Annotated in this window: 110 protein-coding genes, 1 tRNA gene and 3 pseudogenes (1 of these 114 cut by a window edge); 55 read left to right on the top strand and 59 right to left on the bottom strand. The window is 65.0% G+C overall.

Annotated features, from left to right (window positions below; translation table 11 throughout):
* Positions 1-569: the 3' portion of an IS481 family transposase gene (locus SALB1_RS02790; RefSeq protein ID WP_109992478.1), read on the top strand. The gene continues 379 nt to the left of window position 1, outside the view; the window shows 569 of its 948 coding nt (coding positions 380-948); its start codon lies off the left edge, out of view; the stop codon is at positions 567-569.
* Here the strand turns inward: SALB1_RS02790 and SALB1_RS02785 are convergent.
* The 3 genes from SALB1_RS02785 to SALB1_RS02775 form a co-directional block, all read right to left on the bottom strand.
* Positions 566-1,630, bottom strand: a complete 1,065-nt coding sequence (locus tag SALB1_RS02785; RefSeq protein WP_109992477.1) for a nitronate monooxygenase family protein — start codon at positions 1,628-1,630, stop codon at positions 566-568. The genes SALB1_RS02790 and SALB1_RS02785 overlap by 4 nt on opposite strands.
* A 40-nt stretch (positions 1,631-1,670) precedes the next feature.
* Positions 1,671-2,465, bottom strand: a complete 795-nt coding sequence (locus tag SALB1_RS02780; protein ID WP_109992476.1) for an undecaprenyl-diphosphate phosphatase — start codon at positions 2,463-2,465, stop codon at positions 1,671-1,673.
* Between the two features lie 64 nt (positions 2,466-2,529).
* On the bottom strand, positions 2,530-3,309 hold the full coding sequence (locus SALB1_RS02775) for a GNAT family N-acetyltransferase (protein ID WP_199678673.1): 780 nt from the start codon (positions 3,307-3,309) through the stop codon (positions 2,530-2,532).
* 156 nt (positions 3,310-3,465) lie between these two features.
* On the opposite strand from SALB1_RS02775, the gene SALB1_RS02770 reads away from it, so the two are divergent.
* On the top strand, positions 3,466-4,095 hold the full coding sequence (locus SALB1_RS02770) for a class I SAM-dependent methyltransferase (RefSeq protein ID WP_109992475.1): 630 nt from the start codon (positions 3,466-3,468) through the stop codon (positions 4,093-4,095).
* 25 nt (positions 4,096-4,120) lie between these two features.
* Positions 4,121-5,863: a glucans biosynthesis glucosyltransferase MdoH gene (mdoH, locus tag SALB1_RS02765; RefSeq protein WP_109992474.1), complete on the top strand. Its 1,743-nt coding sequence runs from the start codon at positions 4,121-4,123 to the stop codon at positions 5,861-5,863.
* A 25-nt stretch (positions 5,864-5,888) separates the two neighbouring features.
* Here the strand turns inward: mdoH and SALB1_RS02760 are convergent, their stop codons facing one another.
* A complete protein-coding gene (locus tag SALB1_RS02760) occupies positions 5,889-7,667 on the bottom strand; it encodes a thiamine pyrophosphate-requiring protein (protein ID WP_109992473.1) in 1,779 nt (592 codons plus the stop codon).
* Positions 7,668-7,856: 189 nt separating this feature from the next.
* Here SALB1_RS02760 and SALB1_RS02755 point away from each other — a divergent pair, with 189 nt between their 5' ends.
* The 3 genes from SALB1_RS02755 (at position 7,857) to SALB1_RS02750 (ending at position 9,296) form a co-directional block, all read left to right on the top strand.
* Positions 7,857-8,504 (top strand): response regulator transcription factor, encoded by a 648-nt coding sequence (locus SALB1_RS02755; RefSeq protein ID WP_109992472.1) that lies wholly within the window; start codon positions 7,857-7,859, stop codon positions 8,502-8,504.
* Between the two features lie 185 nt (positions 8,505-8,689).
* Positions 8,690-8,842, top strand: a complete 153-nt coding sequence (locus tag SALB1_RS18950) for a hypothetical protein (RefSeq protein WP_158590593.1) — start codon at positions 8,690-8,692, stop codon at positions 8,840-8,842.
* 103 nt (positions 8,843-8,945) lie between these two features.
* Positions 8,946-9,296, top strand: a complete 351-nt coding sequence (locus SALB1_RS02750) for a response regulator (RefSeq protein WP_158590592.1) — start codon at positions 8,946-8,948, stop codon at positions 9,294-9,296.
* Between the two features lie 47 nt (positions 9,297-9,343).
* Here the strand turns inward: SALB1_RS02750 and SALB1_RS02745 are convergent, their stop codons facing one another.
* Positions 9,344-9,730, bottom strand: a complete 387-nt coding sequence (locus tag SALB1_RS02745; RefSeq protein ID WP_109992470.1) for a DUF2267 domain-containing protein — start codon at positions 9,728-9,730, stop codon at positions 9,344-9,346.
* Positions 9,731-9,927: 197 nt separating this feature from the next.
* On the opposite strand from SALB1_RS02745, the gene SALB1_RS02740 reads away from it, so the two are divergent.
* From SALB1_RS02740 to glcF, 5 genes and pseudogenes are all read left to right on the top strand, one after another.
* Positions 9,928-10,752 (top strand): OBAP family protein, encoded by an 825-nt coding sequence (locus tag SALB1_RS02740; RefSeq protein ID WP_109992469.1) that lies wholly within the window; start codon positions 9,928-9,930, stop codon positions 10,750-10,752.
* Between the two features lie 71 nt (positions 10,753-10,823).
* Positions 10,824-11,495: a hypothetical protein gene (locus SALB1_RS02735; RefSeq protein ID WP_109992468.1), complete on the top strand. Its 672-nt coding sequence runs from the start codon at positions 10,824-10,826 to the stop codon at positions 11,493-11,495.
* Positions 11,496-11,641: 146 nt separating this feature from the next.
* Positions 11,642-13,153 carry an FAD-linked oxidase C-terminal domain-containing protein gene (locus tag SALB1_RS02730; protein WP_109992467.1) on the top strand — a complete coding sequence of 504 codons (1,512 nt, stop codon included), beginning with the start codon at positions 11,642-11,644 and terminating at the stop codon, positions 13,151-13,153.
* 5 nt (positions 13,154-13,158) lie between these two features.
* Positions 13,159-14,221: pseudogene (gene glcE / locus SALB1_RS02725) on the top strand (glycolate oxidase subunit GlcE).
* 8 nt (positions 14,222-14,229) lie between these two features.
* Positions 14,230-15,486 (top strand): glycolate oxidase subunit GlcF, encoded by a 1,257-nt coding sequence (glcF, locus tag SALB1_RS02720; RefSeq protein WP_109992466.1) that lies wholly within the window; start codon positions 14,230-14,232, stop codon positions 15,484-15,486.
* 248 nt (positions 15,487-15,734) lie between these two features.
* Here glcF and SALB1_RS02715 read toward each other — a convergent pair whose 3' ends face one another.
* Entirely contained in the window at positions 15,735-16,700 is a 966-nt protein-coding gene (locus tag SALB1_RS02715; protein ID WP_109992465.1) for a LysR family transcriptional regulator, read from the bottom strand.
* A 115-nt stretch (positions 16,701-16,815) separates the two neighbouring features.
* On the opposite strand from SALB1_RS02715, the gene SALB1_RS02710 reads away from it, so the two are divergent.
* From SALB1_RS02710 to SALB1_RS02700, 3 genes are all read left to right on the top strand, one after another.
* A complete protein-coding gene (locus SALB1_RS02710; RefSeq protein WP_109992464.1) occupies positions 16,816-18,138 on the top strand; it encodes an aspartate aminotransferase family protein in 1,323 nt (440 codons plus the stop codon).
* Positions 18,139-18,320: 182 nt separating this feature from the next.
* A complete protein-coding gene (gene ald, locus SALB1_RS02705) occupies positions 18,321-19,445 on the top strand; it encodes an alanine dehydrogenase (protein WP_109995236.1) in 1,125 nt (374 codons plus the stop codon).
* A gap of 23 nt (positions 19,446-19,468) precedes the next feature.
* Positions 19,469-20,977 carry a CoA-acylating methylmalonate-semialdehyde dehydrogenase gene (locus SALB1_RS02700; RefSeq protein WP_109992463.1) on the top strand — a complete coding sequence of 503 codons (1,509 nt, stop codon included), beginning with the start codon at positions 19,469-19,471 and terminating at the stop codon, positions 20,975-20,977.
* 65 nt (positions 20,978-21,042) lie between these two features.
* On the opposite strand, the gene putA is transcribed toward SALB1_RS02700, so the two are convergent.
* Positions 21,043-24,297 carry a bifunctional proline dehydrogenase/L-glutamate gamma-semialdehyde dehydrogenase PutA gene (gene putA, locus SALB1_RS02695; protein ID WP_109992462.1) on the bottom strand — a complete coding sequence of 1,085 codons (3,255 nt, stop codon included), beginning with the start codon at positions 24,295-24,297 and terminating at the stop codon, positions 21,043-21,045.
* 236 nt (positions 24,298-24,533) lie between these two features.
* Here putA and SALB1_RS02690 point away from each other — a divergent pair, with 236 nt between their 5' ends.
* Complete coding sequence (locus SALB1_RS02690; protein ID WP_109992461.1) at positions 24,534-25,385, top strand: AraC family transcriptional regulator; 852 nt, start codon at positions 24,534-24,536, stop codon at positions 25,383-25,385.
* On the opposite strand, the gene SALB1_RS02685 is transcribed toward SALB1_RS02690, so the two are convergent.
* Positions 25,366-26,226: a MurR/RpiR family transcriptional regulator gene (locus SALB1_RS02685; RefSeq protein ID WP_199678671.1), complete on the bottom strand. Its 861-nt coding sequence runs from the start codon at positions 26,224-26,226 to the stop codon at positions 25,366-25,368. The genes SALB1_RS02690 and SALB1_RS02685 overlap by 20 nt on opposite strands.
* 219 nt (positions 26,227-26,445) lie before the next feature.
* On the opposite strand from SALB1_RS02685, the gene SALB1_RS02680 reads away from it, so the two are divergent.
* Both SALB1_RS02680 and SALB1_RS02675 read left to right on the top strand, forming a co-directional pair.
* On the top strand, positions 26,446-27,555 hold the full coding sequence (locus SALB1_RS02680) for a P1 family peptidase (protein ID WP_109992460.1): 1,110 nt from the start codon (positions 26,446-26,448) through the stop codon (positions 27,553-27,555).
* A gap of 72 nt (positions 27,556-27,627) precedes the next feature.
* On the top strand, positions 27,628-29,085 hold the full coding sequence (locus tag SALB1_RS02675; protein WP_109992459.1) for an APC family permease: 1,458 nt from the start codon (positions 27,628-27,630) through the stop codon (positions 29,083-29,085).
* A 215-nt stretch (positions 29,086-29,300) separates the two neighbouring features.
* Here the strand turns inward: SALB1_RS02675 and SALB1_RS02670 are convergent, their stop codons facing one another.
* From SALB1_RS02670 to istA, 3 genes are all read right to left on the bottom strand, one after another.
* Positions 29,301-29,531: a hypothetical protein gene (locus SALB1_RS02670; protein ID WP_109992458.1), complete on the bottom strand. Its 231-nt coding sequence runs from the start codon at positions 29,529-29,531 to the stop codon at positions 29,301-29,303.
* A gap of 157 nt (positions 29,532-29,688) precedes the next feature.
* Positions 29,689-30,429, bottom strand: coding sequence for an IS21-like element helper ATPase IstB (gene istB / locus SALB1_RS02665; protein WP_109992457.1), 741 nt, complete (start codon positions 30,427-30,429; stop codon positions 29,689-29,691).
* Positions 30,416-31,939, bottom strand: coding sequence for an IS21 family transposase (istA, locus tag SALB1_RS02660; protein WP_109992456.1), 1,524 nt, complete (start codon positions 31,937-31,939; stop codon positions 30,416-30,418). Before istA ends, istB begins: the two co-directional genes overlap by 14 nt.
* Positions 31,940-32,459: 520 nt before the next feature.
* On the opposite strand from istA, the gene SALB1_RS02655 reads away from it, so the two are divergent.
* Positions 32,460-32,675 (top strand): hypothetical protein, encoded by a 216-nt coding sequence (locus SALB1_RS02655; protein ID WP_109992455.1) that lies wholly within the window; start codon positions 32,460-32,462, stop codon positions 32,673-32,675.
* 170 nt (positions 32,676-32,845) lie between these two features.
* Positions 32,846-33,220, top strand: a complete 375-nt coding sequence (locus tag SALB1_RS02650; protein WP_109992454.1) for a PilZ domain-containing protein — start codon at positions 32,846-32,848, stop codon at positions 33,218-33,220.
* 333 nt (positions 33,221-33,553) lie between these two features.
* Here SALB1_RS02650 and SALB1_RS02645 read toward each other — a convergent pair whose 3' ends face one another.
* Entirely contained in the window at positions 33,554-35,695 is a 2,142-nt protein-coding gene (locus tag SALB1_RS02645) for an EAL domain-containing protein (RefSeq protein ID WP_109992453.1), read from the bottom strand.
* A gap of 629 nt (positions 35,696-36,324) precedes the next feature.
* On the opposite strand from SALB1_RS02645, the pseudogene SALB1_RS19805 reads away from it, so the two are divergent.
* A pseudogene (locus SALB1_RS19805) lies at positions 36,325-36,719 on the top strand (DUF932 domain-containing protein); the annotation flags it as partial.
* 4 nt (positions 36,720-36,723) lie between these two features.
* On the opposite strand, the pseudogene SALB1_RS19800 reads toward SALB1_RS19805, so the two are convergent.
* The 6 genes and pseudogenes from SALB1_RS19800 to rpsU form a co-directional block, all read right to left on the bottom strand.
* Positions 36,724-36,986: pseudogene (locus SALB1_RS19800) on the bottom strand (hypothetical protein); the annotation flags it as partial.
* An 86-nt stretch (positions 36,987-37,072) separates the two neighbouring features.
* Positions 37,073-37,148: transfer RNA gene (locus SALB1_RS02635), tRNA-Ile, on the bottom strand.
* 83 nt (positions 37,149-37,231) lie between these two features.
* Positions 37,232-39,115 carry an RNA polymerase sigma factor RpoD gene (gene rpoD / locus SALB1_RS02630; protein WP_109992452.1) on the bottom strand — a complete coding sequence of 628 codons (1,884 nt, stop codon included), beginning with the start codon at positions 39,113-39,115 and terminating at the stop codon, positions 37,232-37,234.
* A 48-nt stretch (positions 39,116-39,163) separates the two neighbouring features.
* The gene (gene dnaG / locus SALB1_RS02625) at positions 39,164-40,942 is read right to left on the bottom strand and encodes a DNA primase (RefSeq protein ID WP_109992451.1); all 1,779 of its coding nucleotides are present in this window, start codon (positions 40,940-40,942) and stop codon (positions 39,164-39,166) included.
* Positions 40,943-41,059: 117 nt separating this feature from the next.
* A complete protein-coding gene (locus SALB1_RS02620; protein ID WP_109992450.1) occupies positions 41,060-41,503 on the bottom strand; it encodes a GatB/YqeY domain-containing protein in 444 nt (147 codons plus the stop codon).
* A 133-nt stretch (positions 41,504-41,636) separates the two neighbouring features.
* Positions 41,637-41,852 carry a 30S ribosomal protein S21 gene (gene rpsU / locus SALB1_RS02615; protein WP_109992449.1) on the bottom strand — a complete coding sequence of 72 codons (216 nt, stop codon included), beginning with the start codon at positions 41,850-41,852 and terminating at the stop codon, positions 41,637-41,639.
* Between the two features lie 79 nt (positions 41,853-41,931).
* Here rpsU and tsaD point away from each other — a divergent pair, with 79 nt between their 5' ends.
* Genes tsaD through folK form a run of 3 tightly spaced genes read left to right on the top strand, consistent with a single transcriptional unit; the run spans position 41,932 to position 43,936 of the window.
* A complete protein-coding gene (gene tsaD / locus SALB1_RS02610; protein WP_109992448.1) occupies positions 41,932-43,029 on the top strand; it encodes a tRNA (adenosine(37)-N6)-threonylcarbamoyltransferase complex transferase subunit TsaD in 1,098 nt (365 codons plus the stop codon).
* Between the two features lie 57 nt (positions 43,030-43,086).
* A complete protein-coding gene (folB, locus tag SALB1_RS02605) occupies positions 43,087-43,446 on the top strand; it encodes a dihydroneopterin aldolase (RefSeq protein ID WP_109992447.1) in 360 nt (119 codons plus the stop codon).
* Positions 43,439-43,936: a 2-amino-4-hydroxy-6-hydroxymethyldihydropteridine diphosphokinase gene (folK, locus tag SALB1_RS02600; protein WP_109992446.1), complete on the top strand. Its 498-nt coding sequence runs from the start codon at positions 43,439-43,441 to the stop codon at positions 43,934-43,936. Before folB ends, folK begins: the two co-directional genes overlap by 8 nt.
* Positions 43,937-44,136: 200 nt before the next feature.
* Here folK and SALB1_RS02595 read toward each other — a convergent pair whose 3' ends face one another.
* The 10 genes from SALB1_RS02595 to SALB1_RS02550 all read right to left on the bottom strand — a co-directional run bounded on the left by SALB1_RS02595 (position 44,137) and on the right by SALB1_RS02550 (position 56,289).
* Positions 44,137-44,874, bottom strand: coding sequence for an SDR family oxidoreductase (locus SALB1_RS02595; protein WP_109992445.1), 738 nt, complete (start codon positions 44,872-44,874; stop codon positions 44,137-44,139).
* Positions 44,871-46,118, bottom strand: coding sequence for a multifunctional CCA addition/repair protein (locus SALB1_RS02590; RefSeq protein ID WP_109992444.1), 1,248 nt, complete (start codon positions 46,116-46,118; stop codon positions 44,871-44,873). The genes SALB1_RS02595 and SALB1_RS02590 overlap by 4 nt, the downstream gene beginning before the upstream one ends.
* Entirely contained in the window at positions 46,118-48,046 is a 1,929-nt protein-coding gene (locus SALB1_RS02585) for a transglycosylase SLT domain-containing protein (RefSeq protein WP_109992443.1), read from the bottom strand. The genes SALB1_RS02590 and SALB1_RS02585 overlap by 1 nt, the downstream gene beginning before the upstream one ends.
* Before the next feature lie 62 nt (positions 48,047-48,108).
* Complete coding sequence (locus SALB1_RS02580) at positions 48,109-49,068, bottom strand: hydrogen peroxide-inducible genes activator (protein WP_109995234.1); 960 nt, start codon at positions 49,066-49,068, stop codon at positions 48,109-48,111.
* 25 nt (positions 49,069-49,093) lie between these two features.
* Positions 49,094-50,032, bottom strand: a complete 939-nt coding sequence (hemF, locus tag SALB1_RS02575) for an oxygen-dependent coproporphyrinogen oxidase (RefSeq protein WP_109992442.1) — start codon at positions 50,030-50,032, stop codon at positions 49,094-49,096.
* Complete coding sequence (locus SALB1_RS02570) at positions 50,025-50,594, bottom strand: L-threonylcarbamoyladenylate synthase (protein WP_109992441.1); 570 nt, start codon at positions 50,592-50,594, stop codon at positions 50,025-50,027. Before SALB1_RS02570 ends, hemF begins: the two co-directional genes overlap by 8 nt.
* Positions 50,595-50,717: 123 nt before the next feature.
* Positions 50,718-53,252 carry a DNA topoisomerase I gene (locus tag SALB1_RS02565; RefSeq protein WP_109992440.1) on the bottom strand — a complete coding sequence of 845 codons (2,535 nt, stop codon included), beginning with the start codon at positions 53,250-53,252 and terminating at the stop codon, positions 50,718-50,720.
* Between the two features lie 230 nt (positions 53,253-53,482).
* Complete coding sequence (locus tag SALB1_RS02560; RefSeq protein WP_109992439.1) at positions 53,483-53,956, bottom strand: DUF494 family protein; 474 nt, start codon at positions 53,954-53,956, stop codon at positions 53,483-53,485.
* Between the two features lie 66 nt (positions 53,957-54,022).
* On the bottom strand, positions 54,023-55,132 hold the full coding sequence (dprA, locus tag SALB1_RS02555) for a DNA-processing protein DprA (RefSeq protein ID WP_109992438.1): 1,110 nt from the start codon (positions 55,130-55,132) through the stop codon (positions 54,023-54,025).
* The gene (locus SALB1_RS02550; protein ID WP_109992437.1) at positions 55,129-56,289 is read right to left on the bottom strand and encodes a LysM peptidoglycan-binding domain-containing protein; all 1,161 of its coding nucleotides are present in this window, start codon (positions 56,287-56,289) and stop codon (positions 55,129-55,131) included. Before SALB1_RS02550 ends, dprA begins: the two co-directional genes overlap by 4 nt.
* Before the next feature lie 95 nt (positions 56,290-56,384).
* On the opposite strand from SALB1_RS02550, the gene def reads away from it, so the two are divergent.
* The 4 genes from def (at position 56,385) to SALB1_RS02530 (ending at position 59,882) form a co-directional block, all read left to right on the top strand.
* Positions 56,385-56,900 (top strand): peptide deformylase, encoded by a 516-nt coding sequence (gene def, locus SALB1_RS02545; RefSeq protein ID WP_109992436.1) that lies wholly within the window; start codon positions 56,385-56,387, stop codon positions 56,898-56,900.
* 3 nt (positions 56,901-56,903) lie between these two features.
* Entirely contained in the window at positions 56,904-57,830 is a 927-nt protein-coding gene (gene fmt, locus SALB1_RS02540; protein WP_109992435.1) for a methionyl-tRNA formyltransferase, read from the top strand.
* Positions 57,787-59,118, top strand: a complete 1,332-nt coding sequence (gene rsmB / locus SALB1_RS02535) for a 16S rRNA (cytosine(967)-C(5))-methyltransferase RsmB (RefSeq protein ID WP_109992434.1) — start codon at positions 57,787-57,789, stop codon at positions 59,116-59,118. Before fmt ends, rsmB begins: the two co-directional genes overlap by 44 nt.
* 197 nt (positions 59,119-59,315) lie before the next feature.
* On the top strand, positions 59,316-59,882 hold the full coding sequence (locus SALB1_RS02530) for a type 1 glutamine amidotransferase domain-containing protein (protein ID WP_109992433.1): 567 nt from the start codon (positions 59,316-59,318) through the stop codon (positions 59,880-59,882).
* Between the two features lie 58 nt (positions 59,883-59,940).
* Here SALB1_RS02530 and hisF read toward each other — a convergent pair whose 3' ends face one another.
* The 9 genes from hisF to trkA all read right to left on the bottom strand — a co-directional run bounded on the left by hisF (position 59,941) and on the right by trkA (position 67,536).
* The gene (gene hisF, locus SALB1_RS02525; protein ID WP_109992432.1) at positions 59,941-60,726 is read right to left on the bottom strand and encodes an imidazole glycerol phosphate synthase subunit HisF; all 786 of its coding nucleotides are present in this window, start codon (positions 60,724-60,726) and stop codon (positions 59,941-59,943) included.
* Between the two features lie 2 nt (positions 60,727-60,728).
* A complete protein-coding gene (hisA, locus tag SALB1_RS02520; RefSeq protein WP_109992431.1) occupies positions 60,729-61,469 on the bottom strand; it encodes a 1-(5-phosphoribosyl)-5-[(5-phosphoribosylamino)methylideneamino]imidazole-4-carboxamide isomerase in 741 nt (246 codons plus the stop codon).
* Between the two features lie 67 nt (positions 61,470-61,536).
* A complete protein-coding gene (hisH, locus tag SALB1_RS02515; protein ID WP_109992430.1) occupies positions 61,537-62,181 on the bottom strand; it encodes an imidazole glycerol phosphate synthase subunit HisH in 645 nt (214 codons plus the stop codon).
* 19 nt (positions 62,182-62,200) lie between these two features.
* Entirely contained in the window at positions 62,201-62,794 is a 594-nt protein-coding gene (hisB, locus tag SALB1_RS02510; RefSeq protein WP_109992429.1) for an imidazoleglycerol-phosphate dehydratase HisB, read from the bottom strand.
* A 100-nt stretch (positions 62,795-62,894) separates the two neighbouring features.
* On the bottom strand, positions 62,895-63,332 hold the full coding sequence (gene dtd, locus SALB1_RS02505) for a D-aminoacyl-tRNA deacylase (protein WP_109992428.1): 438 nt from the start codon (positions 63,330-63,332) through the stop codon (positions 62,895-62,897).
* Positions 63,329-64,282: a homoserine kinase gene (locus SALB1_RS02500; RefSeq protein WP_109992427.1), complete on the bottom strand. Its 954-nt coding sequence runs from the start codon at positions 64,280-64,282 to the stop codon at positions 63,329-63,331. Before SALB1_RS02500 ends, dtd begins: the two co-directional genes overlap by 4 nt.
* 10 nt (positions 64,283-64,292) lie before the next feature.
* A complete protein-coding gene (locus SALB1_RS02495) occupies positions 64,293-64,613 on the bottom strand; it encodes a tetratricopeptide repeat protein (protein ID WP_109992426.1) in 321 nt (106 codons plus the stop codon).
* 49 nt (positions 64,614-64,662) lie between these two features.
* A complete protein-coding gene (locus SALB1_RS02490; protein ID WP_109992425.1) occupies positions 64,663-66,147 on the bottom strand; it encodes a TrkH family potassium uptake protein in 1,485 nt (494 codons plus the stop codon).
* Positions 66,148-66,156: 9 nt separating this feature from the next.
* Positions 66,157-67,536: a Trk system potassium transporter TrkA gene (gene trkA / locus SALB1_RS02485; protein WP_109995233.1), complete on the bottom strand. Its 1,380-nt coding sequence runs from the start codon at positions 67,534-67,536 to the stop codon at positions 66,157-66,159.
* Positions 67,537-67,751: 215 nt separating this feature from the next.
* Here trkA and hisI point away from each other — a divergent pair, with 215 nt between their 5' ends.
* The 14 genes from hisI (at position 67,752) to SALB1_RS02415 (ending at position 77,930) form a co-directional block, all read left to right on the top strand.
* Complete coding sequence (hisI, locus tag SALB1_RS02480; protein WP_109995232.1) at positions 67,752-68,159, top strand: phosphoribosyl-AMP cyclohydrolase; 408 nt, start codon at positions 67,752-67,754, stop codon at positions 68,157-68,159.
* Positions 68,152-68,508, top strand: coding sequence for a phosphoribosyl-ATP diphosphatase (locus SALB1_RS02475; protein WP_109992424.1), 357 nt, complete (start codon positions 68,152-68,154; stop codon positions 68,506-68,508). Before hisI ends, SALB1_RS02475 begins: the two co-directional genes overlap by 8 nt.
* Before the next feature lie 15 nt (positions 68,509-68,523).
* The gene (gene tatA, locus SALB1_RS02470; RefSeq protein ID WP_109992423.1) at positions 68,524-68,802 is read left to right on the top strand and encodes a twin-arginine translocase TatA/TatE family subunit; all 279 of its coding nucleotides are present in this window, start codon (positions 68,524-68,526) and stop codon (positions 68,800-68,802) included.
* Between the two features lie 14 nt (positions 68,803-68,816).
* A complete protein-coding gene (gene tatB, locus SALB1_RS02465) occupies positions 68,817-69,275 on the top strand; it encodes a Sec-independent protein translocase protein TatB (RefSeq protein ID WP_109992422.1) in 459 nt (152 codons plus the stop codon).
* Positions 69,276-69,286: 11 nt separating this feature from the next.
* Complete coding sequence (gene tatC / locus SALB1_RS02460; protein ID WP_179950724.1) at positions 69,287-70,036, top strand: twin-arginine translocase subunit TatC; 750 nt, start codon at positions 69,287-69,289, stop codon at positions 70,034-70,036.
* 100 nt (positions 70,037-70,136) lie between these two features.
* Positions 70,137-70,733, top strand: a complete 597-nt coding sequence (locus tag SALB1_RS02455; protein ID WP_109992420.1) for a hypothetical protein — start codon at positions 70,137-70,139, stop codon at positions 70,731-70,733.
* 160 nt (positions 70,734-70,893) lie between these two features.
* Positions 70,894-71,760 (top strand): urease accessory protein UreD, encoded by an 867-nt coding sequence (locus SALB1_RS02450; protein ID WP_158590591.1) that lies wholly within the window; start codon positions 70,894-70,896, stop codon positions 71,758-71,760.
* 164 nt (positions 71,761-71,924) lie between these two features.
* Complete coding sequence (ureA, locus tag SALB1_RS02445) at positions 71,925-72,227, top strand: urease subunit gamma (protein WP_109992418.1); 303 nt, start codon at positions 71,925-71,927, stop codon at positions 72,225-72,227.
* A 7-nt stretch (positions 72,228-72,234) separates the two neighbouring features.
* On the top strand, positions 72,235-72,555 hold the full coding sequence (locus SALB1_RS02440) for an urease subunit beta (RefSeq protein ID WP_109992417.1): 321 nt from the start codon (positions 72,235-72,237) through the stop codon (positions 72,553-72,555).
* Positions 72,552-74,255, top strand: a complete 1,704-nt coding sequence (ureC, locus tag SALB1_RS02435) for an urease subunit alpha (protein ID WP_109992416.1) — start codon at positions 72,552-72,554, stop codon at positions 74,253-74,255. Before SALB1_RS02440 ends, ureC begins: the two co-directional genes overlap by 4 nt.
* Positions 74,256-74,294: 39 nt before the next feature.
* Positions 74,295-74,816 carry an urease accessory protein UreE gene (ureE, locus tag SALB1_RS02430; protein WP_109992415.1) on the top strand — a complete coding sequence of 174 codons (522 nt, stop codon included), beginning with the start codon at positions 74,295-74,297 and terminating at the stop codon, positions 74,814-74,816.
* On the top strand, positions 74,809-75,504 hold the full coding sequence (locus SALB1_RS02425) for an urease accessory protein UreF (protein ID WP_199678666.1): 696 nt from the start codon (positions 74,809-74,811) through the stop codon (positions 75,502-75,504). The genes ureE and SALB1_RS02425 overlap by 8 nt, the downstream gene beginning before the upstream one ends.
* Before the next feature lie 23 nt (positions 75,505-75,527).
* Positions 75,528-76,139, top strand: coding sequence for an urease accessory protein UreG (gene ureG / locus SALB1_RS02420; protein WP_109992413.1), 612 nt, complete (start codon positions 75,528-75,530; stop codon positions 76,137-76,139).
* Between the two features lie 168 nt (positions 76,140-76,307).
* On the top strand, positions 76,308-77,930 hold the full coding sequence (locus tag SALB1_RS02415; protein WP_109995231.1) for a cytosine permease: 1,623 nt from the start codon (positions 76,308-76,310) through the stop codon (positions 77,928-77,930).
* Between the two features lie 514 nt (positions 77,931-78,444).
* Here the strand turns inward: SALB1_RS02415 and SALB1_RS02410 are convergent.
* The 3 genes from SALB1_RS02410 to SALB1_RS02400 form a co-directional block, all read right to left on the bottom strand.
* A complete protein-coding gene (locus tag SALB1_RS02410; RefSeq protein WP_109992412.1) occupies positions 78,445-79,557 on the bottom strand; it encodes an alkene reductase in 1,113 nt (370 codons plus the stop codon).
* A gap of 68 nt (positions 79,558-79,625) precedes the next feature.
* A complete protein-coding gene (locus SALB1_RS02405) occupies positions 79,626-80,081 on the bottom strand; it encodes a plastocyanin/azurin family copper-binding protein (RefSeq protein WP_109992411.1) in 456 nt (151 codons plus the stop codon).
* Between the two features lie 95 nt (positions 80,082-80,176).
* Positions 80,177-81,301 carry a zinc-dependent alcohol dehydrogenase family protein gene (locus tag SALB1_RS02400; RefSeq protein ID WP_109992410.1) on the bottom strand — a complete coding sequence of 375 codons (1,125 nt, stop codon included), beginning with the start codon at positions 81,299-81,301 and terminating at the stop codon, positions 80,177-80,179.
* Positions 81,302-81,524: 223 nt separating this feature from the next.
* Between SALB1_RS02400 and SALB1_RS02395 the strand changes: the two genes are divergently transcribed.
* Positions 81,525-82,097, top strand: a complete 573-nt coding sequence (locus SALB1_RS02395) for a phosphoribosyltransferase family protein (RefSeq protein WP_109992409.1) — start codon at positions 81,525-81,527, stop codon at positions 82,095-82,097.
* A 66-nt stretch (positions 82,098-82,163) separates the two neighbouring features.
* Here the strand turns inward: SALB1_RS02395 and SALB1_RS02390 are convergent, their stop codons facing one another.
* Positions 82,164-82,835 carry a dienelactone hydrolase family protein gene (locus SALB1_RS02390; protein ID WP_109992408.1) on the bottom strand — a complete coding sequence of 224 codons (672 nt, stop codon included), beginning with the start codon at positions 82,833-82,835 and terminating at the stop codon, positions 82,164-82,166.
* A 531-nt stretch (positions 82,836-83,366) separates the two neighbouring features.
* On the opposite strand from SALB1_RS02390, the gene SALB1_RS02385 reads away from it, so the two are divergent.
* Positions 83,367-83,861 (top strand): pilin, encoded by a 495-nt coding sequence (locus SALB1_RS02385; protein WP_109992407.1) that lies wholly within the window; start codon positions 83,367-83,369, stop codon positions 83,859-83,861.
* A gap of 111 nt (positions 83,862-83,972) precedes the next feature.
* Here SALB1_RS02385 and SALB1_RS02380 read toward each other — a convergent pair whose 3' ends face one another.
* Positions 83,973-84,344: an RNA-binding S4 domain-containing protein gene (locus SALB1_RS02380; RefSeq protein ID WP_255414477.1), complete on the bottom strand. Its 372-nt coding sequence runs from the start codon at positions 84,342-84,344 to the stop codon at positions 83,973-83,975.
* Positions 84,345-84,427: 83 nt separating this feature from the next.
* Here SALB1_RS02380 and SALB1_RS02375 point away from each other — a divergent pair, with 83 nt between their 5' ends.
* The gene (locus tag SALB1_RS02375; protein WP_109992406.1) at positions 84,428-84,709 is read left to right on the top strand and encodes a DUF3634 family protein; all 282 of its coding nucleotides are present in this window, start codon (positions 84,428-84,430) and stop codon (positions 84,707-84,709) included.
* Between the two features lie 57 nt (positions 84,710-84,766).
* The gene (locus SALB1_RS02370; RefSeq protein ID WP_109992405.1) at positions 84,767-85,438 is read left to right on the top strand and encodes a glutathione S-transferase; all 672 of its coding nucleotides are present in this window, start codon (positions 84,767-84,769) and stop codon (positions 85,436-85,438) included.
* 62 nt (positions 85,439-85,500) lie between these two features.
* On the opposite strand, the gene SALB1_RS02365 is transcribed toward SALB1_RS02370, so the two are convergent.
* From SALB1_RS02365 to hemB, 6 genes are all read right to left on the bottom strand, one after another.
* Positions 85,501-86,076, bottom strand: a complete 576-nt coding sequence (locus SALB1_RS02365) for a hypothetical protein (protein WP_109992404.1) — start codon at positions 86,074-86,076, stop codon at positions 85,501-85,503.
* A gap of 125 nt (positions 86,077-86,201) precedes the next feature.
* A complete protein-coding gene (nfi, locus tag SALB1_RS02360) occupies positions 86,202-86,927 on the bottom strand; it encodes a deoxyribonuclease V (protein WP_109992403.1) in 726 nt (241 codons plus the stop codon).
* Positions 86,908-87,393: a manganese-binding transcriptional regulator MntR gene (gene mntR / locus SALB1_RS02355; protein WP_109992402.1), complete on the bottom strand. Its 486-nt coding sequence runs from the start codon at positions 87,391-87,393 to the stop codon at positions 86,908-86,910. The genes nfi and mntR overlap by 20 nt, the downstream gene beginning before the upstream one ends.
* A gap of 20 nt (positions 87,394-87,413) precedes the next feature.
* A complete protein-coding gene (gene aroE, locus SALB1_RS02350) occupies positions 87,414-88,253 on the bottom strand; it encodes a shikimate dehydrogenase (protein ID WP_109992401.1) in 840 nt (279 codons plus the stop codon).
* An 82-nt stretch (positions 88,254-88,335) separates the two neighbouring features.
* Positions 88,336-89,421 (bottom strand): lipopolysaccharide heptosyltransferase II, encoded by a 1,086-nt coding sequence (gene waaF, locus SALB1_RS02345; RefSeq protein ID WP_109992400.1) that lies wholly within the window; start codon positions 89,419-89,421, stop codon positions 88,336-88,338.
* A gap of 7 nt (positions 89,422-89,428) precedes the next feature.
* On the bottom strand, positions 89,429-90,430 hold the full coding sequence (gene hemB, locus SALB1_RS02340) for a porphobilinogen synthase (RefSeq protein WP_109992399.1): 1,002 nt from the start codon (positions 90,428-90,430) through the stop codon (positions 89,429-89,431).
* 496 nt (positions 90,431-90,926) lie between these two features.
* On the opposite strand from hemB, the gene SALB1_RS02335 reads away from it, so the two are divergent.
* Together SALB1_RS02335 and SALB1_RS02330 are read left to right on the top strand one after the other, a co-directional pair.
* Entirely contained in the window at positions 90,927-91,493 is a 567-nt protein-coding gene (locus SALB1_RS02335; RefSeq protein ID WP_109992398.1) for a sigma-70 family RNA polymerase sigma factor, read from the top strand.
* Complete coding sequence (locus SALB1_RS02330; protein WP_109992397.1) at positions 91,490-92,242, top strand: anti-sigma factor domain-containing protein; 753 nt, start codon at positions 91,490-91,492, stop codon at positions 92,240-92,242. Before SALB1_RS02335 ends, SALB1_RS02330 begins: the two co-directional genes overlap by 4 nt.
* A 5-nt stretch (positions 92,243-92,247) precedes the next feature.
* Here the strand turns inward: SALB1_RS02330 and SALB1_RS02325 are convergent, their stop codons facing one another.
* Positions 92,248-93,099 (bottom strand): DUF547 domain-containing protein, encoded by an 852-nt coding sequence (locus SALB1_RS02325; RefSeq protein WP_109992396.1) that lies wholly within the window; start codon positions 93,097-93,099, stop codon positions 92,248-92,250.
* 172 nt (positions 93,100-93,271) lie between these two features.
* Positions 93,272-94,246, bottom strand: coding sequence for a malate dehydrogenase (locus SALB1_RS02320; protein WP_109992395.1), 975 nt, complete (start codon positions 94,244-94,246; stop codon positions 93,272-93,274).
* Positions 94,247-94,482: 236 nt separating this feature from the next.
* On the opposite strand from SALB1_RS02320, the gene SALB1_RS02315 reads away from it, so the two are divergent.
* From SALB1_RS02315 to SALB1_RS02300, 4 genes are read left to right on the top strand one after another with little or no spacing between them, the layout of a single operon-like run.
* Positions 94,483-95,739 carry an NAD(P)/FAD-dependent oxidoreductase gene (locus SALB1_RS02315; protein ID WP_109992394.1) on the top strand — a complete coding sequence of 419 codons (1,257 nt, stop codon included), beginning with the start codon at positions 94,483-94,485 and terminating at the stop codon, positions 95,737-95,739.
* Positions 95,736-96,500 carry a DUF1365 domain-containing protein gene (locus tag SALB1_RS02310; protein WP_199678665.1) on the top strand — a complete coding sequence of 255 codons (765 nt, stop codon included), beginning with the start codon at positions 95,736-95,738 and terminating at the stop codon, positions 96,498-96,500. The genes SALB1_RS02315 and SALB1_RS02310 overlap by 4 nt, the downstream gene beginning before the upstream one ends.
* Before the next feature lie 10 nt (positions 96,501-96,510).
* A complete protein-coding gene (locus SALB1_RS02305) occupies positions 96,511-97,731 on the top strand; it encodes a cyclopropane-fatty-acyl-phospholipid synthase family protein (RefSeq protein WP_109992392.1) in 1,221 nt (406 codons plus the stop codon).
* Entirely contained in the window at positions 97,728-99,059 is a 1,332-nt protein-coding gene (locus SALB1_RS02300; protein WP_109992391.1) for an MFS transporter, read from the top strand. The genes SALB1_RS02305 and SALB1_RS02300 overlap by 4 nt, the downstream gene beginning before the upstream one ends.
* Positions 99,060-99,235: 176 nt before the next feature.
* Here SALB1_RS02300 and SALB1_RS02295 read toward each other — a convergent pair whose 3' ends face one another.
* From SALB1_RS02295 to SALB1_RS02260, 8 genes are all read right to left on the bottom strand, one after another.
* Complete coding sequence (locus SALB1_RS02295) at positions 99,236-99,985, bottom strand: SDR family oxidoreductase (RefSeq protein ID WP_109992390.1); 750 nt, start codon at positions 99,983-99,985, stop codon at positions 99,236-99,238.
* On the bottom strand, positions 99,978-100,922 hold the full coding sequence (locus SALB1_RS02290) for an acyltransferase (protein WP_109992389.1): 945 nt from the start codon (positions 100,920-100,922) through the stop codon (positions 99,978-99,980). The genes SALB1_RS02295 and SALB1_RS02290 overlap by 8 nt, the downstream gene beginning before the upstream one ends.
* A complete protein-coding gene (gene hemE, locus SALB1_RS02285) occupies positions 100,922-101,977 on the bottom strand; it encodes a uroporphyrinogen decarboxylase (protein WP_179950723.1) in 1,056 nt (351 codons plus the stop codon). The genes SALB1_RS02290 and hemE overlap by 1 nt, the downstream gene beginning before the upstream one ends.
* Before the next feature lie 283 nt (positions 101,978-102,260).
* Positions 102,261-103,826: an aldehyde dehydrogenase (NADP(+)) gene (locus tag SALB1_RS02280; RefSeq protein ID WP_109992387.1), complete on the bottom strand. Its 1,566-nt coding sequence runs from the start codon at positions 103,824-103,826 to the stop codon at positions 102,261-102,263.
* A gap of 153 nt (positions 103,827-103,979) precedes the next feature.
* Positions 103,980-104,783 carry an NAD(P)-dependent oxidoreductase gene (locus tag SALB1_RS02275; RefSeq protein WP_109992386.1) on the bottom strand — a complete coding sequence of 268 codons (804 nt, stop codon included), beginning with the start codon at positions 104,781-104,783 and terminating at the stop codon, positions 103,980-103,982.
* A 19-nt stretch (positions 104,784-104,802) separates the two neighbouring features.
* Positions 104,803-106,083: a TRAP transporter large permease gene (locus tag SALB1_RS02270; RefSeq protein WP_109992385.1), complete on the bottom strand. Its 1,281-nt coding sequence runs from the start codon at positions 106,081-106,083 to the stop codon at positions 104,803-104,805.
* A complete protein-coding gene (locus tag SALB1_RS02265) occupies positions 106,083-106,625 on the bottom strand; it encodes a TRAP transporter small permease (RefSeq protein WP_199678664.1) in 543 nt (180 codons plus the stop codon). The genes SALB1_RS02270 and SALB1_RS02265 overlap by 1 nt, the downstream gene beginning before the upstream one ends.
* A 9-nt stretch (positions 106,626-106,634) precedes the next feature.
* Positions 106,635-107,627, bottom strand: a complete 993-nt coding sequence (locus tag SALB1_RS02260) for a TRAP transporter substrate-binding protein (protein WP_199678663.1) — start codon at positions 107,625-107,627, stop codon at positions 106,635-106,637.
* Between the two features lie 157 nt (positions 107,628-107,784).
* On the opposite strand from SALB1_RS02260, the gene SALB1_RS02255 reads away from it, so the two are divergent.
* From SALB1_RS02255 to SALB1_RS02240, 4 genes are all read left to right on the top strand, one after another.
* Positions 107,785-108,555 (top strand): FadR/GntR family transcriptional regulator, encoded by a 771-nt coding sequence (locus SALB1_RS02255; protein WP_109992383.1) that lies wholly within the window; start codon positions 107,785-107,787, stop codon positions 108,553-108,555.
* Positions 108,556-108,645: 90 nt separating this feature from the next.
* Positions 108,646-109,548 carry a 5-dehydro-4-deoxyglucarate dehydratase gene (gene kdgD, locus SALB1_RS02250; protein WP_109992382.1) on the top strand — a complete coding sequence of 301 codons (903 nt, stop codon included), beginning with the start codon at positions 108,646-108,648 and terminating at the stop codon, positions 109,546-109,548.
* A complete protein-coding gene (locus SALB1_RS02245) occupies positions 109,548-110,687 on the top strand; it encodes a mandelate racemase/muconate lactonizing enzyme family protein (protein ID WP_109992381.1) in 1,140 nt (379 codons plus the stop codon). Before kdgD ends, SALB1_RS02245 begins: the two co-directional genes overlap by 1 nt.
* Entirely contained in the window at positions 110,687-111,553 is an 867-nt protein-coding gene (locus SALB1_RS02240; protein WP_109992380.1) for an amidohydrolase family protein, read from the top strand. Before SALB1_RS02245 ends, SALB1_RS02240 begins: the two co-directional genes overlap by 1 nt.
* 6 nt (positions 111,554-111,559) lie before the next feature.
* Here SALB1_RS02240 and pyrF read toward each other — a convergent pair whose 3' ends face one another.
* On the bottom strand, positions 111,560-112,282 hold the full coding sequence (gene pyrF / locus SALB1_RS02235) for an orotidine-5'-phosphate decarboxylase (RefSeq protein ID WP_109992379.1): 723 nt from the start codon (positions 112,280-112,282) through the stop codon (positions 111,560-111,562).
* Positions 112,283-112,379: the final 97 nt, after the last annotated feature.

Here is a 112,379-nt window from a genome sequence, read left to right as displayed (position 1 = left end):
ATACCCGCGAGGCACCCGGCGATCTGCTGCATCTCGATATCAAGAAGCTCGGCCGCTTCGAGCGCCCCGGTCACCGCGTGACCGGCAATCGACAAGCCGGACGTTCACGCGGCGCAGGCTGGGACCATGTCCACGTGGCCATCGACGATCACAGCCGCGTCAGTCACGCGACAATCTGGCCGGATGAAACGGGACCGAGTGCCGTTCGCGCCCTGATAGCCGCTTTGCACTATTACCGGCACCTGGGCGTACGATTCGACCGCGTGCTGACCGATAACGGCGGCTGTTACAAGTCGGCTGTCTTCGCCAAGGCCTGTCGGCGACTCGGGCTCAAACACAAGAGGACACGGCCCTACCGGCCGCGCACCAACGGCAAAGCCGAGCGGCTGATCCAGACCGCGCTGCACGAATGGGCCTATGCTCGCGCCTATGACAACGCCGATCAGCGTGCCGCCCATCTGCCCCACTGGCTGCATGACTATAACTGGCATCGCCCCCATGCCAGTCTCGACTACCACACACCCATCAGCACCCTCGGCCTGAACAACCTGGTGGCTTTACACACCTAGATACAACCCGGAATCAGGGCGTGGGCTTCCTTGATCAGGGTGGCGACCAGCTCGCTGGCCGGCATGGGCCGGGTCATGCCGGCGGCCTGGCCGGCCCATAACGACATGAATTCCGGGCGGTGCTGGGCCGCCGCGGCCGCCCGGATGTCCTTGGTCCAGGCATTCTGTTCGGGGTAATCCGGCAATGGATCGACGTGGTGCACGAAGGCTTCGATGAAGCGATTGCGCAGTCCGCGAGCCGGCTTGCCGGAAAACGCCGCCGTGAGTGTGGTCGCGGTATCGGCGGCGCCGGGCAGGGCGGACTTGTGCTCGGGTTTGGCGCCCGATTCGTCCGTGGCGAGAAAGGCGGTGCCCATCTGGACCCCGGCTGCACCCAGGCAATGCGCGGCGGCGATGCCACGCCCGTCCATGATGCCGCCTGAGGCGATCACCGGAAGGCGCACGGCATCCACGATCTGCGGCACGAGTGCCAGCGTGCCCACCGCCGAGCGCTCGAAATCATCGAGAAAGCTGCCGCGATGGCCGCCGGCCTCGAACCCCTGGGCGACGACCGCGTCCACGCCGGTGGCTTCGAGATGACGGGCTTCGGCGACTGTGGTGGCGGTGCCGGCCACCCGGCAGCCGGCGGTCTGCAGCCGGTCGACCTGGGCGCCCGTCAATGCGCCGAAGGTGGTGCTGACCAGCGTCGGCGCCGCGTCGAGCACGGCTTCGAACTGTGCTTCGAAATCGGGGGCGATGTCGTCGATGGCCGACGGGGCCTCGATGCCGAGTTCCTGCCGGAATTCGGCCATGTGGGCATTGGCCGACGCTACCCGTGCCGCATCGCGCGTGCACGGACCCGGCACGAACAGGTTTACGCCGAACGGCTGGTCACTGGCGGCGCGCACCGCGGTGATCGTGCGTTCCAGCGCATCCGGCGCAAGATAGCCGGCGCCGATCGAGCCAAGGGCGCCGGCGTTGGATATCGCGGCGACCAGCGCCGGTGTGGTCGGCCCACCGGCCATCGGCGCCTGGATCAGCGGATGGCGAATATTGAGCAGTGCCGCCAGGGCGTGTTTCATGGAGCGTATCCGGTATGGGTGCCGCTCAATCTGTACCCGTTCAGCCGGCGCCGGGCAATAGTGCCAGCAGCAGCACCCCGAAAATGATGCGGTAAATGGCGAACACGGTAAATCGATGGCTCTGGATATAGGTCAGCAGCCATTTCACCGCCACGAACGCCACAATGGTGGAGACCACGAACCCGATGGCGACCGCGGTCCAGTTCACGTTGCCGACCTGGCCGTGGTGGATGCTGTGGAACAACTCATAGCCGCTGGCCGCGAACATGGTCGGGATGCCGACCAGAAACGCGAACTCGGTGGCCGCACTACGGTTGTTGGTGCCGGCCAGCAGGGCAATGAAGATGGTCGCGCCCGAGCGCGAGGTGCCCGGGAACAGGCCGGCGACCATCTGCGCGATGCCGACCAGAATGGCCACGGTCCAGGTGATCTTCGACGACTCGGCCCGCCGGGCGGCGATCTGCTCGGCCGCAATCATCCAGAAGCCGCCGATGATCAGCGCCCAGGCCACGCCATACAGGTGTTTGGGCAGCTGGAATCCGGCCTTGACCGCGATCAGGCCCAGCACCGCGGTGATCAGAAAGGCCACGATCAGCTTGGCGAGATAATCGCGCTGCGCCGGGTCGCGCCAGTTGGTGAACAAGGCGACGATGCGCTGCCGGTAGATCAGGCAGACGGCGAGAATCGCGCCGGCCTGGATCACGATGTTGAACAGATCCGAGCGTTGTCCGAGCCAGCGTTCGGCAATCAGCAGATGGCCGGTGCTGGAAATGGGCAGGAACTCGGTGATGCCCTCGATGATGCCGAGCAGCGTGACATTGAACAGGTCGGCCAAGACTTCGCCCTCAAAAAAACCCCTAGTTTACCTGAGCGCTCGATCCGGCCGTGCGACGGGGCGTTTATGCCGTGAGCCTGATATCGCTGTCGGCGGCGGTCGTGCCGAGAAAATGCCGGGCATAGCGCGGCGACAGCCGGGCGACATCCAGATGCATGAACAGGTCGGCCACGCCGAAGTCGGGGTCATGGCACGGCGGGCCTCCGACACGTGCGCCCAGTCGGAGATAGGCCTTGATCAGCGGCGGCATCCGCACGGCACGGACCAGCCGGTTCGAGGCGGCCGGCAGGGGGCGCCGCGGCGCCACGCGGTGCTGCGCAGGCACCGGCTGGCGCCCCAGGAGGTCGCGGCAGATGGCATGCGCCCGGTCCAGGCCGTCGCGCAGGTCGATGCTGGCACAGCCGATGAGATGATCGTAGTCGTCGGCCCGGATCAGGTCCGCCAGCCCGTTCCACAGCATGGCGATGGCCGCGCCGCCGCGGTGCGCGGAATCCACACAGGTCCGCCCGATCTCGAGAAACCGCCCCGGGCGCGCCAGGAGACGGTCGATATTGAACTCGGTGGCGGAATAGAAGCGCCCGGCGGCGATGGCGGCTTCGTGGGTGAGGATGCGCGTGCTGGCCACGGCGCGGTCGGTGGTGGCCTCGCGCACGATCAGGTGCAGGCAATATTCATCCATGGCGTCGGTTTCCAGCCCGGCGGGGCCCGGTTCGATGCGGGCGCCCATTTCCTCCACGAATACGCGGTGGCGCAGGGCCAGACTGTCGCGGATGTCCTCTTCGGTCTGGGCGAAACTGTAATAGAAGCCGCGCGGAGCGCGTTCGATACGGGTCGCGATGGACATGCGATGGCCTCCAGAGACCGGATTAACGGCCCCGATTCTCGGCCGGGCATGTGATGAATCGATGACCCTGGGATGACCGCGCCGTGAAAGGCCGGACGTCATCGCGGGGTCACGAAGCGCTGCTAAATCTGGGCCGAAATCCTGGAGGTTTCTTCCATGTCGGAACTGACGCTTCTATGGCGGTTGTGGCTGGCGAAACCGCGCCAGATCGCCACCCTGGCGCCGAGCGGTGCCGCCGTGGCGGCCGCTTTCGTCGACGCCGTCGCGGCGGCCCCCGATGAAGGCACGATTGTCGAACTGGGGGCCGGGACCGGCCCGGTGACGTCGGCGATGTTGGCGGCGGGCGTGGATCGACAGCGGTTGTGCATCGTCGAGGCGAACGCCGAGCTCGCCGCGCATCTGCGCCGGCGTTTCGGTCGGGATCTTGTCGCCCGGGCGGATGCGCGGGCGCTGGACCCGTTGTTCGAGACACGCCGTATCGACCGCATCGCGGCGGTCATCTCGACGCTGCCCATCCTGCACTTCGGGCGCACCGGCCAGCGCGCCGTGCTGGACGACTGTTTCGCCCGCGCCGCGCCCGGGGCCACTTTCACCCAGATCACCTATCTACCTGGCTCCCCGGTGCGCCAGCGTCATCTGCGCGCCTGGAATTATTGCGCCGAACGCTATCGCCGTGTCGCCCAGAACTGGCCGCCGGCCACGCTCTGGCAGTATCGCGCCCGGGAAACAAGGCCCTCGGGGGATCGTTATCGAGATGTCTGCCTCGGGCGATTAGACTCGGAATGATTGTCCGCCCGAGGTCCGCCATTCCATGTCCGCACCGGTCGACGTCCGTCGCCGCCGCTATCTCGTTGTCGCTCTGAACCTGGTCACGCTGGCCGTGGCCTTCGCGGCCATGCTGTCCTTGTTGGCCGCCGACGGCCTGACGCTGTCCGAAGGCCTGATCGGTTTCGGTTTCCTGCTTAGCATGCCGTACACGGTGCTCGGCTTCTGGAATGCCGTGATTGGGCTGGCCCTGCGCCAACTCCGCCCCGAGCAGGTGCGCGCCATGCCTGGCGTGGCCGCATTGACCGACGCCGATGCCGAGTTGCCGGCGCTGGATTGCAGTACGGTTCTGGTGATGACGTTGCGCAACGAGGCCCCCGCGCCGGTATTCGAGCGCCTGGCTTGCATGCGCGACTCGCTGGCCGCAACCGGCGGCATCGATCGATTCACATTCGCTGTGATCAGCGATTCCGACGAGCCGGATATCATCGCCGCCGAGCGCGCCGCCTTCGCCGCCTTCCGCGCCCATGCCGCGCCCGGCGAACCCGCGCCGATCTATCGCCGGCGGGCGCACAATCGCGGCTACAAGGCGGGCAATATCGCGGATTTTCTGGATCAACGCGGGGCGGCGTTCGATTATTTCATCCCGCTCGATGCCGACAGCCTGATGTCGGGTGAGGTCATCGTGCGCCTGGTGGGTGTCATGCAGGCGCGGCCGGAGATCGGCATTCTGCAGAGCCTCGTGGTGGGCATGCCCAGCCACAGTGGTTTCACGCGTGTATTCCAGTTCGGCATGCGCCATGCGATGCGCGCTTTCACCACGGGCGCGGCCTGGTGGACCGCCGACTGTGGAGCTTATTGGGGGCACAACGCAGTGATCCGCGTGGCGCCGTTTCGGGCGCATTGCCGGCTGCCCCGGCTGTCGGGGCGCCCGCCGTGGGGCGGCGCAGTGCTCAGCCACGATCAGCTCGAGGCGACCTTCATGCGCCGGGCCGGCTACGAGGTGCGCGTGGTACCGGTCGAGAGCGACAGCTACGAGATCAATCCGCCTACGCTGCTGGATTTCATTCGCCGCGAACTGCGCTGGTGCCAGGGCAACATGCAGTACCTGCGGCTACTCGGCACCCCTGGGCTGCGGCCGGTGAGCCGCTTCCAGCTGCTGCAGGCCATCGGGATGTATATCGCGCCGGCGGCCTGGATCGGAATGATCGCGGCAAGCTGTATCGGCGGCGTGCTCGGCGATCTCAGCCTGGGCGACGTGCGGCTCGGGTTCGGCCTGTTCGTGGGCGTGTTCGTGCTGGCGATCACGCCCAAGATCGCCGGGGTACTCGATGTGCTGTTGTCCGCCCACGGCACGGGCCGCTACGGCGGCAGCGCCGTGTTTGCGGCGTCCGTACTGGTTGAACTGCTGTCATCGGCCCTGATTGCGCCGGTGGTGGCGCTGTCAATCACGCTGTTTCTGATCGGGCTGATGTTCGGTCGCAGCGTGGCCTGGGGCGGACAGAATCGGGATCGCCTGGATATCGCCTGGCGTGACGCCTGGCCGCCGTTGGCGCCGCATACGCTGGCCGGGATCGGGATGGCTGCGGCGCTCTGGAGCGCGGCCGGATTCGGCGCCACGTTATGGGCCGCGCCGATCATCCTCGGTCCGGCCCTCGCGGTGCCGTTAACCGTCTGGAGCGGACGCCAGGCGGTCGGGACGGTCATGCAGCGCCGCCGGCTGTGTCTCGTGCCCGAGGAAAGAAAACGGCCGCCAGTGCTGGCTACGCGGCGCGCCGACACTGGGTGACGCGCCGGGTCGCCGGCCGTGGCCGTCAGTCACGCCACTTGGCCCACATCTGCTTGAATGATTCGCGAATGATGTGCGCCGACTCCGGGTCTCCCTTGACCATCGACGACATAAAGCTCCTGGCCTGCTGGAAACTGATATGCGGCGGTAGCGGGGCGACCTCCGGGTCGGTGTAGGCGTTGATCACCACCGGCCGCTCGGCGGCCAGCGCTTCGCGCCAGACGCCTTCGATCTGGTCGGGCGAGTCGATACGCAGGCCTTTCAGGCCCAGCAGCTCGGCGTACTGGTCGTAGGCGAAGTCCGGCAGGTCCTGCGAGGTCTCGAACTTGGGATCGCCTTCCATGACGCGCTGTTCCCAAGTCACCTGGTTGAGATCGCGGTTGTTGAGCACCAGCACGATGGCCGTCGGATTAGCCCATTCGGTCCAGTACTTGGCGATCGTGGTCAGCGCCTGGTTGCCGCTCATCTGCATCGCGCCGTCGCCGACCATGGCGATGCCCGGACGGTCCGGATAGGCGAACTTGGCCGCCGCGAGATAGGGTACGCCGTTGCCCATCGACGCCAGCCCGCCGGACACCGATCCGATCATGCCGCGCCGGATCTTGAGATAACGGGCATACCAGTTGGTCGCCGAGCCGACGTCGCAGGTCAGCATGACGTCGCTGGGCATCCGATTCGACAACTCGGCGAAGATCGCCTGCGGATTGACCGGATCGGCGCTCATCTTCGCCCGTTCGGCCATGGTGTTCCACCAGTCGCGGGTCTTCTCGATGAGCTTGTTCTGCCATTCGCGATCGGTCTTGCGATTGACGCGCTCGGTCAGCGCAGCGGCCGTGGCCTTGGCCTCGCCGTGCAGGTTGACTTCGGTCGGGTAGCGCAGGCCGAGCGCTTCGGCGTCGATATCGATCTGCACCGCGCGCGCCTGATCGTCGGTCGGCAGGAATTCGGCGTAGGGGAAACGCGTGCCGATCATCAGCAGCGTATCGCAGCCGGCCATCATGTCGGCGCTCGGCTCGGTACCGAGCAGGCCGATCGTGCCGGTGACGTAGTCGACGTCGTCCGGGATCATGGTCTTGGCCAGAATGGCCTTGGCGACGCCCGCGCCGAGCTTGTCCGCCAGGGCCAGTACCTCGTCGACTGCGTCCTTGGTGCCGGCGCCGGCCAGGATGGCCACGCGTTCGCCCGCGTCGAGAACCTTGGCAGCGGCCTCCAGATCGGCTTCGGCGGGGCACGTCACCGGCGGGTTGTAACCGACGCCGGAAAACGTCGCCCCGTGCTTGGCCGGTGGCTGTTCCATCGGCGCGTCCTGGATATCGGCCGGCACGATCAGCGCGGTGACCGCGCGCCGGCCGATCGCGATGCGCATGGCCTGATCGACCAGATGCCGTGCCTGGCGCGGATCGGACACCATGTGCACGTAGTCGCCGGCGACGTCCTTGTACAGCGAGATCAAGTCGATCTCCTGCTGGTAATCGGTGCCGAGGCTCATGCGCGACTGTTGGCCGACGATCGCCACCGCCGGCACGTGATCCTTGCTGGCGTCGTACAGCCCATTGAGCAGATGGATCGCGCCCGGGCCCGAGGTCGAGATACACACGCCCGGCGTACCGGTGAACTTGGCGTGGGCGCTGGCCATGAATGCGGCCAGCTCCTCGTGCCGGGGCTGGATCAGACGCGGTCCGCTTGCGGCGCGGCGCAGACCGGCCATGACCCCGTTGATGCCGTCGCCCGAGTAACCGTAGCAACGGGTCACGCCCCATTCGTGCAGGCGCGCGACGATGAAATCTCCGACGGTTCGAGACATAGCAGGTATCCACATCGAATCGCCATGCCACCGTAGGTGCAACAGGCCAGCCACCCAATCCGTGACAATCCCTAGGTGTTCGGTCCCGTTCGCCGATACTGACGTCAATTGGCGATATGCGGGCAAATACGGGTTCAACCCGGCTTGCCGGCTGCTAGCCTTGACACACCACACGCAAGCGGAAATGCGATGGAACCGCTGGTTCATGTCGTCGACGATGACGACGCGGTACGTGATTCGCTTCGTTGTTTGCTCGACTCGATACAGATTGTGAGTGTCGGGTACTCGACGGGGCGGGCATTCGTCGAGCGCGAGCGCGACATGCGTCCGGGGTGTGTACTGCTCGATCTGCGCATACCCGATATGAGCGGGCTGGATATTCAGCGCTCGCTGGCCGACGAGGCCCCGCATCTGCCAGTGATCTTCATGACCGGCTATGGCGACGTCGAGGCCTCGGTATCAGCCATGCGCGAAGGGGCGGCCAATTTCCTCACCAAGCCGGTGAACGGCGAGCTATTGCTGGCCGAAGTGCGCGAGGCGACCGAACGTAGCCGCGAGATTCTGGCCGAACATCAACATTGCGAGAGCGTGTGCGCCCGGATGGCGTTGCTTACCCCACGCGAGGCCGACGTGCTACACGAAGTGGTCGCAGGCTGGTCGAACAAGCATATCGCACGACGCCTCGGCATCAGTCCGAAAACGGTCGAATTGCATCGTGCCAACGTGATGAACAAGATGCGCGCCGGCTCGCTGGCCGAACTGGTCCGCCTGCACCTGACCGCCACCGGCGAGTCGCCGAGTGCAGCCCGCAACCGCGGGCCCGAGCGACGGCGGTAGTCGTCGGGGCGCGGTCGCCCGGCTTGTTCGCGGGGCGTTCCAGCACGGAGCGAGGGGCCACGCTGTGCTGGGGGTTAGACCCCAGCCAGCCCCCGATGATCTCTGTGCTTTCCCGGATCAATTCGCCCGCGCACCTAAGCCACCCTGAGCGTTGAAAAAGCCTGCGATCAGCGAGGGTATGGATCATGAGCGCGACTTCGACGCGCCTGGTGATTGTCGGCGGTGGCTTGCCGCGGACTCGAACGCCAGCGCGAGATGGTGGGGCCGCGCGCGGCATCGAGCGCCTGCTCGCCGAGCTCTTTTCGCCCGATCACGGGCCCCGGTTGAAGATGCACTGAGCGCGGTGCGCCTGCATCGTCGCCGGCCCTGTCGACGTAATTTCCAATATATCCTCTCCGGGCTATTGCCATGCTGGATACCGTTCGACAATGTCGGGTCGCGGTGATCGACGACGATGCAGGTTTCGCCATGTCAATGGCCGCGTTGCTCGGCAGCGATGGCTTCGATGTTCGGCTGTTCGACTCGGCCGAGGCATTCATCGATGCCGACGAGACCTCCCGTTTCTGCTGCCTCATGATCGACTGGTTGCTGCCTGGCATGAGCGGCGCGACGCTGTGCCAGCGGCTGGCTGCTTTGGGTCCGCACCCGGCGCTCATTCTCATGAGCGGCACGCAGTTTGCCGTCTGTGGCAGGCCGCCGAACCTGCCGCCGAATACCGAGTTTGTTCAGAAACCCTTTGATTCGGAGTGGTTGCTGACCGAGCTATGGGATATCTGTGGCCGGCCGCAATAGCCGGTTTGCGTGCTGTCCGCCCGGGCCGGCCGGCGAGCGGTTACGTATCAGTCGCGAAACAGGCGGTCCAGCTCCCAGGGCAACTCGTCGCGCAGTTGCTTCAAGCGAGCTGCATCGAGCCCTTGGGCGAGCGTGATTGCGACCGCGTAGGTTAACGAATCCGCCTGTTCCGGCGGCAATTCGGTCCGGGCGCGGACCTTGTCGAGAAACTCGGCGAGCTTGATCGGCTCGCCGCTGGTGTCCGGACGTCGGGCGCCCGAACGCAGGGCCGCGGCCGCCTCGTTCGGCAAGCCGGAGGCGATGTGTGTGCCGGTGTCCGCGCTCAGGTGCTCGCCAAGCGCATCAAGCGTGATCAGAGTGCATTGGGCGACGCGCGCCGCGTCCAGTTCCGGGCAGCTGCTGTGAACCGTCGCTGTCAGGTTTTCGCTCTGCATGCGTAAAAGCTCGATCAGGGCACGAGGCGCATCAGCGTCGGGCAGTCCGGCGCTCGTGAAAATTCGGGTGTTCCCTTATCGACTCTGCCACGTCAGGGTTTGCCCGGACAGACGCGATGGCCCGGAGCCCACCACACTCGGGGCAACGGTCCACCGCGAGCGATGTGTCTCGCTCGCCTGCAATCAGAGGCAGCGCCATGTCCCGATTCGATTTCGCCAAATTCGATCGCTTGTCACGCGCGCGCCGCTCGTCGCCCAGCGGTACCGAGGCCGCGCTGGGATTCGCCGCCGGGCTGGCCGTAGCCGGCGGCTTCTGGCTCGGCCGGCGCCTAAGCCGTGCGGTCTCCATCGGCCGCGGCCATCCGCCCAAGCATCAGGCGCTCGACGGCGCGGCCGCGCTGGCCCAGCGCAAGATCCCGCTGGAGTCGATGAATACCTATCTCAACGGCTTTCACATGTATGCCGACGATATGGGTCGGCAGGTGGAGGCCAGCCATTTCTGCATGCATTTGGCGCCGGATCTGCATCAGTGCGTGATCTTCGATTCCAACGCGAAGGACGCGAAATTGATCGGTATCGAATACATCATCAGCGCGGAGCGCTACGCGCAGCTGCCCGACGACGAAAAGCAGCTGTGGCACAGCCACCACTATGAGATCAAATCCGGTCAGTGGGTGGCACCGGGCATGCCCGAAATGGCCGAGCGTGCGTACTTCGAGGATCTGGTGACCACCTACGGCAAGACGTTCCATACCTGGCAGGTCGATCGCGACGATTTCCCCTACGGCGTACCGCAGCTGATGATGGCCTTCACCGAGGATGGCCAGATCGACGCCGACAAACTGGCCGCGCGCGACCGTCGCTTGGGCGTGGACTCCGACAAACGCCGCGCGAACCGCGCCGATATCCCCACCCCGCGCGTACAGCCGCAGGCCAACTGCTGGCAAAGCGGCCAGAGCGTGCAGACCGCGCTGCATACCTGCGCGTTTCATCGTACCGATGGGCACGGCCCGACCGGATAGCGCGTCCCGGCAAGACATCACGGGCGCAAGCAAAGCGCCATGGTCTGCCGTGTCGAGTACAGGAACAGGTCATGTGGGATTTTTTCACGGCCAACGCCAAGCCGCTGTCCGTCATTGCCAATTTCGGCACGATGATCATCTGGCTGTTCTATGCCCATTTGCTGTATCAGGCGTTCAAGCGCCAGCGCCAGGCTCGGATTCTGATCAACCAGGGCTGGGGCGAACAGATCAATTCGGTGGCGATCGTCAGCAACATGAGTCACGAGCCGGTTTACATTCAGTGTGTCGTGCTCAGCATCAAGCTCCAGGACGGACGTAAATTCCGGGATTCGGTCACAGATTTCGACGACGCCGAGCCCTGGAATGCCAGGAACGACCCGCGTGAGGTGACGCGCCAGGGGCCGCTGGATACCGGCTGTTATATGAATCTCGGTACGTTTCAGACCCTGTTGCGTCAATCCGGCCAGCAGCACGGGCTGATCGATGGCGAGGACGACCCGGTCAAGCGTATGGGTGTGCGCGATTTCAAGCTCACCGTGATCTGCAACTATGGCCCGTCCGGTCACGCCATCGGCGTACAGCGCACCTTCGTCGTCCACGGCGAGAACCGCGACCGGCTGTGCCCGGATTCGATCTACAGTCGGCGCATGACCAATCGCCGGGCCCGCCGCAAGATGGAGCGCTGGTTGCGCGAGCAGGTCGAATACGCTAGGGGCAGCGAGGCGCCCCGGCGCGCGCCATAAACGCCGACTCCGCGCCGCCGGAACCCCGTGGCAAGTGCTTGACCGGCTTCGCGCCGGGCGTATAGTCGATAAAAACGATCAGCGGCCATGGCCCACGGCGCCCGGCCGATGCCGCGCGGCTCAGACCGCGGCCGAGGGAGGAGAATATGTCGCAACGGCCCGCTGCCGAAGCAGCCGGGGCCGGTTCAACCGCGCCCAATGCCGATCACAAGACACGGCTGCGGGCGGCGCTGACCGCCGAACTGCCCGATGAAATCGTACTGCACGCCGAAGAGGATCTGCGTCCGTTCGAATGCGATGGCCTGTCGGCGTATCGGCGCCTGCCCATGCTGGCCGTTCTGCCCAAAACCATCGCGCAGGTCCAGGCGGTGTTGCGTATCTGCCATGCGCACGATACGCCGGTGGTCGCGCGCGGCGCTGGCACCGGGTTGTCCGGCGGCGCATTGCCGCTGGAGTCCGGCGTATTGCTGTCCCTGGCCAAGTTCAATCGCATTCTGGATATCGACACCGCCAACCGGCGCGCGACCGTCCAGCCCGGCGTGCGCAATCTCGCGATATCGCAGGCAGTCGACCATCTCGGGCTGTACTACGCGCCCGATCCGTCGTCGCAAATCGCCTGTTCCATCGGTGGCAACGTGGCCGAGAATTCCGGCGGCGTGCATTGCCTGAAATACGGGCTTACCACCAACAACATCGTGCAGGTCGAAATCGTGACCATCGAAGGCGAGCGGCTGACGCTCGGCGGCCCGGCGCTGGATTCGCCGGGCTATGACCTGCTGGCGCTGATGACGGGCTCGGAAGGCTTGCTCGGCGTGATCGTCGAGGTGGTAGTCAAGCTGCTGCCCAAGCCGGAACTGGCCCAGTGCGCCCTGATCGCCTTCGACGACGTCCGCAAGGCCGGCAACGCCGTGGCCGATATCATCAAGGCCGGCATCGTGCCGGCCGGTCTGGAAATGCTCGACAACCCGGCGATTCGGGCGACCGAGGAATTCGTGCATGCTGGCTATCCGACCGAGGCGGCGGCCATTCTGTTGTGCGAAATCGATGGCACCGAGGGTGAGGTGGCCGACGACATGGCACGGGTGCGCGAAGTGGTGGAGAAAAGCGGCGCGACCGACGTGCGCATCTCGCGCGACGACGTCGAACGCGCGCTGTTCTGGGCCGGGCGCAAGGCCGCCTTCCCGGCCATGGGGCGGATCTCGCCGGACTACTATTGCATGGACGGCACTATCCCGCGGCACGCGCTGGCTGACGTGTTGATGGGTATCGGCGAGTTGTCGGAACAATACGGCCAGCGTGTGGCCAATGTCTTTCATGCCGGCGACGGCAACCTGCACCCGCTGATTCTCTACGATGCCAACCAGCCCGGCGAACTGGAGAACACTGAAGCCTTCGGCGGCGCGATCTGTCAGCTGTGCCTGGAGCACGGCGGCACCATCACCGGCGAGCACGGCGTGGGCGTGGAGAAAATCGATCAGATGTGTGTGCAGTTTCCCTCGGCCGAGTTGACGCAGTTTCATGCCGTGAAAGCCGCCTTCGACGACAAGCGGCTGCTCAACCCCGACAAGGCGGTCCCGACGCTGCATCGCTGTGCTGAGTTCGGCGCCATGCATGTACACAACGGCGAATTGCCGCATCCCGAACTGGAACGGTTGTAGCGACCATGGCCGATCTGACCGAAGCATTGGCCGCACAAGTGGCCGAGGCGCATCACAGCCGCTCGCCGTTGACCCTCACCGGGGGCGGCAGCAAGCCGTTTCTCGGTGAAGCCGCCGCTGAGCCGACTACAGCGCTCGATTTGAACCCGCACCGGGGCATTGTCACCTACGACGCTGGCGAACTCGTGCTCACCGCGCGCGCCGGCACGCCGCTGGCCGAAATCGAGGCGGCGCTGGATGCCGAAGGCCAGCGCCTGGCCTTCGAGCCGCCGCACTACGGCGAAGCGGCCACGCTGGGTGGCACGATCGCCACCGGTGTTTCCGGGCCGAGCCGGCCGTATGCCGGCGCGGCCCGTGACTTCGTGCTCGGCACACGCATCATCAACGGCCGCGGCGAGGTACTGCGTTTTGGCGGCGAGGTGATGAAGAACGTGGCCGGCTACGATCTGTCGCGGCTCATGGTGGGCGCCTTCGGCACGCTGGGCGTACTGCTGGAGATCAGCCTGAAAGTGCTGCCGGCGCCGCGCTTTACCCGGACGCGCGTGTTCGAATACGACCAGGCCACCGCGATCGAACGATTCAACACCTGGGGCCTGAAACCCTGGCCGATCACCGGGGCGTACTGGGAAGATGGTCGGGCCTATCTGCGTCTGTCGGGCGCGGAGTCGTCGGTGCGGGCCGCGATGGAAACGCTGGGCGGGGAAACGCTGGACGCGGACGATACGTTCTGGACCGATGTGCGCGAGCATCGGCGTGGTTTTTTTTACCGACAATCGCTCGCCGCTCTGGCGTCTGTCGGTCGCGCCGGCCACGTCACCGCTCGATCTCGCCGGCGAGACCGTGCTGGACTGGGGCGGCGCCCAGCGCTGGCTGATCTCCGACCAGCCCGCCGAGACGATACGTGAAGCCGTGGCCGCCCAGGGCGGTCATGCCAGCGTTTACCATGGCTCCATCAGCCCGCGCCAACACCCCATGCCCGCGCCGCTGCTGCGGCTGCACAAGCGCTTGAAACAATCGATGGACCCGGCGGGGATTCTCAACCCGGGCCGTCTCTCTCCCGATTTCTAGGTCCTGCCATGCAGACATCGATCATCGACGCCCTGCGCGATACCGAGGATGGCCGCGAGGCCGATCGCATCCTGCGCGCCTGCACCCACTGCGGTTTCTGTACCGCGACGTGCCCGACCTATCAGGTGCTGGGCGACGAGCGCGACGGCCCGCGCGGGCGTATTTACCTGATCAAACAGGTGCTGGAAGGCGAAACGCCGACCGAAAAGACGCAACAGCATCTGGATCGCTGCCTGACCTGCCGGGCCTGCGAGACGACATGCCCCTCCGGGGTCGAGTACGCCAAGCTGGCCGACATCGGCCGCGATCTGGTCGACCAGCAGGTCGAGCGGCCGGCCCGGGAACGCTGGCTGCGCTGGTTGTTGCGTCACGTGGTGGCGTACCGGCGGCGCTTCGCCATGGTGCACGCGCTCGGCCAGCTCGCGCGGCCTTTTCTGGTTGGTCCGCTTGTCTCCCTGCGTCAGAAGCTGCCACCGCAACGGCCGCGCCTGGCCTGGCCGCAGGCCAGCGATACCCGGCGCCTGATGCTCGTTCACGACGGGTGCGTGCAGCCGGTGGCCACGCCCAATACCAATGCGCATGCCGCGCGCATCCTGGCGCGGCTCGGCGTCCGTCTGGTCGCGCCGTCCACGGCCGGCTGCTGTGGCGCGCTGTCACAGCATCTGAGCCACCGCGAGGAAGCCCACGATTTCGCCCGTGCCAATATCGATGCCTGGTGGCCCTACATCGAGCAGGGCGCCGAGGCGATCGTGATCACCGCCAGCGGTTGTGGTGCGTCGATCACCGAATACGGCTATATGTTGCGCAATGACCCGGCCTATGCCGAGAAGGCCGCGCGCGTCTCCGAACTGGCGCGTGACCTGAGCGATGTGCTGGCCAGCGAGGATCTCTCCGCGCTGGGCGATATCGGCGGCGGCCGGCGGGTGGCTTATCATCCGCCCTGCACGCTGCAGAATGCGCCCGGCTTGCACGATCACGTCGCCGAAATCCTCGCCCAGGCGGGCTATCAGCTCACCCACGTCTCGAATGCGCATCTGTGCTGTGGCTCGGCCGGGACCTATTCCATCCTGCAGCCGGAAATGGCCAACCGGCTACGCTCGGACAAGTTGCAAGCGCTGGATGCGGATGCCCCGGACGTGATCGTCACCGCCAACGTCGGTTGCCAGCTGCATCTGGAAGCCGCCGCCCAGCGCCCGGTACGCCACTGGATCGAATTGCTGGAGCCCGAGGCGCTTGAATCGACGCGTTCGGTGGCGGCTGCTTGAGTCGAAACGCTGCGTTCTTTGGTTATCCGCAGATTACGCAGATGACGCAGATTGAAGAAGGCGAGATTGTTTTTGTCTTCTTGTGATACACGGATGGGCACGGGGCAGTTCAACTCCGTGCGAGGGCGGGAAAGCCGCGGCCTTTCGCTGCTTTAAAAATCTGCGTCATTTGTGAAATCTGTGGATCAAATGTCTTCGGCTTTGGCAGTTGCTACCCGGATTTGAAGGCGGTGTTCCTTGTCCGTGGATTAATTCTTCCGGTTCGGGTGGCCTACTGAGGCGGCGCCGGGCGGCTCGAGCGCCTGCCCGCGTAGGAGGCTGTTCAGAAACGTATCGAGCACGCGATTCGGGCGTCGGCCGTTGCGCGTGATGGCGTGATAGTCGATGCGATAACTGAATTCCCGCGGGCGCACGGCGACCAGTCGGCCGGCATCGACCCAGCGCTGGGCATAGTGTTCCGGTAACAGTCCGATATAGCGGCCGGTGAGTACCAGAAAGGCGATGCCCTCGCGCTCGCTGGCGGTCGCAGTATGATTGAGGCGATCGACCACGGCCTGTGCATCGTCGGACAGCGGATACGCCGGCAGCACCGCGTCCGCCGCTTCGATCGCTTGTGCGGCGGGCGTCCTGCCCGGTTCGGCCAAGGGATGACCCGCGGCACAGTAAAGCAGGGTCTGTTCGGTATAAAGCGGGATGTAGTCGAGCGCGGCCAGCCGCGATAGCGCGGGCGTGACACCGACGTGCAGCCGGCCGTCCAGCACGGCGGACTCGATGTTGCCCGGCGGCATCATGTGGATATTGGTATGCACGTTCGGCCCGCGATCCTTGAGCTCGGCGAGCGCATCGGTGATCCGCATCTCGGGCAGGGTGACCAGATTGTCGGTGATGCCAATGTTGAGCTCGCCCCGCAGGTCGTGGTGCAGGGCGTTCACCTCGTTGCGGAAACTCCGCAGATGCGCGATCAGCCGGCGCGCCGCCTGGTCTACGGCCTCGCCCTCGGCCGTGAGCACGAAACCGGACCGCCCGCGCTGGCACAGCGTGAAGCCCAGCCGGGTTTCCAGCTCGCCCATGTGGATCGACACCGCGGAACGGCTGATGCCGAGCGCCGCCGCTGCGGGCGTGAACCCCGCGGCGTCGACGACGGCGCGAAATACCCGCAGCAGGCGCAGGTCGATGTCGCTGATCTGGCCCAGTCGTTCGACGCCGCGTTCCATATCCGCCCCCGGTTCATGTGTTAATAAAAATATACGTGAATTAAAAAACTTATATATTTAATCACGCATTGCTGGAGCCTAACCTAGCGTTATCGTTCGCCACCCGGAGGTCGTCATGGCCGACATTGCGCAATCGCTGGATTTCGATAGCTACTGGATGCCGTTTTCCGGCAACCGCCAGTTCAAGGCGGACCCGCGCCTGATCGTGGCGGCGGACGGCTGCCACTACACCGATGCCGACGGCCGGCGTATCTTCGACAGCCTGTCCGGGCTGTGGTGTGCCAGTTTCGGCCATGGCCGCGACGAGATCGCTTCGGCGATCGCGAAGACGGCCAAGACCCTCGATTATGCGCCGCCGTTCCAGTATGCCCACCCGATGGCGTTTGAACTGGCCGAGCGGGTCAGGAAGATCGTGCCCGAGGGCCTCGAGCATGTGTTTTTCACCAACTCCGGTTCGGAGTCGGCCGATACCGCGATCAAGATCGCGCGTGCCTACTGGGCCCGCCGCGGTCAGCCGGAAAAGACGCGCCTGATCGGCCGCGAGAAGGGTTACCACGGCGTCAACGTCGGCGGCACCAGCATGGGTGGTATTCCGGGCAACAAGGCGTTTTTCGGCGACATGCTCGCCACGGAACATTTGCCGCATACATTGCTCGAGCGCAATCGCTTCACCCGCGGCGTGCCCGAGTATGGGGCCGAACTGGCGGATACGCTCGAGCAACGTATTCTCGACCACGGTGCCGAAACCGTGGCCGCGGTGATGGTCGAGCCGATGAGCGGCTCGGCCGGTGTGGTCGTCCCGCCGGCCGGCTATCTCAAGCGCCTGCGCGAGATCTGCGATCGCCACGACATCCTGCTGATCTTCGACGAAGTGCTCACCGGTTTCGGCCGGCTTGGGGCCACTTTTGGCGCCGAACTGTTCGGCGTGACGCCCGATATCATGACGCTGGCCAAGAATCTCACCAACGCCGCGGTACCGATGGGGGCGGTGGTTACGAGCGACGCGATCTACGATGCGTTCATGGACGCCGATCTGCCGCCGCACGCGGTCGAACTCGCCCACGGCTATACCTATTCCGCGCATCCGCTGGCCTGCGCGGCCGGCCTCGCGGCGATGGATGTGTTCGAGAACGAGCGCATGGCCGAGCGTGCGGCCGAGCTGGCGCCGTATTTCGAAGACCAGTTGCACGCCCTGCGCGGTGCGCCGCATGTGGTGGATATCCGCAATCTCGGCATGGCCGGCGCGCTGGAGATCGAAACCGCCGGCAACGATCCCACGTATCGGCCCTGGGCCATCGCCAAGGCGGCCTGGGAGCGCGGTATGTATCTGCGCTTTGGCGGCAATACCGTCCAGCTCGGCCCGCCCTTCATCGCCGAACGCGCGGACATCGATTTCATGTGCGAGGTGCTGGACGCGTCGATTCGCAGCGTTGACTAGGGCCTGTTGATTCGCGGATCGACGCCGATTCACACAGATGAGAAAAGCGCTGATCCAGCTGGATCGGTTCATGTTCAACGCCGGGCGTCTTGATACAGCGCGCGAGCCCTGGAAACCGGAAATCTCGCGCTCCCGACGTGGCTGCCAGGCGCCAGTGCGGCACTGAAAAGGAATAACGAATGATGCAAGTGGGTGTACCCAAGGAAATCAAGCCCGCCGAGGCGCGGGTCGGCCTCACGCCGGCCGGAGCGCGCGAACTGATCGGCCACGGCCATCGTGTGTTCATCGAAACCGGCGCCGGTGCGGCGGCCGGTTTTGCCGACGATGCCTACACGGCGCAGGGCGCTGAAATTCTCGACTCGGCCGAGGCAGTATTCGAAACGGCCGACCTGATCGTGAAAGTGAAAGAGCCGCAGCCGGTCGAATACCGGCGCCTGCGCGAAAACCAGATCCTGTTCACCTATCTGCATCTGGCGCCGGACGCCGAGCAGACCCGCGGCCTGATGGATGCCGGCTGTATCGCCATCGCCTATGAAACCGTCACCGGCGTGCACGGCGGCCTGCCGCTGTTGTCGCCGATGAGCGAGGTCGCGGGGCGGTTGTCGGTGCAGGCGGGCGCGGCAGCGCTGGAAAACGTGGCCGGTGGCGCCGGCGTGCTGCTGGGCGGTGTGCCGGGCGTGCCACCGGCGAAGGTGACCGTGGTCGGCGGCGGCGTGGTGGGCACCAACGCGCTGCGCATGGCCACGGGGTTGGGCGCGGATGTGACCGTACTCGACAAATCCATCGATCGGCTGCGTGAACTCGACGACGCCTACGGCAACCGCCTGACCACGCTGTATTCCAACACCGACAATCTGGAACGGGCGATCACCGAGGCCGATCTGGTGATCGGCGCGGTGCTATTGCCGGGGGCGGCCGCGCCCAAGCTCGTCACCCGCGAGATGATCGCTGGCATGCGTCCCGGCAGTGCCGTGGTGGATGTCGCGATCGATCAGGGCGGTTGCTTCGAGACCAGCCGGCCGACCAGCCATGCCGAGCCGACGTACACGGTGGATGATGTCGTGCATTATTGCGTCACCAACATGCCGGGCTGTGTCGCGCGCACGTCGACCTTCGCGCTCACCAATGCGACGCTGCCCTATGTATTGCAGCTCGCCGACAAGGGCTACAAACAGGCACTGACCGACAATCCGCACCTGGCCGCCGGGTTGAACGTGCATCGCGGCGTGGTTACGCACCAAGCGGTGGCGGCCAACCTCGGCCTTGATTACACGCCGGCCGGCGATGTGCTGACCCCGGCCGGCTGATTCATCGTTTTCTGGAGAATCTCATGAGCTCGACAGCTTCGAACTACGGCCATTGGGTGGACGGCAGCCTCGTCATGGCCGCCAGCGACCGCACCTTGCCCGTCCATAATCCCGCCACCGGCGCACTGATCGGTGACCTGCCGCTGGCCGATCAACGCCAGGTCGAGGCCGTCATCGCCGCGGCCGAAGCCGCGCTGCCCGGCTGGGCCGCCACTACGCCCGTGCGCCGGGCGCGGGTGCTGTTCCGCTTCAAGCAGCTGCTCGATGAGCATACCGACGAACTGGCCGCGCTCATCACGCGCGAACACGGCAAGGTGTTCTCGGATGCCAAGGGCGAAGTGGTGCGCGGCATGGAGGTCGTGGAATATGCCTGCGGCGCGCCGGAACTACTCAAGGGCGAGCACAGCCTCAATGTCGGCACCGGCGTGGATTCCTTCTCGCTGCGCCAGCCGGTCGGCGTGGTGGCTGGCATCACTCCGTTCAACTTCCCGGCCATGGTGCCGATGTGGATGTTCCCCATCGCACTGGCCTGTGGCAATACCTTTATCCTGAAGCCCTCGGAAAAAGACCCGGCCACTGCTTTGCGGCTGGCCGAACTGCTGACCGAGGCCGGCCTGCCGGATGGCGTATTCAACGTGGTCAACGGCGACAAGGCCGCGGTCGATACGCTGATCGACGATGAACGCGTGGCCGCACTCAGCTTCGTCGGCTCGACCCCCATCGCCGAATCCATCTATGCCCGCGGGGCGGCCAACGGCAAGCGCGTACAGGCGCTCGGCGGGGCCAAGAACCACGTCATCGTGCTGCCGGATGCCAACATGGACGCCGTGGTCGATGGCCTGATGGGCGCGGCCTACGGCTCGGCCGGCGAGCGCTGCATGGCCGTGTCGGTGGCCGTGCCGGTGGGCGAGGAAACCGCCGATCGCCTGGTCGCCGCCATCGAAAAACGCCTGGCTTCGCTGACCGTCGGCGACGGCCTGGCCGATCCCGAGCCGCAGATGGGCCCGCTGGTCAGCGCCGAACACCGCGACAAAGTGCGCGGCTATGTCGATCTCGGCGTGGAAGAGGGCGCGAAGCTGGTGGTGGACGGCCGTGGCTTTGCGTCGAACGACAATCCGGATGGCTACTATTTTGGCGGCTGCCTGTTCGATCACGTCACGCCCGACATGCGGATCTATAAAGAAGAGATCTTCGGGCCCGTGCTGTCGGTGGTGCGCCAGCAATCGCTGGAGGACGCGATCGCGCTGGTCAATGCGCATGAGTTCGCCAATGGCGTGTGCATCTTCACCAACCACGGCGGCGCGGCGCGCAAGTTCTACGAACAGATTCGCGTCGGCATGGTCGGCGTGAACGTGGCGATCCCGGTGCCGATGGCCTTCCATTCCTTCGGCGGCTGGAAGCGCTCGCGCTTCGGCGTGCTGCATGCCCACGGCCCGGACGGCGTGCGCTTCTACACCCAGCTCAAGACCGTCACCCAGCGCTGGCCGGACGCCCCGGACGACGCCAACGCGTTTGCCATGCCGACGCACTGACGGCGACGGCTGACGCCGGCCACAATCGCGCCGCTCGGGAAACCGAGCGGCGCTTTTTTGCGCCCTTATTCGGCGGCTTCGCTCTCCCGGCTCGTTTCCGCCGGCCGGTTGAAGCGCTGCGGCTCGGGCGTGACGAACACGTGTTCGGCCGGCTCGTCTTCTTCCAGCGACATGAGCGAGGCGTTGCCGCCGGCCGCGGTGGTATCGCGCGAAACCGCCCGCTCGGTGGCGAAACGATGCAGATAATGCGGCCCGCCGGCTTTCGGCCCGGTCCCGGACAGCCCCTCGCCGCCGAACGGATGCACGCCGACCACCGCGCCGATGATGTTGCGGTTGACGTAGGCATTGCCGACCCGCAGGCGCTTGAGCACGCGTTCGACCGTGGTGTCGATCCGGCTGTGGACGCCGAAGGTCAGGCCGTAGCCCAGGCCGTTGATGTCGTCGACCACGCGATCGATTTCGTCGGCCTTGAAGCGGATGATGTGCACGATCGGCCCGAACTGTTCCTCGCCGAGTTGTTTGATCGAGTCCAGCTCGTAGATGCGCGGGGCGATATAGGTGCCGTCGGTGTGCGCCTCGTCGAGTTCGCAACTGTAGTGCGCCTTGAACGTCTGGTCGGCGTATTCGGCGTAGGCCGCCAGATTGCGCCGGGCCTCGGCGTCGATCACCGGGGTGACGTCGGTGCCGAGATGCCAGGGGTCGCCAACCGAGAGTTCGGCCATGGCACCCGAGAGCATCTCAATCAGCGTATCGGCGATGTCGGCCTGCACGTACAGCACGCGCAGGGCAGAACAGCGCTGACCGGCGCTCTGGAACCCGGAGCGGATGATGTCGGCCACGACTTGCTCGATCAGGGCCGAGGAATCCACGATCATCGCGTTCTGCCCGCCGGTTTCGGCGATCAGCGGGATGATCGGGCCGTCGCGCTCGGCCAGCGTGCGGTTGATCTTCTTCGCCGTGGCCAGCGATCCGGTGAACGCGACGCCGGCGATGCGCGAATCGGCGACCAGCTTGGCGCCGATGTCGCCCGCCCCGGGCAGGAAGGCCAGCACGTCGCCGGGGAAACCGGCTTCGTGCATTAGCTCGATGGCCCGCGAACCGACCAGGCAGGTCTGCTCAGCGGGTTTGGCGATCACGGCGTTGCCGGCTGCCAGTGCCGCCGCCACCTGGCCGGAGAAGATCGCCAGTGGGAAGTTCCACGGGCAGATCGCGACGAATACGCCGCGACCATACAGGCCGTAGGTGTTGCGCTCGCCGGTGGGCCCGGGCAGCACCTGATCGACGGCGAACTCGTCCTCCACCTGCACGGCATAGTAGCGACAGAAATCCACCGCCTCGCGCACTTCGGCCACGCCGTCGGCCACGTTCTTGCCGGCCTCGCGGGTACAGATCGCGATCAGTTCGCCCATATGGGCTTCCAGCAGATCGGCATAGCGGCGCAGGCAGGCGGCGCGTTCGGCGGCCGGCGTATCCGACCAGCGCGGGGCGGCCTCGTATGTCGCCGCCAGCGCGGCTTCCACGTCGTCGTCAGCAGCGAGCGCGACATGGCCCACGACCTGGTCGTTGTGGGCCGGGTTGATCACGGCCTCGGCCTGGTTGTTGGCCAGCGCGTCCGATGCGCGCCTGGGCCGCTTGCCGCCGATCAGCGGGCCGGCCTGCCAGTTTCGGCTCGCGGCTTCGGCCATGGTCTCGGACAGCTGCGTCAGCTGGCGCAGGTCGGACAGATCGATGCCGCGGGCATTGGGTCGGCGCTCGCCGTAGAGATCCTGCGGCAGCGGGATGCGCGGATGTCGTACCTGGCCCTGCTCGCGCACCACGCGAACCGGGTCGGCCACGATATCGGCGATCGGCTCGTTCTCGTCGACCAGGCGATTGACGAATGAACTGTTGGCGCCGTTTTCCAGCAGGCGACGGACCAGATAAGCCAGCAGGTCCTCGTGTGCGCCGACCGGGGCGTAGATGCGACAGCGCGGGCGCTTGCCGTTGGCGGCTTTTTCCACGATCTCCGAATACAGATCCTCGCCCATGCCGTGCAGGCGCTGGAACTCGAAGTCGGTCCGGTCGCCGACCAGATGCCGGATATAAGCCAGTGTATGGGCGTTGTGGGTCGCAAACTGGCCGTAGAACACGTCGTCGTGCGCCAGAATGCGACGCGCACAGGCCATGTAGGAGACATCGGTGTTGGCCTTGCGCGTGAACACCGGATAGCCGGCCAGTCCGGCCTCCTGGGCACGCTTGATCTCGGTGTCCCAGTAGGCGCCCTTGACCAGTCGCACCATGATGCGGCGGCGGTGGCGCCGGCCCAGATCGGCGAGCCATTCGATCATGTCGAGCGCGCGCTTCTGGTAGGCCTGAACCGCCAGCCCGAGACCCTGCCAGTCGCCCAACTCGTGGTCGGCGGAAGCCAACTCGAAGATTTCCAGCGACAGATCCAGCCGGTCGGCCTCCTCGGCGTCGATGGTGAGGTTGATGTCGTATTGCGCAGCCAGCCGTGTCAGCTGCTGCAGGCGGGGCAGCAGCTCGTCGATCACACGATCGCGATGGCCGAGCTCATAGCGCGCGTGCAGGGCGGACAGTTTCACCGACACGCCCGGTGCATCCTCCGGTCCGCGCTCGGCGCTGACCTTGCCGCAGGCCTCGATCGCGTGGTGATAGTCGTCGAAATAACGCTGCGCGTCGGCGTCGGTGCGCGCCGCTTCGCCGAGCATGTCGTAGGAATAGGAATAGCCGCGCCGTTCCAGCGACTTGGCGTTGCGCAGCGCCTCTTCGATGGAACGGCCCATGACGAACTGATGCCCCATCACCCGCATCGCCCGGCGCACGGCCGAGCGGATGAATGGCTCGCCGGAGCGGCGCACCATGCGCCGCATGGTGCTGCGGAAATTGCGCTCGGGCAGGTCCTCGCGGCGCAGCATGCGGCCGGAGATCATCAGGCCCCAGGTCGAGGCGTTGACGAACCAGGATTTCGATTCGCCCAGATGCGACTCCCAGTTGGAGCCGCCGATCTTGTCCTCGATCAGCTTGTCGACGGTCTCGGAATCCGGGATGCGCAGCAGGGCCTCGGCCAGGCACATGAGCACCACGCCTTCGGCGCTGGACAACTCGTACTCCTGCATGAAGGCATCGATGCCGCCGCCCTCGGTGGCTTTTTCGCGCACCACCTCGACCAGCCTGGCCGCGTCGGCTTCGATCGCGCTGGCCTCGTCGAGGGCGGCGACATCCAGCAGGCGAGCGACTTGTTCGGCCTCATCCACCCGATAAGTGGCGAGGACGTTCTGATAGCTCGGATCGTCGTAGACTCTGGGTGCTGACCATTGCATTGCGCGACTCCCGTGGTGAAAATTCGGCCTCGTGCCCATCGGCGACGGTACGCATCGTGGTGACGGCCTGCGCGCGCTTCTCTCGGTTCGAAAGTGGCTCGTCGCTGCCGTTGGCCCCGGACGCATAATCCTTTAGCCTAGCGTTCTTGTGGCTGTTCGTGTTGTTCGATTTTGCGCATCGATTGTTCAGTATTACGCGTGTGCGACGTTGAATCCGGCCCCGGATCCACTGTTATATGAACCAGACTCACGCTCGATTGAACCCGATCCGGCGCGGCCACGGCGAACACCGGCACGCCTTCACCCAGCTGCTGTTCGGGCTGGGCGGCGCCGTTCGCTGCGAGATGGCGAGCGCGGAATTCGAAGTATCGACCGGCCGCATCGGCATCGTGCCCTGCCATGCGCGGCACTTCTTTGCCGGTCGCAGCGAGGACAGTCGGCTCCTGGTAGTCGATCTTTTTCTGGACGACGACACCGTGCAGCAGATCCAGACAATCGAGCCGTGCGCCGGGCTGCATGAGCTGTTCGAGGCGCCGCGCGCGTTCGCCATGCCGGCCGAACTCCGGTTGCTGATTGCGTGTGCGGCTTCACAGCTGGTCCAGGTGCCGAACGGTAGCCGGCTGTTGGCGCATCAGTGGGCCACGATGCTGGCGGTACAGGTCTACCAGTTGCTCGCCGATCGGGCCGCCGGGACGACCGATTCGAAACACGAACGCTTTCAAACGCTGGTGGATTCGCGGCTGGCCTCGCCGCCGAGTAACGCCGAATTGCAGCGGCACTTGGGCATGGGGGGTTCGGCGCTCAATCAGTGGTTTCGGTGCCACTATGGCGTGCCGCCGCAACAAGCGGTGCTGGCCCGGCGTCTTAACTGGGCTCGCGATCGGCTGTTGCAGTCCGATCATTCGATTGCACAAATCGCGCACGAGATCGGCTTTGCGGATGCGCCAAGCTTTACGCGGGCGTTCGTGCGCGTGCACGGCACCACGCCAGGTGCGATGCGGCGCCGCCGGGCGAGCGACGGTCCGGTTCGGAGCGGGGTCGAGGCCATTGACCCCACTGCGCAACCGGTTATTTCGTATAGAGCCTGAGGTTCTGCACCCGCGCCCGGTAGGCCTCCATACGCTCGCGCAGATCGGTCTTGTGTTCGGCGGCCACGCAGTGCAACAGCACGTTGAGCGCGCTCGTGAGCCCGCCAGTGGATTCCAGGATCAGGCCGGTCTGGGTCTTCATGCTGACGATATAGGGCGTATCGATATAGCGGGCGATGCCGTATTCATCGCTGAACACCACCAGATCGGTTTCGCTGGCCAGACAATCGTTGGCGAAGGTGATTCCGGCCTTGGCGTAGGGTGTGATATCGATCAGGATCACGCAGCAGCGCGCGTCGCGGCTGTCGATCCACTGGCCCAGCACGCCGCTGTACAGATCGATGAATTCCACGCCGGGGCGCACCAGCGCGAGCCGGTTGGCGAAATCCTCCGCCAGGCCGCGCACGGTCTGAAAGCCGCAGACGAACACGCGCTCGGCCTCGGCCACGCGTGCCACAATGGCCCGCCAGTGGGCGCCGCCGAGTTGCTCGGCGAAATCCTTGAGCGCATTGATCTCGGCGTTGAGATGGCCCATCAGATCCGCGGGCTGGTGCTCGACACGCTCGACCAGCGTGGCGTTGAGCAACGACCGCGAGCGCAGTTCGTCGCGCAGAGCATCCTTGAGCCCGTTCAAGCCCTTGTAGCCGAGTCGCCGTAGAAACCGGCTGACCGTGTTCGGGCTCACGCCGCTCTTCTTCGCGAGGCTCGCGCCGGTCTCGAATGCCAGATTCTCGAGATTCGCCTGCAGCGTCGCATAGAGCGTGCGCTCGGACGGCGATAGGCCGCCTTCCAGTTGGGCCACGCGTTCGGTCAACAGCGACAGTTCCTCGGCATCTGACATTTGTATGGCATCCGAATTGATTATGGTATTTGCATGTCATATGCGTCTAGATTGACAGCCGGATCAGTCGTTGCCTCGCCGATCGATGCAGCGAGTGGCCGTGGTGACCCGTTATGGGCCGTGATCCGCGAGAAGGGCAAGCGTCATGAAGACTCGGTATCTCGATGGGCCGATGGCGATGCCCACCATTCTCGCACTATTGGAACGGAGCTTTTGCGAATGACTCGAATGCGCGCACGTGATCTCGGCCTGCCGTTGGCTGGTGCCACGGGGCCCCACAACGCCATTACCGATGTGCAGGGTGTTCTGGTGGGCTACGAAACCATCGATGGCACGGCGGATAACGGCCGGCCGATCAAGACCGGTGTGACCGCGATCCTGCCCCGCGGCCGGGCACCAACGCCGATGCCGGTCTGGGCAGGTTTTCATGCGCTCAACGGCAATGGCGAGGTGACCGGCACGCACTGGATCGAGCACGGCGGTTACTTCGTCGGCCCGGTGTGCCTGACCAATTCGCACAGCGTGGGCATCGTGCACCACGCGGCGACGCGCTGGATGCTCGATCACTATGCAGTGCACTACGACGCGCACCATCTCTGGGCGATGCCGGTGGTGGCCGAGACCTATGACGGCGTACTCAACGACGTCAATGGCCAGCATGTCGACGCGCAGCACGCCCGCGCCGCACTCGACGCCGCGGCCGGCGGCGCCATTGCCGAGGGCAACGTCGGTGGCGGCAACGGCATGGTCTGCTACGGCTTCAAGGGCGGGACCGGCACCGCCTCGCGTCGGCTGCGCGTGGGCGATAACACCTACACCGTGGGCGTGCTGGTCCAGGCCAATCACGGCAAGCGCGACTGGCTGCAGATCTGCGGCGTGCCGGTCGGCGAAGCGCTCGTGGATGAAAACGAATCGGCCGAACTCAACCGGGAGCGGGGCTCGATCATTGCCGTCGTGGCGACCGATGCGCCCATGCTCCCGCATCAGTTGAAACGGCTGGCCCAGCGCGCCGGGCTCGGCATCGGCCGGGGCGGCAGCCCGGGCGGCAACGATTCCGGCGACATGTTTCTGGCTTTCAGCACGGCGAACGAGAGCCCACTGCCGCAGATGGCATCCGCACACCAGCAGATGCGCTGCGTGAACAACGAATATTTCGACCCCTTCTATATGGCCGTCGTCCAGGCGACTGACGAAGCCGTGCTCAATGCCATGTTCATGGCCGAAGGCGCGACCATGCACAAACCGGCCGGCTGGTGCCCGGCGCTGGATGCCGATCGTCTGGCCCCGCTTCTGAATGCGGCCGGCATCGGGATGAAAACGACTGACTGATTATCCACGGCCGCTCGATCGGGCGGCCGGGATGCTGTTTCGTGAGGGCAAACCAGGAGAGCTCGGATCATCATGACCACTAACAAGACATCGACAACATCCTCGGGCGAGAAGACTCGTCTGTCCGGCCAGCTCGGCACCGCTGGGGTGGTTTTCATGGTGGTGGCCGCGGCTGCGCCGCTCACGGTGGTCAGCGGCAACACGCCGCTGGCGATCGGGTTGGGCAACGGCGCCGCGGCGCCGCTGGGCTTCATCTTTGCATCGCTCGTGCTGCTGATCTTCTCGGTCGGCTTCGTTGCCATGACACCGTACGTCAAGGAAGCGGGCGCCTTTTTCACCTACGTCGGCACCGGGCTCGGGGCGCGCGCCGGACAGGGCACGGCGTTTGTTGCACTGATCACCTATACGGCCATCCAGCTTGGCATCTATGGCTTTTTCGGCTGGGCCGCCAACGACACGGTGGTCGCCATGGGCGGGCCGGCGTTGCCATGGTGGTTGTATGCGGCGGCCTCGTTGATCGCGGTGGCCGCACTCGGCTATCGGCATATCGAGCTGAGCTCGAAAGTGCTCGGCGTCGCGCTGATACTCGAGATCGGCGTCGTGCTGATCATGAACATCGCCATCGTGGCCGAGCCGTCCGGCAGCGCGCTGAGCAGCCTGGCTCATGCGCCGACCGGACCGGCCGGCGCCGGCCCGTTCGGCATCGCCGTGCTGTTCGGCGTGACTGGTTTCATCGGCTTCGAGGCCACCGCGGTGTTCCGCGACGAAGCACGCGATCCGAATCGGACGATCCCCCGTGCGACCTATCTGGCGGTGCTCATCATCGGCGCCTTCTATACCCTGTCGTGCTGGTGTCTGGTGCACGCCTGGGGCGCGGATAGCGTGCGCCAGGTCGCCAATCAGTATCTGGGCAACGGTGGCAACATGGTGCTCGACACCGCGCGTTTTTATACCGGCCACGCGCTGGCCGATCTCATGCAACTGCTGCTGCTCACCAGCCTCATGGCCTGCATCCTGTCGTTCCACAACATCGTGGCGCGCTACCAGTTCGTGCTGGCCAACTTCGGCATCCTGCCCCGCGCGTTCGCTGCCAGCCATCCGCGGCATGGTTCGCCGCATATCTCCTCGCTGGTTCAGACGGGGACCGCCGTGGTCCTGGTTGTCCTGTGCGCGATCAGCGGCGCCAGCCCGCTCGTGGGTGTGTTCGGTTCCATGGCCGGCATCGCTACCGTCGGCATCGTTATGCTCATGCTGCTGACCTCGATAGCCGCGGCCGCCTTCTTTTTCAAGGCGCCGCATCTGGCCCCGTCCCGGGCGATCACCACCCGCTGGATGCCGGTGGCGGCGACCGCACTGCTGGCTTTCATCCTCTACCTCGTGCTGGCCAACTTCACCACCGTGACCGGGCTGGGTGCGGGCATCAGCACACTGCTGGCCATTATCCCCATGGCCGCCTTCGCGATCGGCATGGTCGCGATCAAGCAGACATCGCTCGACAATCTATCGGTGTTGACGCTGGCCGGCGAGTAGCAGCGTTGGATGGGCTGGCTAAAAAAACCATCCGGCTGTTGCCGTCATAGTGCAGCCTGGTGGGGGTTCATCCGGGCACCCGTGAAGCCCGACGAATTCGATACCGGTAAGCTGCAAGCTGGTCGACCCGGATGAACAACCGACCAAAGAGCGCGGCACCGGCGTATGTCCGGTTCTTGGTCGGCACAACACTGTGGGTAACGATGTGGGCCCGTTCATTCTCGAGGATCATCACGCTCGGCGCGTAGCTCGTCCATGAGTTCTTCCACGCCAGCCAGTGTGCCAAGGCCGCGGTATCGATCGTCGGACAAAGCGACGTCGAGTTCCTCCAATGTCAGCGGTTGGCCCGTCGGCGCGGGCGCATGGTGTATCGACTGCGCATTACCTGCACGAACCGCCTGTTCGATGATGTTGGCCGCCTCTTTCGCGACCGCATAGTATTGCAAAAGACCGGTATTCGGCCTGCAGGGTGTTGATGTCCACCGACACGTCTATGGAGATCGCCGGTCCTGACCTCTAACGATCATGGCGTCTGGCGCCACCTGTCAATGGCCAACAGAACTGACCCACTTTTGGCCAACAAAAATGACCCATCCGTGAAGGTCAGCTGAGCGTTTTCTGCTTCAGCCGATAGCTCTCGCCTCCGAGCATGTAGAGATGCGAGTGATGGATGATCCGGTCGATGATCGGCACCGCCACATTGTCGTCGTGGAAGAACTCGCCCCATTGGGTGAAGTCCTTGTTGGTGGTCACGATCAGCGAGCGGTACTCGTAGAACCGGTTGATCAGCTGAAACAGCGCATAGCGCGCCGCCCTGCTCATGGGCAGATAGCCGAGCTCGTCGATCACCAGGGCATCGACCTTGGCCAGTTGCGTCAGCTTTTTCTTCAGTTCGCCTTTCATCTCGGCCAGCTCCAGTTCCTCGACCAGATCCAACGCGTTCTTGAAGCGCACCTTGTAGCCCGCCTCGACCGCGTGCTGGCCGATGCCGATGGCCAGGTGCGTCTTGCCCACGCCCGGCGGGCCGATGAACACCAGATTCTCGCGGTTATCGAGGAAGGCGAAGTCGAGCAAGGCCTTGACCTGGCGCTTGGTGATCGTGGTCTGATGGCGGTAATCGAACGCCTCCAGCCGTTTATCGGCCGGGAACCGCGCCTGGCGTCGGTTAAGCTCGATGCGCCGGGCCTCGCGGCTTGCACGCTCGTGCTCGGCCAGCATGTCGGCGAACATAAGGTACGAGACCTCGTTGGCCTCGGCCTGGCGGAGCAAGTCGGTCAGATCGTCGGCGATGGCGCCCAGACGCAGGCTGCGGTAACGCCCGGTGGTGAGCTCAAGCGTTCCCATGGGTCACCTCCGGCTGGCCGCTGGGGTGGCCCAGTCGGGCGTAGGCGGTCAGATCCAGGGGCGCGGCGTGAACGGCGGCCGGCGCGTTCGCCCCGGGATCTCGGCCGCGTTGTTCGGCGCAACGCGCGGCGTCCAGGCGTTGCTTGAGCCGGCCGGCGGTCAAGCCGTCGCGTTCGACCCACGTCTCGAGTTGACTGAGATCCAGATCGGGCGCGGCCTCGAGCAGGCGCGCCGCGCCGGCCAGTTGATCCCGGGTGTGCCGCGGCATGGTCGCCCGCAGGCGGTCACACAGGCGTTGACCCAGGTCGGCGCCGAGGCGCGCGCGGATCCGGGCCTCGAGATCGGCGGTCTGCGCGGCGTGATCGCGGTAATGATCGGTGTTGCGCTGGACGCGGCCCTTGCCGTGGCACACGGCATGGGTGGCCACGACGTCGCCGCTGTCGAGATCGACGATCTGCAGGTCGGCGCCGGCTTCGGTCACGCCGACCCGCCCGCGTTGGTAGGCCATGGGCACCGAGTACTTGTTGGCGCACCACGAGATCAGGCCCGTCTTGTCGACCTGGCGGTGGGCCGGCCCTGCAGCATCGCGCCCGACGCAAGCCGGCGTCAGATAGGGGCGCAAGTGCGCCTGCTCCTCGGCTTCGAACCGGGCCCGGGGCGGCTGGCCCGTGGTGCCATGAAGGCGCACGTTGGCGACGGTATCGAGCCACTGTTGCAGATGGCCGCGCAGGTCGGCTTCGTCGGCGAAGGTATCGCCATACAGGGCATCCTGCTTGACGTACTTCACTCCGGCCTCGACCTTGCCCTTGCTTTCCGGGTCATAGCCCCGACAGGCCTCGATGCGAAAACCCGCCGTCGTGGCATAGGCGTGAAACGCCGGGTTCACGTCGAGTTCCCGGAACTGCTCGTGGAGTACGACCAGCTTGGTCTGGTCGTACACGCATTCTGCCGGGCAACCGCCGAAATAACGGAACGCTTCGTCGTGCAAGGCGATGAAGTCGGCCGTGTCCAGCGGCTGGAAGCGCACGCCGACGTAAGCCAGGCGGGAGTAGGACAGCACGAACACGACGAAGTACACAGGCCGCGGCTGGCCGCCGATCATCACCTGGCGCAGCTCGCCGGGATCGACCTGGCACTGCACGCCGGGCACCGTGTCCAGCACCGGCGCGTAGTAGCGCGTCTGCACGGTGTTGAGGGTCGTCTTCATCTGCCCGACATAGCGCCGCAGACTGCGATCGGAGACGTCCAGCTCGCCCACCTTGTCTCGTAGCTTGCGGGCGATCTTGACGCTGCTCAGCCGCGGATAGGTCCGCAACAGCCAGGCGATGTAGGGCCGGTGCGCATCGAGCTTCTTGTGACGGCCTCGGTCCGACTGTGCCGCCTCGATCGTGGCCTCGTCGGCGCGGAGATATTTGCGCACGGTGTTGCGCGACACGCCCAGCTCCTGGCCGATGGCCCGGATCGACAGCCCTTGCCCGCCGTCGTATAGCGCCTTGATTTTATGAATCATAACCCAGTCCTTGATCAGTCCGCTCCGGCGTCTCGTTTGCCCGAACGGTAGGTGGACGGTGGCATCGCTGCCACCCCGAAGGGTGGGTCAAAAGCGTTGGCCAGCACTGGGTCAGTTTAGATGGCCATTAACACCACCCTGGATGATGAAAGAAACTGGGTTCGGGAGGCGGCGGCATAGATCACGCAATGGTCTGGCGGCATGCCCCGACTCTAACGTGACCTGCTGAAGCGACTCGTACCCTGGATTGAGCTCTTCGAAGCCGTACGTTAAACAGGCCACCGGCGTGTTAGCGCCGGTAGGCAGATTTGCTTCAGCGTCCGTCGTCTCCCGTTTGCCGAGTATCACAAAAAGGGAACGGCGTGGGACTGACGGCGATTTTTAACCGGGTGATCGGGTTGGATATCCATCAGGCACAGATCACCGCAAGCATGAGGTCGCTATTTTCAGGAAATACGACGTCGAACCCTACGCTCAGAATCCGGGTGAGATCCCCTTTCTCTACCTGGCCGGACACTATATGCAGTCCGGTTCGCCTTTCCAGCCTTCAGCACTCAAAGGACTGTACTGGCAGCAGGTGGCGTACAACATCGCCAACCCCAAGAGCAAGCCCGGCCACACGATTATCGGCATCACCAATCTCTACATCGCCGCCGTGTGTCGGGTCACGAAGGGTCAGCCAAAGGCTGTATGCCAGGCGCCGGGCGTGGAATCGGCGGCTGCGAGCTTGCTATAAGATGGTTGTGGAAAACGGCGTGACGAGTGTGACGCCCGTGGCGCCCTTGATATGAAAGGATTTCAAGTTGTGACGCAGCTAACCGGGCTCTGTGACAAGCGTGACATTTTGATTCAGGCCATCTTTGGCTCTAAAGTGTTGTTTCCGTAGGTCAGCAGGTGCTGCGAGTGATGGAAGCAGTGGGCAGAGAGCGACGCAAAGACGCCAGAAAGGCGCTGCGAGAAGGGGGTCCGGTCGGTGGCGCCTTTTATGTGGAAGACAATAAGAAAGCTTACGAGATCAAATACATACGGGATGTTTCCCTGACCGGGGCCGGCGTACGTGTGATGAAATCGTTCAAGACCGGGGATCAGGTGAATTTCAAGTTCGAATCCCAGGAAAATCTCGTCACGGTGCCCGGTACGGTGATGTGGTGCGAGCGGAACCTGAGTACCCGTTCTTGCAGCGTGGGGCTGAAGTTCGATCCGGCCGACAAGGCCAGTAACATCCTGCTCTTAATGACCCTGCGCAAGCTAATCGACTTTTCCAGCGCTGCCCGCCAGTGACTTTGACCGTCCCGGGGCGGGCGTCCGCATGAACCGACGCTAGCTGGTTTGATCATTGGCGTGTGCGCACGAAATGCTGGTAAATCGTGCGTCCAATTACGCGCTAAATAATTGAAAAATATAGTAAATTCTGAGAGCCGGCATAAGCCATATAATAGTGTTACTCGTCCGACGGTTCGCGCTTTTGTCACGCTGGCAAATAAGGCAGATCGAGTTACGGCAGGTATGTGCCGGTCGAGGAGCTCGGCCTCGGGGACGGTATATTCGCTGTCGCCGACGATCTTGGCTTCATGTGGGGGTGATTATGATTGGCGAATCGAGCGGCTTTCAGAGCTACACGCCATCCAGTTTTTTCGATAGTGCGGCGTGCCAGTGGGGGATGTCGGCCGCGGGCAAGGCGGGGCTGTAGTAGAACCCTTGAGCCGCATCACTGCCCATGCATCGCAGCTCTGCCTCCTGCTCAGCGGTCTCGACGCCTTCGGCGATGATATACAGCCCGATTGTCGAAGCCATTTGAATTAGCCCTTGCACAACATTGCGCTGATGGGCCTCGTCGAGGATCTCGGCTACGAAGCTACGGTCGATCTTGAGTACTCGGAAGGGCAGCCGCGATAAGTAGGACAGGGCAGAAAACCCCGTACCGAAATCGTCGATCGAGAATGTGACACCTAGCCCGTTGAGCTGATCCATGATCCGCTTGGCATTGTCGTAATTGTCGATGAAGCTGGTTTCGGTGAGTTCAAGGTGGATCAGTCCGGGGTCAAGACCCTGTTCGAGGACCTCTTGCTCATACGCCCGGACGAGCTTGGTATCGCGAAACTGTCGCGCCGAGCAATTCACCGCTACCGGCACGGTGGTCCACCCGTTTGCCGACCATGTGTGTAAATCGTGCGCCACACGTCTGAGCATCAGGCGCCCGATCCTGCCAGATAAGCCGACTTCCTCGGCAAGCGGAATAAACGCGCCCGGCATGATGAGACTCCCGTCCGCCTGGGGCCACCGGACGAGTGCCTCCAGCCCGACCAGACGGCCATCGCTCAATGAAATCTGCGGCTGATAATAAGGCTCGAGCTGTTCCTCTGCGATGGCCTGGCGTAGCCTGTCCTCCAACTGGAATCGCTGGCGCATGGCCTCGCTGATTTCTCGATCGTAGAATTCGTAGTCGACCTCTGGGTGCTTATGTGCTCGGTCTCCCGCCAGCGCCACGGCGCGAAGTAGATCGTCCGTGGTATCGGCGTCCTCGGGGTAGCGTGCAATGCCGATACTGGCCGACACGTGGGCTGGATTCAGATCCCCCAGATCGAACGGTGCATCGAAAGCCGACTGCAGTGTCCGGAGGCCGGCTGCAAGGCCGCCGTCGTTGTCCGGGATTTCGAGCTTTACGAGAAAAACGTCGCCGTGGGAACGGGCGATGATGCTGCCCTCCGGAAGTGTGTCATCGAGCCGATCGGCGATCTGGCAAAGGAGTGCGTCCCCGCCTGGCAACCCGTGCTTCTCATTGACTTTGAACATGCCTCGTACGGCCAGTCGGGCAAGCGCGATCTGTTGGCTGTGTTTGTGCGCAGCTTCCAGTGCGCGTTCGATATGCGCTATGAACTCAGCGCGATTGAGCAGGCCCGTCAAGCGGTCGTGATCGGCGAGCCAGGCTGCGTGTGCTTGCGCCTGTTTCTCGCCGGTGATGTCGATGGCGAGGCCGTCCCATACGATCGTACCGTCGCCCAATTGTGTCGGGCGGCTAATGATACGAAGCCAATACTGCTTTCCGCTCGGGGAGTGGAAACGCACCACCAGATCGATTCCCGAGCCCGATCGTGCGGTCGACTGGATAGCGGACTCAAGTAGCTGACGGTCATTGGGCTCCATTAAGTTGAAGACCCGACTCGGATCCTCACGAGCTGCGTCCGGGTCGATGCCGAGTTCATCTACGAGTTGGCCGGCGAGATAGGTATATCGATCGTTTCCGTGGACGTCCCGGATGCGGCGAAAGACCGCGCCGGGAATTGTCATCGACAGCGCATGAGCAGAGTCGAGACCCAATCCATGACCGGGCAAATCCGCTGAATCGCAGCCCGAAAGGTCCCGGACGAAGCTCACGACTGCGACCCTTCCCTCCTCATGGTCATGAATGACCTGAACGAGGTTTTCGCTCGGGAACTCAGAACCATCCTTGCGGCGCATCCGGTAACGACAGTGATACGTGTTGTGCTCAGACTGGAGGAGGGCTTCGCTTTCAAGCGCGAACGACTCGAAGGCCGTATCCGATACATGGAGGCAACGGGTATCGTGTCCCAATAGCTCTTCAGGATTGAAACCGAAGACCCGAGTAACAGCGTCGTTACACGCGAGGATTCGACGTGTATGCCATTCCACCACAAAGACAGGGTTATCACCCAGCACGTGTGCGGCCTCAACAAGCCGCCCCGTAGCGAATGGCTCAGCTGGAAAAAGCTGATTAGTCCGGTTCGACTTTGGCACGTTCCACTCTTCCCCGGTTTTGGGATACAGGGGACTTTATCTTTGCGCTACGGTTCGCGTGCGTATCCCCTTCGTCAACGGTCATTCCATGATCGACAGCTTCGCCGTCGTCACAGTTACTTACAACGGCTGAATACGACACAAGCCCGCTTTCTAGCTTGCCATAGCATGCTCGCCTATACGAATTCGATGCTTTTGGGCCGAGTCGTGAATGCCAATGCAGCAGGCCGTTCAAAAGCGCCGTTACAGACGTGACACTCGTGACATCCGATATATGAAGGGTTTCAAGCCGTGACGCTGGTAACCGAGCTCCGTGGCAGGCGTGGCACCGACGCTCATTCAATAAATCTGCTGGTTATTGGTATAAGAAAAATTCCTATAAATCATGAGGTTAAATAGAATAAGCAAGGCTCAAGATATCGCACGAGAGATCGTCACCAGCGCTGTGATCGCCTTGATGGCAGTATTGGCTCGCACGCTGGCGGAAACCGGCCCCGATAAAGGGCCAACACGACCCCATGACGATCACTAGTACCACAAACCAACGGTCCGCCGCAGCGAACCCATCCCCCCATCAACCCCGGTTACGCTCAGACGTGCCGGGGTTTTTTCATTGCAGGAGTTGATCAATGGCACACGAAGTCGAAACCATGGCGTATATCCATGACGTCCCCTGGCACGGGCTCGGCCGAAGATTGTCCGAGCGGGCACCCCTTGAGGTCTGGTTGAAGGAGGCCGGCATGGACTGGTCGATCCGGGAAGCCGAGGTGATGTATTAGACACCGATCGATGGCCAGGCCCTAACCTTCCGCTCGAACTGCTCTACCGCAGTGATATCCAGGCCCCGCTGCTGGTCGTCTCCCCGCGTTACAAGGTCGTTCAGCCGTATGAAATCCTAGAGTTCTACCGGGACCTGGTCGAAGCGGGTGGCTTTGAGCTCGAAACCGCTGGCGTGTTGAAGGGCGGTAAAAAATTCTGGGCCTTGGCCCGGACGGGTCAGGCAATTCGGCTCAGGGGCGATGACTTCACGCTTTGGCTCGTTCAGCGACTCGGGTACTTTCTTTTTTGGTGGGCATGACATCACGAAGGTAGCGATCGATTGCGCCGCTCAGAGTTAGCCGTTCGGCCGGCGCTCGATTCTGATACGCCCGCGAGCCATCTCGTCTTCGGTGCGGCGTGCCCAATCTTCCGCGTCGCGTTTTGTCTGCCAGGTCTTTGAGCTGGTCGGCCAGTCCTAGCGTCGAGCAACCGCTTTCCAGCGGCCGGCAGCGGTTTTAACGAGGGTCACCATTAAGCGCCCTGTGCATCACGAGTGTCCCCATAATGTACCTTTGAGCATTAGCGCGAACCAGGCGGATCCCTAAGTTGCTGATTTAATGGTGGGCCCGGTCAGATTCGAACTGACGACCAAGGGATTATGAGTCCCCTGCTCTAACCGCTGAGCTACAGGCCCCCAAATGAAAGCGCCGGACGCGTTGCACGCCCGGCGCGGAACTATAGCTTGGCGGCGGCGGGCCCGCCAAGCATTCGGCGGGCCTATTCGTCGAGGAAGCTCTTGAGGAAGGTCGCCCGCGAGGGGTGGCGCAGTTTGCGCAGGGCCTTGGCTTCAATCTGGCGGATGCGCTCGCGGGTGACATCGAACTGTTTGCCGACTTCCTCGAGGGTGTGGTCGGTGTTCATGTCGATGCCGAAGCGCATGCGCAGCACCTTGGCCTCGCGCGGGGTGAGGCTGGCCAGGGTGTTGTGCGTGGCTTCGCGCAGCGATTCGCCCGAGGCGGAATCGTCCGGGGCGACGGCGTTGATGTCCTCGATGAAGTCGCCGAGATGCGAATCCTCATCGTCGCCGATGGGCGTCTCCATGGAGATCGGTTCCTTGGCGATCTTGAGGACCTTGCGCACTTTTTCTTCCGGCATTTCCATGCGCTCGGCCAGTTCCTCGGGCGTGGGCTCGCGGCCCATTTCCTGCAGCATCTGGCGGCTGATGCGGTTGAGTTTGTTGATCGTTTCGATCATGTGCACCGGAATACGGATGGTGCGCGCCTGGTCGGCGATCGAGCGGGTGATGGCCTGGCGAATCCACCAGGTCGCATAGGTCGAGAACTTGTAACCGCGGCGATATTCGAACTTGTCGACCGCCTTCATCAGGCCGATGTTGCCTTCCTGGATCAGGTCGAGGAACTGCAGCCCGCGATTGGTGTATTTCTTGGCGATGGAGATCACGAGACGCAGGTTGGCCTCGACCATTTCCTTCTTGGCGCGCCGGGCTTTGGCCTCGCCAATCGACATCTTGCGGTTGATTTCCTTGATGTGATTGACGTCGAGCGACGATTCGGCCTCGATCTCGCGCACGCGATTCATGTGGCGCACAAGTTCTTCGCGCCGGCTGGCGATGGTCGAGGAATAACGACGCTTGGCGCGGATCAGTTTTTCCAGCCAGTCTTCGTTGGTGATGTTGTCGGGCAGCTGACGCACGAAGTCGCGCCGCGGCATGCCGGCCTCGGTGACGCAGATGCGCAGCATGTCGCGCTCGGCCGAGCGGATGTCAATCATGGCCGTGCGCAACTGCAGCGTGAGGTCGTCAGCGGTCTTGGGCACCAGCTTGAAGCGCATGAAGTGCGTGGCCAGGGCCGACAGGGCGGCCTCGGTTTCGGCGTGTTCGCGACCGTTGGCCTCCAGCGAGGCGACGGCGGCGTCGTGCAGGCGACGCAGCTCGGCGAACTGGGCCTTGGCTTCCTCCGGGTCCGGGCCGTCGTTGGCCGGCGCGGAGCTTTCCTCTTCTTCGTCGTCGTCGCCTGCCGAGTCGGTAGCCTCGGCGTTGTCGTTGCCGCTGTCCACGGGGTCGCCGGTGTCGGGGTCGACGAAGCCGGCCAGCACGTCGGTCAGGCGCTTGTCTTCGGCGACGACCTGATCCCACAACTCAAGTAGGCGTCCGGTGGTGGCCGGGAAATAGGCCAGCGCGAACATCATCTCCGACAGGCCTTCCTCGATCCGCTTGGCGATGCGGATTTCGCCTTCGCGGTCGAGCAGTTCCACGGAGCCCATTTCGCGCATGTACATGCGCACGGGGTCGGTGGTTCGGCCGAACTGCGGATCGAGTGCGGCTAGCGTCGCGGCGGCTTCCTCGGCGTCGTCGTCATCGTCATCGTTGACGGTGTTGCCGGCGATGACCAGATCGTCTTCATCCGGCGCCTGTTCGTGCACCGTGATGCCCATGTCGCTGATCATGTTGACGATATCTTCGATCTGCTCGGGATCGACAATATCGTCCGGCAAGGTATCGTTGACCTCGGCGTAGGTCAGATAACCTTTCTGTTTGCCGTGGGCGATCAGTAGCCGAAGCTGGGATTTCTTGTCTTTGCTCATGTGACTCGCTGCGTGTTGGGCTCGTGGGGCAAGGCGCACTCGGCGATAACCGACCATTATAGCATCGCGGCCGGGCCGAATCGATTCGATACGGCGCGTGCGGCCTCAGGACGGGGTCTGAGATCGACCTTGCAGTTGGCTCAAGACTTCCTTCAACTCCTTTGCGGCCGCTGCATCGAGCGGCCCGCGTTCCTGTTGTGCGACCAGTGCGTTGTAGCGTTGTCGCAGACTCGCGCGGGAGCGGCTATGTTGCTGCAGCCGCGCGACCACATCGACGAATTCGCCAGCGCGCTGTTCTTCGTCGCCCGGCGGATTGGCCGCGGCCAGCCGCTGCAGGCGATCGAAAAACCGATGTTCGCGGTGATGTTCAAGCCATTGCGCAACGGATACATTTGGGTTGCTTGCGAAAAAGTCAATCGCTTCGGCCAAAATTTGCGCGCCGGGATTGTCGTTGTCACGCAATCCGTCGGTGGTTTCGATGCGCCCGGCTAGGCTCGGGTCGGCCAGTAACAGCATGAAACCGCGGGTCACGGGTGGCAGCTCGGCGCTGTAGGCGTTTTTTTTCGATTCCGTACCGTGCGCGACGTTGCCGGCGCGCGGGGCCGGCTGATTCGCGGCGTAGAGCTCACGAATGTCATCCGCCGGCAGGCCGGACAGGCGGCTGATCTCGGCCACCATTTCGGCGCGAAAGGCATCGGGCGGCAGGGTGTTGATCGGCGCCCGAGCACGCTCGACCAGCTGGGCGCGACCATCGGGCGTGGCCAGGTCCAGGCCCTCCCGGAGTTCGCCCAGCAATACCTCCGAGGCCGGTCGGGCGGATTCGATCGCCGCGGCCATGGCCTCGCGGCCGCCTTCGCCGCGCACGAGGCTGTCCGGATCCTCGCCCTCGGGCAGGAACAGAAAACGTACGCGCCGTGCGCCGCGCATCACGGCCAGGCTATGTTCCATCGCTTTCCTCGCGGCGCGAACGCCGGCGGCATCGCCGTCGAAACAGAAAACCACTTCCTCGGTATGTCGAAACAGCGTGGTTAGATGCGATGCGGTGGTGGCCGTGCCCAGCGTGGCCACCGCGTTGGGAAAGCCGTGCTGGGCGAGGGCGATGACGTCCATATAGCCTTCGACCACGAGCAGGCGGTCGAGCTGGCGCAGGGCCTGGCGGGCCTCGTACAGCCCGTACATGTGGTCGGATTTGTGGAACAGCGGGGTTTCGGGCGAGTTCAGATATTTGGCGCTGTCGTCGCCGAGTGTGCGCCCGCCGAAGGCAATGGTGCGCCCGCGTGTATCGCGAATCGGAAACATCAGGCGATTGCGAAAGCGGTCGAAGTAACCGCCGGAGTCGCGCTCGATCAACAGGCCCGCCTGGGCGGCGGCGGCCTTGTTGGGCAGGCGGCGCGTGAGGTCGTCCCAGGCGTCGGCGGCAAAGCCGAGACCGTATATCTTGGCCATTTCGCCGGATACGCCGCGGTTTTTCAGATAATCGATCACACCCGGATTACGGCGCAGCGCCGCCTGATAATGGCGGTCGGCCTGGCGCATGGCGTCGAGCAACGGCTCGCGCGGCGGCCCGCTGGGCGCCGATGCGGTCGCCTCCTCGGGGATTTCCATGCCGGCGGCATCGGCGAGCACTTCCACCGCGTCGCGAAATTCCAGGCGATCGTATTCCATCAGGAAGCTGATCGCCGTACCGTGCGCGCCGCAACCAAAGCAATGATAGAACTGCTTGACGGGCGAGACGGTGAACGAGGGGGTCTTTTCGTCGTGAAACGGGCAGCAGGCGGTGTATTCGCGCCCGGCCTTCTTCAGTGAAACACGCGTGTCGATCAGCGAGACGATATCCGTGCGTTCGAGCAGCTGATCAATGAAGTGCTGGGGGATGCGCGCCATGAAGCCATTCTAAACGACGGATAGGCCGCTGCGCGCCGTGGCGCGGCGGTTCAGGCCAATCGGGTAGCCGGCCTGCCGGGCCTTGCCGGACGGCCCGCGTGAGCCCGGCTGCGCGGGCTACTGCAGTTTGGCCTTCAGCCGCTGGCTGACCACCGACATATCGGCCTGACCCGCCAGTTCGCCCTTGAGCTGGCCCATGACCCGGCCCATGTCCTGCATGGATGCCGCGCCGGTATCGGCGATGGCGCGATCGACGGCGGCATCGATTTCCGTTTCGGACAGCTGGGCGGGCAGGTAGTGCTCGAGCACCGAGATCTCGGCGGCCTCGGCGTCGGCCAGTTCGTCGCGGTTCGCGTCGCGATACTGCGATTCAGCGTCACGGCGCTGCTTGACCATCTTTTCGATCACCGCGAGCACATCGGCGTCTTCGAGCGTGGTGCCGTTATCGATTTCGCGCTGCTTGATCGCGGCGCTGACCATGCGGATGACCGACAGGCGTTCCTTGTCGCGGGTCCGCATGGCCGATTTCATGTCCTCGGACAACTGATCCTTGATGTTCACGTTCGAACTCCCTGACACGAGTGATGAAATACGCACGAGATACCGACACAAAAACAGCGGCCCTGGGGCCGCTGCAATCATCGATTCAAATCGATTGCCGCAATCGATTCGTGAATCGATGCGACGGCCAGGATCAATACTGGCGCGTAAAGCGCTGCTGTTCCCGCTGTATGCGCTTGGCGTGGCGCTTGACGGCGGCCGCGCGCTTGCGCTTGCGAGTCTGGCAGGGCTTTTCGAAGAACTCGCGACGGCGTACTTCGGTCACGACGCCGGCTTTTTCGCAACTGCGCTTGAAACGACGCAGTGCGACTTCAAACGGCTCGTTCTCTTTGACGCGTACGCTAGGCATTGAGCATCACTCTCCGGGAAATCTGATGTATAACTTTCGTGCCGGTGACCGAGTTGGAACGACCGGCTAGAATAGGACGATGAATAATACGCCCGAGCGCGCCGCTTTGCAACGCCCCTTCGCGATCCTTGGCATCGAGAGTTCCTGCGACGAATCCGCCGCTGCCATCTACAGTGAGGCCGGCCTGCAGGCGCATGCGCTGCACAGCCAGGTGGCGCTGCACGCCGACTACGGCGGCGTGGTGCCGGAGCTGGCGTCGCGCGATCATATCCGCAAGCTGCTGCCGCTGATCGAGCGCGTTCGGGCGGATGCCGGCAACCCCGAGTTGTCCGGTATCGCCTATACCCGCGGGCCCGGTCTGATGGGCGCCTTGCTGGTCGGCGCCTCGGTGGCAGCCGGGCTCGGCATGAGTCTGGGGTTGCCGGTGCTCGGCGTGCATCACATGGAAGGCCATCTGCTGTCGCCATTGCTGGAAGAGCCGGCGCCCGCATTCCCGTACGTTGCTTTGCTGGTCTCGGGCGGGCATACGCTGCTGGTGGCGGTCGAGGGCCTGGGCCGTTACCGATTGCTCGGGCGCAGCGTGGATGATGCGGTCGGCGAGGCCTTCGACAAGAGCGCCAAGATGCTGGGACTCGGTTATCCCGGCGGGCCAGCGCTGGCGGCACTGGCGGCCGAGGGCGATCCGGCCGCCCACGCTTTCCCGCGCCCGATGCTCAAGCGGCCCGGGCTGGATTTCTCTTTTTCCGGGCTCAAGACGGCGGTGATGCTGGCGGTCAAGGCGGCCGAGGCCTCGCGCCCGGCCCATGCCGACATCGCCGCCAGTTTTCAGCAGGCGGTGGTCGATACGCTGGTCGCGAAATGCGCGCGCGCCATCCAGCAGACGGGGATGCGCCGGCTGGTCGTCGCCGGCGGTGTCGGGGCCAACGCCGCACTGCGTGCCGGGCTGGGTGAACGGGCGGCCGGCGACGGCTTCGCGCTGCATTTCCCGCGTCAGGCGTTCTGTACCGACAACGCCGCCATGATCGCGCTGACCGGCTATCTGCGCCGTGGCGAGTTCCGGCCCGGCATCGCGCCGGCCGCGGCGGTGGCCCGCTGGCCGTTGGCGGATCTCGCGCCGCCGCGTGCGTCAGCCGGGCCGCTGGCCGCAACAGACACCGTGCGCGTCGGCTCAGTGTAATTCCGCGGGGTTTGGTTTTGATAAGCTGCGCCTCGCCGCAACGGGCTGGGAGCATGCGTGGATACGATCTTCATCGATCAGTTGGCCATCGATACCGTCATCGGACTGTATGACTGGGAGCGCCGGATCCGGCAACGGGTGATCGTCGACCTGGAGATGGATTTCGACATTCGCCAGGCCGCCGCCACCGATGACGTGGACAAGACGCTCGACTACAAGGCCGTCGCCAAGCGTGTGATCGCCTTCGTTGAGGCGAGCGAGTTCGACCTGGTCGAGACGCTGTCGGAAGGTATTGCGGCGCTCATTCTCGACGAGTTCCCGGTCGCGCGCGTCACACTCCGGCTCGACAAGCCACATGCCCTGCGCGGAGCCAAGGGTGTCGGCATCCGGATCACGCGGGGGCACGGAGATGACTGAAGTGGTGGTCGGCGTGGGTTCCAATATCGAACCCGAGCGGCATGTGCGTGCCGCGCTCGGTCGGCTGGCCGAGCGCTTCGGCGCGATCGATGTCTCGCCGATCTACACTTGCCCGGCCGTCGGTTTTTCCGGCGCGGATTTCGTGAATCTGGTGGTGGCGTTCGACACCGGCGAGTCGATCGGAGCAGTCCAGGCCGGGCTGCGCGCCATCGAGGCCGACGGCGGACGCGATCTCGCTGTACGCGATGGTTCGCGAACGCTGGATCTCGACATGCTGCTGTTTGGCGACATCGTGTTCGACAATGGCGATATTCGGGTGCCCCGGGCCGATATTCTCGATTATGCCTTCGTCCTGCGCCCGCTCGCCGAGATTCGCCCGCAAGCCCGGCATCCGATCGATGGCCGAAGCTATCGCGAGCTCTGGGCGGCCTTCGATCGACCGGGCCAGCCGTTGACCGAGATCACGCTCGACGCGCCGCGCGCCCCGTAGGGTTCGTCAAAGACATTCGCGGTCTGAGGCAGGCTTTAGGCGACCGGCTTGCGTGACGCGCGTCCTGACCGGCGGCCTACGGGCACCGTGGCGCGTTTTTCGTCGCGCCAGACCATCGCCCGGCACAACACGGGAACCGACACGCCTCGGGCTTGCCCCGTCGCGGTGGCTGCCGGCCGGGTGAGCGGTCGCGATCGCGGCTATCGTCCCAATCGCCGCCCGCCGTCCACCGCGACCATGGCCCCGGTCTGGTAGTCGTTGTCCAGGACGGCGCGCACGGCGCGATAGATGTCTTCCGGCGCGCCGGTGCGACCGAGCGGTGTGCTGTCGAGCACCTGGGCGCGCTGCTCGGCATCGGCCCAATCCTCGAAGGTGATCGGCCCGGGCTGGATGACATTGACCTTCACCTCCGGCGCCAGCCGCTTGGCAAAGGCAATCGCCAGATTCTGCAGACCCGCCTTGGTGGCGCAGTAAATATCGTACGGCGGCGCCGGGTTGTCGGCATAGATATCGGTGATGTGCACGATGTCGCCGGCGCCCTCGGCCGCCCGAACACGATCGGCCAGCCGGGTGTTGAGCAGATAGGGCGCGCGCATGTGCACCTCGAAGAACGCCTGGAACTGTGCGGACGCCGCCTCGGCATCGTCGTCAGTCGGCGAGAACGCCGAGGCGTTGTGGATGAGGGCGCGAATACGCGATGCACGCCCGGCGATCGCGTCCGCCACGGCCAGAATCGAATCGGTGTCGGCGAAATCGCCCTGAATCGGGAGCGCGCCGCGATCGGCCAGATCCGCGATCGCCTGCGTGGGGGTTCGATATTGCGCGATCACGGCGAAACCGTCATCGAGAAAACGATGCGCCAGGTGCGTGCCCACGTTGCGATTGGCCCCGGTGACGACGACCGGGGCCGTTTCGACAACGGATTGCGGGTCGGTCATGGTTGCGCTCCTGCGTCGGTCGGGGCAGTGGTGAGTGCGGCCGCGATCGCGCGGATGCGTTCCTGGCGCAGAACCCGGCCGATCTCCGGGCCCTTGAGGCCGCGTGCGGCCAGCGCGGCGCCATCGATGCCCGCGGCCGCCGCCCGCGCGGCCCGGATCCGATCGGCCTGCGGATAGGCGCGATCCTCGTAGCCGAGCCGGCCGCGCACGTCCGCGGTGCATGCCGCGATCAGATCCTCGAGCCGGTCGGGGCGACGGAAGGCATCCATCGCTTCGAGCAGCTTGAGCACCGTGCCCGGCCGAAGTTCGTCGATGCGATGCAGGTGGGTGTGCCAGCGTGTGATCAACCGGGCGGTCTCGCGCAGGCGCTTGGGTACGCCGAGGCGCGCGCTGGCCGCGTCGGTGGGCACGACCCCGCGCTCCTCATGGCCGCGGTGGCCCGGCAGGAACGCGGCCGGCGTGCTGGCCTTGCCGAAGTCGTGACAGATCGCGGCATAGCGCGCCGCGAGGCTGGCTTCGGTCCGCGCGCACTGGGCCAGGACCAGCAGGGTGTGCACGCCGCTGTCGATCTCGGGGTGGTATTGCACCGGCTGCGGCACGCCGAACAGTGCATCCAGTTCCGGCAGTACGACGGCCAGGGCGCCGGTCGCGCGCAGCAGGTGGAAGAAAAGCTGGGGTTCGGCGCCCATCAGTGCGCGCTCCATCTCCGCCCAGACCCGCTCGGGCACCAGATGATCGATTTCGCCGGCGGCAACCATCTCGCGTGCCAGCGTCATGGTCTCCGCGGCCACCGTGAAGCCCAGCGGCGCGAAACGGGCGTAGTAGCGCGCCAGCCGCAATAGCCGCACCGGGTCCTCGGCAAAGGCGTCGGAGACATGCCGCAGCACGCGGGCCTCGATATCGGCCCGGCCGCCGTAGGGGTCGATCAGCGTGCCGTCGTCGGCGCGGGCCATGGCGTTGATGGTCAGGTCGCGCCGGGCGAGATCGGCCTCCAGCGTGACGTCGGCACCGGTATGAAACACGAAACCGTGATAGCCGCGTCCGGACTTGCGTTCAGTACGTGCCAGCGCGTGTTCCTCGCGCGTATCCGGGTGCAGGAAGACCGGAAAATCGCGGCCGACCGGCGTATAGCCGGCGGCGGTCATCTCTTCCGGCGTGGCGCCCACCACGACCCAGTCGCGATCGGAGCTCGCCAGCCCGAGAAATGCGTCGCGTACGGCGCCGCCGACCAGATAGCGCTGCATCAGAATGTCGTCTGGGTGTCGTCGGGATAGCTCGGTTTCACATCGTCGATGCGTTTGTCGAGCGGGACGACGGATTCGGACAGACGATGCTGGAAGACGGTCATGTGCGACATGGCCCGCTGTACGTAATGCCGGGTTTCCGTGTACGGGATATTGGCGATCCAGATATCGGCCGGCATGTCGGTGTCGGGCAACCAATGCACGATCTTGCGCGGGCCGGCGTTGTAGCTGGCCGTGGCCAGGGCGATGTTGCCCGACCAGTCGGCCAGCATGTCATGCAGATAGCGCGCGCCGAGGCTGAGGTTGGTGGCCGGGTCGTTGAGGTCGTGCGTCGACGGCGCGGCCCGGCCCATGGCCCGGGCGAGGTGGTCGGCCGTGCCGGGCATGAGCTGCATCAGGCCGCGCGCGCCGACCGGCGAGCGCACGGTCGGCTGGAACAGGGATTCGGTGCGCATTATGGCGAATACGTACGCCGGATCCAGCCCGTTGTTGTGCGCGGCGCGGCGCACGTCGGTCGCGAACGGCGTCGGATAGCGGATATCGAGGTCGTCCCAGTAGCCGGCCTTGGCCAGCGTGGTGATCGCCCGGGCGTACCACTGCCACTGATAGGCTAGCTTCGCGGCCTGGGCGAGTTCGGCCGAATTCAGGTTCGCGGTCAGGTGCTGCCATTCCAGATAGGCATCGTGGGTCATGCCGAGTTCGTGCAGCTCGTGGGCGCGCGCGAGCGCCGGATGGGCCTCGACGCGGGCCAGCGCCGCCGCGTTGTCCGGCACGGGCTGCGCGTTGAAGCTGTAGCCGTGCCCGATCGCATCGGCGGCGAGATAGCCGTGATAGGAGCGATGGGCCGCCAGGCGCCTGTAGATCGCGCGGGCCCGCTGTTTTTGCCCCGTTTTCGCCAGCGCGCGCGCCTTCCAGTATTGCCATTGTTCGTCGCCGGCGGTGTCGGCCGGCAGGCTGTTGATGGCATCGAGCACCAGTGGCCAGCGTTGCTGATAGACCGCCGCGCGGATCTCCCAGCCCAGTGCATGCGCGTCGCCGGCCATGCGGGCATGGTCGATGCGCGCGAACCATAGCAGGGCCTCGGGACGATGATCCTCGGCATACAGCAGCGCGACATAGCGCCGCATCCGGTAGCGCCGGGTGTCGTTCAGCCCGAGCCGGGCGACCAGCGGCTTGATCAGGCCGGACGCGCGGTCGAGGTCGCGCAGGGCCAGTCGCTTGAACGTGTAGACTGCGATATCCGGGTCGAGACCGGCCGGGGCGTCGGCCAGATGCGACGGTGTTTCGGCGACATCCAGCCAGCGATCGATGGTCGGGGTATCGGCGGTCGGCATTTGCCGCGAAAGATAGCGCGCCAGACCGTATTGATCGTTCAGAATTGCCGCGTGGGCGCGTTTGCGGATCACCGGGGCGGTCAACCGGCCGGTATGCTTGAGCCAGGCGAAGACCGGGTTACAGGCCGAGGGCTGGCTCCGGCCGACGGTATACAGGTCGATCGCTTTGCTGGCGGGCGAGCGCCCCAGCGCGATGGCCGCGTGTACTGCCCGGCACTGCGCGCTGGTGCCGTCGGAAGCTCGCGTTTCGTCGATCACCCGCTGCCACCGGTCACGATCGGCGAGGTTGGCGATCCAGGCATGACGTAGCCGCTGCGACGGCGGCAAGTCGGGATGGGCGGCAATGAAGTGCGCGATGCGCGAATCCAGTTCCTTGCCCGGGTTGATGCTCAGCTCGGCCCGGAGCTGGGTGGCTTCAAGATAATCGTAGAGCGGATAGTCGCGCAGATCCGCGACTTCGGCCGATTTCTGGTCCAGGTTGCCGTGACGCGCGGCAGACAGCGCGTCGAGGAATTCGCTGCGCGTGGCGTCGCTGCTAGCGGCGTGGGCGAGCCCGGCACAAGCGAGGCCGGCGGCGATCAAGAGCGCGCGCATGGCGGATCGGAGTCGGCGGATGATCGGGCGAGTGTACCGTATCCGCTGTTGGCGTCGGGGCCCTAGGAGGCGTCCAGGATGGCTTCGTCGGCGTTGCTGGCAACAGCGTCAGGCAACAGCGTGACCCCGGCGGGGTCGCATTGCATCACGGCCGCGCGCAGGGCCGTGATCGCCTTGGGCCGCGGGAAGCTTCGGCGCCAGGCGATGGCGATCTGGCGCTGTGGGGGCTCGCCGGCGAACGGCCGGGTCTCGAGCAGACGCGACTCGGCGGCCAGATTGGGGATCGACGAGCAGGGCAGGACCGTCACCCCGAGGCCGCTGGCGACCATATGTCGAATGGTTTCCAGGCTGGAGCCGGAGCGGGCCCGGTTGGCGTCCTCGGATTCGCGACATTCGGCGCACAGGGCCAGCACCTGGTCGCGGAAGCAATGGCCCGGGCCGAGCAGCAACAGGTTGTCGCGCGCCAGCTCATTGGGCTCGATGGCATCGCGTTCGGTCCAGGGATGATTCTGCGGCATGACCACCACGAACGATTCATCGTAGATGGGCCAGGTCGCCACGCCCGGCACCTCATAGGGCATCGCCACGATGACCGCGTCCAGCTCGTTGTTACGCAGTTGCTGGGTGAGGTTGCCGGTGAGGTTCTCCTCGATGATCAGCGGCATCTCGGGCGTGCTCTCGCGCAGGCGCGGGATCAGGTGCGGTAGCAAATAGGGGCCGACGGTATAGATCACGCCGAGCCTGAGTGGGCCCTTGAGCTCGTCGCGGCCCTGTTCGGCCACCGCCTCCAGCGCGCTGACCTCGCCCATCACGCGATAGGCCTGTTCGATGATGCGCCGGCCGATCGGCGTGACCCGGGCCTCGCCGCGGTTGCGCTCGAACACGGTGACGCCGAGTTCGCCTTCCAGCTTCTTGACCGCAACCGACAGCGTTGGCTGGCTCACGAACGCGCGCTTGGCCGCACGACCGAAGTGGCGCTCCTTGTCGAGCGCGATCAGATAACGCAATTCGGTGAGTGTGATATGCATCATCTATCAAGCTTATAGTCTATTCCGCCGTCAGCCAATCACGCGGCACCAGAAAACGCTCGGTGAGGGCTGCCTCGGGCGAGCCGGGCTCGGGCGTGAAGCCGTATTGCCAGGCCACCAGCGGCGGCATCGACATGAGGATCGATTCGGTGCGCCCGCGCGACTGCAGGCCGAACAGCGTGCCCCGGTCGTAGAGCAGGTTGAACTCGACATAGCGCCCGCGCCGGTACAGCTGAAACGCGCGCTCGCGTTCGCCCCAGTCGTGATGCCGTCGTTTTTCCACGATCGGCGCATAGGCTTCGATGAAGCCATCGCCTACCGACTGCACGAACGCCAGCGCGTCGGCGAAGCTCAGTTCGTTGAAGTCGTCGAAGAATAGCCCGCCGATGCCGCGCGTTTCGTCGCGGTGCGGCAGATAAAAGTATTCGTCGCACCAGTGCTTGAAGCGCGGATACAGATCCTCGCCAAACGGGGCGCAGGCGGCGTGCGCGGCACGGTGCCAGGCCACGGCGTCTTCGGTGAACGGATAGTAGGGGGTCAGATCGAAGCCGCCGCCGAACCACCAGACCGGATCCTCGCCCGCTTTCTCGGCCACGAACAGGCGCACGTTGGCGTGCGAGGTCGGGACATAGGGGTTGCGCGGGTGGATCACCAGCGACACGCCGGTGGCAATGAACGAGCGCCCGGCCAGCTCGGGCCGCCGCGCCGATGCCGAGGCCGGCAGCTCACCGCCCAGCACGCGCGAGAAATTCACGCCCGCGCGTTCGAATACCTCGCCATCGGCCAGAACGCGGGTATCACCGCCCCCGCCCTCGGCGCGGGTCCAGGTGTCGGCATGAAAACGCGCGCTGGGTTCGAAGGCGGCCAGACGTTCGACGATGCGGTTCTGCAGGTCGCGGAAATAGGCGGTCGCGGCGTCGGGGTCGGCGACGTCGTGCGCGGAGTTGGATTTAGCCACGGATAGTCTCGTTGGTACTGGCGTTGCGGATGGTACTGGCTCGGCCGGGCGTGTCGGCACGTCCGCCTAGCACCATGTCGATACGGTCGCCAAAGCATGCTCGGGCGCGCCATGGCGAGTCCACCGGCGGGCGCCCGGATACGTTGGCACTGGTGGAAACAATCGGGCCGCCGAATTCGCGACACAGCGCGCGTGTCAGCGCGTGGGCCGTCTCGCGCAGGGCGATCGTGGACTGGCCGCCGGTCAGCCACCACGGCGCATCGGCCCGCGCGGGCAACAGCCAAGTGGTCGGCCCGGGCCAGGATTCGACGGCGCGTTGCCAGGCGGTGCTGGCATCGGGGTCGACCAGCGGTGCAAGCTGGGCCGAGTCGGCGGCGACCACGATCAGTCCGCGCGCAACGTCGCGCTGCTTGGCGGCGATGACGCGCCACACCGCATCCGCATCGAAGGCGTCGGCAGCCAGGCCCCAGACGCCTTCGGTGGCGTGCGCGACGATGCCGCCCTCGGCCAGCGTGCGCGCCGCCCGGCGCAGTCGATGCGGCGATACATGAATACCGTTCATGGCGGGTTCCCCCGGAAGCGAGACTGGATCACCGGGGCCACGGCCCCGGACAGCGACCCGGAAAACGGCCTCGAATTGTACGCTGGATCAGCGGCCTGTGGGGTGCACCGGCGCTGAATCCGATCAGCCGGAAGTCGGCCCGCTGGATGACTTGCCGCGGCTCGAACTGCTCTTGCCAGTCTTGGTCTTGGCCGCGCCCTTGCGCGGCGATGCGCTTTTCGACGAGGCCGCTTTTTTGGCCGCCGTCTTGCCGTTGGCTGTCTTGCTCTTCGAGGTCTTGGCCTTCGATGCCGTCGTCTTACTGGTCTTGGCGCTGCTCGAGGCTTTCTTGCTGGCGCTCGTCTTCGCGTTCTTGCGGCCGCGTTTCTTCTTCTCCGGCGCCTTGGCGATGATCTCCTGGCACTGCTCGAGCGTCAGCGATTCGGGTTCGATGTCCTTGGGCACGCTGGCGTTCTTCTTGCCATCGGTGATGTAGGGGCCGAACGGGCCATGCTGGACCTTGATGTTCTCGGCCTCGAAGTGCTTGATCAGCTTCTTGGCGTCGGCTTCCTTCTTCTCGGCGATCACCTCCAGCGCGCGCTCTTTCGAGATCGTGTAGGGGTCGTCCTCCTTGAGCGAAGCGAACTTCTTGCCAAAACGCACATAGGGGCCGAAGCGGCCGATATTGACCTGGATCTCCTCACCCTCCGGCGTTTCGCCGAGATCGCGCGGCAGGTTGAACAGATACAGCGCTTCGTCGAGCGTGATCTTGTCCATATCCTGGCCTTTGCGCAGGCCGGCGAACTTGGGTTTTTCCTCGTCGTCCTTGGAGCCGATCTGCACGAACGGGCCATAGCGGCCGATGCGCACGATCACCGGCTTGCCGGTTTTGGGGTCGGTGCCGAGTTCGCGGGCCTGGGCGACCTCCTCGCGCGACAGATCCTGCTTGGCCTCGATCTGGTCGGAGAAGCGTTCCCAGAACTCGGCCAGCAGTGGCCGCCATTCCTGCTCACCTCGGGAAACCGCGTCCAGCCGATCCTCGAGATTGGCGGTGAACTCGTAGTCGACGTAACGGGTGAAGTGATCGGTCAGGAACTTGTTGACGATCTTGCCCAGCGGCGTCGGCATGAAGGCCTTGCCGTCCATCTCGACGTATTCGCGATCCTGCAGCGTGGAGATGATCGCGGCATAGGTCGACGGCCGGCCGATGTCGTATTCCTCGAGTGTTTTGACCAACGCAGCTTCGGTGAAGCGCGGCGGCGGCTCGGTGAAATGCTGGGTCGGCACGATCTCCTGCAGGGCGATCGTTTCGCCTTCTTCCAGTGCGGGCAGGCGCTTGTCGTTGTCGTCCTCGGCCTTGTCGCCATCGTCGCGCCCTTCCTTGTACACCGACAGGAAGCCGGCCTCGCGCAGGGTGCGCCCGCTGGCGCGGAACAGATGCTGGTTGTCGGCGTCCGCGGCCAGATCGGCCGAGACGGTGTCGAACAGCGCATGCACCATCTGGCTGGCCACGGTGCGCTGCCAGACCAGTTCATAGAGCCGGAACTGGTCGGATGTCAGATACTGCTTGATCTCGCTCGGAATGCGCGCGCTGGCGGTCGGGCGAATGGCCTCATGCGCTTCCTGGGCGTTCTTGGACTTGGTCTTGAACGTGCGCGGCGAATCCGGGAGATTCTTGTCGCCGTAGCGGTCGCCGATGGTCTGGCGGATTTCGGTGAGCGCGTCGGCCGCGAGATTCACCGAGTCGGTCCGCATGTAGGTGATCAGGCCGGTTTCTTCGCCGTCGCCGAGCTTCACGCCTTCGTACAGGCCCTGGGCGGTGCGCATGGTGCGCCGGGCGTTGAAGCCGAGCTTGCGCGCGGCTTCCTGTTGCAGCGTGGAGGTGGTGAACGGCGGCGACGGGTTGCGCCGGCGCTGTTTCTTTTCGACCCGGGCGACGCGCAGCGTGCCCTGGGCTGCGGCCACGAGTTTTTCGTAGGCCGCGTCCGCGCCGCCCTGGTCGTTGATCGTGAATTGCTCGATCTTTTCGCCGTCGAGCTGGGCCAGTCGCGCGGAAAAGGGGATGTCGTCCTTCTCGGCCTTGGCCTCGATGCGCCAGTATTCCTCGGGCACGAAGGCCTCGATCTCGGCGTCGCGCTCGCAGATCAGACGCAACGCCGGGCTCTGCACGCGACCGGCGGACAGGCCGCGCTGAACCTTGCGCCAGAGCAGCGGCGAGAGGTTGAAGCCCACCAGATAGTCGAGCGCCCGGCGCGCCTGCTGGGCGTTGACCAGATCGTTCGAGATCGAGCGCGGATGCTCGACCGCGTGGGCCACGGCGCGCTTGGTGATCTCGTGGAAGACCACCCGCGCCACATGCTTGTTCTCAAGCAGACCGCGATCGCGCAACAGCTCCAGCAGATGCCAGGCAATCGCCTCGCCTTCGCGGTCCGGGTCAGTCGCGAGCAGCAGCGTGTCGGACTGCTTGAGCGACTTCGCGATCTTGTCGACCTGCTTGGCGTTGCGGTCGATGATGTCGTAGTGCATCGCGAAGTCGTTGTCGGTATCGACCGCGCCTTCCTTCGGGATCAGGTCGCGCACGTGGCCGTACGAAGCCAGGACCTGATAGTCCTTGCCCAGATATTTCTCGATGGTCCGGGCCTTGGCCGGGGACTCCACGATGACGAGATTTCGGCTCATCGACTCACACTTGAAAGGGGATGGATAAGACGGCAACAGCGCCGCGTGGCGAACCCTAGCACAGCCTTTGAAGCACGCGCGATGCGCCAGCGTCAAGATACGTCGACCGAGCGAGGCGGCTCGAGCGCGTGGTTTTCAAGGCATCGAGGCGGCCGCAAACAGCCTGCCGATGCCGAACTTCGACAGTCGCAGGCCGGCCGGCGCGCCCCATGCGGACACGTTAAAAGGCTCTAGTGACTCGCGCCCGGGGCCTCGGCGTGAAGCATGGCTTCCATCCGCGCCTGCGCGGTCTCGTGGCCGTCGGCGGAGGACAGCACCATCATCACGACCCACTTCACCTGCTCGAGCTCGGCGCCTTCGTACTCATCGTCCACCAGGGCCATCAGACGGTCGATGACCAGCTCGCGGTTGGCCGCCGAGAGCACGCCGGCGCGCTCAAGCCGCACGATGTAACCGCGGCACTCGGCATCGAGCACGTACAGTTCCGGCCCGGCATAGATACGGATGCTGTCGTTCGAAGGCGGCGTGATCGGCGCCCGACCTTCGGGCTGGGCTGCACGCAGCCAGTCGAAGGCATCGTCGATTTCGTCGGGGAAAAACCCTGCGTCGCCGAGATCCCGGCGGACGTCGCCGGTCGCGCCGACGTCCGTCAACGAAAAGTTCTCGAACAGGTACAGCAGGACGTCCAGGACATTTTCGTTCATGCGGCCAACTTTACCATGATGATTGCAGCGGGGGCGCCGAAAACGTGCGCGGGCCGGGGTGCTGACTCAGCCCGAACGAACGTAGGCGCCGCCGGCCACGGCCTGTACACGGCCTTCGAGCTCCAGTATCAGCAGTGTCGAGGATACGGCGTCCGCGGGCCAGCCGGTGCGCGCCACCAGGTCATCGATGCGCACCGGATCGTGGCCGACGGCCGCTAGCAGTTCAGCGGCATTGTCGTTTCCGTCGGCTTCCGGCGGCTCGGGATTCTGAGCGCTGGCGCGCGGCGCCGGGCCCCGGCGATAGCCGTCGATCGAGCCGGCGATCTCCTCCAGGATGTGGTCGGTCGTTTCGACCAGCTTGGCGCCTTCGCGAATCAGTTGATGACAGCCGCGCGCCAGCGGATTGTGAATCGAACCGGGCAGGGCGAAGACCTCGCGGTTGGCGGCACTGGCCATGCGCGCTGTGATCAGCGAGCCGGAGGCGCGCGCTGCCTCGACCACCAGCGTGGCGGTGCACAAACCGGCGATCACGCGGTTGCGCCGCGGGAAATTGCCACGCAGCGGCTGGGTGCCGAGGCCGAATTCCGACAACAGCAGGCCGCGTTCCGCGATGCGTTCGGCCAGCGCCTTGTTGGCCGCCGGATACACCCGGTCCAGCCCCGTGCCGGTGATGGCGATGGTGTAGCCATCGGCATCCAGCGCGCCTTCGTGCGCGGCGGCATCGATACCGCGGGCCAGGCCGGAGACCACCACCAGCCCGGCCGCTGCCAGCGCGCGCCCGAATTCATGCGCGGCGTCGCGCCCGGCGTGGCTCGGATTGCGGCTGCCGACGATGGCGATGGCCGGATAATCCAGCAGGTCGAGGTCGCCCAGCGCGTAAAGCCACGGTGGTGGCGGATCGAGTTCGGCAAGTGCGGGTGGATACGCCGGATGGTCGAGCGTGAGGAAATGGTGCCCGTCCTCGGCCAGCCAGGCCTCGGTTCGCGCCATCGCTTCGCCGGGCGGCTCGGCCAGCGCCCGGCGCGCCGGCGCCGGCAGCCCGGCGTCGCGCCAGCCGGCGTCGCTGCCCGTGAGCGCTGCTTGCGCGCTGCCGAAACGCGCAACAAGGCGTCCGGCAAGGGTCGCGCCGATCCCCGGCGTGGTCGCCAGGCGCAGCCAGGCCGAGCGATCGCTCATGTGGCGGCCGGCGAATGCACGACGTCGTCGACGTGGATAGCGCGCGTGGCATGCATGACCAGCGCGAAGCTCACCTTATCGTCGACCTTGAACACCATCAGATAGCCGGCTTTCACCTCGGGCAGCGTGACCTGGCCGCCGGCGACCGGATCGGACACGGTACGCCCGGATTTGTAGATATCGAGGACATCGCCGCGTCGCAGCCCGATGTTGTGGCCGCGGTCCAGCGTGACGACATCGTACTGGCCGATCTCGCCGACGCCGCCGTAGACCGAAATGATATGGGCGCTCAGCGCCTTGCCGGGCGCATGGGGATAGAAATCGCGCAGCAGATTTTCATGGGGCACCGGCAGCAGGCGATCGCCGCGCCGGGCTTCGCGGTAGGTCTTGTCGATACGGGCCGTCGCGATCTTCGGGCCAAAGGATTGAATAGTCAGCCGGCCGACCGGCACGACCTTGCGGCCCAGAACCTTGTGGGTTTCCGCGTCGCGGTAGGGGCCGGCCGGATGGACCAGTTCATAGTGATCGGGCCCGTTGTGATCGGCACCGCGAACATACACCGTGGCGCCGTTGCCGGCGACCACATGCTGATCGTCGAAGGACACCACGTAGGGCGCGTTCTCGAGCGTTTTCCCGTCGACCAGGCGCGGGCTTTGCAGAAAATCGCGGATCGCGGAATAGGGGATGACCGCAATCGCCTGCGGCAACGGTTCCTCGCGCACCTGCGGTTCCAGATGCACCGTTTTGCCGCGCGCCAGCCGCGGCTGGCCGTTCATGCCACGTGTGAGCACCAGAACTTCGCCGGGGTAGATCCGATGCGGATTGACGATATCGGGATTGGCATCCCATAGCTGTGGCCAGTACCAGGGATCATCGAGATACTTGCCGGCGATATCCCAGAGCGTATCGCCGCGCTTGACCACATAACGCAGCGGCGCGTCGTCGCGCATGTGTCCGGCCAGATTCGCCGTGGTCAGGTTCTTCTCCACGGGAGCGGGCTTGGCAGGCAGGGGCGTGGTCCGGCCGGGATCGTGCGTCGCGCCGGCCGTGGCCCCGTTCGCCTGCGCGCCGCCCGCCTGTTGGCCGGGCCCGTGCGCGCAGCCCGACGCGAGCAGCGCCAGGCCAAGCCCGAGCAGCCGCCATCCCCCAATCCGCATCTGCCTCAAACCGTTATACTCCCGCGTTTCGACCGCCGGCCGCGGCCATACCGCCGCCGTCTGAACAATCGACGTCAGTCAACTGCCGACAGAATATGGCCATTCTCGAGATTTTGCATTTCCCCGATCCGCGCCTGCGCGCGGTGACCGACCCGATCACGGTTTTCGACGACACGCTGTCACGTTTCATCGACGACATGTTCGAGACCATGTACGACGCGCCGGGCGTCGGGCTGGCGGCGACCCAGGTCGGCGATACGCGGCGCGTGGCGGTCATGGATTGTTCCGAGGACAAGAGCGAGCGCATCGTGATGTGCAATCCGCGCATTCTCTGGTCCGAGGGGGAGGAAGTGGTCGACGAAGGCTGTCTGTCGGTGCCGGAACACTTTGATCGCGTCACCCGCGCCACGCGGCTGCGCTTTGCCGCCCAGGATCGTGACGGTCGTGAATACGAAATGGACGCCGAAGGCCTGTTGGCGCAGTGCGTGCAGCACGAGCTTGCCCATCTCGACGGCGGGCTGTATATCGACAAGCTTTCCCGGCTCAAGCGCGAGCGCATCCGGCGCAAGCTGACCAAGGCGGCCAAGCGCGAAGGCGCCAAGGCAGACTGACCCATGCGCATCGTTTTTGCCGGGACTCCCGAATTCGCGCTGCCCACACTGGAGGCGATCGCGGCCAGCGGCCACGAGCTGGTGGGCGTGTTCACCCAGCCGGATCGCCCGGCCGGTCGCGGGCGCAGGCTCAAGCCGTCGCCGGTCAAGGCGCGTGCGCTCGAGCTCGGGCTGCCGGTATTCCAGCCGGAAAAACTCAAGAACAACACCGAGGCGTTCGATCGGCTCGCCGAACTCGCGCCGGACGTGATGGTGGTCGTGGCCTACGGCCTGATCCTGCCGAAGGCCGTGCTCGACCTGCCGACCTGGGGTTGCCTGAACGTGCATGCCTCGTTGCTGCCGCGTTGGCGCGGCGCGGCCCCGATCGCACGCGCCATCGAGGCCGGCGACGCGGAAACCGGCGTGACCATCATGCAGATGGACGTGGGGCTGGATACCGGCGACATGCTGGCCGTGCGCCGCACGCCGCTCGACGAGACCGCCACGGCCGGCGATTTGCACGACGTGCTGGCCGACCAGGGCAGCGCGGCCCTGGTCGATGCGCTCGATGCGCTGCCCGATGGCCTGACGCCGGTCGCTCAGGACGATGAGCGCGCGACCTACGCCGCCATGCTCGACAAGGCCGAGGCCGCGATCGACTGGACGCAACCGGCGGTGCGCATCGCCCGGCTCGTGCGCGCATTCTCGCCCTGGCCGGTGGCGCATGCCGAGCTTGAGGGCGATCGCGTGCGATTCTGGCAGGCGGTCAGCCGGGACGAGACGACGCCGGCCGCGCCGGGCACCGTGATTGCCGCCGGGCGCGACGGCATCGATATCGCCACGGCCGACGGCGTGTTGCGCGTTACCGAACTGCAACTGCCCGGCAAGCGCCGTATGAGCGCGGCGGATGCCGCCAACGGCCGCGCCTGGGTTGGCGTCCGTTTTGGTTGATGCGGCGGGCACGGCAGCGCGCGTTCACGCCGCGCGTGCAGTTGCGGCGGTGATCGACCAGGGCCGCAGCCTGGATGCGGCCATCGCCGCCTGGCCACCCACGCTCGCCGGGGCCGATCGCTCGCTGGCGCGGCTGCTGGCTTACGGCACGCTGCGCGATCATCGTCGGCTGGGCGCGCTGCTCGCGCCCCGGTTGAAAAAGAAACCCCAGCCGCTGCTTGATGCGCTGCTTCGGGTCGGGCTCTATCAGCTCGAGGCCACGCGGGTGCCGCCGCATGCGGCGGTGCATGCCACCGTGGCCGCCACCGGCAAGCTCAAACTGGCCAAGGCGCGCGGTCTGGTCAATGCGGTGCTGCGCGGGCACCAGCGCGAACCGGCGTCGCTGGACGATGCCAGCGTCGCGGTGCGTGAAAGCTATCCCGACTGGCTGGCCGGCATGATCGCCGACGACTGGGGCGCCGAGGCCCCGGCGGTCCTGGCCGCTGGCAATGCGCGCGCGCCAATGCATGTGCGCGTCAACGCGCGTCGCGCCACGCGGGATGGCCTGCGCGCGCGCTGGGCCGAAGCCGGTATCGCGGCCACGCCCATCGCCGATTGTGCCGAGGGCCTGACGCTGGACGAGCCGGTTGCGGCCGAGCGTCTGCCGAGGTTCGCCGCGGGCGAGGTGTCGATCCAGGACGGCGCGGCCCAGCTGGCCGCCGATCTGCTGGCGCCGGAACCGGGCCAGCGCGTGCTCGACGCCTGCGCGGCGCCCGGCAACAAGAGCGCCCACCTGCTGGAGCGGGCCGATGTCGCACTGACTGCACTGGATATCGCCGCCGAGCGCGCGCGGACGCTCGAAGCGACGCTGGCCCGGTTGGGCCTGGCGGCGACGGTCCGCGTCGGTGATGCCGCGGAACCGGCGGCCTGGTGGAATGGCCAGCCGTTCGATCGCATCCTGCTGGATGCGCCTTGCAGCGGTACCGGCGTGATCCGACGGCATCCCGATATCAAATGGCTGCGGCGGGCATCGGACGTCACCGCCGCCGCCACGCGCCAGCGCGCCCTGCTTGCCGCGCTCTGGCCGCTGCTCGCGCCCGGCGGCCGGCTGGTCTATGCCACCTGCTCGATTCTGCGCGCCGAGGGCGTCGCGGTCGTAGCCGATTTTCTGTCCGCCACGCCGGAGGCCTGCGAAAAACCGATCGAGGCCGGCTGGGGCCGGCCCGAGACGATCGGCCGCCGCATCGCGCCCGGTGATCATGATTTCGACGGCTTCTACTACGCGGTGCTCGAGCGACCGCCCGTGTAGCCGGTGTAGTGGCGTCGAGCCCTACGGCTTGATGTTGCGACGAGCCGCCGCCGTTGTCCTGGCCGCGCCGTCGTGGCGCGAGGCCCGTGCCTCCGGGTGCTGCCTGGATAACCTGGGTAACGCTACGGATTGGAATCGGTTCGGGTGGGCACCAGTGTTTTGGCAACCGAGCATCGCATGCCAAAAGGAGTCACACCATGGCAGGTCAACTCGAAGGCAAGAAGATCGCGTTTCTGGTTGCCGACGGTTTCGAGCAAATCGAACTGACGCGGTCGCGTCAGGACATCACCGAAGCCGGTGCGCAAGTGCATCTCGTTTCGTTGCAATCCGGCGAAGTGCAGGGCATGCGCGGCGATATCGACAAGGCCGACACGTTCACGGTGGACGAGATCGTCGATGAAGTCTCGGCGTCCGACTACAACGGGCTGGTATTGCCCGGCGGCACACTCAATCCGGATGGGCTGCGCGTCAATGACAAAGCGGTCGATTTCGTGCGCGATTTTTTCAAGCAGCACAAGCCGGTCGCCGCAATTTGCCACGCACCGATCACCCTGATCGAGGCGGGCGTGGTCGACGGGCGCACGCTGACGTCATTTCCGTCGATCAAGACTGATTTGAAGAACGCTGGCGCGAACTGGGTCGATCAGGCGGTTGTCTGCGATGAGGGCTTGGTTACCAGCCGCACGCCGGACGATCTGGACGCCTTCTGTGCCAAGGCGATCGAGGAGTTCGCCGAAGGCAGGCACGCGGAACAGACCGCATAGCGCGCCGCGCCGGTTCGCCGCTTGACTCAGCCCGGGTTCGGCCCGGGCTGGATCATGCTCAGCGAAAGACTGCGTCGCGTACCGGGATACCGCGCTCGGCCAGGTAATTCTTGGCCTGCTGGATGGTGTAGGTGCCGAAATGGAAGATGGACGCTGCCAGCACGGCATCGGCATGGCCGGCGGACAGGCCGTCGTAGAGATCTTCCAGTTCGCCTACGCCGCCCGAGGCGATCACCGGCACCGGGACCGCATCGGAGACCGCCCGCGTGAGCTGGATATCGAAGCCGGACTTGGTACCGTCACGATCCATGCTGGTCAGCAGCACTTCGCCCGCGCCGAGCGACACCAGCTTCTGGGCCCAGCCGATGGCCTCGATGCCGGTCGATTTGCGCCCGCCGTGGGTAAAGATCTCGTAACGCGGCTCTTCGTCCTTTTTCGCCGCGTTCTTCACGTCGAGCGCGACCACGATGCACTGGCTGCCGTAGCGGTAGGCGGCCTCGGCCACGAATTCGGGATTGCCGATGGCGGCGGTGTTGATCGAGACCTTGTCGGCACCCGCCGACAACAGGCGACGTACGTCCGACAGGGTGCGTACGCCGCCGCCGACGGTCAGCGGGATGAAGACCTCGCCGGCGACCTGCTCGACCACGTCCATGAGCGTGCCGCGGTCCTCGTTGGACGCGGTGATGTCGAGAAACACCAGTTCGTCGGCGCCCTGCTGGTCGTAGCGACGGGCGATCTCGACCGGGTCCCCGGCATCGGCGATATCCAGGAACTTCACGCCCTTGACGACGCGGCCCTTGTCGATGTCCAGGCACGGGATGATGCGTTTGGCGAGAGACAAGCTCAGCCTCCCCTGTACTCGTTGACGCGCTTGCGGGCGGCGGCGAGATCGAGCGTGCCTTCGTAGATGGCACGGCCGATCACCGCGCCGGCGACGCCGTCGGATGCAACGGCGAGTAGCGCATCGATATCGGCCATGTCGGTCACGCCACCGGAAGCGATGACGGGAATGGTGAGTTCGGCGGCCAATGCGCGCGTGGCTTCGACATTCAGGCCCTGCATCATGCCGTCGCGGCTGATGTCGGTGTGGATGATGGCGACCACGCCGTCCTCCTCGAACTGCTGGGCGAGGTCGGCCACGGTGTGGTTGGATAGCTTGGACCAGCCGTCGGTGGCGACCATGCCGTCGCGGGCGTCCAGGCCGACGATGATATGGCCGGGAAACTCGACGCCGACATCGGCCACGAAATGCGGCTCGGAGACGGCCCGGGTGCCCAGGATCACGAATTCGACGCCGCGTTCGAGATAGGTCTCGATTGCAGCCTCGTCGCGAATGCCGCCGCCGACCTGGACCGGAATTCGGCCCGCGGCATCGACGATGTCGCCGATGATCCGGTCGTTGACGGGGTAGCCGGCCTTGGCGCCGTCCAGGTCGACCACGTGAATGCGGTCGGCGCCTTCGTCGATCCAGCGCTGGGCCACGGCCACGGGATCGTCGTCGAAGACCGTGACGTCGTGCATGTCGCCCTGACGCAGGCGTACGCACTGGCCGTCCTTGATGTCGATGGCAGGAATGAGTAGCACGCCGTTTCTCCTCGCTTTGCTGACGGCAGATGAACCGGGTCGGATGCCCGATAAGCCGGCGTGGCCGTCAGGCCGCGCCGTTCCACTCCAGGAAATTGGCGAGCAGTTGCAGCCCGGCGGACTGGCTCTTCTCCGGATGGAACTGGACCGCGAACACATTCTCGCGCAGCACCACCGAGGTGAATCGCACGCCATAATCCGTCGTGCCGGCGATATGCTTGGGATCGTCGGGCACGACATAGTAACTGTGCACAAAATAGAACCAGGAGTCCGCCGCGATGTCCTTCCACAGCGGGTGAGAGCGCTCCTGATGCACCTGGTTCCAGCCCATGTGCGGGATCTTGCGCCGGGAGCCGTCGGCCATGACCTCGGTCTCGGCGAATTTCACCGTGTCGCCCGGAAAGGCGCCCAGGCAGTCCACGCCGCCGGATTCCTCGGAATGCGCCATCAGCGCCTCGATGCCCAGACACACGCCCATGAGCGGGGTCTTGCCGAGGACGCTGCGCAGCATGTCGTCGAGTTCCAGACGCTGGAGTTCGTCCATGCAATGGCCGATCGCACCCACGCCGGGCAGGACCAGCCGATCCATGCGGGCGAGCGCGTCCGGATCGAAGCTGACCTCGATCTGTTCGTCCGAAGCGACGTAGCGCAGAGCCTTGGCAATCGAGTGCAGATTGCCCATGCCGTAGTCGATGATGCCGACGGTTGCCATAAAGCGACGAGTTGGGTTTCTACAAACTGCCCTTGGTGGAGGGCAGGGCGTCGAGGGCGCGCTGATCGCGGGCCACCGCGGCGCGCAGCGCCCGGCCGAAGGCCTTGAACAGCGTCTCCGCAATATGGTGCGCGTTGTCGCCGGCGAGTGTATCCATATGCAACGTCAAGGCCGCACCGCTGGCCACCCCGTTGAAGAACTCACGCACCAGTTCAGTATCGAAGCTGCCGATTTTTTCGGCGGTGAACGGGACCCGAAAATGCAGACCCGGACGCCCGGAAAAATCCAGTACCACGCGCGACAGCGCTTCGTCGAGCGGCACATAGGCATGGCCGTAGCGCATGATGCCTTTCTTGTCGCCGACCGCCTGCTTGAGCGCGTTACCCAGACAGATGCCGACATCCTCGACCGTGTGATGATCGTCGATGTGCAGGTCGCCGGCGGCGCGCACATCCAGATCGACCAGCCCGTGGCGGGCCAGCTGATGCAGCATGTGCTCGAAGAAGCCGACACCGATTTCGGCCCGGAATTCGCCGCTGCCGTCCAGATCCAAGCTGAGCTGGATATCGGTTTCGGCGGTGCAGCGTTCGATCGTGGCGCGACGCGCTGTCATGGTCTCGCGATATACCCGGAATGCCCCTCTGGACGATCGATCATACGCGGTTGATAACGCCGATGCGAGAGGCGTTCGCCACAATAATCGATCGCGCCGATCAGGCCGTCAGCCAGAAGGTCACGGGGCCGTCGTTGACCAGCTCGACCTGCATGTCGGCACCGAATCGACCCGTGGCGATCGGCGCGTGGCGCGCGACCAGCGCCGAGGCGAAATGATCGAACAGTGGTTCGGCGCGCTCCGGCGGACAGGCGGTGGAAAAACCGGGCCGATTGCCGCGACGGGTATCCGCGGCCAGAGTGAATTGCGGCACGGCCAGCACCGCCTTGTTCGCGCTGATCGCGCCGTGATTCATGCGCCCCTCGTCGTCAACGAAGATGCGGTAGGCCAGCACCCGTTCGGCCAGGCGTTGCGCGCGCGCCTCGGTGTCGTCCGGCTCGGCGGCCACCAACGCCAGCACGCCGGCGTCGATGGCCGCGATGCGCTCGCCGGCCACCGTCACCGAAGCCCGGGTGACACGCTGGATGAGCGCGATCATTGCGGTATCAGCGCGGGTGCTGCGGCGCGGTGGGCAAGCAGCAGGCGTTTGAACGGTGCCGGGTCCTTGATGTGCACGACTTCGCCGCTCATCGGAAAATGCGCGTCGATCAGGCGCGAGGCCCAGAAACGCAGGGCGGCGGCACGCAGCATGGCTGGCCAGGCGGCGTGTTCGGCCTCGTCCGGCGCGCGCCGGCGGCCATACGCGCGCATGAATGCCTGCCATTGCGTCGGGTCGTAGCGTTCGTCGTCGTCGAAGGCCCAGTCGTTGCAGATGATGGCGAGATCGAACAGCAGGTAGTCGTGGCAGGCATAGTAGAAATCGATCAGCCCCGACACGCGGGACTGGTCGAACAGGACGTTGTCGCGGAACAGGTCGGCATGCACGACCGCGGCCGGCAGGTCGGCGTAGAGCGTGCGGGCGGCGCGCTGCTGGAAGGCGATCTCGTCGGCCAGTAGCGCATGTTCCTCGGCTGCCATGACGCCGTTGAGCCGTTCGGCGGCGGCCGCGATCCACTCGAGGCTGCGCGCGTTGCCCTGCACCGGGGTAAAGCTGGCCACCGCGCGATGCATCTCGGCGACCACGCCGCCCAGCGAGCGACAATGTTCGGCGCCGGGCGATTCCACGCTGGCGCCGTGCAAACGGTAGACCAGGGCGGCCGGGCGGCCGCGCACCCGGCTCAGGAAGCCGCCGTCGTTGCGGGCGACCGGATGCGCGCAGGGCACGCCATGGCCGGCCAGATGATCCATGAGCTGCATGAAGAACGGCAGCTCGGATTCGTCGACCTGCTCGAACAGCGTCAACACCCAGCGGCCGAGGGTGGTGTCGACAAAGTAGTTGGTGTTGGTGATGCCGGCGGAAATGCCGCTGAAGTCCTCGAGTTCGCCGACGGCATAGTCAGCGAGCAGCGCACGCAGATCGTCGGCCTCGACGCGGGTGTAAACAGACATGCGCCAGCGCCTAGTTCTGCGCGCGTCGCGCGCGCTTGAGAAACACCTGCATTTCCTTGGCTGCCTGGTTGTCGCCGCGTCGCTCGGCGACTTCGACGCCGCGCTCCAGCGCATCGATCGCGGCATGCACCCGGTCCGCGTCCAGCAGAACACGGCCGTACAGCCGCCAGGCGGCCGAATACTCGGGATCCTGACGCACGGCCTCGGCCAGGTGCGTGCAGGCGGTCTCGAGCTCGCCGTTCTTGTACAACAATTCGCCCAGCGTGAACCGCGCCAGGGGCGCGTCCTGTCCGGCGTCGATCATGGCCTGGAGTCGATCCTGCATCGTCATGGCGCCGATTGTACCGAAAGGCCGGGCGGGCCTGTCAGGCGCGCCCGGGTCAGCGACGCCAGAAAGCCGGGGTGAGGATCACCAGTAGCGTGAACACTTCCAGGCGGCCCAGTAGCATGGACAGGCACAGCACCCACTTGGCGAGCGTGGGAATGCCGGCCATGTTGGAGGCCACCGAGCCCAGGCCGGGGCCCACGTTGTTGATGGTGGCGGCCACCGCAGAGAACGACGTCAGCTCGTTGAGCCCGGTGGCGAGCAGAATGAGAAACATCAGCGCGAATACGGTCACGTAGACCGAGAAGAAGCCCCAGACGGCGTGCACGACACGATCGGGAATGACCTTGCCCCCCATCTTGATGGGAATCTCGGCGTTGGGATGGACCAGGCGGCTGATCTCGCGGGTGCCCTGCTTGGCCAGCAGGATGAAGCGAACCGTCTTCATGCCGCCCGTGGTGGAACCGGCACAGCCGCCAATGAAACCGCCCAGCAGCAGAAACATGGGAATAAAGCTGGGCCAGATGGTGTAGTCGGTGGTGGTGAAGCCGGTGGTGGTGCCGATCGACAGCACCTGAAACAGCGCCTTGATCACGGCATCGGGGGCGTCGACATAGGTGCCCGAGACCAGCAGCACGATCGCGGTCACCGCGGTCGCGGCAACGACCATGATCAGGAACGTGCGGGTTTCCGAGTCGCGCCAGTAGCCCAGCAGATTGGCGCTGCGCCAGATCGAGAAATGCATGCCGAAGCTGATCGCACCAATGAGCATCGAAACACAGGCGGCCAGTTCGATGATGGGGTTGTCGTGGTAACCGAGCGATAAATCGTGGTTGGAGAAGCCGCCGGTTGCGATCGAAGAAAACGCATCGCTGATGGCATCGAACGGGGTGGTGCCCGCGGCCCAGAACAGCAGGGCGCAAAACAGGGTCAGCGATACATAGACGTACCACAGCGCCTTGGCGGTCTCGCGGATGCGCGGCGTGAGTTTGGCGTCCTTGATCGGGCCCGGTGTCTCGGCGCGATACAGCTGCATGCCGCCAACGCCCAGCATGGGCAGCACGGCGACCGCCAGCACGATGATGCCCATGCCGCCCATCCAGTGCAGCAGCACGCGCCAGAACAGGATGGCGTGGGGCAGGGTATCCAGGCCGGTGAGCACCGTCGCCCCGGTCGTGGTCAGCCCCGAGACCGACTCGAAGGCGGCGTCGGTGAAGTTCATGTCGGGCCGGGTGGCCAACCACAACGGGATGGCGCCGAACAGGCTCAGCACCATCCAGAACAGCACGACCACCAGGAAACCGTCGCGAATCTTGAGTTCACGCTGGACATGCCGGCTTGGCAACCAGGCGAGTAACCCGGTCGCCAGGGTGATGGCAAAGCCGATGGCAAAGGCCTCGATCTCGCCGTCGCCGTAGATCAGCGCAACCACGATCGGCGCCAGCATGGAAACCGAGAAGATCATCAGCAGCAGCCCCAGCACACGCTGGACCACCGCGTAATAATAGTTCAGCCGCCCCTGAATGATGGAAGTGAGCATCAGCCGGGGCTAGACGTAGGACACGCCGACCTGGAACAGCTGCTCGACTTCGGCGGTGTATTTCTTGTCGATGATGAAGATCATGACGTGGTCGCCGGATTCGATCACCGTGTCGTGATGCGCGATGAGGACATCGTCGCCGCGGGCGACCGCACCGATGGATGCGCCGGGCGGCAGCTTGATCTCGTCAATGCGCCGGCCGACCACCCGCGAGTTGGAGCGTTCGCCGTGCGCAATCGCCTCAATCGCCTCGGCCGCGCCGCGGCGCAGCGTATGCGCCCGCACCACGTCGCCGCGGCGGACGTGCGCCAGCAGCGCCGAAATGGTCGATTGCTTGGGCGAAATGGCGATATCGATCTGGGTGCCGGAGGATTCGATCAGGTCGACATACGCCAGCCGGTTGATCAGCGACATGGCCTTGCGCGCGCCCAGCCGCTTGGCCAGCATCGCCGACAGAATGTTGGCTTCGTCGTCGTCGGTGACCGAGCAGAACACATCGACCGACTCGATGTTCTCTTCACGCAGCAGCGCCTCGTTGGCGGCGTCGCCCTTGAGCACGATCGAGCGATTCACACGCTCCGACAACCAGCCCGCCCGTTCGGGATTGTGTTCGATCACCTTGACCTGGCACTGGTTCTCCAATGCCAGCGCCAGTCGCGTGCCGATATTGCCACCTCCGGCCAGCATCACGCGCTTGACCGGACGATCGATCTTGCGCAGTTCGCCGATCACCTGCTTGATGTCGCGCCGGGCGGCCACGAAGAACACCTCGTCATCGGCCTCGACGATGGTATCGCCTTCGGGAATCAAGGGCTTGCCGCGGCGATAGATCGCCACCACGCGGGTGTCCACGTTGGGTATGTGCTGGCGCAGCGCCTTGAGTTCGTTGCCGACCAGCGGCCCGCCGTAATAGGCCTTCACGCCTACGACCTGGACCCGGCCCTCGGCGAAATCCACTACCTGCAGCGCGCCGGGATACTGGATCAGGCGCTTGATGTAGTCGGTCACCAGCTGTTCCGGGCTGATCGACATGTCGATCGGGATCGCGTCCTGATGGAACAACCGCCCCTCCACCAGATATTCCGACGACCGGATCCGCGCGATCTTGGTCGGCGTATGAAACAGGGTGTAGGCGATCTGGCAGGCGATCATGTTGATTTCGTCGACCGCGGTAACGGCGATAATCATGTCGGCGTCGTTCGCGCCCGCATCGCGCAGAACCGCCGGGTGCGCCGCATAGCCGTGCACGGCCCGGATGTCGAGCCGATCCTGTAACGGACGCAGCAGCGATTCGTTGATATCGACGACGGTGACGTCGTTCGATTCATGGGCGAGATTCTCGGCGAGTGTGGCGCCGACCTCGCCCGCCCCCAGGATGATGATCTTCATGCGCGGCAACATTAGATTGCGCCCGCGGAGGTTGCAACAGCGCGAGCGTGCGGCCCGGCCGCCCGATTGGGTTGCGTTCGCGCACGCACGGCCGCGGCAGCGGCATGCGACACCGGCATCGACGCCCGGGATTCGGCCGCGCTGGCGCGGGCCTCGTATGAAACGGCCACAGGCTCTACGATACGGCGCAACGGCATGACAATATGGAGTTCCGCATGGCTTCGAGCGCGGCAAACGACTGGCTTTCGGTGGTCGATTGGGATGAGCGGGGGCTGGCGCCGGTAATCACGCAGTCGGTTGACAGCGGGCGCGTGCTGACGCTGGCCTGGATGAACCGCGACGCGCTCGCCGCGACTGTGGCATCCGGTTATGCCACTTACTGGTCGCGCTCTCGCGCGGCGCTGTGGCGCAAGGGCGAGACCTCCGGCAATCTTCAGCGTATCGTCGAGATTGCGCTGGACTGCGACAACGATGCCCTGCTTCTGCGCGTCGAGCAGATCGGCGGCGTGGCTTGTCACACCGGCCGCGAGTCCTGTTTCTTCCAGATCCTGGACGGCGAGACTTGGGTCACCCACGATCCCGTGCTCAAGGATCCCCAGCGAATGTATGGTCTACATGAGTAATTCCGCCCCCGCCGATCCCGACGTATTCAGGGCGCTTGACGCCGCGTTGGCCAAACGTCGCATATCAGATCCCGCGCATAGTTACACCGCCTCGCTGTATGCTGGCGGTGTGGCCGCGATCAGCGCGAAGATCGACGAGGAGGCCGCCGAAGTCATCGAGGCCGCGCAGGGTGATGACGATTCGCATGTCGTGCATGAGGTCGCCGACCTGTGGTTTCACTGCATGGTTCTGCTCCAGTCGCGAGGGCTGGATTCCACGGCGGTACGTAATGAACTGGCCCGGCGCTTCGGCGTATCGGGCCACGAGGAAAAAGCCGCCCGTGGCACACAGGGCGGGGACAACGCCTAACACGAAGAGGTTTATATGCTTTCCGGTATCAGTATCTGGCAGCTGCTCATCCTTCTGGTCATCGTGCTGCTCGTCTTCGGGTCGAAGCGGCTGCGCAATCTCGGGCCGGATCTGGGCAATGCGCTCAAGGGCTTCCGCTCGGCCATGAAGGACGACGACGAGCAGCGCGAATCCGACAAGGATCCGAAGGTCGTGGATCACGCGCGTCGCGAGGATGCGTCGAGCCACGGCGACAACCACAACCACAGCCACGAAACCGGCGCCGAGAACGATAGCGCCAACCGTCGCGACTAGGGCGGATACACGTCATGTTCGACATCGGTTTCTGGGAGCTGGCGGTTCTCGGCGTGATCGGGTTGATCGTGCTCGGTCCCGAGCGTCTGCCCGTGGTCGCCCGTACCCTCGGGCGCTGGGCGGGTCGGGCGCGCCATTACGTCAACGCGTTGACCACCGAGCTCGAGAACGAAGTCGCCACCGAAGACATCCGCCGGGATGTTCGACGTGCGCGCGAGCAGATTGAGGCCGAGACGCAGGAATTTCGTTCGAGCACCGAGCGCGCCGTCAGCCCGTTCATGGAGTCGGTCGAGGGCAAAGCGGAGCCCCACCGGCATGCGTCCGCCGAGGAGAACACCCCGACCCGGCTGGCCGCGGATGACGCGGCGTCCGTGGCCTCGGACGAATCCACCGCGGCGGCGTCCGATGACGAGGCCGACAAGGCCGATGCCTCGGCCACCACAACGCAAACACACAACGAGAATCGCCCGTGAGCGACGACGAGATCGACGACAACGAACAGCCCCTGATGGCGCATCTTTTTGAGTTGCGCACGCGGGTGATCCGCATTGCGCTCGGCATCGTCGTGGTGTTTCTGCCCTGTTTCTATTTTTCCCGTCCGTTGTTCACCTACCTGTCGGGCCCGCTGTTGGTGCACATGCCGAACCACAGCAGCCTGATCGCCACCGGGGTCACGGCGCCGTTCCTGGTGCCGATGAAACTCTCGCTGATGGTTGCGTTCGCGGTCTCGCTGCCGTGGACGCTGTACCAGGTGTGGATGTTCGTGGCGCCGGGCCTGTACATGGCCGAACGCCGGCTCGTCACGCCGTTGCTGGTTTCCAGCACGTTGTTGTTCTATCTGGGTATGGCGTTCGCGTATTACGTCATCTTTCCCATCGTGTTCGGTTTTTTCGTATCGGTGGCGCCGGCCGGCGTGACCGTGATGACCGACATTTCCAACTATCTCGACTTCGTGCTGAAAATGTTCATGGCGTTTGGCATCGCCTTCGAGCTGCCTGTCGCCATCTTCCTGATCGTCTGGGCCGGTTTCGTCACACCCAAGCAGCTCGGCGGCTATCGGCCTTACGTGCTGGTTGCCGCGTTCGCCGCCGGCATGCTGCTCACGCCGCCGGACGTCATATCGCAGACCTTGCTCGCCGTCCCCATCTACCTGTTGTATGAGGTCGGGCTGTTCACGGCGCGCATGTTCGCACCGGGCGCACGCGACCGCGAGCGCGAGCAGGAAACCGGCTGACCTGATGCGCCCGCAAGGGCGCGGGCGCGCAAAATTCAGGCCGAATTAATGGGCCGGACGTAGCGTCGGGGTGTTTCTTACAACGCAGTAGGACACCACGATGTTGAAAAAAACCGCGATTGCCTTCGGTCTGGCCATTGTCACGGGCTCGGCTCTTGCCGCCTCCGGCATGGGTGCTTCCGGCAATACAGGCGCGAGTGCGGGTGCCGCTCAGGCCGGCAGTACGTCGAGCCGTGCCTCGTTGGCGGCCGAGTTTCACAAGCTCGATACCAACAATAACGGTGTGCTCAGCCGGAGCGAGGCACAGGCCAATCCGACCGTGGCCAAACTTTATGACTCAATGGATACCAACGCGTCGATCAAGAGCGACCCGCGGGCCAAGAAAAGCGATGTGAGCGCTGGTGGCATCACCCTCAAGCAATTCGAGGCGGGTATGCAGGCGGCCCACGGCGGCACGGCCGGGCCGGCGGTTTCCGGTGGCCAGACCTATATCGTCATGAAGAACGGCAGCAAGCGGAAGCTGCCCAAGACGACACAGAAAGCTGGAGACGCCATGAACGGCGCACAGCAGAGCATGCAATCGACGGGCCAGTCGATGAGCAATACGGCGTCGCCGATGCGCAACAACATGCAAAGCTCGGGCAACACCATGTCGGGTAATGGCGCGCATGGTGGTACAGGCCCTGGATCGCAATAGCCGAATCCGTCGGACGGCTATGATAACGGCCCCGTGTCGGGCCTTGGCACGGGTCGGGCCGGTCGCGGGCCCGGGGTCGATCCGTCGATCGGGGCTTGGCGGCCGGTTTTATTTTGTGTAGAAGATGATCTTCGAACCGTGCCCGGAGTCATCGATCGTCTTGTGCCCTGATATCGCCGCGGACCGTTCGCGCTCTGCAGACGGCTGGAAGGCGCGACTCGATCTTGCCATTGCCCGTCGCGGCGAACGCAGCGTGGCCACGCGCCGGCGTCATCGCGGGCCGGTTTATGTGCAGCGGTTACTGTACCCCGAGCGTGACGGCACCGCGCATGTCATGCTGCTGCACCCGCCGGGCGGCGTGGTTCAGGGCGATGAAATCGATTTCGACATCCAGCTCGAATCGCGCGCGCAGGCGCTGATCACCACGCCGTCGGCGGCCAAGCTGTACCGGGCTCCCGCGCGTGCCAGCCGACAGGGTGTTTGCCTGTCGGTCGGTGCCGGGGCGCGGCTGGAGTGGCTGCCCCAGGAAACCATCGTGTTCGACGGGACCCAGGCGCTGACCTCGCTGGATCTCGATCTCGCCTCGGATGCGCGCGCTATCGCCTGGGATATCTGGACACTCGGCCGGCCGGCTGCGCACGAAGCATTCGATAGCGGACACTACGACGGCCGATGGTGCGTACGGGTCGGCAATCGCTTGCGTTGGCACGAACGCACAGTCGTGCCGGGCGCCAGCCAGTCGCCGTTCCAGAACGCGCCCTGGGGGCTCAACGGCGCGCGGGCGGTCGGCACGCTCGTTGCTTATCAACCGGAAGGGTTCGATGCGACGACGACGAACGAGTTGCGTCGGCGGCTTGCCGAATACCGGATCGGTAGTGGCGTGTCGGTGGTGGACGGTCTGTTGCTCGTGCGCGTGACCGGGCGCGAAGCACGGTTGTTACATACGCCGTTACGCCGGTTGTGGGAATCTCTGCGGCCGTCGATATTGGATAAACCGGCTGTTGCGCCCCGTATCTGGGCGACTTAGGGGCCGCGCTCCGGGCTATCGCCAACGCGTTGTTCCTGGGCCGCGGCCTCGTGGCGTGTCTTGATGGCCGGCATTGCCGGTCGCCGTCGCAGGTATTGGCGAACCGGCACGCCGCGTATCGATTTTCAGACCGGCCCGGTCGCCACTGAATTAGAGAATGCGTCATGGATCTCACGCCGCGCGAAAAAGACAAACTGCTGATCTTCTCGGCCGGGCTGCTCGCCGAGCGGCGTCGGGAGCGTGGCTTGAAGCTCAATTATCCCGAGGCGATGGCATTCATTGCCTCGGCGTTGATGGAAGGCGCCCGCGAAGGCCGTTCGGTGGCCGAGATGATGGACTACGGCCGGACACTGCTCACGCGCGAGGACGTCATGGATGGCGTGCCGGAAATGCTGACCGAGGTCCAGGTCGAGGCGACGTTCATTGATGGCACCAAGCTTGTCACCGTCCACGATCCGATTGTCTGAGGTAGCCATGATTCCAGGCGAAATTCTGCCCGCTGAGGGCGAGATCGAAATCAACGCGGGGCGTGAGCGGCGCACGATCGAGGTCGCCAATACCGGCGATCGTCCGGTGCAGGTCGGCTCGCATTATCATTTCGCCGAAACCAATCCGGCGCTGGCGTTCGATCGGGCCGCCGCCCGCGGTTTTCGACTCGATGTGCCGGCAGGCACGGCGATCCGCTTCGAGCCGGGCGCGACGCGCAGCGTGGCGCTGGTCGCCTACGTGGGCCGGCGTGTGATCCACGGTTTTCAGGGTCAGGTGATGGGTCCGCTCGATGGGGATTCGGCATGAGCGCTATGGACCGGACGGCTTATGCCGAGATGTTCGGGCCCGCCGCGGGTGATCGCCTGCGGCTCGGCGATACGGCCCTGACCATCGAGATCGAATCCGATGCCGGGCATTACGGCGATGAGGTCAAGTTCGGCGGCGGCAAGGTGGTGCGCGACGGCATGGGCCAGAGCCAGCACGGCAACGATGTGGCCGCCGATACGGTGATCACCAATGCCGTGATTCTCGATTGGTGGGGCATCGTCAAGGCCGATGTCGGCCTGTCCCGCGGCCGTATCTCGGGCATTGGCAAGGCCGGCAACCCGGACGTCATGGACGGCGTCGACATCGTGATCGGGCCGGGCACGGAGATCATCGCCGGCGAGGGGCAGATCCTCACCGCCGGCGGAATCGATGCGCATATCCATTTCGTCTGCCCGCAGCAGATCGAGGAGGCGCTGGCCTCGGGTATCACGACCATGATTGGCGGCGGCACCGGCCCGGCCACGGGCACCAAGGCCACGACGGCCACGCCGGGGCCCTGGCACATGCATCGTATGCTCGAGGCGGCCGAAGCCTTTCCGATGAACCTGGGGTTTCTGGGCAAGGGCAATGCCAGTCTGCCCGGGCCGTTGCACGACCAGGTCGTGGCCGGCGCCTGCGGCCTGAAACTGCACGAGGATTGGGGCACCACGCCGGCGGCCATCGACAATTGTCTGACGGTGGCCGATGCAACGGACGTCCAGGTGGCCATCCATACCGATACGCTGAACGAGTCGGGCTTCGTCGAAGACACGTTCGCGGCATTCAAGGATCGGGTCATTCATACCTACCACACCGAAGGGGCCGGTGGCGGTCATGCGCCCGATATCATTACCGCCGCGGGCAAGCCGAATGTGCTGCCATCGAGCACCAATCCGACGCGGCCGTATACGGTGAATACGGTCGACGAGCATCTGGATATGCTGATGGTGTGTCATCACCTGAGCCCGTCGATCGCGGAGGACGTGGCATTCGCCGATTCGCGGATTCGCCGCGAGACGATCGCCGCCGAGGACATCCTGCACGATCTCGGCGCGTTCTCGATGATTGCCTCGGATTCGCAGGCAATGGGCCGCGTGGGCGAGGTCATCACCCGCACCTGGCAGACCGCGCACAAGATGCGCGTCCAGCGCGGGCCGGCGCCCGGCGACTCCGCGCGCGCGGACAACGAACGCGCCAAGCGCTACATCGCCAAGTACACCATCAACCCGGCGATCACCCATGGCATTGCCCACGAGGTGGGCTCGGTCGAGGTCGGCAAGCTGGCCGATCTGGTGCTGTGGAAACCGGCCTTCTTCGGCGCCAAGCCGGCCACCATCATCAAGGGCGGGGTGATCGCCATGGCGCCGATGGGCGACCCGAATGCCTCCATTCCCACGCCGCAGCCGGTGCACTACCGCCCGATGTTCGGCGCCTACGGCCGTTCTGTCACCTCGACCTCGGTAACGTTCACCTCGGCCGCCGCCCTGGCGGCCGGCATTGGCGATCGGCTCGGTCTCGCCAAGCGCCTGGTCGCGGTCGCCGGTACGCGGCGGCTTTCCAAAGCCGACATGCGCAACAACGATGCGCTGCCGCATATCGAGGTCGATCCGCAGACCTACGACGTGCGCGCCGACGGCGAACTCCTGGTTTGCGAACCGGCGGCCGATCTGCCGCTGGCCCAGCGTTATTTCCTGTTCTAATTTGGCGCCTCGCCGCCGACCTGCCTGATCCATGAGCCCATGATTCGACTCGTTCACAAATACAGCGGCGCGCCGGTTGCCGCCGATGCCACGGCAACCCTGGATTTCGACGCCCGCCAGAAATCACGCCAACGCCTCGCGCTCGACAACGGCGACTTTGCCGGCCTCGTGCTGGCCCGCGGCACGACGCTGTCGGACGGCGATGTGCTGACCGACGCCGAGACACGTGTTTTCGTTCGCATCGTCGCGGCGGCCGAAGCTCTGTCCTACGTGCATTGTCTCGATCGACTGTTGCTGAATCGGATCTGCTATCACCTCGGCAACCGCCACGTGCCGCTACAGGTGTACGCCGATGCCGTGGCCTATCGCCACGATCATGTGCTGGATGCGATGGTCGCGGGCCTGGGCGCACGGCCGCAGGTCTGTCACTGCGCGTTCCAACCCGAGCCGGGTGCTTATGATCATCACGGCCACGGCCACGGCCACGAGCACGAGCACGAGCACGAGCACGAGCACGAAGCGGCGGCCCCGCTCGAGAACCCGAATCACGCCCGTGGCTGATGCCGGCCGGGGGCTTGCGTTACAGCGCTTGCTGCAACTGGCCAGCCCCTCGCTTCCGGTCGGCGCCTTCGCCTATTCCGAAGGCCTGGAAGCCGCCGTCGAACAGGGTTGGCTGCGCAGCGAGGCGGATGTGCGGGGTTGGCTCGCGGCGAGCCTCGAGGCCACGCTCGTACCGCTCGATCTGGCCGTGTATTTCCGCCTGCATGCGGCTTGGCAGGCGGACTGTGTCGAGCGGGTCGGTGACTGGAGCCGCTATTTGCTGACATCGCGCGAAACCGCCGAGCGGCGGGCCCAAGAGCGCCATCTCGGGCACGCCCTGGCGACCCTGCTCGACGGCATGCAGGAGCCGGGCGCGCGCGATTGGCGTCTGGGCGGGGCGCATGCGGCGGACGTTTCATTCGCGGCGCTATGGGCGCTGGCCGCAACGCGCTGGCAGATCGAGCCCGAGGCGGCCGCGTCCGGGCTGGCCTGGGCCTGGCTTGAAAATCAGGTGCTGGCGGCGGTGAAACTGGTGCCGCTGGGGCAGACGCGCGGCCAGATCCTGTTGTTCGAGTTGGCCGAAGGCGTGCCGGGCGCCGTCGCGCGCGCAACACGCCTCGCCGACGCGGAGCTGGGCGGCTCGTTACCGGGCGTTGCGCTGGCCAGCACGGCGCACGAAACCCTGTATTCGCGGCTTTATCGTTCCTGATCGATCATCTGAAAGAGGTAAGCATGGACAAGCAATCGCCCCTGCGGGTCGGCATCGGGGGCCCGGTCGGCTCGGGCAAGACGGCGCTGACCGACGCTCTGTGCAAGGCCATGCGCGACAAGTATTCGATCGCCGTGGTGACCAACGACATCTATACCCGCGAGGATGCGGATTTCCTGATTCGCAGCGGTGCGTTGCCGGAAGAGCGCATTCGCGGCGTCGAGACGGGGGGCTGCCCGCATACCGCGATTCGCGAGGACGCCTCGGCGAATCTGGCCGCCATCGACCAGCTCACCGCCGAATTTCACGATCTGGATGTCATCCTGATCGAAAGCGGCGGCGACAACCTGGCGGCGACATTTTCGCCGGAACTGTCGGACCTGACGCTCTACGTGATCGATGTCTCGGCCGGCGACAAGATTCCGCGCAAGGGCGGGCCCGGCATCACGCGATCCGATCTGCTGGTGATCAACAAGATCGATCTGGCGCCCTATGTCGGCGCCTCGCTCGAGGTCATGGCGCGTGACGCCCGGATGATGCGCGGCGAGCGCCCGACTCTGTTCACCAACCTGCGGGCGGGCGACGGGCTGACCGATATCGCGGCGTTCATCGAACGCGAGGGCGTCCTCGTCTAGCTGTTTGCCCCGCGCTGGTGCGAACGCACCAGCGCGGGGCTTTCGCGCCGTCGATGAGCGCTCGCGCAGCAGTGGGGCCCGCCTGCTGTGCGCGCCGGTGCAAGGCGCAGCGGTAGCTGGCATCAACATTGCTCTGCACATCACCCGACATTTCAACCGGTGATCGATGTGGCCAGTACGAGCGAAACGCTTTTCCGTCCCGAGGACGATGCCGCCGGCGCGACGAACGAAACGCTGGAGGATTACACCCTGCGTTATGCGCCGCACTCCTTCAGGCGCTGGGGGCCCATGACGGTAGCCATCACCGCACTCGGCGGGATCGCCTATCTGGCGGATTTCTCGATCGGCGCGAGCATCGCGATCAGCTACGGTACGGCGAATGCGATTCTGGCGATATTGTTCGCGGCCGCACTCATTTTCGTGACTGGGCTGCCGGTGGCGTATTACGCGGCACGCTACAACATCGATCTGGATCTGATCACGCGCGGCGCGGGGTTCGGCTACTACGGCTCGGTGCTTACCGCGATCATCTTCGCCTCGTTCACCTTCATCTTCTTTGCGTTGGAAGGCTCGATCATGGCTCAGGGGTTGCGACTCGGCCTGGGCGTTCCGTTGTGGCTCGGTTACCTGATCGCCACCCTGATCGTGCTACCGCTGGTGATTTACGGCATGAAGGCGCTGTCGAAAATGCAGCTCTGGACCACGCCATTCTGGCTGATCCTGATGGCGGCGCCGGTCATCTATCTGCTATCGGCCAAGCCGCAGGTGGTTGGCGACTGGTTGCAATACACCGGTACCCAAGGCTATGGCGGCATCAGTCTCGCGGCCATCATGCTCGGTGCCGGTGTCGTGCTGGCGTTGATGGGCCAGATCGGTGAGCAGATCGATTATCTGCGCTTCATGCCGGCGAAAACGGCCGAGAATCGCCGCCAATGGTGGACCGCGGTCCTGGCGGCTGGGCCGGGCTGGGTCGTGCTCGGTGCGATCAAGCAGATGATCGGCGCATTGCTGGCGTTCTATCTGTTGTCGAAGGTTGCGGGTTCGGCCGCTACCGAGCCGGTGCGTCAGTTCGTCTCGATCTTTTCCGACATGGTGCCCATGTGGCTGGCGCTCGCGCTTTCCGTGGTGCTGGTCGTGATCAGTCAGATCAAGATCAACGTCACCAACGCTTATTCCGGGTCGCTGGCCTGGACCAACGCCTTCACCCGTATCACGCGGCATTATCCGGGGCGGGTGGTGTTTGTCGTTGTCAACGTCACCATCGCGCTGGCGCTCATGGAAGGCAACATGTTCGCCGTGCTGAACAACATCCTGGGGTTCTACTCCAATTGTGCGATCGCCTGGGTCGTGGTCGTGGCCACGGATATCGTGATCAACAAGTATGTGCTGGGCATCTCGCCCAAGCTGCCGGAATTCCGGCGCGGCATGCTATACCCGATCAACCCCGTCGGCACGTTGTCGTTCATTCTCGCGGCGGGACTGGCCATTGCGGCCTACTTCGGCGTGCTGGGCGCGTTTCTGTCGTCCTATCCGCCGTTGTTCGCGGTAGCGGTGGGCGTGGTGTGCCCGCCGATTCTGGCAATCGCGACGCGCGGGCGGTTCTATCTAAGAAACAGCGATGACGGCGTCAATGCGCCGCGCTTCACCGAAGACGGCACGCCGTCCGATGCGGTCTACGCCTGCACGGCCTGCAATGCCGATTTCGAACGGCCCGACGTGCTGTACTCGGTCCACCACAAGGGTGTGGTCTGTTCGCTGTGTCGCGCCGTGGAGCCGCTGGGCGCAAGCTAGACATCATGGATTGACCTGCCGGAGCATTCGACGACGCATCCCGAAGAGTCGTACGAGGGGCCTGCTTGGTAGGCGCCCGTCGTTACGGCGGCGCGCCGTCGCCGCGATGTGTCATCCATCGACCTCAGACGGCCCGGCTTGCAACGGAAAGGCGGGCGGCCCGGCATGATCGTTCGCCGGATTCGTCGTTTTGGGTACAGGCGGTGCCGAGGGCGGGCGTGCAGTCGTTCGGCTCGGCCCGTCTGGCCTGTTTGCTCAGGTGGCGACAGGCCTTCGTTATCGACCCGATCGCCGCCATGACACGCGCCGGGTGTAAAGTTCAGATAAAGGCTTGCTCACAGCCCGAAGAGGCAATACCTTGATTTTACGACTTATTTTCGCTCATCCGAGTGCATTTGCGGACAAAATGCCCTGGCTTATTCAGCCCGCTACCTGTCGTAAATAATCGCGAATCCCGTTGCGATGGTCCGGCCCGGAAACCCGCAAGGGGACGAGTCGCCGGGCCGGTTGCCGATCAGGCTTGTACCTGTTCGAGTGTCGGGTAGTCGGTATAGCCGTGTTCATCGCCGCCATAGAAGGTCGACGGATCGGGTTCGTTGAGTTCGGCCTCCTGGCGGAAGCGTTCCACCAGATCCGGATTGGCGATGTAGGGCCGGCCGAAGGCCGCGCCGTCGCCGAGACCGTTTTCGATCAGTTTCTCGGCGCGATCCGCGGTGTAGTGACCGCAGAAGATGAGCGCGCCACTGGCGAACCGCTGGCGCATGGCCGCGCGGAATTCGTCGGTGAGCTTGATGTCGCCGCCGGCCCAGTCGGGCTCGTTGATATGCAGATAGGCCAGGCCGCGCGCTTCGAGCTGTTCGGCCAGATGGAAGGCCATGGCCTTGGGTTCGTCGTCGGTCAGGCCGAAGATCTCGATGAACGGCGAGATACGAATGCCGACGCGATCGGCGCCCATGACCTCGGTGACGGCGTCCACTGCTTCCAGCGTCAGCCGGGCGCGGTTTTCGATCGAGCCGCCATAGGCATCGGTGCGCTGGTTCGAGCCGGTGGCCATGAACTGTTGCAGCAGATAGGCGTTGGCCGCATGGACTTCGACCATGTCGAAACCGGCGCGCTTGGCGCGAATCGCCGCTTGCCGATATTCGTCGATGACGTCCGGAATTTCCTTGGTTTCCAGCGCGCGCGGTGTGGCGGTGGGGTGGTTGCCGGAACTGCCGTCCTCGAACTCGACATAGCATTCCGCGCCCTCGGCCTTCAATGCGCTGGGCGCGACCGGCTTGCGGCCGTCCGGATGCACCATGTTGTGGCCGATGCGGCCGACGTGCCACAGCTGCAGACACATGCGGCCGCCCGCATCGTGTACTGCATCGACGACCTTCGACCAGCCGGCTTCCTGTGCGTCGGTGAAGATGCCCGGCGTGTAGACATAGCCCCGGGCCGACTCCGAGATATTGGTCGCCTCGGAGATGATCAGCCCGGCGTCGGCGCGCTGAGCGTAGTAGGTCTGTTGCATTTCGCCCGGCACCAGGTCGGGGCAGCGGGCGCGCGTAAGCGGCGCCATGACCACGCGATTGGGCAGTTCCAGCGAGCCGAAACGAACGGGTGACAGCAGTTTGTCGTAAGACATGCGGGTTCCTTGATGAACACTAACCCCGCTGATTTGACGGCACTGCGCGTAAATTCAACGGTGGGCGATCAATTTGTGGGCGAAACGGTCAGCGTGCCCTTCATCCCGGCCCGGAAATGCCCGGGAAATGTGCAGATGTATTCATAGTTGCCGGGTTTCGTGGGCGCGGTGAACGTGATCGTATCGCTGTGGCCGCCGCTCACCATGGTCGTATGGGCGATGACGCGATCGCTCATCGATTTCGGGATGTAGTCGTTGTTGGCGGCGCTCCGCGCGGCATTGTCAAAGGCGCCGGCGTCGGTACCCGATTTCAGCAGCACCCAGTTGTGCGACATGGCCGAGGCCGGCAGGTGCGACTTGTTGATCAGCTTGAGCGTGACCTTCGTGCCCGGTGCCACGGTGATGTGGTCCTGTGAGAAACGCAGATCGTTGCGCCCGACGATGGTTACACTCTTGGTTGGCGCGGCGAACACCGCCGTGGCGACGAGCAATAGAACACTGGCGGCAATCAGGCGACGAAACATTGGCAGCTCCTAGGGCCGGCCGGTCCATGATGGCCGGTCGGTTGGGTTGTGGATTCGAACAGTATCGCGCAGGCCGTGCGCAAAAACCGCGGCGTTCAGAACTGAATCACCTGCCGTATCGCCTCGCCTGCGGCCAGGCGCTCGAACCCGGTATTGATCTCGTCGAGTGCCAGACGGTGCGTGAGCAGCCGATCCACCGGCAGCCGGCCGGCCTGGTAGAGGGCGATGTAATCCGGGATATCGAGCTTGGGCACATGGCCGCCCAGATAAGAGCCGAGCACGCGGCGCTCCTGGGCCACCAGCGTGAGCGCGGGCAGTGACATGCGCGAGTCCGGATGCTGCAGGCCGGCGGTGACGGTGGTGCCGCCCTTGCCGGTAGCGTCATAGGCGAACTCCAAGGCCTTGGCGACCCCGGCGAACTCGGCGGCGATATTCACGCCGCCGCCGGTCAGATCGCGGATCTTCTCCAGCGCATGGGGGTCGCTCGAGTCCACCGTCGCGGTGGCGCCGAGCGCACGCGCGGTCTCGAGTTTGTCCGCGGCGATGTCGGCAGCGATGACCTGGGAGGCGCCGCCGGCGATGGCGCCGAGCACGGCCGACAGTCCCACGCCGCCAAGACCCACCACAAGCACGCTCTGGCCGAGCCGCAGCTGTGCGGTCTGCAGCAATGCGCCCACACCGGTCAGCACCGCGCAGCCGAATACCGCGGCGATATCGAAATCCAGCGACGGGTCGATACGGACCAGCGATTCGGTGGCCACGACCGCGTATTCCGCGAAGCCGGATACGCCGAGATGGTGATGAACGTCGTGCCCGTGCTGCGAAAGACGGCGCCCGCCGGACAGCATCACCCCGGCGTTGTTGGCCTCGGCACCCGGCGTGCACAGCGCGGCGCGCCCGTCGGCGCAGTAGGCGCAATGGCCGCAGCTCGGCACGAAGGCGCACACCACATGGTCGCCGACCGCGAAATCGGTCACGCCGTCGCCGAGCTCCACGATCTCGCCGGCGGCTTCGTGGCCCAGCACCATCGGGGTGGGGCGTGGGCGATTGCCGTCGATGCTGGACAGATCGGAATGACACAGCCCGGCCGCATGCATCTTCACCCGTACTTCGCCGCGGCCGGGGCCGGCAAGCTCGACGGTCTCGATCGACAACGGTTTCGATTCGGAATAGGGGCGCGCGGCGCCCATCTCGTGTAGTACGGCGGCGCGGGTTTGCATATCGACCTCACGGGCTGCGCCGGCGGGGTGGATCAGGTTCGCGTCCCGCCGGACTGTTGGAAACGTCCGGGCCAGACTACACCCGTGTCTTGTCCCGCGCATTTGGCCGCATGCCCGAACGTCTGTGCGCGCCCATCCCGCGTCGCCGGCCGGATCGGATTTAGATTTGTCGCCCGGCCTGTTGCACAATGCAGCGCTGATTCGAACCCAGCCCTGCCCGCCGATGCAAGCCACGCAACGCACCTACCCCGTCGAAATCGCCGGACTCAAGCGCGAACTGCCCCTGTTCCGGGTGGCCTCCGGCGTCCGCATTGCCGTACTCAATATCCTGGGCGACACGGCGCTGGTGCAGGCAGCCGCCAGCGGGCTGGCGAATCGCCTGGCCGTGCTCGATTACGGCGTGCTGGTGACCGCGGAAGCGAAGTCGATTCCGCTGGTCCATGCCTTGTCGGTGGCCACGGGACGCCCGTACGCGGTGCTGCGCAAGAGTTACAAGCCCTATATGGGCGACGCACTGTCGGCCACCACCCATTCGATCACCACGGGCGACGAACAGACGCTGTATCTCGATGCCAAGGATCGTGATCTGGTGGCGGATGCGCGTATTGTTCTGGTCGACGATGTGATCAGTTCCGGCTCCACGCTGGAAGCCATGCGCAAGATCATGGACCATGCCGGCGCGATCATCGCGGGCGAAGCGGCAATCATGACCGAGGGCGATCGCAGCGATTGGTCGGAGGTAATCGCGCTCGGCCATCTGCCGATATTCGATGACGACGAGGCTGCGGCCGACTGACAGCGCCGCGGCATGCGGCGCTGCGGCGAAAAAGGGCGGCCCCGGGCCGCCCTCGACGTGTGCGCCTCAGCCTTTCAGATGACGCTCGAAGAACGCCATGCTGCGTTGCCAGGCGAGCTTGCTGGCTTCGGGATCGTAGTAATCCCATTCCTCGTTGCCGAAGGCATGCTGGGCTTCGTAGCGATAGCACTCATGCGTGACGTTGCCGGCCTCGAGCTTCTTTTCGAAGGCATCGGCCTGTTCGATCGGGAAGAACGTATCCTGCGTGGCGAAATGACATTGCAACGGTACGTCGATGGCGCTGGCATCGCCGGCCTCCTCGGGCGGAATGCCGTACCAGGAGACTGCCACATCGGTCTCGGGCACATGCATGGCCGCCAGCACCGCGAGCACGCCACCCATGCAGAAACCGATCACGCCGACCGAGGCGCTGTCCTGCTTGAGATACTGGAGCGCGCCGCGCACGTCCTGGGTGGCGGCATCGGAAAAATCCAGGTCGTCCATCTTGTGCTCGGCTTCGGCCGCGTCCAGCGCCTTCTCGCCGCGATACAGATCAGGAATCAGCACGCGATAGCCGGCGTCGGTCCATTGCTGGCCGATGCGCTTGATCTGGTCGTTGAGGCCCCACCATTCCTGGATCACCACGATGCCGGGCGCGTTCGGCCGGCCGTCGGGTTCGGCGTAGAAACCGGGGGCGGTGGCGCCGTCGGGTCGGGTGAATTCGATCTGTTTGCCCATGAACAATCCTCATTGTCGATTAGTGGGCCCATCCTAGGGCCTGTTGCTGTTTCGTGCGAGTCCGCGCCAAGCGCTTTTTTGCGGCAAGACGAGGCGTAGTGCGCGCCGCGCAGTCCACTCTGCGCAAGCGTGCTGCAACGCTGGATTGCCGCAAAACAGCGCTTGTCCCTTCGGGTTGGGCCGCAAATCGAGCCCTGCGGCGTTGCGAGTCTGGGTCGTGGCACGCCACGACCCAGACTCGCGCCTTGCCGGACACGATTTGCGGTCTCCAACGCGGCGCTCACACGAAACAGCAACAGGCCCTACCCGATACTCGCCAACGGGAACACGGGGCATATGAGTGCGCGCCACCGAGCGGTTATCGGCTCGTGGTGCTCGGGCGCGCCGCCCGATCGGCATCCGCAACCCCGTGAAATACCAGACGGAGCGGCGATTGCAGCGGTGTGCCCGCGGCCGCGTCGCCGCCCCGGTTTTGACAGCGTGTGCGGCAGCCGGCACAAGTACCGCCTCGGATTGGATACGGGACAGACTATGCAGGACGCATCGGCCGACCGGCGGGGCCAGACCGGCTTTACGCTGGTCGAGCTCATGATCGTGGTGGCGATCATCGGCGTGCTGGCGTCCATTGCGCTGCCTTTGTATCGCCATTACGAAACACGGGCCAAAATCACCGAGGGGCTGGTGCTCGCCCAGCCGCTCAAGCAGGCCGTGGCCGAGTACTACAGCATGCATGGCCATCTGCCCACAAGCGGTTCCTGGAATGGCGTACTGGCGGAACTGAACATGCCGAGCGGTACGGACGGCGCCGCAAGCGGACGCTACGTCAAGCGAATCTGGTGGCACAACAACCCGGACGCGCCCGGCATTTATATTCGATATGCCGGCGGGGCGATCGACGACAAGGTCGTGTACCTGACCGCCGACTTCGGTTCGGGCACCATCACCTGGCGCTGCACGGCGCCGTCGGAGCACGATAGCGTGAATGCGGGGGTCCCGGCCGATGACCTGCCGGCGAGCTGTCGCTGATACCGGACGAGGCCTGACACGCGCTACCGCGACCGACGGATAGGGCGGGCCCCGAAGGGATGCCGACAATCCGGCGCCACGGCTTCCCGGCGGCCCGGCCTGCGACGGGCCTCAATCACCGTGCTTGAAGCGCCGCAGCTCGCGGCGTTGTTTCTTGTCCGGGCGGGCAGTGGGGCGCGGCATGGAAATACGCGCCGCCCGGCGCTCGGCGGCGCGCTCGGCGCGGTGTTCGCGGCTGGCCTCGGTTTCGGTGTACAGGGCCTCGGCCTGGCTTGCCGGGCCGCGCTTGTCGGCCACGTCGGCGACCTCGACCTCGAATACCACTTCGCCTTTGGTTACCCGCAATTGATGCCCGGGACGGACCGTCGCGCTGGGCTTGGCCTTGTGGCCGTTGATCTCGATCTTGCCGCCCTTGACGGCGGTCGAGGCCAGGCTGCGGGTCTTGAAGAACCGCGCCGCCCATAGCCACTTGTCGACCCGCACCGCGGGTCCGGCTGACGATTCAGACTTGCGTGATGCTTGGCTCATGCCGAGACTTTGACAGGCCATGACCGTGAGGCCAAGACGTGCTCGACCGATTTCGCATCAATTACCGACTCGCCGTTGAACAGGGCGGCCGTGTCACCACCCGCATCGGGCGACCGCCCGCCGGTTTCGTTGCCGCGGTGGCCGATATCGTGCGGCTGCACGGTATCGAGCGCGGCACGATCGAATGCAGGGGCCGCGGGGCCAGGGCAAGACTGCGTTTCGGTGGCGGGTTCCCCGAGCGCGGCCGGCAGGCAATCCGCAATGTGTGGCAGCCGCCGTCCGGCCCGGGGCCCGGCGGCGGAAGCCGCGCCGTCGGCTGACGAGGTCGCCGCGTCGGGTTATGGTCGATGTCATCATTGTCATCATAAAAGCCGGCCATGATCACGGTTCACCATCTCGAAAATTCGCGTTCGCAGCGTGTGCTCTGGCTGCTCGAAGAGCTGGCGATCGCGTACAAGGTCGAACGTTACGCGCGTGACCCGAAAACGCAGCTCGCCCCCGATGCGCTCAAGCGTGTTCATCCGCTCGGCAAGGCGCCGGTGATTACGGACGGGCGCCGCACCGTGGCCGAGACCGGCCTGATCATCGACTACATCGTACGCGAGCACGGCGACGGTCAGCTCGCGCCGGCGCCGGACAGCGAGGACCACCTGCGCTATCAATACTGGTTGCATTACGCCGAGGGATCGCTGATGCCGCCGCTGCTATTGCAGTTGGTCTTTGACACCGTCGAGAAGAAGACGCCCCTGCCGGCGCGGCCGATCGCTCGCGCGATCTGCGGACAGGTCAAAAAGCAGTTCATCCGGCCGCAGCGGCTGCTGCATTTCGATTATCTGGAAAACGAATTGCGCAGTCACGAGTGGTTCGTGGGCGAGCGCTTCAGCGCCGCCGATATCATGCTGAGCTTTCCCATCGAGGCTGCCATGGCGCGGGGCGGCACTGGCGAACGGTGCCCGAAGCTGCGCGAATTTGTCGAGCGTATCCATGCCCGGCCGGCCTACCAGCGGGCGCTCGAGCGGGGCGGGCCGTACGCTTTTGCGCATTCCTGAAACAAAAAAGCCCGGCCTTGGTCGGGCCGGGCTTTGACGGGCGTTGGCGAGTCGAGCGAGCGCTAGCCGCCGTTGTTCGAACCGGCTGACTGCTGTTGTTGCTGCTGCTGCTGAAGCTTGCCGCGCACGCTCTTCATCTCGGAGATGAGCTGAGGCGTCTTCGGGTTCTGCTTCTTCATGGCCGCGATGGTGTCGTTTTCGAGCTTCTGGCCCGATTTCTTGATAGCCGGCTGCGACAGCGCCGCATTGCGCGCCTTGACCATCTTCTGACGCTCGTTCTGGAAGTTCTGCATGACCTGCTTGCGCTGCTTGTCATTCAGCTTGCCGGATTGCAGCTTCTTGGCCATCGACTGCATGCGCTTCTGGCCCGACTTGATGTCGTAGCCCTGCTTCTTGATGGCGCCCTTGACCTGCTGCTGGAACTGCTGCTGTTCTTTGGCCAGTTGCGGGTTGTTCTTGATGGTCTTGTCGTGGATCTGCTTGAGCTGCTTGGCGTCCGAGCGGTACGTCTTCATCAGCTGCTGGGTGTTGTTCTGGCTGCTGTTGCTCTGGCCGCCATTATCGGCGGCGACTGCCATGCCGGTGAACGACAGCGCGGCAATCGCCAGTGTGCCGAGGATGCAAAAACGTTTGATCATAGAAAAACCTGTAGGTTAGGTAGGGAATTGACCGAGTCGGCTGTGACCGCGCAAAAGCATAACAGTTGCATTAAAACGGCCAAAAATTTGCGGCGAGCCGGCCTGCGCCGTACTCGCGCGCCTTGTCAACGACGAGAAGCAAGCCGATCGGCGGCCCGCGTCGTCTCCGGCAGGCGATAACGCGTCAGCGTTCGTGCGGTCCACTCGATCGCCGTACCGAGATCGATACGATGCCCGGGCGATATGAAGATTGGCTTAACGCCAGCCCGGGAGCGCAGAACTGCACCAATGGTCTCATGGCCGTCCAGGAGCGGGGTCCAGGCCAGGCGTTGTTCGGGCGCGGCGTCGTAGGTGCCGGTGAGGCGTTTCTTGGCCACGCCGATGGTCGGCAGGCCGCTGACCAGACCCAGATGGGTGGCAACACCCAGCCGCCTGGGATGGGCGATGCCGTGGCCGTCCACCATCAGCAGGTCCGGCAGAGTCGAGAGTTGTGCCAGTGCATCGAGTGCAGCCGGGATCTCGCGGAACGACAGCAGGCCCGGAATGTAGGGCATGCGGGTCGGGCGGCGCACCAGCGCCTGCGTGACCACGCTCAGGTCGGCCGGATCGAGCACCACGACTGCGGCGCGTGTGGTGGCGCCGCGATCCTCGAAGCCGATATCCACGCCGGCTACGGTCTGTATATCGCGCGGCAGCGAATTGCGGGTGTCCACGTATGTGGCGATCGCATCCTGAATGGCGCGCCCGGCGCGTGCCTCGCGCGGCCAGGCATGCTCGATCCGCCGGCGGCCGTCCGCGGTCTCGGTCTGGCGGATGGTCGGGGCCGTGGATTCATCCGGGCTCACGGTCATCCGCGAATCGGCGCATGATTTCCATGGTCTCGTCCGAGATGTGATGCTCCACGCCCTCGGCGTCCTGGCGCGCGGTGTCTTCGGACACGCCCAGCGCGCGCAGAAACCGCAACACCACGATATGCCGCTCGCGCGATACGCGCGCCATGTTATGGCCGGCTTCGGTGAGAAAGATCGAGCGATAGGGCTGGCTGGTGACCAGCCCGGCTTCCGTCATCCGCCGGATCATCTTGCCGACCGTGGCCTGGGTCACGCCCATGCGCTGGGCCAGTTCGACCGCACGCGCTTCGCCCTTGGCGTCGATCAGGTCGGCGATCAGTTCGACGTAGTCCTCGATCAACTCGGTTTCGTGCGCCTTGCGCACGGTGCTGTACTGCCGCGCATGGATCTGCGGGTCGAGCAATTCGCCCGAGGTATCGTCGCGCAGAACGTGATCGAGCTCTTGGGCCGGGGACCGTGCGTTCATAGTCGCACCATTATAGCGGTTCAGCCGGGCCGGCGTGTGGCGTCGCGCAGCGCGGCGATAACCGGTGCGGTCGCCGGACGGATGCCGCGCCAGAGCGCGAACGATTCGGCCGCTTGCTCCACCAGCATGCCGAAACCGTCGCGCCCGGCCGTCACGCCGTGTTCGGCTGCCCAGCGCAGGAACGGCGTGGGCGCATCGGCATAGATCAGGTCGTAGACCGCGCCGGCGCGGGCCAGCACGCGCGCGTCGATCGCCGGCATACTGCCCTCGGTCAGGCCGGCGGAAATGGCGTTGATCACCAGATCGGCATCGGCGGGGGCCGCGTCGAGCGCGCAGGCCGAAACCGCGCCCATGTCCGCACAGGCGTCGGCGATCGCGCGCGCCTTGTCGGCACTGCGATTGGCGATCGTGATGCGGGCCGCGCCGGCGGCCAGCAGATTCGGCACCACGCCGCGCACCGCGCCGCCGGCACCGAGAATCAGCAGGCGGCGACCCGCGATCGCCACGCCCAGATTGTCGACCAGATCGGCGACCAGGCCGGCGCCGTCGGTGTTGTCGCCGACCAGCCCGTCGGCGCTGGCCATCAGCGTATTCACCGCGCCGGCCCGGCGGGCGCGTTCGGTCAACCGGTCCGCCAGTTCGGCGGCAGCCGTTTTGAACGGCAGGGTGACGTTCAGCCCAGCACCGCCGGCAGCGAAGAATTCGCCCGCGACTCGTTCGAAGCCATCGACGGGGGCCGGCAGCCGGGTGTAGTCCATGGTCTGCGCGCACTGCTCGGCGAACAGGCGATGGATGTCCGGCGACCGGCTGTGTTCGACCGGGTGGCCAATGACGGCATAGCGATCAGGGGCTGGAGACATGAAACGAACGCTCGCGGCGGATACGGGCGTTTATCGTGACCAAGCCGCCCGGCGGGCGCAAACGCTCAGTCGGCCTTGGCGTCTATTCCGAAAGGCTCTGAATCGTCGGATGGTAATGCGCGATCGCGTGCAGCGAGGCGATGGTGGCCGTTCCCGGATCGGTACAGGCGGTGAAGACATCGCGCACCGGCAGGTCTTCCATGCAGGCGTGATGGCCGAGCGGGCACTGGCGCCGACGACACGGCGAGCAGTCCATACCGCGCCACAGACGCTGCGAGGTAGGCGCCAGCGGCGGAGCATAGTCGGGGTCGGTCGAGCCATACAGGCCAATCACGCGGGGCGCGGCGGCCGAGGCCAGATGCATGACGCCGGTATCGTTGCCGACGAACTGGGTGGTGCGCGCGGCTAAATCGACGATATCGACCAGGGTCGTGCGCTCGGCCAGGTTCACGCCGTGTTTCGGGGCGGCTGCGGCGATCGCGGCGGCCACCTCGCGATCGGCGGCGCTGCCGAAGATCCAGCAGCTCTGGCCGGCCGCATCCAGACGCGCGGCCAGCGCGGCATAGTGCCGTGTCGGCCAGGCCTTGGCGCCGCCGTAGGCCGCGCCCGGCGCGAAGCCGACCACCGGCCGATCCAGGTCGAGGCCCAGCGCGGCGATCAACGCGTTCTGGCGTGCGGCATCAACGCTCAGACGCGGCCAGTGCATCGGGCCGAGCGCGTCGCCTTCGGCTGCGGTGCCGAGTAGGGCGTAGTGCTGGGCCTTGAGTGGATAGCGCGTCTTGTCGAGCGTACGCAGGTCGTTGATCAGGCCCGGGCGCAGTTCGCCGCGATAGCCGGTGCGCCGGGCAATCCCGGCCAGCCAGGGCACCAGTGCGGCCTTGGCGCTGCGCTGGGGGACGATGGCCTGGTCGTAGCCGCGCTCGCGCAGTTCCCGCGCCGCCGTGCGCCGCCGGGACCAGGCGAACTTGCCGTGCGTGACGTTCATGATCACGGCGTCGTCCACTTCGGGCATGCGCGCGACGAGCCGGGCGGTTGCCGCGGGCGCGAGCACGTCGATGGTCGCTGCGGGCAGCCGTGCGCGCAGCGCCATGAACAGGCTCTGCGCCATCACCATGTCGCCGATCCAGGCCGGGCCGACGACCAGAATGCGCTCGGGCTGCGAGGGCATCGGGGGTTCAGTCGGCCAGCCAGCGTGCGGCGTCCTTGGCGAAATAAGTGAGTACGCCGTCGCAGCCGGCGCGCTTGAAGCCCATCAGACATTCCAGCACGGCGGCGCGCTCGTCCAGCCAGCCGTTGTTGATGGCGGCCTTGAGCATGGCGTATTCGCCGGAGACATGGTAGGCGAAGGTTGGCACGCCGAAGGTCTCCTTCACGCGATGAATGATGTCCAGGTACGGCATGCCCGGCTTGACCATCACCATGTCCGCGCCCTCGGCCAGATCCAGCGCCACCTCGCGCAGGGCCTCGTCGGTATTGGCGGGGTCGACCTGATAGGTGCGCTTGTCGGCCTTGCCGAGGCTGGCGGCCGAGCCGAGTGCTTCGCGGAACGGGTTGTAGTAGGCCGAGGCGAATTTGGCCGCATACGACATGATGACCGTGTTGATGTGGCCGTCGGCCTCGAGCGCGGAGCGCATGGCGGCGATGCGACCGTCCATCATGTCGGACGGCGAGACGATGTCCACGCAGGCCTCGGCATGTGCACGCATCTGCTCGACCAGGATGCCGATGGTCGGATCGTTGATCACATAGCCGTCGTCGTCGATCACGCCGTCCTGACCGTGGCTGGTATACGGGTCGAGTGCGACATCGGTCATCACCCCGAGCTGCGGGAATTCAGCCTTGATGGCGCGAATGGCCTGGGGGATCAGCCCGTCGGGGTTGGCGGCCTCGGCCGCATCCGGGGTTTTCTTCGCCGGGTCGATGACCGGGAACAGCACCATCGCGGGAATACCCAGCTCCGCGGCCTCGCCCGCCTCGCGCAGCAGCCCGTCGAGGGTATGACGGCGCACGCCGGGCATGGCGACCACGTCCACCGCCTCGCCCTCGGTAACGAATACCGGATAGATCAGATCGTCGACCGAGAGGTGATTTTCGCGCGCCAGGCGGCGGGTAAAGTCGCGGGCACGCCCACGACGCAGGCGAGTGGTGGGGAAGGAACCGGGAAAGGTATGCGGCATGACGAGCCTCGGCGGCGTACAAAGTTGGCGCCGACGATAGAACCGGGCGCACGGCGATTCAACTGGGACGGTGTCGATCGGCCCGGCGCGGGGCCGAAACCAGCGCACGATACCCGGGATTGCGCCGCACGGGCAGGCATCGTGCACGGCGGCGCAATGGTCGCGCGGTGGCGTTCTCATGCCCGGGCGTAAGGCTGCCCGGCCGGTCGCGCGGTGCCGCCTGCCGACCGTCGACCAGCGTGGCTGGGTGGGACCCTGTCTACGGCCGTGGTTTCGAGCGGGCTGCTGGCCCCTGCGATCGGTCGCCGTCATGGATCGTTGCTTCGGTCGCCCGGCCACGCGGGGTGCCGCCGTCAATGGCAGTCGCGCGTCGAGACGATCACAATTGAGTTGTGCGGCATAAGCCGTCAGACTAGTGCCATTAATGGGGGATCATGGTAGACGATGACAACCCGGTATTTGGTTAAACTGCGCCCGGCGGGTGCAGGGCGGCAGGATGGCTGAGCGCGAACAGCTGGCCGAATGGCTCGCGGCGACGGCGCGTGGCGACGAGCAGGCGTTCAAACGTCTGTATGCGGCGACCTCGCCGCAACTTTATGCGTTGTTGCTGCGTATCCTACGCAGCCCCGAACGGGCACAGGATGCACTGCAGGATGCGTATGTGCGCATCTGGCAGAAAGCCGATACCTACGCGCCGGAGCGTGGCGCACCCTTGACCTGGCTGTTGTCGATCGCGCGTTATCGTGCGTTGGATATGCTGCGGCGGCGACGCCCCGAAGTCGCCATGCCGGAAGAGCCCGACCGGGTCGCCACGCTTCTGGAGGATGAACAGAGCTTGTCCCCCGCACAGGAAAACGAAAATCAGCAGTCACTGGCTGCGATCAACGCCTGTCTGGGCCAGTTGTCCGATGAGCAGCGCGAAAGCGTGCTGCTCGCCTACTATGAAGGGCTGACGCATCAGGAGCTCGCCGAGCGCATGGACGCGCCGCTGGGTACGGTCAAGAGCTGGATTCGACGGGGCCTGCTGCGCCTGCGCGATTGTCTGGCGGGGGGCGCGGTATGACGACGCCCGAACATGACGAGCTGGATCTGATGGCGGCCGAGTACGTGCTCGGCACGCTGGAACCCGAACACGCCAGAGCCTTCCAGCAGCGCCTGGTGCACGATGCCGCAGCCCGCGCGCGCCTCGCCTTCTGGGAGCATCGTCTGGCGCAGCTCGGTCTCGATCTCGAGCCCGTCGCGCCGCCCGCCGAGGTCTGGGGCCGGGTAGAGCGGGCCACCGGCTTGTCCCGTCGGGACCCAGCCGCGGCGCGCACGGGTGTTGCGCCCGCCGCCGCGGCCAACGACAGACGCGTTGTACGTCGCTGGAAGCGCCTGGCGCTCGCCGCGTCGGTGGCCGCACTCGCGCTGGCCGGTCTGTCGGTCTACGAACTGCCGGTCTGGCACGGCGGCAGCGAGAGCCCACCGAAGTACGCCAGTGTCATCTATGACAAGCCGACCGGCATGAGCTGGCTGGTCACGTCCTCCGACAATGGCCGCAAGCTGTCCGTGCAGGCCATGGGCGACTTCAGCGTGCCTTCGGGCAAGATGCTGCGCATGTGGATCAAGGCAGCCAATGGCCGGCCGCACCTGGTGGGCCGATTGCCGCACACCCGCGGCCATTACACCATGACGCTGTCACCCCGGGTGGCAGACGAACTCGGCGATCACAGCGAGATCATGGTGTCGATGGAGGACACCTCACGCGCGGGCACGACCACGCCGGGCGGCAAGCTGATGTGGGTTTCGCCGGTGGCGCATCGCACGGGCTGACGGGATCAATGGTCGTGGGCCGCCTTGGCCGAGACGTTGGCTTCGGAATTCAGTGCCCAGTCGAAGTCGTAGCCGGCGATGTGCCGGTCGGCTTCCAGATGTACGGAGAGCTGGGGCGCGGCATATCGGCGAATGTGGTTGATCACGCCGCGCTTGTCGCCGCCGAAGTCGTCCTTGTACCACTTGTAGATTTTCGAGATCTTTAGCCCACCGTCGTGATCGAAGCGCACGCCCTCGGGTGAATTGACATAGTCCTCCGCGTTCTCGTACAGCGCCGAGTACACGTTGCTGCCGGTGTAGGCGGTCTGGCGCAGGCTGGCACAGGATATGGCGCCACAGCTCAGGCCATAGAGCGTCAGCCCGTCGGTCCAGATCGGGCGGAGAATGCGACGGCTGATGTCGTTGAGCGTCAACTTCTGGCCTTCGACCTTGAGCACTTTCTTCTGCCACGGACCGTGGTGCAACAGGCTGCCGATGTCACGGACCGACTTGATCGGGTAGTGCTGGAGAACCAGGTCGATGGTTTCCGCGTTGTAGAGATTGAGCCAGTAGGCGCGCTGGACGTGGCGGTTGTAGTGGTCGATATCGACCTTTTCCAGGGTTTGGATGTAGTGCTCGAGCTTGTGCCGATCGGCGCTGGAGACGTCGCTGTAGCGCACGCCGTTCGGCCCGTCCTGATGAACCACCACATACTTCTTCAGAAACGCGTCATAGGCGCCGTTGTCGATCGTGGCCGTCGATTGGCTGTCGTGGGCTTTCCAGCGGGCCCACAGTTTGGCCGTCGATTCGGACTGCGCCTGCGCGGCAACGCTGACGAGGCCGAGGCCGAGCGTAAGAATCCAGAATAGGCGGCGCATGAACGTCTCCGGTTGTTTCGGGCGGTGTGCGGGGCGCACACCGACGGTCACTCAGAGTAGCCGCGCGGACGACGCCTTACAAATCACATCTCCCGATTGCCAAGGTTTTGATATGGAAAATAAAAAAAGCCGGCACGAGGCCGGCTTTGTCACTTATCGGGCGGGCTCGGCGCTACAGTAGATGCGCGACCGCTTCGCGTTCGCTGCGCAGTTCGTCCTCGGTGGCCTGCATGCGCTCGCGGGCGAAATCGTTGATCGCCAGATCCGGGACGATCTTGAACTCGCCGTTGGCGCAGGTCACCGGAAACGAATACATGATGCCCGGCTCGATGCCGTAGCTGCCATCAGCCGGAATGCCCATGCTCACGATCTGGCCGTTGGTGCCGGCCACCCAGTTGCGCATGTGGTCGATCGCCGCGCTGGCCGCCGACGCCGCGCTGGATGCACCGCGGGCTTCGATGATGGCCGCACCGCGCTTCTGCACGGTCGGGATGAAGTCGTTCTCGTACCACGCCTGGTCGACCAGGTCGAGCGCGGGCTTGCCCTTGACCGTGGCGTGCGACAAGTCCGGGAACTGGGTGGAGCTGTGGTTACCCCAGACCATCATGCCCTCGATGTCCGTGACCAGGCTGCCGGTCTTCTGGGCCAATTGAGACAATGAACGGTTGTGGTCCAGGCGCATCATCGCCGTGAACTGGTTATTGTCCAGATCCGGCGCATTGTTGGCGGCGATCAGCGCGTTGGTGTTGGCCGGGTTGCCGACCACCAGCACCTTGACCTCCTTCGAGGCATGATCGTTCAGGGCCTTGCCCTGCACCGAAAAGATATCGCCGTTGGCCTTGAGCAGATCCGACCGCTCCATGCCCTTGCCGCGCGGCCGCGAGCCCACCAGCAGTGCATAGTCCGCGCCGGCGAAGGCTTCTTCCGGCTTGTCGGTGCCGTGGATTTCGGTGACCAGCGGGAAGGCACAGTCGTTGAGTTCCATGATCACGCCCTTGAGCGCATCCATGGCCGGCGGAATTTCCAGCAGCTGGAGGATGATCGGCTGGTCGTGTCCGAGCATCTCGCCGGTGGCGATGCGAAAGATCAGTGAATAGCTGATCTGGCCGGCGCCCCCGGTTACGGCTACGCGTACGGGATCTTTCATGGCGGCTCCTTGGTTGAACGACGTGTTCGTGTGTACGAATCAGCGGGCCCGACATCGCGGGGCCGACCGATATCATGAACGGCAAGCCGAGGGGCCCGGGAAGGGTCGCGCCTTGCCAATAATGCGCGACAGAGCATAGCCCAAACCCAAAATACCGTCCAAAGACGAAGCGCTCGACGCGGGCCGGCATCGGCTCGTGGCACTATGAGCACAATTCAACGATCGGAATGCAGTGGATGCAGACAATCGCAATTATCGGCGGGGGCATAGCGGGTATGGGCGCGGCGTGGCTGCTGCGCGACAGCGCCGAGGTTACCCTGTTCGAGGGGGCCGACAAGCTTGGCGGTCATGTCTGCACGATCATGGATGGCGCCCAGCCGGTCGATACCGGTTTCATTGTTGCCAACGATCGCAATTATCCCTGTTTCAATCGTTTTCTCGACGAGCTCGGTGTGGCCACACAGCCCAGCGACATGTCGTTCGGGGTCTCGATCGGCAACGGGGCGATCGAATGGGCCGGCGACAGCCCGGCCAAGTTGTTCGCGCAACCGGGGCTGGCGCGCGATCCGGCGCACTGGCGGATGATCGTCGATATCCTGCGTTTCAACCGCCGCGCCAAGCGCATGCTGGCCGCCGATCGGGTGCCGGATATGGCGCTGGGTGAATTCCTTGACCACCACCGCTTCAGCGAAGCGTTCGCGGCGCGCTATCTGTTGCCGATGGCCGCCGCGATCTGGTCCACGCCCACCGCGGAGATCCGTCGATTCCCGCTGGCGGCGTTCCTGCACTTCTTCGACAATCACGGCCTGCTCGATGTCCGGGACCGGCCGCAGTGGCATACGGTCGTCGGCGGCAGTCATGCCTACGTGCACGCGGTGGCTGCCATGCTCGGCGACCGGGTGCGTTGCGCCACCCCGATCCAGCGCGTCCGGCGCCAGGCCGACGGCGTAACGGTGATCACCGAACGCGGACGCACGCTGCATTTCGACCAGGTCATCTTCGCCTGTCATGCCGACACGACCGCGCGGCTGCTGGTCGATGCCGAGCCGCTGGAACGCGCGCTGCTCGGTTCGTTCTCGTTCCAGCCCAACCGCGCGGTGCTGCACAGCGACGCCAGCCTGATGCCCAAGCGCCGGCGTGTGTGGTCGTCCTGGAACTATCAGGCCGACCGGGCCGGGATTTCCGGCCAGCGCGTGGCGGTGACCTACTGGATGAACCGGCTGCAGTCGATCCGCGGCCCGCGCGAATATTTCGTCAGCCTCAATCCGCTGGCCGAGCCGGACCCCGCCCAGGTAATCGCCGATATCGGCTATTCGCACCCGGTGTTCGATCGTGCCGCACTGGCGGCGCAGAAGCGGCTGCACGAAATCCAGGGCAACGGCGGTGTATGGCATGCCGGCGCCTGGTGTGGTTATGGTTTCCACGAGGACGGCCTGGCCGCGGCGACCCGCGTGGCCGGGGCGCTGGGCGCCCAGGCGCCGTGGCCAGGGTGAGCGCGCCCGCACTGTATCGCTGCCGGATCATGCACCGGCGGCCGGGGCCGCCGCGCTACCGGTTCATGTATCGGGCGTTCTTCGTGTTGTTGGATATCGATGCCATCGACTCGGCCTGTGCCAGCTCGCCGCTGATATCACGCAATCGCTTCAATCTTTTGTCGTTTTACGACGCCGACCACGGCCCGCACGACGGCAGCGATCTGCGCGCCTGGCTGGACGCCGTGCTTGCCGAGCACGGCGTAACGCTCGCCGGGGGGCGCGTGCGGCTGCTCGCCATGCCGCGCGTGCTCGGCTACGGCTTCAATCCGATCAGCCTGTATTACGCCGAACATGCGGACGGCACGCTGCGCGCGCTCGTTGCCGAGGTACACAACACCTTCGGTGAGCATCATGTCTATGTGCTGCACGACGACGGCCGGCCGATGGATTGGCGCGCGGCGCGCGACAAGGCCAAGCAATTCCATGTTTCGCCGTTCTTCGATCGCAGTGGCACGTATCGTTTTCACGTCATGCCCCCGGAGGCGCGCGTGGGGCTGGGCATTCGGTTGTATGACGAGGCCGGCGGCCTGCGCATCGCCACGACGGTGTCCGGTCGGCGACAGCCATTGTCCACGCGCAGCATCGCAATTGCCGCCTGCCGCGTACCTCTGATGACACTTAAGGTCACGGCGGCAATTCATTGGCAGGCGCTCAAGCTCTGGTGGCGCGGGGCGCGGTTCCATACCAGGCCTGAGCCGCGACGACCGAACCGATCGTAAGAACGACAACATGAATTCGACTTCGTACCGCGCGACCGTGGCATACGGTCGCCCCGTGGGCTGGCGCGAGCGCGCCGTGGTCAAACGGCTCGATCGCCTGGTCTGCGGCCGTCTGGATGTGCGGCTGCCCAGCGGCAGCGCGGCGTGTTTCGAGGGCGAGCGCCCGGGGCCAACGGCCACGCTGCATATCCATTCGCCGCGCATGGTCACGCGGTTGTTCAGGGCCGGCTCGATCGGCTTTGCCGAGGGCTATATGGCCGGCGAGTGGGACTGCGATGATCTGCCGGCGCTGATTTATCTGTTGCATCTCAACACGGCGGCACTGGAGCCGGATTTCTCGCGCCTGCAATGGCTGTACTCGCTGGTTTCGGGGATTCGTCACCGGCTGAACGCCAACAGTCGGTCGGGCTCGCGGCGCAATATTGCCTATCATTACGATCTCGGCAACGAGTTCTACGCCCACTGGCTGGACGAAACCTGGACTTATTCATCGGCGCTGTTCGCTTACCCCGACGAACCGCTGGCGGTGGCCCAGCGACGCAAGTACGACGCGTTGCTCGATCGCCTCGCGCCCGAGCCGGGCGATCATATTCTCGAGATCGGTTGTGGCTGGGGCGGCTTCGCGCGCCATGCCGCGGCCACCCGCGGCGTGCGGGTGACCGGCATCACGCTGTCGGCAGAGCAGCTGCGTTTCGCGCGCGAACAGGCCGACGCCGCCGGTCTGGCCGATCGCATCGATTTTCATCTCTGTGATTATCGCGATGTGGCGGGCCGTTACGACCATGTGGTTTCGATCGAGATGTACGAGGCCGTGGGTGAGGCCTACTGGCCGGGCTATTTCAAGACCATCCACGATGCGCTCAAACCGGGCGGCCGCGCCGCCATCCAGGCGATCACGATCGACGACGGACGTTTCGACTATTACCGCAAGAACGTGGATTTCATCCAGGAATACATCTTCCCCGGGGGCATGCTGGCTTCGCCGGAGATTTTCGCCGCCTATGCGGAAAGCGCTGGCCTGACCGAGCTCGACCGCGATTTCTACGGCCGCGACTATGCCCGCACGCTGATGCGCTGGGACAAGGCCGTGGTCGCAAACGGGGCTGAGATTCAGAGCCAGCGGGGCGCGCCCTTCTATCGCATGTGGCGCTATTATCTGGCTTACTGCGCCGCAGGTTTCACCTCCGGCAACATTGACTTGATGCAGATCGGTTTCCAGCGGCCTCGATGAGCCGCCGCTATCCCGTCTCGCGGCTGGCGCCGTATGGAGGGCTGGGCCTGCCGCTGGCCGCACTCGGCCTGCCGCTGACCGTTTTCCTGCCTCCATTCTATGCCCAGATGCCTGGCCTTAACACGGGCATCGTCGGCATTCTCATCTTCGCCGCGCGTCTTTTCGACGTCTTCACCGACCCGGTGATCGGGACCGTGTCTGACCGTACACCGGCAATTCTCGGGCGACGCCGGCCTTATATTGCCGTGGGTACGCCTATTCTGATGCTTGCCGCCTGGTTTCTTTTCGTTCCAGGCGACCATGCTGGCGCGGCCTATCTGTTGGTCTGGAGTATGGCCGCGTATCTCGGCTGGACACTCATCTATCTGCCGTACACCACGATGGGCGCCGAACTGTCGGCCGACTACGACGAGCGCACGCGCATCACGGCCTGGCGCGAGGGGTTTTTCGTACTGGGTACGATGGTCGCGATCGTGCTGCCGGCCGGGGTGAGTGAACTGGCCGGTGGCGCGGCCGCCGGGTTGGAGGCGATCGCGATCTTCCTGCTGGTCGCACTGCCGGTCGCGGTCGGTCTGTTTCTCTGGCGAGTGCCGGAGCCGGGCGGGGCGGCCTCGAACGTGCCCTGGTCGGATAGCGCGCGACTGCTGGCGGCGAACCGGCCATTCCGGCGCCTGGTCATCGCCTATCTGTTCAATGGCGCGGCCAACGGGTTGCCGGCGGCGTTGTTCCTGTTTTTCGTGCAGTCGGTGCTCGGTGCCAGCCAGGCGACGGCCGGGATTTTCCTCGCCATCTACTTTCTGTCTGCCGTGGCCGGCCTGCCCGTCTGGTTCTGGATCGGGCGTCACTGGTCCAAGCATCGGCTGTGGTGTGCCTCGATGGCGTTCGTTGCAGGCGTGTTCATCTTCACAGTCACGTTGGCCGACAACACTTACAGTTACGTCGCCTACACGCTGATCTGTATTCTGGGCGGCTCCTGTCTGGGCGTGGACCAGGCCACAGCCGCCTCGATCCAGGCCGATGTGATCGACGAGGATACGGCCGCCGGCGGCGATGGCCGCGCCGGGCTGTATTTCGGGCTCTGGGGCATGGCGACCAAGCTCGCTTTTGCGGTGGCGCTCGGCATCGCCTATCCCGCGTTGTGGCTGGCGGGCTTTGATGCCGGCCAGCCCAACGACGCGACCGCGCTCTGGACGCTGGCGGCGCTTTACGGGCTGTTGCCGGTGGCGATCAAGATCGGTGTCATCCTGCTGATGTGGGATTTTCCGCTGGACCGTGCGCGCCATGCCGAACTGCAGCGTGCCATCGGTCGGCAAGATGCTATCTATTAATCCGGCGTCAAGACAGCTGACTTCATCAGCTGTTTTCACCGCCTTCAAAAATAAAAGCCGGCGCCTGTCCGTCTTTTATTTTCAAAGGCTTCGCGGCCAATGGCCGCGGCGCGCATGCCGTCGCATACTCGCGCTATTAACCCGAAAAATCATCTATTTTTGTGCCGGGTTAATAATCAAGCGCCGGTGACACGGCGGATGATCGGGAAATAGGCCGCGTAGGGCAGGCGCTGGAAGGTCTTCAACAGCCAGACCAGCCGGCGCGGGAACGCGATCTCGAAGCGACCGGCCTCCAGGCCCTGGCGGATGCGTCGGGCCGCATCCGCGGCGCCGATCACGAACGGCATCGGGTGCTTGTTGTCGGCGGTCAGCGGCGTGGTGACATAGCCTGGGCAAATCACGCTCACGGCCACGCCGGAGCCGACCAGATCCAGGTGCAGGCTTTCCGCCAGCGAGATCATGGCCGCCTTGGACGCGGCATAGGGGGCCGCTCCCGGCAAGCCGCGATAACCCGCCACGCTCGCGGTCATCGCGATGCGGCCGGTGCCGCGCGCCTGCATGGCCGGCAGTACGGCGCCGATGCCGTTGACCGTGCCACCGTAATTTACGGTCATGCGCCGATTCACGTCCGCGGCATCGAAGTGGCGCACATCGAAGCTCGCGCCGATACCGGCATTGAACACGGCCAGATCGATCGGGCCGTGTTCGGTGGCGATGCGCTGCGCCGCGTCCGCGCAGGCCGTGGCGTCGGTGACGTTCAGGGGATAGGCGGTGATCGCCTCGGGGCGTTGGTCGGCCACGGCGGCCAATGCATCGGCGCGGCGCGCCGAGATCGCGACCCGCCAGCCGTGATCGGCGAGCTCGATGGCCAGGGCTTCGCCGATACCGGAGCTGGCGCCGGTAATCCAGGCAATGCGCTCAGGCATGATGGCCTCCGGTGGCGAGATCGTGGAAGGCGCGTTGCGGATTTTCGGGGTCCTGGATGGCGGCCACCTCGGCGTCCTTCGCGGCCCAGAGTTCGCCTAGCCAGGCCTTGAAGCGATCGCGGTATTGCGGGTCGGCGCCGTAGTCGCCGTCAGCGAGTTCGGGCGGGACCGCGAGATAGCGCACGCGTACCGCCACCTCGGGAATCCGGCCGCATAGTACATCCCAGAACTTCGGCTCGGGCGTATCGATGTAAGCGACCGTCATGTCGAGAATGCCGTCGAGCACGTCACGCATGGCATTGACGGCAAAGGCCGTGCCCCCAGCCTTGGGCGGCAGTAGCGTGCGATATGGCGAGTTCGCTGCCGCCCGTTTGGCCGGCGTGGAACGCGTGCCTTCGGCGTAGTTGACCAGGGAGACCGGCTGCCGCCGAAAGACCTCACAGGCGCGCCGCACCGCGTGCATGTCTTCGTTGCGCAGCTCGGGATGCTTCTCGATCGCGGCCCGGCTGTGGCGTTTCATGAACGGAAAATCCAGCGCCCAGCAGGCCAGCCCGATCACCGGCAGCCAGCGCAGCTGTTCCTTGATGAAAAAACGCGGAAACGGCAGCTGGGGATCGATCGCCCTGATCAGCAGCATGACATCGGCCCAGCACTGATGATTCGAGATCAGCACATAGCGGCCGTCCGGATCGTCGGCCATCTGCTGCTGGTAGCGTAGGCGGGTGCCGCTGATGCCGAAAATCAGCCCGTTCGATCCGCGCGCCCATGCCTTGGCGATGCCGAGTACGACATCCGTGGCGCGATCGCGGGCACGGCCGGGTGGCAGCGCGAGCTTGACGATACTGGCCGGCACCAGCGGAATGCCGCCGAGAATCGTCAGCCCGATCAGACCGACGACGATCGCGATACCCCGCACGGGCCCGGCCAGCGCGGGCATCAGCGGGCCGAGAACTCGTGGACGGCGTCGACCAGCGCGCCCACATGCGTGGGGTCCACCTGCGGCGTCACGCCGTGGCCGAGGTTGAACACATGCCCCGGCCGGTCGCCGAAGCGATCGAGGATATCGCGCACTTCCGTGCGTATGCGCTCGGGTTCCGCGAACAGGATCGCCGGGTCGGCGTTGCCCTGAAGTGCCACGCGATCACCCACGCGCGCTGCTGCGTCGTCGATGTCGATGGTCCAGTCCAGCCCGATCGCCGACGTGCCGCTGGCCGCGATGTGCTCTAGCCACGGGCCGCCGCCCTTGGTGAACAGGATCGTCGGCACGTTGCCATCGGGCCCCGGTTCGAGTCCGGCCACGATCTGCGCCATGTAGGCCAGCGAGAATGCCCGGTAGTTCGCCGGCGACAGCACGCCGCCCCAGGTGTCGAAGATCTGAACGGCCTGTGCGCCGGCCGCGATCTGGGCGTTGAGGTAGGCGACGGTTGAGAGCGCCAGCACATCCAGCAGGCGATGTAGGGCGTCCGGTGCGTTGTACATCAGCGCCTTGATATGTTCGTAATTCTTCGACGGGCCGCCCTCGACCATGTACGTCGCCAGCGTCCACGGGCTGCCGGCGAAGCCGATCAGCGGCGTCTTGCCGTCCAGTTCGCGCCGGATCAGCTTGATCGCGGCCGGGACATAACCGAGCTCATCTTCGATGTCCGGAATCACGAGCCGGTCGATGGCGGCGGGCGTACGGACCGGGTGGGCGAAATGCGGTCCTTCGCCAGCCACGAAATGCAGGCCCAGCCCCATTGCCTCGGGGACCGTGAGGATGTCGGAGAACAGGATCGCGCCGTCCAGATCGAAACGGCGCAGCGGTTGCAGCGTGACCTCGCAGGCCAATTCCGGATTCTGGCACAGATCGAGAAAGCTGCCGGCCTTCTCGCGCAGCTTGCGGTATTCGGGCAGATAACGCCCGGCCTGACGCATCAGCCATACCGGCGTGGCGTCCACCGGCTCGCGCCTGAGGGCCCGCAGCAAACGATCATGGGACATGGGGTACGTCAGCGGACGATGAGTGATGCTGGGATTCTACCGATAGCCGCAGGCCGGGCGATAGCGCACGACGGCGCGAACGTCGTTGCTGAGCACACGCGTTTGCCTTGGTGATGTCACGGGATGCTTTCGCAGTGGAACGGCGCCCCCACATGACACGTTTTCCAAAAATTACCGGTGCAACCAAGGCTGCGTGATCGCTGCGCCTGCTTGTGGCGCGCGCGGGGCCGGGCGCATCAATAAAAAGGGCCGGCATGCAGCCGGCCCCTCGGCAAAGTGCCTGCGGCGTACCGGCCTACAGGCCGGCCGTGGTCATATCGCCGTTGACCAGGCGCCGGATGCCCAGCGGATTGCCATCGGCGAGGGCTTTCGGCAGGACTGCGGTGGGTGCATTCTGGAAACACACCGCACGCAGATAGCGATTGATCGCCAGCGTGCCCACCGACGTGCTGTGGAAATCGGTGGTCGCCGGGTACGGTCCGCCGTGCACCATGGCATCGTTGACCGCCACGCCGGTCGGGAAGCCGTTGAACAACACCCGGCCGGCGCGCCGCGACAGGGCCGTGACGAGTGGCTGGTGCCGGGCGATCTCGGCGTCGTCGCCGGTCACCGTCGCCGTCAGCTGGCCGTTGATCGCCCGTGCGGCAGCTTCGAGCTCATCGGCGCTGTCCAGCTCGACCACCACCGTGCTCGGGCCGAACACCTCTTCCATCAACGGCTGGGCGTCGTCGAACAACACCGACTTGTCGGCCATGAACAGCCGCGCCGCCGCCTGGTTCGATGCGGCCGAGCCGGCCACGACTTCCCGTACGCCGTTCAGGCCCTTGAGCCGTTCCACGCCGTGTTGGTAGTTATCCAGCAGGCCGTGGTTCAGCATCACCTGGCCCGGCTTGTTCTTGAGCGCTTCGCCGAGGGTTTCGATAAAGGCCGTCATCGCGGGCGACTTCACCCCGATGATCACCCCGGGCCCGGTACAGAACTGGCCGGCCCCGAGACAGATCGAGCCGGCCAGACCCTCGGCGAGTTCGTTGCCGCGGGCCGCGATCGCTTCCGGCAGCATGAACATCGGGTTCACGCTCGACATTTCGGCATAGACCGGAATCGGCTCCTCACGCTGCGAGGCCAGATCGAACAGGGCCCGACCGCCGGTCTTGGAGCCCGTGAAGCCGACCGCCTTGATTGCCGGTTCCTGTACCAGCTGCGCGCCGACCATGCCGCCGAAGATCATATTGAAAGTGCCGGCCGGCATGCCGGATTTTTTCACCGCCGCCTCGATGGCGTTGCCCACCATCTCCGAGGTGACCATATGCCCCGGATGGGCCTTGACCACCACCGGGCAGCCGGCGGCGAAGGCCGAGGCGGTATCGCCGCCGGCGACCGAGAAGGCGAACGGGAAATTGGAGGCGCCGAACACCGCCACCGGGCCGAGCGCCTGCTGCATCTGGCGCAGATCCGGCGCCGCGTCGGTGGCGGTATCGATGCGCACGCCGAGATAATCACCGCGGCGCAGGACTTTCGCGAACAGGCGCAACTGGCCGGTGGTGCGGCCGACTTCGCCGGTCAGGCGTTTCTCGGGCAGGGCGGTTTCGCGCATGGCTTCACGAATGACCGTATCGCCGAGGGCCTCGATCTCGTCGGCACAGGCTTCGAGAAACGCCGCGCGGGTTTCCGGATCGGTGGTGGCGAAGGTATCGAAGGCGTCGTGCGCGGCTTCGGCAGCGGCGCTGACTTCCTCGGGCGTCGCTTCGAAGAAGTCCTGCTTGTAGGGGGTGTTGTCCTCGGCCGATTTGCTGGCAAGCGTATCCTGGCCGGCCGCCACGCGGGCGCCGCCGATGAATTGCTGGCCGGTGATCTCGGGCATGGAGAGCTCCTTTGTAGATCAAGACAATTTTAAGAACAGCGAAGACATTCCATCTGTCGTCATGGAGCGCCTTCGTTTCTTTGAGTCGTTATCCGGTTAATGGTGACGATAACCATGTAATACAAGCACTGTGCGTGTGTATGTTCAACACAGTCAGTGGGTGTCTTCCGGGTGGCCGGCGGCTGCGAAATCGCCGCCCTGATAGACCACGGCGGGATCGTCCGGATCTTGCGGGGCCGCCTCGGCAAGCACTGTATCCCGCCACCGGGCGGCGCTGTGGCGTGGTCTCCAGCCCAGGAAATCCGCGGCTGAGTTGTCCCACCAGCATTCGTCGTTGTCGGAGGCGCCATAGACGATGGTGTTGCCGAGCCGCGGGGCGGTGAAGGCGCGCTCGCACAGGTCGGCGAGATCCTCGGTCGCCAGCCAGGTCGCGAGCATGCGCGGATTCTTGGGATGATCGAAACACGATCCGATCCGAATCGACAGACATTCCTGACCGAACTTATCGAAATACAGGCGGGCCAGGTTCTCGCCGAACGCTTTGGAGACGCCATAGAGCGAATCGGGCCGGGGCAGGCTTTGCGCGTCGAGTTTGTCTTCGCGCTTGTAGTAGCCGATCACGTGATTTGAGCTGGCGAACACGATGCGTGGCCGGCCCCGGGCGCGGGCGGCTTCGAACAGGTTGTAACCCCCGATGATGTTGGCGTCGAGGATCTGGTCGAACGGCTTTTCGACCGAGATGCCGCCGAGATGGATGATGCCGTCGCAGCCGGCGACCAGTTCATTTACCGCCGCGCGGTCCGCCAGGTCGCAGGCGGTAAAACTCTCGTGCTCGGCAATATCGTCGATGCCTTCGCGGTCCGAGAGCACGATATGGTGTGCGATTCGTGACAGGAACGGCCGCAGCGCGGTGCCCACACCGCCGGCCGCGCCCGTCAACAGAAGACGTTGCAGCATGGCTTGCTCCTTAGCGATTTCAATTCAGAAGATGCGGCAGCGTCATGGATATCGGTGCGATATAGGTCGTGAGCATGAGCGCTGCGAGGATGGCTAGATAGAATGGCCAGATCGTCTTGGCGGCTTGCTCGATGGGGATATCACCGATTGCACAGCCGACGAACAGGCAGGCGCCGACCGGTGGCGTGCACAGGCCAAGGCCGAGATTCATCATCATCACCACGCCGAACTGGATCGGATCCATGCCGATGTCGGTGACCACCGGGAGGAATATGGGCGTGCAGATGAGGATGAGTGCGGCCATGTCCATGATCATGCCCAGCACCAGCAGCATGAGATTGAGCAACAGCAGAATCACATAAGGATTGCTCGACACCGAGGTCAGAAACGTCGCGAGATTGTCCGGTACGCGATACAGCGCCAGCAGATAGGCGAACGCCGAGGCGCAGCCGACCAGGATCATCACCAGCGAGGTTGTGCGCACGGCCTGTGCCACCGCGGTCTTGAATGCGCGCCAGCTCAGCTCCCGATAAACGATCAGCGTAACGACCAGCGCATAGATGGCGCCGAAGGCGCCGGATTCGGTCACCGTGAGTACGCCCGAGAGCACCCCGCCAACGATGATCACCGCGGTGAGCAGACCGGGCAGCGACACGATGAAGCTCGTCAACAGCACCATCCAGCCGGGAAAAGGCTCCGAACCGTAGCCGCGCTTGACCGCAACCGCATAGGCGGCCACCGCCAGGCACAGACACATGAGAATGCCTGGCACGATGCCGGCGATGAACAGCTTACCCACCGAGATACCGCCGCCTGCGGCCACCACATAGAGCAGCATGTTGTGGCTTGGCGGGATTACCACGCCGGCGGTGGACGAGGTGACGGTCACGTTGACCGCGTAGTCGGCGTCATAGCCTTTTTCCTTCATCACCGGCATCAGGATCGAGCCGAGCGCCGAGGTGTCGGCCACGGCCGAACCGGAAATACCGCCGAACAGCATCGAGGAGACGACGTCCACCATGCCGAGCCCACCGCGCATGCGGCCGACGGCGGCGGCTGCGAAGCGGACCAGCCGGTTGGCGATGCCGCCGTGCAGCATCAGCTCGCCAGCGAAGATGAAAAACGGTATCGCCAGCAACGAGAAGCTCGCGATGCCCGACAGAATGCGCTGGAAGGCGACGAACAGCGGTAGCCCTTCGTAGAGGAAGGTCGCAATCGAGGCGAGTCCGAGTGCGAAGGCGACGGGCGCGCCGGCGATCAAGCCGACAAAGAAAAGCCCGAAGAGGATGATCAGTCCCATCAGCGTGTCGCTCCCGGCCCGGCGAACAAGCGTTCGATGACGTCGAATATAGTGAATACGACGATCAAAACGCCGCAGAGTGCGAGCGGTGCCGCGCGCCACGCGGCGGTAACGCTCAGCATCGGCAGCTCGTGGTTGGCATTGGTGAGTGTAAGGACCCAGCCCTGCCAGGCCATGATGGCGCCGAAGGCGATAACCATCAGGTCCGCCAGCACGTGCAAAGCATGTCGGGGCCAGTAAGGGAGGCCCTTGCGCACGAAATCGATGCTCAGATGCGTGTGGCGATGCACGCCGGCCGCGGTGCCGAGGCAGACGATGTAGATGATCAGCAGCAGTGAAAGCTGTTCGATCCAGGTCGGCGTGTTGTTGAGGATATAGCGGCCATAAACCAGCCAGCCGAAACTGGCCACAATGAACACCAGGCCCATGCCGGCTGCCAGCATACAGAGCCAGGCGATGCCGTCGAGGATCCGACGTATTGCCGCCAATGCGGGCGGTCCGGCCGGCATGTCGTGTTCATCAGTCGCGGGTCGCATGCTCATGGCCATCGTTCACTGCGTATTGCGGATTTTCTGCACCAGGCTCTTCTGCGCCGGGTGTGCCTTGTAGAACTTGGCGTAGACCGGCTTCATTGCGTCCTGGAACGGCTTCAGGTTCTTGATCTGGTTGATCCTGGCGCCGTGGTTCGCGACGTATTTCTTGGCTTCGCGTGAATCCTTGGCCCAGAGCCGGCGCTGCTCCTTGGCGGCCGCGATCGCGGCCTGACGCACGATCTTCTGATCCTTGACCGATAGCGCGTCCCAACTGGTCTTGGAGATGCACAGACACTCGGGGACGATCAGGTGCTCATCTTCCGAGTAGTACTTGGCCACTTCGTAGTGGTTGGTCTCTTTGTACGACGGATAATTGTTCTCCGCGCCGTCGATCACGCCGTTCTTCAGCGCCTGATAGACATCGCTGAACGGCATCGGCGTGGCGTTGCCGCCGAGGGCTGCAACCATGTCCACGTACAAGTCGTTGTCCTGTACGCGGATCTTCATGCCCTTCAGATCAGACGGTTTTCGAATCGGGTGCTTGGAGTTATAGAAACTGCGCGCGCCGGAATCGAACCAGGACAGCACGACCAAGCCATGCTTGGCCATATCGGTGGCGAACTGGTCGCCGATCGGCCCGTCCATGACGTGATGCATCTGCTGCACACTGTTAAATAGATAGGGCAGGGAGAGCACGTCGGTCTTGGGTACATACTGGCCCATCGGGCTCATGTTGAAGTTCGCGAAATTGATCGCGCCATTGCTGGCTTGCTGGATCGCATCGGTTTGATCGCCCAGCACGGCATTGTTGTATACCGTGGCCTGGATATCGCCATGTGTTTTTTTGGTAATCGTCTGGGCGAACTGCTTGAGCGCCACCGAGTTGGGATAGCCGGGGCTGTGGATGTTCCATCCGCGCCAAGTGGTGGCGGAGGCCGACGCGGCCAGGGACAGGCCGGCCACCAGACCGGCTGCAAGCAAAGTTCGGTGAGTGATTGTGCTCAGTGTCATCATGCGGCTCCTTCCTCGGTGCGTACCGATCACGGTTGCTGTAAGATGACAGAGCCAAAGTGATCATACAATTAAGACGTTGGTCGGAAAGGCATGGTTTGCTGAGGACGAGTGGGTTGAGCAAATCTGACAACGGGACCGGTTAGAGAGCGAAGGGATGAACGACGTGAGCAATCCAGAAATAAGTGCAGATACGTCAGAAAAACGTGCAGCTGCACCCGCGAAAAAGAAGAAGAACCGACGCAATCTTGTCGCCGAAGTCAGTGGCCGTCTTCGCGAGCTCATCGTTGGCGGCGACCTGCAGCCGGGCGACAAGCTGCCCAGCGAAGCGGGCCTGACCCGCGAATACAGCGTGAGCCGTACGGTAGTGCGGGAAGCCATCGCCTCACTGCGCGCCGATGGGCTGGTCGATGTCCGTCACGGCGTGGGTGTGTTCGTGCGCGAACCCACCGCGCAGGTGCCGGTCTTCAAACCGGTGGATCGGGCGCGAATATCCTCGATGATCGAAGTGTTGGAACTGCGTTCGGCCATCGAGATCGAGGCTGCGGCGCTGGCCGCCGAGCGCCGCTCGCCGGCCCAGGAAGAGATTCTGTTCGAGCGCTTCGACGACCTGAATCGTCTCATCGAAGCGGACCAGCCCACCGTCGCGGCCGATATGGCGCTGCATCTGGCGGTGGCGGACGCCACCAACAATCCGCGCTTCCGCGAATTTCTTACCCTCATGGGGGAGCATCTGATCCCGCGCTCGGCGCTGCCCGAAAATGTCGAGGCTGCCGCGCCCGAGGGCTACATGGAGCAGATCCAGGCCGAGCATCTCGCCCTCATCCGGGCGGTGTCGGAACGCGATATCGACAGCGCCCGCGAAGCCATGCGAGCCCATCTCAAGGGTAGCCAGAATCGCTATCGGCGCCTGATTCGTGGCGACTAGACCATGTGATAATACTTCTTCAATTATGAGATAAGATGAGTTAGGGTCGGCGGTATCTGCCACGCAATCGGAGCGGTACCGCCGAATCTTATGCAGCCCATTGAACTTAAGTCCGCGCTGGCCTCCGGCCTGCTTTCTTTCCCGGTCACGCCTTTCGATGCCGACGGCGAGTTCGCGCCTGGGCCCTATGCCGAACATATTGGCTGGCTGTCGGGCTTCGACGCGGCGACCCTGTTTGCCGCCGGAGGCACCGGCGAGTTCTTCTCGCTCGCGCCTGAAGAAATCCCGCAGATCGTGCGCGAGGCCAAGGCCGCGGCCGGTGACACGCCCATCGTGTCCGGCTGCGGCTATGGCACGCGCATGGCCGTATCGATTGCGCGTGAGGCCGAGGCCGCCGGAGCCGACGGTATTCTGCTGTTGCCGCATTATCTGATCGGGGCCAGTCAGGCGGGCTTGATGGCGCATATCCAGACGATCTGCGAAGCCGTGGATGTCGGCGTGATCGTCTACAATCGTGGCAACTCGATCCTGCAGGCCGATACGCTTGAAGCCCTGTGCGAGCGCTGCCCGAATCTCATCGGGTTCAAGGACGGCTCCGGGGATATCGGTCTGGTCCGCGAGATCACCGCACGGCTGGGCGATCGGCTGACCTATCTCGGTGGCATGCCCACGGCGGAGTTGTTCGCCGAGGCTTATCTGGGCGCCGGCGTCACGACCTATTCCTCGGCGGTGTTCAACTTTGTGCCGGAGCTGGCTCAGCGCTTCTACAACGCGCTGCGTGCCGGTGATCATGCGCAGACGACCACCATCCTCAATGATTTCTTTTACCCGTTCGCAGCGATCCGCGACCGCAACGTGGGCTACGCAGTGTCCGCGATCAAGGCCGGCGTGCGCCGGGCCGGGTTCGATGCCGGGCCGGTGCGTGCCCCGCTGACCGATCTCACCGAGCAGGAGAGCGACATGCTGGATGCGTTGATAAGGAGCCAGGGCTGATGCGTGTCGAGCGGGTTCTTACGCATTGCCTCGACCACGAACTGACGGTGCCGTTCGAAAGCGCGTCCGGTCGCTTCGAGCGGCGTCAGCACTGTCTGGTCGAAGTGATCTGCGACGACGGCACCGTCGGCTGGGGCGAATGTCTCGGCCCGCCGCCGCTCAACGCGGCTGCGGTCGGCGCTTACGCCGGGCTGCTCATCGGTCGCGATCCGTTGGCCACCGATGTCCGCTGGCTGGAGCTGTACCACGCGTTACGGGACCAAGGACAGCGCGGGGTGACCATGACCGCGCTGTCGGGGATCGATATCGCGCTCTGGGACATCAAGGGCAAGCACTTCGGTGTGCCGGTTTCCACGTTGATGGGTGGGCGATTCCGCGACACGGTCCAGGCCTATGCCACCGGCGGCTTCCGCCCGGACGGCCCGGACCGCAGTGCGGCGACCGCCGCCGAAATAGCGCGTTATGTCGCCGAGGGTTTCACGGCGGTCAAGATCAAGATCGGGTTTGGCTACGACGAGGATCTGGCGGCCATCGGTGCGGTACGCGATGCCATCGGCCCCGACGTGCGGCTGATGATCGACGCCAACCACGGTTACGACGCGCCGGAGGCGATCGAAGTCGGGCGGGCCGCGGCGCGCTTCGACATCGATTGGTTCGAGGAGCCGGTGATCCCGGAAGAACCGGCGGTGTACGCCCGGGTGCGCGCAGCGCAGCCTTTGCCGCTGGCCGGCGGTGAAACCTGGCACGGCCGCCACGGCATGCGCCAGGCGCTGGAAGCCGGGGCGGTCGATATCCTGCAGCCGGATGTCTGCGGCACCGGCGGTTTCAGCGAAATGCGTCGTATCGTCGATATGGCTGGCCTGTATGGCGTGCGTGTCGTCCCGCATGTCTGGGGCAGCGGCATCGCACTGGCGGCAAGCCTGCATTGCCTGGCCGCCCTCCCGTTTCAGCCGCCGCGTCCGAAGCCGCAAGCGCCGATGCTGGAATTCGATCGCACCCCGAATCCGATTCGTCAGGCTGTCCTGCGTGCACCGATCGAGCACGAGCAGGGCTGGGTTCGCGTGCCGGAGGGGGCCGGTCTCGGCATCGAGATCGACCGTGATGCCTTGAGCCGCTATGCCTGGGCGGAGAAGGTTTGATGCGCGACATCCCGGCCAACACGCGCCCGCTCGATGGCCCGGCACCCCGGATCGATGTGCCCAAAGGGGCGACCGACTGTCATATCCATGTCTATCTCGCGGGTTACGCGCCGCAGCCTGGTGGGCCGCCGATCGCCGAACTGGCCACGCCCGACGATTATGCCGTGGTCCAGCGCCGCCTGAGCCTGGGACGGGTCGTCATCACCCAGTCCAATGCTTACCAGTTCGATAACGGCGCGACCATCGCGGGCCTGAAAGCCGTCGGCGCCGAAACCGCACGCGGTGTGGTGGTCGTCGGCCCGGATACGACCGACGCCGAACTGGCTGAATACCATGCACTCGGCGTACGCGGGGCCCGTATCATGAATCTGCCCGGCGGGGCCGTGGGCATCGACGGCATGGCCGAAGTCGAAGCGCGTATCCGCGGATGGGATTGGCATTTGATGGTGCAGTTCGACGGCCGCGAGATCGAGCGCCACCGGCCGGCGCTGGAATCGCTCCAGGTCGACTACATCATCGACCACGCCGGCAAGTTCCTGGCGCCGGTATCGGCCGAAGATCCACGCGTGGATACACTGCTGCGGCTGATCGACCGCGGCAATGCCTGGTTCAAGATTGCCGGCCTGTACGAAATCAGCCGTGTCGGTCCGCCGGATTTCGCCGATGTTGCGCCAATCGCGCGCCGTGTGATCGCGCATGCGCCGGAGCGCGTGATCTGGGGCTCGAACTGGCCGCATGTCGGCGTCGCGCGTGCGGATTACCCGGACGATGCCGTCCTGCTCGACAATCTGGCGGATATGGCCGACGAGGCGACGCGCAGGCGCATCCTGGTCGATAATCCGGCCGCGCTCTACGGCTTCGCCTGAGCCGGCTCAGCCGCGCGCGGCCACCGCGGCGGCGATTTCTTCCTGAATAGCCGCGGCCGCCGCCGCGGGATCCGTCGCTTGCCGGATCGGGCGGCCGACCACCAGATAATCGGCTCCGGCCGCGATGGCACGGGCCGGCGTCATCACGCGCTTCTGGTCGTCCGGCGGGGCATCGTTGTCCACGGGACGGATGCCTGGTGTGACCGTGATCAGCGTCTCCGGGGCCTCGGCGCGCAAGCGTTCCAGTTCGAGGCCCGAGGAAACGATGCCGTCGCAGCCGGCTTGCAGTGCGCGCCGGGCGCGGGAAAGCACGAGCTCGTCGATATCGCAGTTGAACCCCAGATCGGTCATGTCGCCGCGATCCAGGCTGGTGAGCGCGGTCACCGCCAGGATCTTCGCGTTGCCTTTGCGCGCCGCACCGGCCGCTTCCATGATGCCCTGGTTGCCGTGCACGGTGATGAAATCCACGTCGCGTGCATCCAGCCGGGCGACAGCGGCCGCCACGGTGGCCGGCACATCGAACAGCTTCACGTCCGCGAAGACCTTCTTGCCGCGCGTCTTCAACCAGTCGACCAGCTCGAAATAGCCCGGCGACATCGCTAGTTCCAGGCCGACCTTGTAGAAGGTGACCGTGTCGCCCAGGGTTGCGACCAACGCGCGGGCCGCGTTGGTGTCGGGTACGTCGAGGGCGAAAATGAGGCGGTCGCGGTTATCCGGAATATGCGTCATGGGGCAAGTTTTTGATGCGATGGCGGTGGATTCTCCGCGGTCGTGCGAGGATTATAAAGCGGTGGCGCGCTCCGCACAGCCCGTTATGTTGGCGCTT

It is taken from the genome of Salinisphaera sp. LB1 (assembly GCF_003177035.1).
Classification (GTDB): domain Bacteria; phylum Pseudomonadota; class Gammaproteobacteria; order Nevskiales; family Salinisphaeraceae; genus Salinisphaera.
This window is presented reverse-complemented; position numbering and strand designations above follow the sequence as displayed.

Excerpts from the sequence above, each read along its gene's own strand:
- SALB1_RS02325 (WP_109992396.1), bottom strand. The coding sequence starts at position 93,099 with ATGCGCCGCCTATTCTGGATTCTTACGCTCGGCCTCGGCCTCGTCAGC.
- SALB1_RS02500 (WP_109992427.1), bottom strand. The coding sequence starts at position 64,282 with ATGTCTGTTTACACCCGCGTCGAGGCCGACGATCTGCGTGCGCTGCTC.
- SALB1_RS02490 (WP_109992425.1), bottom strand. The coding sequence starts at position 66,147 with ATGCTCACTTCCATCATTCAGGGGCGGCTGAACTATTATTACGCGGTG.
- SALB1_RS02410 (WP_109992412.1), bottom strand. The coding sequence starts at position 79,557 with ATGTCTTACGACAAACTGCTGTCACCCGTTCGTTTCGGCTCGCTGGAA.
- SALB1_RS02405 (WP_109992411.1), bottom strand. The coding sequence starts at position 80,081 with ATGTTTCGTCGCCTGATTGCCGCCAGTGTTCTATTGCTCGTCGCCACG.
- SALB1_RS02595 (WP_109992445.1), bottom strand. The coding sequence starts at position 44,874 with ATGACCGACCCGCAATCCGTTGTCGAAACGGCCCCGGTCGTCGTCACC.
- SALB1_RS02260 (WP_199678663.1), bottom strand. The coding sequence starts at position 107,627 with ATGACACTGAGCACAATCACTCACCGAACTTTGCTTGCAGCCGGTCTG.
- SALB1_RS02280 (WP_109992387.1), bottom strand. The coding sequence starts at position 103,826 with ATGCCCGAGATCACCGGCCAGCAATTCATCGGCGGCGCCCGCGTGGCG.
- ureG (WP_109992413.1), top strand. The coding sequence starts at position 75,528 with ATGGACAAGCAATCGCCCCTGCGGGTCGGCATCGGGGGCCCGGTCGGC.
- dtd (WP_109992428.1), bottom strand. The coding sequence starts at position 63,332 with ATGATCGCGCTCATCCAGCGTGTCACCCGGGCTTCGGTGACGGTGGCC.
- ald (WP_109995236.1), top strand. The coding sequence starts at position 18,321 with ATGCAAGTGGGTGTACCCAAGGAAATCAAGCCCGCCGAGGCGCGGGTC.
- rpsU (WP_109992449.1), bottom strand. The coding sequence starts at position 41,852 with ATGCCTAGCGTACGCGTCAAAGAGAACGAGCCGTTTGAAGTCGCACTG.
- SALB1_RS02385 (WP_109992407.1), top strand. The coding sequence starts at position 83,367 with ATGCAGGACGCATCGGCCGACCGGCGGGGCCAGACCGGCTTTACGCTG.
- SALB1_RS02755 (WP_109992472.1), top strand. The coding sequence starts at position 7,857 with ATGGAACCGCTGGTTCATGTCGTCGACGATGACGACGCGGTACGTGAT.
- hisB (WP_109992429.1), bottom strand. The coding sequence starts at position 62,794 with ATGACAGCGCGTCGCGCCACGATCGAACGCTGCACCGCCGAAACCGAT.
- ureC (WP_109992416.1), top strand. The coding sequence starts at position 72,552 with ATGAGCGCTATGGACCGGACGGCTTATGCCGAGATGTTCGGGCCCGCC.
- SALB1_RS02295 (WP_109992390.1), bottom strand. The coding sequence starts at position 99,985 with ATGCCTGAGCGCATTGCCTGGATTACCGGCGCCAGCTCCGGTATCGGC.
- SALB1_RS02655 (WP_109992455.1), top strand. The coding sequence starts at position 32,460 with ATGCAGTCCGGTTCGCCTTTCCAGCCTTCAGCACTCAAAGGACTGTAC.
- SALB1_RS02440 (WP_109992417.1), top strand. The coding sequence starts at position 72,235 with ATGATTCCAGGCGAAATTCTGCCCGCTGAGGGCGAGATCGAAATCAAC.
- SALB1_RS02270 (WP_109992385.1), bottom strand. The coding sequence starts at position 106,083 with ATGGGACTGATCATCCTCTTCGGGCTTTTCTTTGTCGGCTTGATCGCC.
- aroE (WP_109992401.1), bottom strand. The coding sequence starts at position 88,253 with ATGTCTCCAGCCCCTGATCGCTATGCCGTCATTGGCCACCCGGTCGAA.
- SALB1_RS18950 (WP_158590593.1), top strand. The coding sequence starts at position 8,690 with ATGAGCGCGACTTCGACGCGCCTGGTGATTGTCGGCGGTGGCTTGCCG.
- kdgD (WP_109992382.1), top strand. The coding sequence starts at position 108,646 with ATGCAGCCCATTGAACTTAAGTCCGCGCTGGCCTCCGGCCTGCTTTCT.
- mntR (WP_109992402.1), bottom strand. The coding sequence starts at position 87,393 with ATGAACGCACGGTCCCCGGCCCAAGAGCTCGATCACGTTCTGCGCGAC.
- istA (WP_109992456.1), bottom strand. The coding sequence starts at position 31,939 with ATGATTCATAAAATCAAGGCGCTATACGACGGCGGGCAAGGGCTGTCG.
- putA (WP_109992462.1), bottom strand. The coding sequence starts at position 24,297 with ATGCAATGGTCAGCACCCAGAGTCTACGACGATCCGAGCTATCAGAAC.
- SALB1_RS02305 (WP_109992392.1), top strand. The coding sequence starts at position 96,511 with ATGAATTCGACTTCGTACCGCGCGACCGTGGCATACGGTCGCCCCGTG.
- def (WP_109992436.1), top strand. The coding sequence starts at position 56,385 with ATGGCCATTCTCGAGATTTTGCATTTCCCCGATCCGCGCCTGCGCGCG.
- SALB1_RS02585 (WP_109992443.1), bottom strand. The coding sequence starts at position 48,046 with ATGCGCGCGCTCTTGATCGCCGCCGGCCTCGCTTGTGCCGGGCTCGCC.
- pyrF (WP_109992379.1), bottom strand. The coding sequence starts at position 112,282 with ATGACGCATATTCCGGATAACCGCGACCGCCTCATTTTCGCCCTCGAC.
- SALB1_RS02455 (WP_109992420.1), top strand. The coding sequence starts at position 70,137 with ATGTTGAAAAAAACCGCGATTGCCTTCGGTCTGGCCATTGTCACGGGC.
- glcF (WP_109992466.1), top strand. The coding sequence starts at position 14,230 with ATGCAGACATCGATCATCGACGCCCTGCGCGATACCGAGGATGGCCGC.
- SALB1_RS02735 (WP_109992468.1), top strand. The coding sequence starts at position 10,824 with ATGTGGGATTTTTTCACGGCCAACGCCAAGCCGCTGTCCGTCATTGCC.
- SALB1_RS02775 (WP_199678673.1), bottom strand. The coding sequence starts at position 3,309 with ATGTCCATCGCGACCCGTATCGAACGCGCTCCGCGCGGCTTCTATTAC.
- SALB1_RS02730 (WP_109992467.1), top strand. The coding sequence starts at position 11,642 with ATGTCGCAACGGCCCGCTGCCGAAGCAGCCGGGGCCGGTTCAACCGCG.
- folK (WP_109992446.1), top strand. The coding sequence starts at position 43,439 with ATGACTGAAGTGGTGGTCGGCGTGGGTTCCAATATCGAACCCGAGCGG.
- istB (WP_109992457.1), bottom strand. The coding sequence starts at position 30,429 with ATGGGAACGCTTGAGCTCACCACCGGGCGTTACCGCAGCCTGCGTCTG.
- SALB1_RS02680 (WP_109992460.1), top strand. The coding sequence starts at position 26,446 with ATGACTCGAATGCGCGCACGTGATCTCGGCCTGCCGTTGGCTGGTGCC.
- tsaD (WP_109992448.1), top strand. The coding sequence starts at position 41,932 with ATGAATAATACGCCCGAGCGCGCCGCTTTGCAACGCCCCTTCGCGATC.
- SALB1_RS02785 (WP_109992477.1), bottom strand. The coding sequence starts at position 1,630 with ATGAAACACGCCCTGGCGGCACTGCTCAATATTCGCCATCCGCTGATC.
- SALB1_RS02395 (WP_109992409.1), top strand. The coding sequence starts at position 81,525 with ATGCAAGCCACGCAACGCACCTACCCCGTCGAAATCGCCGGACTCAAG.
- SALB1_RS02400 (WP_109992410.1), bottom strand. The coding sequence starts at position 81,301 with ATGCAAACCCGCGCCGCCGTACTACACGAGATGGGCGCCGCGCGCCCC.
- SALB1_RS02370 (WP_109992405.1), top strand. The coding sequence starts at position 84,767 with ATGATCACGGTTCACCATCTCGAAAATTCGCGTTCGCAGCGTGTGCTC.
- hisI (WP_109995232.1), top strand. The coding sequence starts at position 67,752 with ATGGCTTCGAGCGCGGCAAACGACTGGCTTTCGGTGGTCGATTGGGAT.
- SALB1_RS02315 (WP_109992394.1), top strand. The coding sequence starts at position 94,483 with ATGCAGACAATCGCAATTATCGGCGGGGGCATAGCGGGTATGGGCGCG.
- SALB1_RS02475 (WP_109992424.1), top strand. The coding sequence starts at position 68,152 with ATGAGTAATTCCGCCCCCGCCGATCCCGACGTATTCAGGGCGCTTGAC.
- SALB1_RS02255 (WP_109992383.1), top strand. The coding sequence starts at position 107,785 with ATGAACGACGTGAGCAATCCAGAAATAAGTGCAGATACGTCAGAAAAA.
- SALB1_RS02745 (WP_109992470.1), bottom strand. The coding sequence starts at position 9,730 with ATGCAGAGCGAAAACCTGACAGCGACGGTTCACAGCAGCTGCCCGGAA.
- tatB (WP_109992422.1), top strand. The coding sequence starts at position 68,817 with ATGTTCGACATCGGTTTCTGGGAGCTGGCGGTTCTCGGCGTGATCGGG.
- SALB1_RS02390 (WP_109992408.1), bottom strand. The coding sequence starts at position 82,835 with ATGGGCAAACAGATCGAATTCACCCGACCCGACGGCGCCACCGCCCCC.
- SALB1_RS02495 (WP_109992426.1), bottom strand. The coding sequence starts at position 64,613 with ATGACGATGCAGGATCGACTCCAGGCCATGATCGACGCCGGACAGGAC.
- SALB1_RS02365 (WP_109992404.1), bottom strand. The coding sequence starts at position 86,076 with ATGATCAAACGTTTTTGCATCCTCGGCACACTGGCGATTGCCGCGCTG.
- SALB1_RS02740 (WP_109992469.1), top strand. The coding sequence starts at position 9,928 with ATGTCCCGATTCGATTTCGCCAAATTCGATCGCTTGTCACGCGCGCGC.
- SALB1_RS02685 (WP_199678671.1), bottom strand. The coding sequence starts at position 26,226 with ATGTCAGATGCCGAGGAACTGTCGCTGTTGACCGAACGCGTGGCCCAA.
- fmt (WP_109992435.1), top strand. The coding sequence starts at position 56,904 with ATGCGCATCGTTTTTGCCGGGACTCCCGAATTCGCGCTGCCCACACTG.
- SALB1_RS02570 (WP_109992441.1), bottom strand. The coding sequence starts at position 50,594 with ATGAACGGTATTCATGTATCGCCGCATCGACTGCGCCGGGCGGCGCGC.
- ureA (WP_109992418.1), top strand. The coding sequence starts at position 71,925 with ATGGATCTCACGCCGCGCGAAAAAGACAAACTGCTGATCTTCTCGGCC.
- ureE (WP_109992415.1), top strand. The coding sequence starts at position 74,295 with ATGATTCGACTCGTTCACAAATACAGCGGCGCGCCGGTTGCCGCCGAT.
- nfi (WP_109992403.1), bottom strand. The coding sequence starts at position 86,927 with ATGACCGTGAGCCCGGATGAATCCACGGCCCCGACCATCCGCCAGACC.
- SALB1_RS02550 (WP_109992437.1), bottom strand. The coding sequence starts at position 56,289 with ATGCGGATTGGGGGATGGCGGCTGCTCGGGCTTGGCCTGGCGCTGCTC.
- SALB1_RS02770 (WP_109992475.1), top strand. The coding sequence starts at position 3,466 with ATGTCGGAACTGACGCTTCTATGGCGGTTGTGGCTGGCGAAACCGCGC.
- tatA (WP_109992423.1), top strand. The coding sequence starts at position 68,524 with ATGCTTTCCGGTATCAGTATCTGGCAGCTGCTCATCCTTCTGGTCATC.
- SALB1_RS02530 (WP_109992433.1), top strand. The coding sequence starts at position 59,316 with ATGGCAGGTCAACTCGAAGGCAAGAAGATCGCGTTTCTGGTTGCCGAC.
- hisH (WP_109992430.1), bottom strand. The coding sequence starts at position 62,181 with ATGGCAACCGTCGGCATCATCGACTACGGCATGGGCAATCTGCACTCG.
- SALB1_RS02245 (WP_109992381.1), top strand. The coding sequence starts at position 109,548 with ATGCGTGTCGAGCGGGTTCTTACGCATTGCCTCGACCACGAACTGACG.
- SALB1_RS02565 (WP_109992440.1), bottom strand. The coding sequence starts at position 53,252 with ATGAGCCGAAATCTCGTCATCGTGGAGTCCCCGGCCAAGGCCCGGACC.
- mdoH (WP_109992474.1), top strand. The coding sequence starts at position 4,121 with ATGTCCGCACCGGTCGACGTCCGTCGCCGCCGCTATCTCGTTGTCGCT.
- SALB1_RS02320 (WP_109992395.1), bottom strand. The coding sequence starts at position 94,246 with ATGAAAGATCCCGTACGCGTAGCCGTAACCGGGGGCGCCGGCCAGATC.
- SALB1_RS02335 (WP_109992398.1), top strand. The coding sequence starts at position 90,927 with ATGGCTGAGCGCGAACAGCTGGCCGAATGGCTCGCGGCGACGGCGCGT.
- dnaG (WP_109992451.1), bottom strand. The coding sequence starts at position 40,942 with ATGGCGCGCATCCCCCAGCACTTCATTGATCAGCTGCTCGAACGCACG.
- SALB1_RS02690 (WP_109992461.1), top strand. The coding sequence starts at position 24,534 with ATGAACCAGACTCACGCTCGATTGAACCCGATCCGGCGCGGCCACGGC.
- SALB1_RS02330 (WP_109992397.1), top strand. The coding sequence starts at position 91,490 with ATGACGACGCCCGAACATGACGAGCTGGATCTGATGGCGGCCGAGTAC.
- SALB1_RS02275 (WP_109992386.1), bottom strand. The coding sequence starts at position 104,783 with ATGCTGCAACGTCTTCTGTTGACGGGCGCGGCCGGCGGTGTGGGCACC.
- SALB1_RS02675 (WP_109992459.1), top strand. The coding sequence starts at position 27,628 with ATGACCACTAACAAGACATCGACAACATCCTCGGGCGAGAAGACTCGT.
- waaF (WP_109992400.1), bottom strand. The coding sequence starts at position 89,421 with ATGCCCTCGCAGCCCGAGCGCATTCTGGTCGTCGGCCCGGCCTGGATC.
- SALB1_RS02710 (WP_109992464.1), top strand. The coding sequence starts at position 16,816 with ATGGCCGACATTGCGCAATCGCTGGATTTCGATAGCTACTGGATGCCG.
- SALB1_RS02300 (WP_109992391.1), top strand. The coding sequence starts at position 97,728 with ATGAGCCGCCGCTATCCCGTCTCGCGGCTGGCGCCGTATGGAGGGCTG.
- SALB1_RS02700 (WP_109992463.1), top strand. The coding sequence starts at position 19,469 with ATGAGCTCGACAGCTTCGAACTACGGCCATTGGGTGGACGGCAGCCTC.
- SALB1_RS02715 (WP_109992465.1), bottom strand. The coding sequence starts at position 16,700 with ATGGAACGCGGCGTCGAACGACTGGGCCAGATCAGCGACATCGACCTG.
- SALB1_RS02590 (WP_109992444.1), bottom strand. The coding sequence starts at position 46,118 with ATGCAGCGCTATCTGGTCGGCGGCGCCGTACGCGACGCATTTCTCGGG.
- trkA (WP_109995233.1), bottom strand. The coding sequence starts at position 67,536 with ATGAAGATCATCATCCTGGGGGCGGGCGAGGTCGGCGCCACACTCGCC.
- hemB (WP_109992399.1), bottom strand. The coding sequence starts at position 90,430 with ATGCCGCATACCTTTCCCGGTTCCTTCCCCACCACTCGCCTGCGTCGT.
- dprA (WP_109992438.1), bottom strand. The coding sequence starts at position 55,132 with ATGAGCGATCGCTCGGCCTGGCTGCGCCTGGCGACCACGCCGGGGATC.
- SALB1_RS02560 (WP_109992439.1), bottom strand. The coding sequence starts at position 53,956 with ATGAACGAAAATGTCCTGGACGTCCTGCTGTACCTGTTCGAGAACTTT.
- SALB1_RS02760 (WP_109992473.1), bottom strand. The coding sequence starts at position 7,667 with ATGTCTCGAACCGTCGGAGATTTCATCGTCGCGCGCCTGCACGAATGG.
- rsmB (WP_109992434.1), top strand. The coding sequence starts at position 57,787 with ATGCCGCCAACGGCCGCGCCTGGGTTGGCGTCCGTTTTGGTTGATGCG.
- SALB1_RS02290 (WP_109992389.1), bottom strand. The coding sequence starts at position 100,922 with ATGCCCGCGCTGGCCGGGCCCGTGCGGGGTATCGCGATCGTCGTCGGT.
- SALB1_RS02650 (WP_109992454.1), top strand. The coding sequence starts at position 32,846 with ATGGAAGCAGTGGGCAGAGAGCGACGCAAAGACGCCAGAAAGGCGCTG.
- rpoD (WP_109992452.1), bottom strand. The coding sequence starts at position 39,115 with ATGGTCGGTTATCGCCGAGTGCGCCTTGCCCCACGAGCCCAACACGCA.
- SALB1_RS02240 (WP_109992380.1), top strand. The coding sequence starts at position 110,687 with ATGCGCGACATCCCGGCCAACACGCGCCCGCTCGATGGCCCGGCACCC.
- SALB1_RS02265 (WP_199678664.1), bottom strand. The coding sequence starts at position 106,625 with ATGAGCATGCGACCCGCGACTGATGAACACGACATGCCGGCCGGACCG.